The 114,819-nt window shown below is 57.2% G+C and carries 105 protein-coding genes and 1 tRNA gene (2 of these 106 running past the window's edge); 61 read left to right on the forward strand and 45 right to left on the reverse strand.

Annotated elements, in window-relative coordinates:
- A protein-coding gene (hflC, locus tag ACQK2Q_RS00475; RefSeq protein ID WP_425407792.1) for a protease modulator HflC crosses the window boundary here: on the forward strand, positions 1-763 show its 3' portion. It extends 113 nt beyond the left edge of the window; only the last 763 of its 876 coding nucleotides appear in the window; the start codon falls outside the window, past its left edge; its stop codon occupies positions 761-763.
- Positions 764-868: 105 nt separating this feature from the next.
- Positions 869-2,254 carry a Do family serine endopeptidase gene (locus tag ACQK2Q_RS00480; protein ID WP_425407793.1) on the forward strand — a complete coding sequence of 462 codons (1,386 nt, stop codon included), beginning with the start codon at positions 869-871 and terminating at the stop codon, positions 2,252-2,254.
- Between the two features lie 17 nt (positions 2,255-2,271).
- Here the strand turns inward: ACQK2Q_RS00480 and serB are convergent, their stop codons facing one another.
- Positions 2,272-3,156 carry a phosphoserine phosphatase SerB gene (gene serB, locus ACQK2Q_RS00485; RefSeq protein WP_425407794.1) on the reverse strand — a complete coding sequence of 295 codons (885 nt, stop codon included), beginning with the start codon at positions 3,154-3,156 and terminating at the stop codon, positions 2,272-2,274.
- A gap of 18 nt (positions 3,157-3,174) precedes the next feature.
- Here serB and miaA point away from each other — a divergent pair, with 18 nt between their 5' ends.
- Together miaA and ACQK2Q_RS00495 are read left to right on the forward strand one after the other, a co-directional pair.
- Entirely contained in the window at positions 3,175-4,083 is a 909-nt protein-coding gene (miaA, locus tag ACQK2Q_RS00490) for a tRNA (adenosine(37)-N6)-dimethylallyltransferase MiaA (protein ID WP_425407795.1), read from the forward strand.
- 74 nt (positions 4,084-4,157) lie between these two features.
- Positions 4,158-4,610 (forward strand): YybH family protein, encoded by a 453-nt coding sequence (locus ACQK2Q_RS00495; protein ID WP_425407796.1) that lies wholly within the window; start codon positions 4,158-4,160, stop codon positions 4,608-4,610.
- 14 nt (positions 4,611-4,624) lie between these two features.
- On the opposite strand, the gene ACQK2Q_RS00500 is transcribed toward ACQK2Q_RS00495, so the two are convergent.
- Positions 4,625-5,332: a lysozyme gene (locus tag ACQK2Q_RS00500; protein WP_425407797.1), complete on the reverse strand. Its 708-nt coding sequence runs from the start codon at positions 5,330-5,332 to the stop codon at positions 4,625-4,627.
- Between the two features lie 325 nt (positions 5,333-5,657).
- Between ACQK2Q_RS00500 and ACQK2Q_RS00505 the strand changes: the two genes are divergently transcribed.
- From ACQK2Q_RS00505 to rodA, 6 genes are all read left to right on the forward strand, one after another.
- On the forward strand, positions 5,658-6,428 hold the full coding sequence (locus ACQK2Q_RS00505) for a TVP38/TMEM64 family protein (protein ID WP_425407798.1): 771 nt from the start codon (positions 5,658-5,660) through the stop codon (positions 6,426-6,428).
- A 176-nt stretch (positions 6,429-6,604) separates the two neighbouring features.
- Positions 6,605-7,645, forward strand: a complete 1,041-nt coding sequence (locus tag ACQK2Q_RS00510) for a rod shape-determining protein (protein ID WP_425407799.1) — start codon at positions 6,605-6,607, stop codon at positions 7,643-7,645.
- 111 nt (positions 7,646-7,756) lie between these two features.
- Complete coding sequence (gene mreC / locus ACQK2Q_RS00515) at positions 7,757-8,725, forward strand: rod shape-determining protein MreC (RefSeq protein ID WP_425407800.1); 969 nt, start codon at positions 7,757-7,759, stop codon at positions 8,723-8,725.
- 5 nt (positions 8,726-8,730) lie between these two features.
- Positions 8,731-9,243 carry a hypothetical protein gene (locus ACQK2Q_RS00520; protein ID WP_425407801.1) on the forward strand — a complete coding sequence of 171 codons (513 nt, stop codon included), beginning with the start codon at positions 8,731-8,733 and terminating at the stop codon, positions 9,241-9,243.
- Between the two features lie 3 nt (positions 9,244-9,246).
- Positions 9,247-11,190: a penicillin-binding protein 2 gene (mrdA, locus tag ACQK2Q_RS00525; RefSeq protein WP_425407802.1), complete on the forward strand. Its 1,944-nt coding sequence runs from the start codon at positions 9,247-9,249 to the stop codon at positions 11,188-11,190.
- 3 nt (positions 11,191-11,193) lie between these two features.
- Positions 11,194-12,342 carry a rod shape-determining protein RodA gene (gene rodA, locus ACQK2Q_RS00530; protein ID WP_425407803.1) on the forward strand — a complete coding sequence of 383 codons (1,149 nt, stop codon included), beginning with the start codon at positions 11,194-11,196 and terminating at the stop codon, positions 12,340-12,342.
- Positions 12,343-12,346: 4 nt separating this feature from the next.
- Here rodA and ACQK2Q_RS00535 read toward each other — a convergent pair whose 3' ends face one another.
- A complete protein-coding gene (locus ACQK2Q_RS00535; RefSeq protein WP_425407804.1) occupies positions 12,347-12,715 on the reverse strand; it encodes an Hpt domain-containing protein in 369 nt (122 codons plus the stop codon).
- A gap of 166 nt (positions 12,716-12,881) precedes the next feature.
- On the opposite strand from ACQK2Q_RS00535, the gene ACQK2Q_RS00540 reads away from it, so the two are divergent.
- Positions 12,882-14,483, forward strand: a complete 1,602-nt coding sequence (locus ACQK2Q_RS00540) for a sodium-dependent transporter (protein WP_425407805.1) — start codon at positions 12,882-12,884, stop codon at positions 14,481-14,483.
- A gap of 89 nt (positions 14,484-14,572) precedes the next feature.
- Here the strand turns inward: ACQK2Q_RS00540 and ACQK2Q_RS00545 are convergent, their stop codons facing one another.
- Positions 14,573-14,926 carry a DUF1428 domain-containing protein gene (locus ACQK2Q_RS00545; RefSeq protein ID WP_425407806.1) on the reverse strand — a complete coding sequence of 118 codons (354 nt, stop codon included), beginning with the start codon at positions 14,924-14,926 and terminating at the stop codon, positions 14,573-14,575.
- A 93-nt stretch (positions 14,927-15,019) separates the two neighbouring features.
- On the opposite strand from ACQK2Q_RS00545, the gene ACQK2Q_RS00550 reads away from it, so the two are divergent.
- Positions 15,020-15,715: a winged helix-turn-helix transcriptional regulator gene (locus ACQK2Q_RS00550; protein WP_425407807.1), complete on the forward strand. Its 696-nt coding sequence runs from the start codon at positions 15,020-15,022 to the stop codon at positions 15,713-15,715.
- Here the strand turns inward: ACQK2Q_RS00550 and pip are convergent.
- A complete protein-coding gene (gene pip, locus ACQK2Q_RS00555; RefSeq protein WP_425407808.1) occupies positions 15,712-16,668 on the reverse strand; it encodes a prolyl aminopeptidase in 957 nt (318 codons plus the stop codon). The two genes, ACQK2Q_RS00550 and pip, sit on opposite strands and share 4 nt — an antisense overlap.
- A 97-nt stretch (positions 16,669-16,765) precedes the next feature.
- Here pip and ACQK2Q_RS00560 point away from each other — a divergent pair, with 97 nt between their 5' ends.
- The 3 genes from ACQK2Q_RS00560 (at position 16,766) to ACQK2Q_RS00570 (ending at position 19,277) form a co-directional block, all read left to right on the forward strand.
- Entirely contained in the window at positions 16,766-17,398 is a 633-nt protein-coding gene (locus ACQK2Q_RS00560; RefSeq protein ID WP_425407809.1) for a hypothetical protein, read from the forward strand.
- An 81-nt stretch (positions 17,399-17,479) separates the two neighbouring features.
- A complete protein-coding gene (locus tag ACQK2Q_RS00565; protein ID WP_425407810.1) occupies positions 17,480-18,661 on the forward strand; it encodes an MFS transporter in 1,182 nt (393 codons plus the stop codon).
- A gap of 97 nt (positions 18,662-18,758) precedes the next feature.
- Complete coding sequence (locus ACQK2Q_RS00570; protein WP_425407811.1) at positions 18,759-19,277, forward strand: DUF6265 family protein; 519 nt, start codon at positions 18,759-18,761, stop codon at positions 19,275-19,277.
- A gap of 19 nt (positions 19,278-19,296) precedes the next feature.
- Here ACQK2Q_RS00570 and ACQK2Q_RS00575 read toward each other — a convergent pair whose 3' ends face one another.
- Complete coding sequence (locus ACQK2Q_RS00575; protein ID WP_425407812.1) at positions 19,297-21,546, reverse strand: CHASE2 domain-containing protein; 2,250 nt, start codon at positions 21,544-21,546, stop codon at positions 19,297-19,299.
- 138 nt (positions 21,547-21,684) lie between these two features.
- On the opposite strand from ACQK2Q_RS00575, the gene ACQK2Q_RS00580 reads away from it, so the two are divergent.
- From ACQK2Q_RS00580 to ACQK2Q_RS00610, 7 genes are all read left to right on the forward strand, one after another.
- The gene (locus ACQK2Q_RS00580; protein WP_425407813.1) at positions 21,685-22,821 is read left to right on the forward strand and encodes an MlaE family lipid ABC transporter permease subunit; all 1,137 of its coding nucleotides are present in this window, start codon (positions 21,685-21,687) and stop codon (positions 22,819-22,821) included.
- Positions 22,818-23,606 (forward strand): ABC transporter ATP-binding protein, encoded by a 789-nt coding sequence (locus ACQK2Q_RS00585; protein ID WP_425407814.1) that lies wholly within the window; start codon positions 22,818-22,820, stop codon positions 23,604-23,606. Before ACQK2Q_RS00580 ends, ACQK2Q_RS00585 begins: the two co-directional genes overlap by 4 nt.
- 19 nt (positions 23,607-23,625) lie before the next feature.
- Positions 23,626-24,549: an MlaD family protein gene (locus tag ACQK2Q_RS00590; protein WP_425407815.1), complete on the forward strand. Its 924-nt coding sequence runs from the start codon at positions 23,626-23,628 to the stop codon at positions 24,547-24,549.
- Positions 24,546-25,172 carry an ABC-type transport auxiliary lipoprotein family protein gene (locus ACQK2Q_RS00595; RefSeq protein WP_425407816.1) on the forward strand — a complete coding sequence of 209 codons (627 nt, stop codon included), beginning with the start codon at positions 24,546-24,548 and terminating at the stop codon, positions 25,170-25,172. The genes ACQK2Q_RS00590 and ACQK2Q_RS00595 overlap by 4 nt, the downstream gene beginning before the upstream one ends.
- A 91-nt stretch (positions 25,173-25,263) precedes the next feature.
- Positions 25,264-25,734 carry a hypothetical protein gene (locus ACQK2Q_RS00600; protein ID WP_425407817.1) on the forward strand — a complete coding sequence of 157 codons (471 nt, stop codon included), beginning with the start codon at positions 25,264-25,266 and terminating at the stop codon, positions 25,732-25,734.
- 147 nt (positions 25,735-25,881) lie between these two features.
- Complete coding sequence (locus tag ACQK2Q_RS00605; protein WP_425411098.1) at positions 25,882-26,487, forward strand: helix-turn-helix domain-containing protein; 606 nt, start codon at positions 25,882-25,884, stop codon at positions 26,485-26,487.
- 72 nt (positions 26,488-26,559) lie between these two features.
- Positions 26,560-27,840: an amidohydrolase family protein gene (locus ACQK2Q_RS00610; protein WP_425407818.1), complete on the forward strand. Its 1,281-nt coding sequence runs from the start codon at positions 26,560-26,562 to the stop codon at positions 27,838-27,840.
- Positions 27,841-27,851: 11 nt separating this feature from the next.
- On the opposite strand, the gene ACQK2Q_RS00615 is transcribed toward ACQK2Q_RS00610, so the two are convergent.
- Positions 27,852-30,257 carry a hypothetical protein gene (locus tag ACQK2Q_RS00615; RefSeq protein ID WP_425407819.1) on the reverse strand — a complete coding sequence of 802 codons (2,406 nt, stop codon included), beginning with the start codon at positions 30,255-30,257 and terminating at the stop codon, positions 27,852-27,854.
- Between the two features lie 296 nt (positions 30,258-30,553).
- Here ACQK2Q_RS00615 and ACQK2Q_RS00620 point away from each other — a divergent pair, with 296 nt between their 5' ends.
- From ACQK2Q_RS00620 to ACQK2Q_RS00635, 4 genes are all read left to right on the forward strand, one after another.
- Positions 30,554-31,363 (forward strand): ion transporter, encoded by an 810-nt coding sequence (locus ACQK2Q_RS00620; RefSeq protein WP_425407820.1) that lies wholly within the window; start codon positions 30,554-30,556, stop codon positions 31,361-31,363.
- 248 nt (positions 31,364-31,611) lie between these two features.
- Positions 31,612-33,852 (forward strand): TonB-dependent receptor, encoded by a 2,241-nt coding sequence (locus ACQK2Q_RS00625; protein WP_425407821.1) that lies wholly within the window; start codon positions 31,612-31,614, stop codon positions 33,850-33,852.
- Between the two features lie 57 nt (positions 33,853-33,909).
- A complete protein-coding gene (locus ACQK2Q_RS00630) occupies positions 33,910-34,626 on the forward strand; it encodes a protein kinase domain-containing protein (RefSeq protein ID WP_425407822.1) in 717 nt (238 codons plus the stop codon).
- A 10-nt stretch (positions 34,627-34,636) separates the two neighbouring features.
- Positions 34,637-35,056 carry a hypothetical protein gene (locus tag ACQK2Q_RS00635; RefSeq protein ID WP_425407823.1) on the forward strand — a complete coding sequence of 140 codons (420 nt, stop codon included), beginning with the start codon at positions 34,637-34,639 and terminating at the stop codon, positions 35,054-35,056.
- Here the strand turns inward: ACQK2Q_RS00635 and ACQK2Q_RS00640 are convergent.
- Positions 35,053-36,276, reverse strand: a complete 1,224-nt coding sequence (locus tag ACQK2Q_RS00640) for a cation:proton antiporter (protein WP_425407824.1) — start codon at positions 36,274-36,276, stop codon at positions 35,053-35,055. The two genes, ACQK2Q_RS00635 and ACQK2Q_RS00640, sit on opposite strands and share 4 nt — an antisense overlap.
- Before the next feature lie 284 nt (positions 36,277-36,560).
- Here ACQK2Q_RS00640 and ACQK2Q_RS00645 point away from each other — a divergent pair, with 284 nt between their 5' ends.
- The 3 genes from ACQK2Q_RS00645 to ACQK2Q_RS00655 all read left to right on the forward strand — a co-directional run bounded on the left by ACQK2Q_RS00645 (position 36,561) and on the right by ACQK2Q_RS00655 (position 39,225).
- Positions 36,561-37,139: a hypothetical protein gene (locus ACQK2Q_RS00645; protein ID WP_425407825.1), complete on the forward strand. Its 579-nt coding sequence runs from the start codon at positions 36,561-36,563 to the stop codon at positions 37,137-37,139.
- 58 nt (positions 37,140-37,197) lie between these two features.
- On the forward strand, positions 37,198-38,331 hold the full coding sequence (gene thiO / locus ACQK2Q_RS00650) for a glycine oxidase ThiO (protein WP_425407826.1): 1,134 nt from the start codon (positions 37,198-37,200) through the stop codon (positions 38,329-38,331).
- A 72-nt stretch (positions 38,332-38,403) separates the two neighbouring features.
- Positions 38,404-39,225 carry a transglycosylase SLT domain-containing protein gene (locus ACQK2Q_RS00655; RefSeq protein WP_425407827.1) on the forward strand — a complete coding sequence of 274 codons (822 nt, stop codon included), beginning with the start codon at positions 38,404-38,406 and terminating at the stop codon, positions 39,223-39,225.
- On the opposite strand, the gene ACQK2Q_RS00660 is transcribed toward ACQK2Q_RS00655, so the two are convergent.
- Positions 39,226-40,074 (reverse strand): pentapeptide repeat-containing protein, encoded by an 849-nt coding sequence (locus tag ACQK2Q_RS00660; RefSeq protein ID WP_425407828.1) that lies wholly within the window; start codon positions 40,072-40,074, stop codon positions 39,226-39,228. It lies immediately after the preceding gene.
- Positions 40,075-40,210: 136 nt separating this feature from the next.
- Positions 40,211-43,978 carry a vitamin B12-dependent ribonucleotide reductase gene (locus ACQK2Q_RS00665; RefSeq protein ID WP_425407829.1) on the reverse strand — a complete coding sequence of 1,256 codons (3,768 nt, stop codon included), beginning with the start codon at positions 43,976-43,978 and terminating at the stop codon, positions 40,211-40,213.
- Positions 43,979-44,191: 213 nt separating this feature from the next.
- Here ACQK2Q_RS00665 and ACQK2Q_RS00670 point away from each other — a divergent pair, with 213 nt between their 5' ends.
- The 3 genes from ACQK2Q_RS00670 to ACQK2Q_RS00680 are packed head-to-tail and all read left to right on the forward strand — an operon-like array spanning position 44,192 to position 45,807.
- A complete protein-coding gene (locus tag ACQK2Q_RS00670) occupies positions 44,192-44,599 on the forward strand; it encodes an NADH:ubiquinone oxidoreductase subunit NDUFA12 (protein WP_425407830.1) in 408 nt (135 codons plus the stop codon).
- A 45-nt stretch (positions 44,600-44,644) separates the two neighbouring features.
- Positions 44,645-45,148 (forward strand): outer membrane lipid asymmetry maintenance protein MlaD, encoded by a 504-nt coding sequence (gene mlaD / locus ACQK2Q_RS00675; protein WP_425407831.1) that lies wholly within the window; start codon positions 44,645-44,647, stop codon positions 45,146-45,148.
- Positions 45,148-45,807, forward strand: a complete 660-nt coding sequence (locus ACQK2Q_RS00680) for a DUF2155 domain-containing protein (RefSeq protein WP_425407832.1) — start codon at positions 45,148-45,150, stop codon at positions 45,805-45,807. Before mlaD ends, ACQK2Q_RS00680 begins: the two co-directional genes overlap by 1 nt.
- Here ACQK2Q_RS00680 and aat read toward each other — a convergent pair.
- The 4 genes from aat to aroQ form a co-directional block, all read right to left on the reverse strand.
- Positions 45,759-46,424, reverse strand: coding sequence for a leucyl/phenylalanyl-tRNA--protein transferase (aat, locus tag ACQK2Q_RS00685; protein WP_425407833.1), 666 nt, complete (start codon positions 46,422-46,424; stop codon positions 45,759-45,761). The genes ACQK2Q_RS00680 and aat overlap by 49 nt on opposite strands.
- 105 nt (positions 46,425-46,529) lie before the next feature.
- Positions 46,530-47,873, reverse strand: a complete 1,344-nt coding sequence (accC, locus tag ACQK2Q_RS00690) for an acetyl-CoA carboxylase biotin carboxylase subunit (RefSeq protein ID WP_425407834.1) — start codon at positions 47,871-47,873, stop codon at positions 46,530-46,532.
- A gap of 40 nt (positions 47,874-47,913) precedes the next feature.
- Positions 47,914-48,387, reverse strand: coding sequence for an acetyl-CoA carboxylase biotin carboxyl carrier protein (gene accB, locus ACQK2Q_RS00695; RefSeq protein ID WP_425407835.1), 474 nt, complete (start codon positions 48,385-48,387; stop codon positions 47,914-47,916).
- 42 nt (positions 48,388-48,429) lie between these two features.
- Complete coding sequence (gene aroQ, locus ACQK2Q_RS00700; protein ID WP_425407836.1) at positions 48,430-48,891, reverse strand: type II 3-dehydroquinate dehydratase; 462 nt, start codon at positions 48,889-48,891, stop codon at positions 48,430-48,432.
- 107 nt (positions 48,892-48,998) lie between these two features.
- Here aroQ and thiS point away from each other — a divergent pair, with 107 nt between their 5' ends.
- From thiS to ACQK2Q_RS00730, 6 genes are all read left to right on the forward strand, one after another.
- The gene (gene thiS / locus ACQK2Q_RS00705; RefSeq protein WP_425407837.1) at positions 48,999-49,199 is read left to right on the forward strand and encodes a sulfur carrier protein ThiS; all 201 of its coding nucleotides are present in this window, start codon (positions 48,999-49,001) and stop codon (positions 49,197-49,199) included.
- A 3-nt stretch (positions 49,200-49,202) separates the two neighbouring features.
- Positions 49,203-49,973 carry a thiazole synthase gene (locus ACQK2Q_RS00710; RefSeq protein ID WP_425407838.1) on the forward strand — a complete coding sequence of 257 codons (771 nt, stop codon included), beginning with the start codon at positions 49,203-49,205 and terminating at the stop codon, positions 49,971-49,973.
- Between the two features lie 271 nt (positions 49,974-50,244).
- Positions 50,245-50,568, forward strand: a complete 324-nt coding sequence (locus ACQK2Q_RS00715) for a hypothetical protein (protein WP_425407839.1) — start codon at positions 50,245-50,247, stop codon at positions 50,566-50,568.
- A 177-nt stretch (positions 50,569-50,745) separates the two neighbouring features.
- Complete coding sequence (gene clpB, locus ACQK2Q_RS00720) at positions 50,746-53,403, forward strand: ATP-dependent chaperone ClpB (protein ID WP_425407840.1); 2,658 nt, start codon at positions 50,746-50,748, stop codon at positions 53,401-53,403.
- Positions 53,404-53,417: 14 nt separating this feature from the next.
- Positions 53,418-53,621 (forward strand): hypothetical protein, encoded by a 204-nt coding sequence (locus ACQK2Q_RS00725; protein WP_425407841.1) that lies wholly within the window; start codon positions 53,418-53,420, stop codon positions 53,619-53,621.
- Between the two features lie 75 nt (positions 53,622-53,696).
- Complete coding sequence (locus ACQK2Q_RS00730; protein WP_425407842.1) at positions 53,697-54,686, forward strand: carbon-nitrogen hydrolase family protein; 990 nt, start codon at positions 53,697-53,699, stop codon at positions 54,684-54,686.
- Here the strand turns inward: ACQK2Q_RS00730 and ACQK2Q_RS00735 are convergent.
- From ACQK2Q_RS00735 to ACQK2Q_RS00775, 9 genes are all read right to left on the reverse strand, one after another.
- Entirely contained in the window at positions 54,623-55,882 is a 1,260-nt protein-coding gene (locus tag ACQK2Q_RS00735) for a TIGR03087 family PEP-CTERM/XrtA system glycosyltransferase (RefSeq protein WP_425407843.1), read from the reverse strand. The genes ACQK2Q_RS00730 and ACQK2Q_RS00735 overlap by 64 nt on opposite strands.
- Positions 55,879-56,952, reverse strand: a complete 1,074-nt coding sequence (locus ACQK2Q_RS00740; RefSeq protein ID WP_425407844.1) for a FemAB family XrtA/PEP-CTERM system-associated protein — start codon at positions 56,950-56,952, stop codon at positions 55,879-55,881. Before ACQK2Q_RS00740 ends, ACQK2Q_RS00735 begins: the two co-directional genes overlap by 4 nt.
- Positions 56,949-57,821 carry an XrtA system polysaccharide deacetylase gene (locus ACQK2Q_RS00745; protein ID WP_425407845.1) on the reverse strand — a complete coding sequence of 291 codons (873 nt, stop codon included), beginning with the start codon at positions 57,819-57,821 and terminating at the stop codon, positions 56,949-56,951. The genes ACQK2Q_RS00740 and ACQK2Q_RS00745 overlap by 4 nt, the downstream gene beginning before the upstream one ends.
- A gap of 40 nt (positions 57,822-57,861) precedes the next feature.
- The gene (locus tag ACQK2Q_RS00750; protein ID WP_425407846.1) at positions 57,862-59,382 is read right to left on the reverse strand and encodes an XrtA/PEP-CTERM system-associated ATPase; all 1,521 of its coding nucleotides are present in this window, start codon (positions 59,380-59,382) and stop codon (positions 57,862-57,864) included.
- 3 nt (positions 59,383-59,385) lie between these two features.
- The gene (locus ACQK2Q_RS00755) at positions 59,386-61,056 is read right to left on the reverse strand and encodes a hypothetical protein (RefSeq protein WP_425407847.1); all 1,671 of its coding nucleotides are present in this window, start codon (positions 61,054-61,056) and stop codon (positions 59,386-59,388) included.
- Positions 61,057-61,081: 25 nt separating this feature from the next.
- Positions 61,082-62,014 carry a hypothetical protein gene (locus ACQK2Q_RS00760; protein WP_425407848.1) on the reverse strand — a complete coding sequence of 311 codons (933 nt, stop codon included), beginning with the start codon at positions 62,012-62,014 and terminating at the stop codon, positions 61,082-61,084.
- Positions 62,011-63,552 (reverse strand): XrtA system polysaccharide chain length determinant, encoded by a 1,542-nt coding sequence (locus ACQK2Q_RS00765; protein WP_425407849.1) that lies wholly within the window; start codon positions 63,550-63,552, stop codon positions 62,011-62,013. The genes ACQK2Q_RS00760 and ACQK2Q_RS00765 overlap by 4 nt, the downstream gene beginning before the upstream one ends.
- Before the next feature lie 37 nt (positions 63,553-63,589).
- Positions 63,590-64,228 (reverse strand): XrtA/PEP-CTERM system exopolysaccharide export protein, encoded by a 639-nt coding sequence (locus ACQK2Q_RS00770; RefSeq protein ID WP_425407850.1) that lies wholly within the window; start codon positions 64,226-64,228, stop codon positions 63,590-63,592.
- Between the two features lie 201 nt (positions 64,229-64,429).
- Positions 64,430-65,254, reverse strand: a complete 825-nt coding sequence (locus ACQK2Q_RS00775) for an exopolysaccharide biosynthesis polyprenyl glycosylphosphotransferase (protein ID WP_425407851.1) — start codon at positions 65,252-65,254, stop codon at positions 64,430-64,432.
- A 484-nt stretch (positions 65,255-65,738) separates the two neighbouring features.
- Here ACQK2Q_RS00775 and ACQK2Q_RS00780 point away from each other — a divergent pair, with 484 nt between their 5' ends.
- The 3 genes from ACQK2Q_RS00780 to ACQK2Q_RS00790 all read left to right on the forward strand — a co-directional run bounded on the left by ACQK2Q_RS00780 (position 65,739) and on the right by ACQK2Q_RS00790 (position 68,922).
- Positions 65,739-67,895: a glycosyltransferase gene (locus ACQK2Q_RS00780; RefSeq protein ID WP_425407852.1), complete on the forward strand. Its 2,157-nt coding sequence runs from the start codon at positions 65,739-65,741 to the stop codon at positions 67,893-67,895.
- 84 nt (positions 67,896-67,979) lie between these two features.
- Positions 67,980-68,348: a flagellar biosynthetic protein FliO gene (locus tag ACQK2Q_RS00785; protein WP_425407853.1), complete on the forward strand. Its 369-nt coding sequence runs from the start codon at positions 67,980-67,982 to the stop codon at positions 68,346-68,348.
- A 91-nt stretch (positions 68,349-68,439) separates the two neighbouring features.
- On the forward strand, positions 68,440-68,922 hold the full coding sequence (locus ACQK2Q_RS00790; RefSeq protein WP_425407854.1) for a hypothetical protein: 483 nt from the start codon (positions 68,440-68,442) through the stop codon (positions 68,920-68,922).
- 82 nt (positions 68,923-69,004) lie between these two features.
- Here the strand turns inward: ACQK2Q_RS00790 and ACQK2Q_RS00795 are convergent, their stop codons facing one another.
- The 4 genes from ACQK2Q_RS00795 to bcp form a co-directional block, all read right to left on the reverse strand.
- Positions 69,005-69,484 (reverse strand): bactofilin family protein, encoded by a 480-nt coding sequence (locus ACQK2Q_RS00795; RefSeq protein WP_425407855.1) that lies wholly within the window; start codon positions 69,482-69,484, stop codon positions 69,005-69,007.
- 112 nt (positions 69,485-69,596) lie between these two features.
- Positions 69,597-70,913, reverse strand: coding sequence for a peptidoglycan DD-metalloendopeptidase family protein (locus tag ACQK2Q_RS00800; protein WP_425407856.1), 1,317 nt, complete (start codon positions 70,911-70,913; stop codon positions 69,597-69,599).
- A 161-nt stretch (positions 70,914-71,074) separates the two neighbouring features.
- Entirely contained in the window at positions 71,075-71,887 is an 813-nt protein-coding gene (locus tag ACQK2Q_RS00805; protein WP_425407857.1) for a ferritin-like domain-containing protein, read from the reverse strand.
- Positions 71,884-72,357, reverse strand: a complete 474-nt coding sequence (gene bcp, locus ACQK2Q_RS00810; RefSeq protein ID WP_425407858.1) for a thioredoxin-dependent thiol peroxidase — start codon at positions 72,355-72,357, stop codon at positions 71,884-71,886. Before bcp ends, ACQK2Q_RS00805 begins: the two co-directional genes overlap by 4 nt.
- A gap of 364 nt (positions 72,358-72,721) precedes the next feature.
- Here bcp and ACQK2Q_RS00815 point away from each other — a divergent pair, with 364 nt between their 5' ends.
- A complete protein-coding gene (locus tag ACQK2Q_RS00815; RefSeq protein WP_425407859.1) occupies positions 72,722-76,114 on the forward strand; it encodes an AsmA-like C-terminal domain-containing protein in 3,393 nt (1,130 codons plus the stop codon).
- Between the two features lie 3 nt (positions 76,115-76,117).
- On the opposite strand, the gene tyrS is transcribed toward ACQK2Q_RS00815, so the two are convergent.
- On the reverse strand, positions 76,118-77,362 hold the full coding sequence (gene tyrS, locus ACQK2Q_RS00820) for a tyrosine--tRNA ligase (RefSeq protein WP_425407860.1): 1,245 nt from the start codon (positions 77,360-77,362) through the stop codon (positions 76,118-76,120).
- 165 nt (positions 77,363-77,527) lie between these two features.
- Between tyrS and ACQK2Q_RS00825 the strand changes: the two genes are divergently transcribed.
- The 3 genes from ACQK2Q_RS00825 to ACQK2Q_RS00835 all read left to right on the forward strand — a co-directional run bounded on the left by ACQK2Q_RS00825 (position 77,528) and on the right by ACQK2Q_RS00835 (position 79,984).
- Complete coding sequence (locus ACQK2Q_RS00825) at positions 77,528-78,661, forward strand: anhydro-N-acetylmuramic acid kinase (protein ID WP_425407861.1); 1,134 nt, start codon at positions 77,528-77,530, stop codon at positions 78,659-78,661.
- 64 nt (positions 78,662-78,725) lie between these two features.
- A complete protein-coding gene (locus tag ACQK2Q_RS00830) occupies positions 78,726-79,283 on the forward strand; it encodes a sigma-70 family RNA polymerase sigma factor (protein WP_425407862.1) in 558 nt (185 codons plus the stop codon).
- A 2-nt stretch (positions 79,284-79,285) separates the two neighbouring features.
- Complete coding sequence (locus tag ACQK2Q_RS00835) at positions 79,286-79,984, forward strand: anti-sigma factor (RefSeq protein ID WP_425407863.1); 699 nt, start codon at positions 79,286-79,288, stop codon at positions 79,982-79,984.
- A 566-nt stretch (positions 79,985-80,550) separates the two neighbouring features.
- Here ACQK2Q_RS00835 and ACQK2Q_RS00840 read toward each other — a convergent pair.
- Complete coding sequence (locus tag ACQK2Q_RS00840) at positions 80,551-82,659, reverse strand: TonB-dependent receptor (protein ID WP_425407864.1); 2,109 nt, start codon at positions 82,657-82,659, stop codon at positions 80,551-80,553.
- A 158-nt stretch (positions 82,660-82,817) separates the two neighbouring features.
- Here ACQK2Q_RS00840 and ACQK2Q_RS00845 point away from each other — a divergent pair, with 158 nt between their 5' ends.
- From ACQK2Q_RS00845 to ACQK2Q_RS00865, 5 genes are all read left to right on the forward strand, one after another.
- Positions 82,818-83,129, forward strand: a complete 312-nt coding sequence (locus tag ACQK2Q_RS00845) for a 4a-hydroxytetrahydrobiopterin dehydratase (protein ID WP_425407865.1) — start codon at positions 82,818-82,820, stop codon at positions 83,127-83,129.
- 92 nt (positions 83,130-83,221) lie between these two features.
- Entirely contained in the window at positions 83,222-83,917 is a 696-nt protein-coding gene (locus ACQK2Q_RS00850) for a response regulator transcription factor (RefSeq protein WP_425407866.1), read from the forward strand.
- A 27-nt stretch (positions 83,918-83,944) separates the two neighbouring features.
- Positions 83,945-85,645, forward strand: a complete 1,701-nt coding sequence (locus ACQK2Q_RS00855) for an ATP-binding protein (RefSeq protein WP_425407867.1) — start codon at positions 83,945-83,947, stop codon at positions 85,643-85,645.
- Positions 85,646-85,745: 100 nt separating this feature from the next.
- A complete protein-coding gene (locus ACQK2Q_RS00860) occupies positions 85,746-86,156 on the forward strand; it encodes a PTS sugar transporter subunit IIA (protein WP_425407868.1) in 411 nt (136 codons plus the stop codon).
- Positions 86,157-86,435 carry an HPr family phosphocarrier protein gene (locus ACQK2Q_RS00865; RefSeq protein WP_425407869.1) on the forward strand — a complete coding sequence of 93 codons (279 nt, stop codon included), beginning with the start codon at positions 86,157-86,159 and terminating at the stop codon, positions 86,433-86,435.
- Here the strand turns inward: ACQK2Q_RS00865 and ACQK2Q_RS00870 are convergent.
- The 5 genes from ACQK2Q_RS00870 to ACQK2Q_RS00890 form a co-directional block, all read right to left on the reverse strand.
- Positions 86,432-87,559, reverse strand: coding sequence for an efflux RND transporter periplasmic adaptor subunit (locus ACQK2Q_RS00870; RefSeq protein WP_425407870.1), 1,128 nt, complete (start codon positions 87,557-87,559; stop codon positions 86,432-86,434). The genes ACQK2Q_RS00865 and ACQK2Q_RS00870 overlap by 4 nt on opposite strands.
- Before the next feature lie 28 nt (positions 87,560-87,587).
- A complete protein-coding gene (locus ACQK2Q_RS00875; protein ID WP_425407871.1) occupies positions 87,588-90,686 on the reverse strand; it encodes an efflux RND transporter permease subunit in 3,099 nt (1,032 codons plus the stop codon).
- Between the two features lie 278 nt (positions 90,687-90,964).
- Positions 90,965-93,283 (reverse strand): M23/M56 family metallopeptidase, encoded by a 2,319-nt coding sequence (locus ACQK2Q_RS00880; protein ID WP_425407872.1) that lies wholly within the window; start codon positions 93,281-93,283, stop codon positions 90,965-90,967.
- On the reverse strand, positions 93,283-93,666 hold the full coding sequence (locus tag ACQK2Q_RS00885) for a BlaI/MecI/CopY family transcriptional regulator (RefSeq protein WP_425407873.1): 384 nt from the start codon (positions 93,664-93,666) through the stop codon (positions 93,283-93,285). The genes ACQK2Q_RS00880 and ACQK2Q_RS00885 overlap by 1 nt, the downstream gene beginning before the upstream one ends.
- Positions 93,667-93,848: 182 nt before the next feature.
- Positions 93,849-94,676, reverse strand: a complete 828-nt coding sequence (locus tag ACQK2Q_RS00890) for an alpha/beta hydrolase (protein WP_425407874.1) — start codon at positions 94,674-94,676, stop codon at positions 93,849-93,851.
- A gap of 137 nt (positions 94,677-94,813) precedes the next feature.
- On the opposite strand from ACQK2Q_RS00890, the gene ACQK2Q_RS00895 reads away from it, so the two are divergent.
- Positions 94,814-94,890, forward strand: a tRNA-Asp gene (locus ACQK2Q_RS00895).
- 224 nt (positions 94,891-95,114) lie between these two features.
- On the opposite strand, the gene ACQK2Q_RS00900 is transcribed toward ACQK2Q_RS00895, so the two are convergent.
- The 3 genes from ACQK2Q_RS00900 to ACQK2Q_RS00910 form a co-directional block, all read right to left on the reverse strand.
- Positions 95,115-96,479, reverse strand: a complete 1,365-nt coding sequence (locus ACQK2Q_RS00900) for an aromatic ring-hydroxylating oxygenase subunit alpha (protein WP_425407875.1) — start codon at positions 96,477-96,479, stop codon at positions 95,115-95,117.
- A 131-nt stretch (positions 96,480-96,610) separates the two neighbouring features.
- A complete protein-coding gene (locus ACQK2Q_RS00905) occupies positions 96,611-97,531 on the reverse strand; it encodes a glutathione S-transferase family protein (RefSeq protein WP_425407876.1) in 921 nt (306 codons plus the stop codon).
- A gap of 30 nt (positions 97,532-97,561) precedes the next feature.
- Complete coding sequence (locus ACQK2Q_RS00910) at positions 97,562-98,254, reverse strand: TetR/AcrR family transcriptional regulator (protein WP_425407877.1); 693 nt, start codon at positions 98,252-98,254, stop codon at positions 97,562-97,564.
- A gap of 133 nt (positions 98,255-98,387) precedes the next feature.
- On the opposite strand from ACQK2Q_RS00910, the gene ACQK2Q_RS00915 reads away from it, so the two are divergent.
- From ACQK2Q_RS00915 to ACQK2Q_RS00950, 8 genes are all read left to right on the forward strand, one after another.
- Complete coding sequence (locus tag ACQK2Q_RS00915; RefSeq protein WP_425407878.1) at positions 98,388-99,155, forward strand: SDR family oxidoreductase; 768 nt, start codon at positions 98,388-98,390, stop codon at positions 99,153-99,155.
- A 115-nt stretch (positions 99,156-99,270) separates the two neighbouring features.
- Positions 99,271-100,035: an SDR family NAD(P)-dependent oxidoreductase gene (locus ACQK2Q_RS00920; protein WP_425407879.1), complete on the forward strand. Its 765-nt coding sequence runs from the start codon at positions 99,271-99,273 to the stop codon at positions 100,033-100,035.
- 5 nt (positions 100,036-100,040) lie between these two features.
- Positions 100,041-101,387, forward strand: a complete 1,347-nt coding sequence (locus ACQK2Q_RS00925; RefSeq protein ID WP_425407880.1) for an aromatic ring-hydroxylating oxygenase subunit alpha — start codon at positions 100,041-100,043, stop codon at positions 101,385-101,387.
- 2 nt (positions 101,388-101,389) lie between these two features.
- Entirely contained in the window at positions 101,390-102,361 is a 972-nt protein-coding gene (locus ACQK2Q_RS00930) for a thiamine pyrophosphate-dependent dehydrogenase E1 component subunit alpha (RefSeq protein WP_425411099.1), read from the forward strand.
- Positions 102,362-102,374: 13 nt separating this feature from the next.
- Positions 102,375-103,388 (forward strand): alpha-ketoacid dehydrogenase subunit beta, encoded by a 1,014-nt coding sequence (locus ACQK2Q_RS00935; RefSeq protein ID WP_425407881.1) that lies wholly within the window; start codon positions 102,375-102,377, stop codon positions 103,386-103,388.
- Positions 103,389-103,403: 15 nt separating this feature from the next.
- Positions 103,404-104,639 carry a dihydrolipoamide acetyltransferase family protein gene (locus tag ACQK2Q_RS00940; RefSeq protein ID WP_425407882.1) on the forward strand — a complete coding sequence of 412 codons (1,236 nt, stop codon included), beginning with the start codon at positions 103,404-103,406 and terminating at the stop codon, positions 104,637-104,639.
- Between the two features lie 16 nt (positions 104,640-104,655).
- Entirely contained in the window at positions 104,656-105,201 is a 546-nt protein-coding gene (locus ACQK2Q_RS00945; protein WP_425407883.1) for a VOC family protein, read from the forward strand.
- Between the two features lie 2 nt (positions 105,202-105,203).
- Positions 105,204-105,761 carry a VOC family protein gene (locus tag ACQK2Q_RS00950; protein WP_425407884.1) on the forward strand — a complete coding sequence of 186 codons (558 nt, stop codon included), beginning with the start codon at positions 105,204-105,206 and terminating at the stop codon, positions 105,759-105,761.
- Here the strand turns inward: ACQK2Q_RS00950 and ACQK2Q_RS00955 are convergent.
- From ACQK2Q_RS00955 to ACQK2Q_RS00975, 5 genes are read right to left on the reverse strand one after another with little or no spacing between them, the layout of a single operon-like run.
- Complete coding sequence (locus tag ACQK2Q_RS00955) at positions 105,758-106,555, reverse strand: SDR family NAD(P)-dependent oxidoreductase (protein ID WP_425407885.1); 798 nt, start codon at positions 106,553-106,555, stop codon at positions 105,758-105,760. The two genes, ACQK2Q_RS00950 and ACQK2Q_RS00955, sit on opposite strands and share 4 nt — an antisense overlap.
- Positions 106,556-106,582: 27 nt before the next feature.
- A complete protein-coding gene (locus ACQK2Q_RS00960; protein WP_425407886.1) occupies positions 106,583-107,173 on the reverse strand; it encodes a nuclear transport factor 2 family protein in 591 nt (196 codons plus the stop codon).
- 14 nt (positions 107,174-107,187) lie between these two features.
- Positions 107,188-107,499, reverse strand: coding sequence for a putative quinol monooxygenase (locus ACQK2Q_RS00965; protein ID WP_425407887.1), 312 nt, complete (start codon positions 107,497-107,499; stop codon positions 107,188-107,190).
- A gap of 10 nt (positions 107,500-107,509) precedes the next feature.
- Positions 107,510-109,174: an AMP-binding protein gene (locus tag ACQK2Q_RS00970; RefSeq protein ID WP_425407888.1), complete on the reverse strand. Its 1,665-nt coding sequence runs from the start codon at positions 109,172-109,174 to the stop codon at positions 107,510-107,512.
- Between the two features lie 11 nt (positions 109,175-109,185).
- Entirely contained in the window at positions 109,186-109,479 is a 294-nt protein-coding gene (locus ACQK2Q_RS00975) for a putative quinol monooxygenase (RefSeq protein ID WP_425407889.1), read from the reverse strand.
- 344 nt (positions 109,480-109,823) lie between these two features.
- On the opposite strand from ACQK2Q_RS00975, the gene ACQK2Q_RS00980 reads away from it, so the two are divergent.
- Together ACQK2Q_RS00980 and ACQK2Q_RS00985 are read left to right on the forward strand one after the other, a co-directional pair.
- The gene (locus ACQK2Q_RS00980; RefSeq protein ID WP_425407890.1) at positions 109,824-112,307 is read left to right on the forward strand and encodes a TonB-dependent receptor; all 2,484 of its coding nucleotides are present in this window, start codon (positions 109,824-109,826) and stop codon (positions 112,305-112,307) included.
- 83 nt (positions 112,308-112,390) lie between these two features.
- A complete protein-coding gene (locus ACQK2Q_RS00985) occupies positions 112,391-112,927 on the forward strand; it encodes a nuclear transport factor 2 family protein (protein ID WP_425407891.1) in 537 nt (178 codons plus the stop codon).
- On the opposite strand, the gene ACQK2Q_RS00990 is transcribed toward ACQK2Q_RS00985, so the two are convergent.
- The 3 genes in view from ACQK2Q_RS00990 to ACQK2Q_RS01000 are tightly spaced (at most 32 nt apart) and all read right to left on the reverse strand, a layout consistent with a single transcriptional unit that may run on beyond the window.
- Positions 112,928-113,494 (reverse strand): carboxymuconolactone decarboxylase family protein, encoded by a 567-nt coding sequence (locus tag ACQK2Q_RS00990; protein ID WP_425407892.1) that lies wholly within the window; start codon positions 113,492-113,494, stop codon positions 112,928-112,930.
- Between the two features lie 18 nt (positions 113,495-113,512).
- Complete coding sequence (locus ACQK2Q_RS00995) at positions 113,513-114,418, reverse strand: SDR family oxidoreductase (RefSeq protein ID WP_425407893.1); 906 nt, start codon at positions 114,416-114,418, stop codon at positions 113,513-113,515.
- Positions 114,419-114,450: 32 nt separating this feature from the next.
- A protein-coding gene (locus ACQK2Q_RS01000) for an acetyl-CoA acetyltransferase (protein ID WP_425407894.1) crosses the window boundary here: on the reverse strand, positions 114,451-114,819 show its end. The gene runs 831 nt beyond the window's last position; the window shows 369 of its 1,200 coding nt (coding positions 832-1,200); its start codon lies beyond the right edge, outside the window; it ends in the stop codon at positions 114,451-114,453.

The raw sequence follows: 114,819 nt of genomic DNA on the forward strand, positions 1-114,819 counted from the left end.
TGGCGAGCCGAAAAACCAGTACGAAGAAGCCGGCCTGAAATTCAAATTGCCGTTTGCGGAGAGCGTCAACTTTATCGACCGGCGCAACCGTCATCTGGAGCAGGAGCAGACCGAAATTATCGCGCGCAACCAGGAGCGCCTGATTGTCGATGCATTTGCGCGTTACAAGATCATCGATCCGTTGCGGTTTTATCAGTCTGTGCGGACTGAACGGGTTGGTGAAGAGCGTCTCAGCAGCCAGTTGAATGACTCATTGCGCGCGGTGCTCGGTTCCGTCACCGTGGACGAAATCATATCCGAGCGGCGCAGCGAATTGATGGGCCGCATCCAAGAACAGCTCACCGCATCGGCCCGCCCGCTCGGTGTTGAAATCATCGACGTTAAAATTCGCCGGGCCGACTTGCCGCAGACGAACTCCGAAGCCGTTTTTCAGCGCATGATCGCCGAGCGGCGCCAGCTGGCGCAGCAATACCGGTCCGAGGGTAATGAGCGGGCGAACCAGATCCGTGCGCAGGCGGATCGCCAGGTCATCGAAATCAAGGCTGAGGCTGAAGAAGAAGCGCAGAAAATCCGCGGCGCCGCCGATGGCGAACGCAACGCCATTTTTGCGCAAGCCTATGGCAAGGATCCGGAGTTTTTCGCGTTCTATCGTTCGCTGCTCGCTTATGAAGAGGCGCTGCAACAAGGCGATACCACCATATTGCTCTCGCCGGAAAGTGAATTTTTCCGGTATTTCAATAACTTACAAGGGCAGCGCCAATAAGCGCACATTTGGCGCTTTCCATCGAATCGCCCATTTGCCGAAGGTCGGCTTTGGGTTAACCTATGGCGTCTAGGTTTTCGTATCGGGGAAAGAATAGGGGCGGTTATGGCTCGTAGCGGTGTTTTGAGAAACCTTCTTGCGGGCGCGTTTGTCGCCGGCGTGCTTGTGTTCGCGCAATCGGGCGTTTCGCCGGCCGAGGCGCGCGGCGCGCCGGAGAGTTTCGCAGATCTTGCTGAAAGCCTGACGCCGGCCGTCGTGAATATCTCTTCCGCCCAGCGCCGCAACAATGGCGGGCGGGAGCTCTCGCCGCTGCAACGCAAATTCAATACGCCGGCGGTTTCGCTCGGTTCGGGATTTATCATCGATTCATCGGGTATCGTGGTCACCAATAATCATGTCATCGACAACGCCGACGACATCACGGTGACGCTGCATGACGGGCGCGAATTCGCCGCGACTGTGCGCGGGCGCGACCGCGAAACGGACCTGGCCGTCCTGCAGCTCGACGGCGCCGGTACGCGTTTTCCATCCGTCAGTTTCGGCGACTCCGACAGCGCGCGGGTTGGCGACTGGGTCGTCGCCATCGGCAATCCGTTCGGTCTCGGCGGCACGGTGACGGTCGGGATTGTTTCAGCGCGCAACCGCGATATCAATTCCGGTCAGTATGATGACTTTATCCAGACGGACGCTGCGATCAATCGCGGTAATTCCGGTGGTCCCCTGTTCGATCTGCAGGGCAAGGTGGTGGGCGTGAACACCGCTATTTATTCCCAGACCGGCGGTTCTGTCGGCGTCGGCTTCGCTGTTCCCGCGGATCTGGCTGAAACAGTGATTACCCAGCTGCTGGAATTTGGCGAAACGCGGCGCGGCTGGCTAGGCGTTTCAATTGATGACGTAACGCCTGAACTTGCCTCGACGCTGAATTTAAGATTGCCCAAAGGCGCCGTTGTAACGGTGGTGCGCCCCAACAGCCCGGCGTCCGACGCTGGTCTGATGCCGAATGACGTCATCATGGAATTCAATCGCCGTGAAATTGACAGCGTGCGCGATCTGACCCGCGCGGTGGCGGATACGCCCATCGGCGCCACCGTGCCCATGACGGTGCTTCGCGACAATCGGCGCGTCACGGTGAGAGTTCGCGTCGACAGGCGCGAATCGCGCATGCTGGCGGCCAATCCGGGCGGCGTATTGCCCGCTTCGGCGGCCCAAGGCTCCGGTTTGACGCTGCAGGAACCGACTGAAGAATTGCGCCAGTCGTTTGGTCTGCCCGTGAATGTACAGGGCGTTGTAGTGACGGCTGTCGATCCGGAAAGCACGGCGGCGATCGTGTTGCAGCCGGGCGACGTCATCCTTGAAATCGGCTGGGAGCGCGTGACGCGCCCCAACGCGGCCGTCGACAAGCTCAGCAAGCTGAGAAACCTGAATAGCGGACCGGTGCAGATTTACGTGCAGCGCGGCGATCTTTTGTTTTATGAATCGCTGCGGCCCTGATGTGTCCGCCTGGCCTGCTAATCGATAAATTCCGACTGCGGAATACCCTGAAGGTATAATAGCGCCGTTAAATCGCCGTGGTTGATGCGCGCATGAGCCGCTTTGGCGACCGCCGATTTGGCGTGAAAGGCGACGCCGAGCCCGGCGCGGCCCAGCATCGACAAATCATTGGCGCCGTCGCCCACAGCCATTGTATGCCGAAGGTCTATTTCGTTTTCAGCGGCGATGCGCACAAGCGCGTCTTCTTTCGCTGCCCGGCCGAGAATGGGTTCGCGAACCATGCCGGTCAGCACATTATCCTCGATCAGCAGTTCATTGCCTTGCGTTGATTGAAAGCCTGTATGCTCCGCCACGAGAGACGTAAAAAACGTAAAGCCGCCGGAGACGAGCGCTGTAACCGCGCCCGCCTCGTTCATGGTCTGGACAAGCGTGCGCGCGCCGGGCGTCAGCGTAATGCGTTTTTCGAAGGTTTCCGCCAAAACATCCGCCGAAAGCCCTTTCAGCATGGCGACGCGCTCTTTCAGCGCCGCCTCGAAATCAAGCTCGCCGCGCATGGCCCGGTCGGTAATCTCCGAAATTTCTTCACGCTTGCCGGCGTATTCCGCCAGCTCGTCGATGCATTCCTGCTCGATTATTGTTGAATCCATATCGGCGATCAGCAGCTTTTTTCGACGCGCGTCGGCGGGCGTGATGTTAAAATCGAACCCCGCCTGGCGGGCGAGATCCGCGGCGTTGTTAAAGGCTTCTTTTTCAGGCGGTTCCGCGACGCCCATGTCATAGGCGGCCCCGGCCGCCAGTTCACGCACGCCAGAGCCCTTGACGATATCCGCCAGCCGGTCGAGAAGCGATGAGTCAATCGCCGGTTTTTCAGGATTGGCGACAATGGAAAGTATATAAGTCATACGGGTACGGACGACCTCATGAGCGGCGGCAAGGTTATCCTTATCGCAGGGCCCACGGCCTCCGGCAAGTCGGGAGCGGCGCTGGCGCTGGCGGAAAAAGCGGGCGGTGAAATCATCAACGCCGACGCCATGCAGGTCTATGCGGATTTGCGAATTTTGACGGCGCGGCCGTCGCCCGGTGATGAGCGTGCAGTCCCGCATCATTTATACGGGTTTATGGACGGCGCCGGGCGGTGTTCGGCAGGCCGCTGGGCTGCATGTGCGGCGGCGGCGGTTGCGGACATTCACAGCCGCGGTCATGCGGCGGTAATCGTGGGCGGGACGGGGCTTTATTTCCGTGCGCTCGAAGAAGGGCTGTCGCCCATCCCGGAGATTGCGCCGGCTTGGCGCGCCGCCGGCGTAGCGCGCCGCCGCGAACTGGGCGCGGCGGCCTTCCGCAAAGAAGTGATCGCTCGCGACCCGGCTATGGAGAACCTCCCCGAAGGCGACGCGCAACGGCTTGTGCGTGCCTGGGAGGTCTTTGAGGCGACGGGCAAGCCGCTTTCAGAATTTCAAAACTTGCCGCGTGAGCCCCTCATCGGCGATATTGCTGCGCGCATCGTGATCGAGCCGCCGCGTGATGCGCTTTACCGTCAGACAGAACTGCGTGCTGCAGCCATGATGCGCGGCGGGGCTGTCGATGAAGTGCGAACGCTCATGGCGCGCGGTCTCGATCCCGGCTTGCCGGTCATGAAAGCGCTCGGCGTTGCGGAAATCGCCGCACTTCTCGCCGGGGAGGCGGGCGAAGAGAATACGCTGGCGGCGCTGCAACAGGCAACGCGCCGTTTCGCCAAGCGCCAGCTTACCTGGTTTCGCAATCAGACGCCGGACTGGCCGCGCGCGGCGACGCAGGAGGCGGCGGTCGAGGCGATCTTGTCGGCCATTTAGAACGCTTCGCCGCTTTTTGCGTGTCTTGGCTGCGATGCGAATTTATGCTGCCGGATCATTTCAGGGAGCGCGTCATGAAGAAAGCTTTTGCAGGACTGGGTTTATATCTGGCGGCCGCATCGCCTGCGTTTGCGGGCGCGGTCGAAGAGATGCTCGCCGCAGACACGGCCTTTGCGAAAATGGCGCAGGACGAAAGCGTGCCCGCGGCGTTCGCGCAATACGCCGCCGAGGATGTCTGGATGTTTCCCGAAGGCGGCGACGCCTATCAGGGACGCGAGGCGCTGGTGGAGCGTTTTTCTACCTGGCCTGACGGCGCGAACCTCGAGTGGTTTCCGCAGGAAGGGATGGCCGCGCCCGGCGGTGATTTCGGCTTCACATGGGGGCGCTATATCTTTACGGCGAACACCGATGCGGCGGCGGAAGGCGAAAATGTCGGCTACGGCAAATATGTCTCCATCTGGCGCAAGGAATCCGGCGGTTGGAAATTCGTCGCCGATATCGGCAATTCCGGTCCATCCCCGGAGTAATCGCGCCGGAATAATCAGGCAGGCGTCAGAAAGAGCGTGCGTTCTTTTTTTCGCCGCTCGGTCAGATGCGCTGCGGACTGCAACTCGCCGTCGACGCGCACCCGGTCGTGGATGAGAAAACCATCCGCCGCGCCCTGATAGTCGCCCTCGTTAATCCGTTCAAGGACGGTTGTGCGTGAAAAGCCGCCGGCGCCGAGATTATAGGCGAGCGAGACCATGGCGGAAAACTGGTTTTCATTCATTGGGACGCCGACCATATTACGTACGGTAGCTTCGGAAGCGCGTACATCCTCGCGCAGCAGACGATCTGCGTCTTCTTCGGTAATCGTCATGCCCTCGCGCGCCGTGCGCGTATGGCCATAGCCGATATACCATTGCCCGCCTGCATTATAGGCGTCTAACCGCATCCCTTCACTATCCTTGATAATCTGCAAACCGGCGTCGTTAATCCGCAGGTCCGCATTCTCCGTAAGCGCGCCGGAAGGCGCGAATACCGCCGGCGGCGTTTGCGCCTCGTTGCTTGTCGTTTCCGTCTGCGCCGGACTTTCAGGCTCGCCGTTGCGCGCATCGGGGATCGGCTCATCCAGAGCGCCAAAAAATCCCTCTACGGACTGAAACGCCGGCTTGGCCAGGTTTGAGACAAAACCCGGCGCGCCGTAGCGGTCGCCCACAAGCACGCCGAGCACAAAAATAATGATCCAGACGATCAGCTGAAATCGCATGCTGTAACCCCGAAAATACCCCGCCGGGCGCCTCCCCAGGTGGCCCGGTATTCCACATGAAACGTATCGTGTCCGTTTTGGAGGGCTTGTGCAAATCGGCCTGAAAAGCCGCATGAAACGGGCGATTTTTTAACGGGTGATTGCCATTGGTTCATCACGGCGGTAATGAACTGGGCAAGGGCGGGCCGGCGGGGGCGCAAGATTTCGGTCCAAAAAAAGTAAGTCGGCGCTGGGCGGGTTTGTTCCAGCGCGCCGGTTTCGTCTGGTGCTTCGGGAAAGCGGCGGGCGCCCGGTTCAGCTTGCACAGGCGGAACCGCGAGAGGGTATGTTTGAGTTTGTGCGCCGGCTTGGGCGCTTTTTGACGAGCATGGACGCCAAGGCGATTACGTCTTTGGCCGTGTCTGTAGCGCTTCTGGCGTTTGTGATCTTGATGCTGGCTTATGGTCAGCAATGGTTTCAGCTTGAAAGCGAAGGACAGTTGAGCGCCATGCTCGCGCAGGCGTCGGATTCACCCTTTGCGATCCTCGGCGTGATCTCCATTTTCTCATTTCTGGCGCTGACGGGTTTTCCGCAAATCCTGTTGATCACGGCGACAGTCATCGTCTTTGGCCCAAAGGACGGCGCGATTTATTCCTGGGCCGCCACCATGGCCAGCGCGACATTGACATTTGCTCTCGGCCATTTTCTTGGAGGGCGCTGGGTACTGCGCTTCGGCGGCGAGCGGGTGCAGCGCACGATCAATTTCATAGGCCGGCACGGCATACTGGCCAGCGCGCTGGTGCGCGTCGTGCCTTCGGCCCCGTTTATCGTCGTCAACGCTGCGGCGGGCGCTGCGCATATCCCCTTGTGGAAATACTGGACCGGCACCGGAATCGGCATCATTCCGAAAATCGCCGTCGTCGCGTCGCTGATGGCGGTCACCCATGACGCGGATGTGGTCCGCCAGGGCATGGGCGGGGTTGTCGAATTTTTCACCAGCCGCGAGCCTCGCGATATCGCCCTGATTGCGGCGATTATCATCGCCTGGCTTGCCTTCCTGCTGCTGGTGCGCTGGATATATCGCGGCATGCGCCGCCGGGAGCGGGGAGAAATATAGCGGCGCGTCCCGTTTGATGCGCCGGCTGACCCGAGAATCTTGATAAGGGGTAAACGCGAAAATCGTCAGACGCGCGCAAAAGCCGCGCAAAATCTGTATTTGTTGACGATTTAGGAACCCATTAAGGATAAAACCGACAACGAATTTCGGTACTCACGGTATAGGGAAAAGCGAAAATGCTTTCGACATTGTTCGGTATGCTTTCTGCGGATATGGCCATCGATCTCGGCACGGCCAATACGCTTGTTTATGTCAAAGGCCGCGGCATCGTTTTGAACGAGCCGTCTGTCGTCGCCATTGAAACCCGCGGCGGGCGAAAGCTGGTGCGCGCTGTCGGCAACGAAGCCAAGGAAATGCTGGGCCGTACGCCGGGCGAGATCGAAGCCATCCGCCCCATGCGCGACGGGGTGATCGCCGATTTCGAAGTCGCTGAAGCGATGATAAAACATTTTATTCGCAAGGTTCACAATCGCCGTTCATTCGCGAGCCCGCGCATCGTTGTTTGCGTGCCTTCAGGCGCAACCGCCGTTGAGCGCCGCGCCATTCAGGAATCCGCATTGTCCGCCGGCGCGCGCAAGGTCGAACTGATCGAGGAACCCATGGCCGCCGCCATCGGCGCGGGCCTGCCGGTGACCGATCCGACCGGCTCAATGGTCGTTGATATAGGCGGCGGCACGACGGAAGTTGCGGTGCTGTCTCTCGGCGGCATCGTTTATTCGCGATCCGTTCGCGTTGGCGGCGACAAGATGGACGACGCCATCGTCGGCTATATCCGCCGCATGTATAATTTGCTGATCGGCGAAGCCTCGGCGGAGCGCATCAAGAAGGAAGTTGGCTCGGCCATGATCCCGACAGAAGGCTCAGGCACCACGATTCAGATCAAGGGTCGCGATCTGATGCACGGCGTGCCGAAAGAAGTCCGCATCGGCGAGGCGCAGGTGGCCGAAGCGCTGGCCGAGCCCGTCAGTTCGATCATCGAAGCGGTCAAGGTGGCGCTTGAAGCGACGCCGCCGGAACTTGCAGCCGATATTGTCGATACGGGCATCATGCTGACCGGGGGCGGGGCGCTTTTGAAAAACCTCGATCAGGTGCTGCGCGACGAAACCGGCCTGCCGGTTTCCGTGGCGGACGATCCCCTGTCCTGTGTCGCGCTCGGCACCGGTGCGGCGCTCGAAAACACCAAGGCCATGCGGGGCGTCCTGTCCTCCGCCATATAACCCTTGTATTATCGTGAGATTCGGGGCGCCGACGCCGCCCGAAAGACTGGCTTTAAATAAACGCGCTTGACGATCTGGACGCGGCGCGCCAACGGTTTTACTTCGTGGAGTATGGAATTTTTAGGACAGGATCGTCGCGAAGGGCTGGGGCGTAAAGCGCATTCCCGGTTCAATCTGATCCTGTTGATGCTCGTCTCCGTGCTGCTCTTGTTGTCGAGCCTTTATTCCGCGCAGGCCTCAGTCTTCAAAAAAGCCCGCGAGGGCGTCATGGACGCCGCTTCACCCGTGCTGACATTGTTCGCCGGTCCGATCGGCGCGTTCAATAACGCCGTGGGTTCCGTCGGCGATTATTTCAGCGTCATGGAACAGAACAAGGCGCTGCGTGAAGAAAACGCGGAGTTGCGCCAATGGATGGCGGAAGCGCTTGAGCTGCGGGAAGTCGTGGCGAGCTATGAAGCGCTACAGGGCTATCGCGCGCCGCCGGAAGCGCAACCCATCAGCGCCTATGTCATCGGCGAAGCGAACGACGCCTTTGCACGATCGATGATCGTCAATGCGGGCCGCGCCAACAATGTGGAAGTCGGCCAGGCCGTCGTTGACGCGAACGGCCTCATCGGACGGATCGTCGAGGCGGGCGGCGGCGCATCGCGCGTCCTCCTGCTTACCGACATTCAAAGCCGCGTGCCGGTTTACGTGGAAGGCGCCGATGTGGAAGGGATTCTCGTCGGCAATACGCGTGAAAACCCGGCGATCAGCTTTACCGCCAGCGCCGAGGAAACAGAAGCCGCGCCCGGCCAGCGCGTTCTGACGTCCGGCGCCGGCGGCGCCTTGCCGCGCGGGCTGCCCGTCGGCGTCGTGCGCGGCGAAGAACGCGGCGATATCATTATTGATCTTTATGCGAATTATGCGCGTACGCGCATGGTGCGGGTGATCAATTACGCCTTCCCCGAAATCGATCCGGTGGATAGCGACGTAGATAGCGACGGGCAAGCGCCTGTAGCGGACGGCGCCGGCGGGGCGGACGGCCCAGGCGGAGCGGACGTCGAAGACGGCGCGCCGCAAACGCCGGCGGAAGGCTGACCGGAATGGGCTATCGCGCGGAAAATTTACTGCGGCTGATGCGGGCCATGGCGCCGACAATTCTCGGGTTTCTGGGCGTATTGATGCTGGCCGCGCCCATCCGGCTTTTCGAGGGGACGGTGCCGACCCCCATCATTCCGCTCGTGATCGTGTTTTTCTGGTCCGTTTATGGACCAGACTATATGCCCTCTGTCAGCGTCTTCCTGATCGGGCTTTTACAGGATCTATTAACCGGCGGCCCGCTGGGGCTCTGGTCCGCCGTTTACCTTGTGACGCAATTTGTGGTGCTTTCGCAGCGCGCCTATTTTCTGGGGCGCGAACAAAAGGTCGTCTGGATCGGATTTGCCTTGGCCTCGGCGGGCGCAGGGCTTATTCTATGGCTTGTGATGAGTTTGATGTCAGGCGTATTGCTGCCGGTGACCGCACTGGCCCTGCAGCTTTTAGCAACCGTATTGATCTATCCGCTGTTCGGCGCCGTTTTCGGCGAGTTCCACCGGCGCGTTCTGGTGGAGGCGTAAGCGATGGTCAGTTTCAACACGCACGATCCGGAACGCCAGGAAACGGTGTCGCGCCGCACGGTGCTGTTCGGCGGCGGCGTCGGTCTATTATTCGCGGGGATCGCCGGCCGGCTTTATCAGTTACAGATTTCCGACCATCAGAAATATCTCGATCTCGCGCAGGAAAATCAGTTTAACCGGCGCGTGCTGACGCCTCTGCGCGGAGAGATCGTCGACCGTTTCGGGGCGCCGCTCGCGTCCAACCGGAAAAATTTTCGCATATTGCTGATTCCGGAACAGGCGCGCGATGTCGACGCGGCGCTCGACAAGATTTCCAGGATCACGCCGGTGAGCGATGAAAAGCGCGCGCGCATCATGCGGGAAATCCGCCGCAGGGGCGCGTTTACGCCGATACAGGTCGCCGACAATCTGTCCTGGGAAGAGTTTTCGAAAATCAATTTCCAGCTGCCCCATCTCGGCGGTGTTTTGCCTGACGTTGGCGAGACCCGAGACTATCCGTTTGGCGAGGATTCCGCTTTCGTGATCGGGTATGTGGGCGCGGTCACTGAAAACGATCTGTCTTCGCAGGAAACGGATGAACAACGGCTGCTGTTGCGCCAACCCGGTTTCAAGGTAGGCCGCGAGGGGCTTGAGCGCACCTATGAAAGCGAGTTGCGCGGCGCGGCTGGCGCCATGAACGTGAAAATCAACGCCCATGGCCGTGTGATTGAGGAGCTTGAAGACTCCGCCGTGCCGCCGTCCCAGGGCAGAACGCTCGCCCTTACGATCGACGCCGAATTGCAGGCGCACGCCATGAAAGTGCTGGCCGAACCCGCAGAAGGCATCGAGCCGCCTGTGCAAAGCGCCGCCGCCGTCGTCATGGATGTCGTGACCGGCGACGTTCTGGTGCTGGCGTCGACGCCGGCGTTCAATCCGAACGACTTCAATGTCGGCATTGATCCGGGGTTATGGCGCGATCTCAATCAAAGTCCCTATAAGCCGCTGTTGAACAAGCCGCTGTCCGGGGTTTACCCGCCCGGGTCGACGTTCAAGCTGATTTCGGCGATCGCCGCGCAGCGCGCCGGCGTGCGGCCCTCGCAGACCGCATATTGTCCGGGCCGCATGTGGTACGGCAATCGTTATTTCCATTGCTGGAAACGCGGCGGCCACGGCACGGTCGATATGAAGGGGTCGCTGAAACATTCCTGCGACGTCTATTATTACGAAATCGCCAAGACGCTCGATATTGATCTTCTGGCCGAAACGGCGCGCGATTTCGGCCTCGGCCAGACATACGAACTCGGCATTTCAGGCCAGCAAAAGGGCGTCGTGCCGGACCGCGACTGGAAACGCCAGTATTTCGCCGGCAATCCTGAAAACCAGACCTGGTTTCAGGGTGAAACGCTTTCATGCATTATCGGGCAGGGTTATGTGACCTCAACGCCGTTGCAACTGGCCGTGATGTCGTCGCGGATCGCGACGGGCCGCGCGGTGCGGCCGCGGCTCGTGCGCGCCGTCGGCGATATAATTCCTCCGGCGCCTGAAGCGCCCTTGCTGGACGTCGATCACAATCATTTGAAAGTCGTCCGTGAGGGGATGAATGCGGTGACAAATGAATACGGCACGGCCGCGCGTTCCCGCATTGAAGACCCGGAATGGCAGATGGCGGGTAAAACCGGCACCAGCCAGGTTTATCAGATCACGGCGGAAGATCGCGCCAGGGGGCTGGCAGAGCCGGAAGACTTGCCCTGGGCGCGCCGCGACCATGCGCTCTTCGTTTCTTACATGCCATATGAAAATCCGCGCTACGCCTGCGCGGTTGTTGTCGAGCATGGCATTGGCGGCTCGCGCATGGCCGGGCCGAAAGCGCGCGAGATCATGAAAGCCGTCGCGGAAAAAGACCCGGCGTCGAAACAGGCGCTCGATCCGCGCTCGCTGGCGCGCGCACCCGGCCCGCGGGAAGGCTAGGCGATGTCGTCGATCATCCTTCCCGGCAAACGGCGCGGCGTCAGAGACAAGCTCTCGCGGCTGCACTGGCCATTAATCATTCTGCTGACGATTATCGCCGGCGCCGGCGTCATCACGCTTTACTCCGTAGCGGAAGGCAACTGGCAGCCCTGGGCGATGAAACACGCGATCCGGTTTGTGCTGGCGCTGGGCGTTCTGGTCGGCGCGGCGATGATACCGATCCGATACTGGATGGCGCTTGCCTATCCGGTGTATTTCGCGGCGCTGCTGGCGCTTCTCGCCGTGCCTTTTATCGGCGAAATCAATATGGGCGCGCGGCGCTGGATCGAATTGGGCGGTCTCCAGTTTCAGCCCTCCGAGGCGATGAAAATTGGCCTCGTCCTGGGGCTGGCGCGTTATTATCATGGTTTGCGTGCTGAACAGGTCTCGCATTTATTGTATCTCATCCCGCCGGCCCTGATGATCGGCGCGCCGGTCGCGCTGATTTTCATCCAGCCCGATCTCGGCACGGCGCTGCTGCTCGGTGCTACGGGCGCGATTATCGTTTTTGTGGCGGGGCTTTCCTGGCGCATCGGTTTTGCGGGGCTTCTCGGCGGCGTCGCGGCCGCCTACGGCGCCTATCGTTTCGACATTCTCAAGGAATACCAGTTGAGGCGGATAACGACCTTCCTCGATCCCGAGCGCGATCCGCTGGGGCAGGGCTATCATCTGCTGCAGTCAAAGACCGGCATCGGTTCCGGGGGCCTGACCGGCAAAGGCTTCATGGAGGGAACGCAGGCGCAGCTGAAGTTTCTGCCGGAGATGCAGACGGACTTTATTTTCACTGTGTTCGGCGAGGAGTTCGGGTTTGTGGGCGCCTTGGGGCTCCTGCTCGTTTATCTCGCCGTGATCGTGACCGGTCTTTCCATCGCCATGGCGTCGAAAACCCATTTTGCGCGCCTTGCGACCACCGGCGTCGTGGCGACGTTCACTCTCTATGTTCTCATCAACACCGGCATGGTCATGGGGCTTGCGCCGGTGGTGGGCGTGCCGTTGCCGCTGGTCTCCTATGGCGGCACCGTGATGCTGACGATTATGGGCGGTTTCGGCATCGCCATGAGCGCGCATGTCCATCGCGATCAGGACATGTACCGGTCAGGCGATTCGCTTTAAGGCCTTAAAATCGCTCGAGATGGTCTTTGTAGGCGGCGCAAAATGCGCCGTAGAGCGCATTGAGATCCTCAAATCGCGCGCCCGCCGTCGCAAAATCGTTCTCCCGGCAGGCGGTTTCGATATCGCACGCCGCCTTCGCCAGTGCTTCGGCCCCGACATTGGCGGCGGAGCCTTTGATGGCGTGCGCCGTTCGTGAGGCTTCGCTCAATGCATTTTGCGCCAGATCGGACTGCATGCTCGCCAGAAGATCCGTAGTTGAACGCTGAAACGCTTCTAGAATCGCCATTGCGCCGTCTACGCCTGCGGCGGCGACCAGCCCATCAACCTGTTCCACCTGCAAGTGAACTGACTGCTCTCTTAGCGGTTCCGTCAATGTTCCCGTCCCCTTCTGAAAGCCGTAGGGCGCGGCGCAGCGCCAAATCCCGCGTAGCTTTACGCAGGCTCCAATTAGCAATATTTGCTAATAAACGTAAAAAATTGTCTAAAATGCAGAAAATCAGCCGGGGCCTTCCCGGCGCGTTGTTAAGGGGAAATCAATTATGCAAGGCACGGCTGGCGAATCCGCACACTGGTCCTCCAAGGCCGCTTTTATCATGGCCGCCGTCGGCTCGGCTGTCGGATTGGGCAATCTCTGGCGCTTTCCTTATGTGGCCGGCGAAAACGGCGGCGGAGCGTTCGTCGTCTTCTACATTATCTGCGTTTTGCTGATCGGCCTGCCGGTGCTGGTCTCGGAATTATTCATCGGCCGGCGGGGCGGCATGTCCGCTGTCGGCAGCGTTGTCAAAATTGCGAAATCCGAAGGGCGCTCCCCGCTCTGGTCGCTGCAGTCCTGGTTCGGGATGATCGGGGCCTTCATCATTCTGACATTCTATTCGGTGATCGCCGGATGGGTGCTGGCCTATGTGGTGATGATCGGCGGGGATCTTTTCGCCTCCATCGGGCGCGACGGCGTCGGCGGGCTGACCGCAGGCGCATTCGCCGGGCAGTCGGCCGAACAGGTGAGCGCCAAGCTCGGCGAATTGCTGAACGATCCGGTACGGATGATCATCTATCACGCGATCTTCATGCTGGTGACGGTCGGCATCGTCATGCGCGGCGTCAAGGGCGGCATCGAGACGGCGGTGACGTTGCTCATGCCGGCGTTCTTCGTCTTGCTTATTGTGTTGTTCATATTCGCGTTGATTGAAGGCGATGCGGCGCAGGGCGTTGATTTTCTGCTTGGCGTCCGGTTCGAGGATTTATGGACCGGCGTGCAAAACGGCTCGGTCGTTTCCGCCGCGCTCGGGCAGGCGTTCTTCTCCATCGGTCTCGGCTCGGCGCTGATGGCGACTTACGGCGCTTATATGCGCGACGATCAGGACTTGCCGCGTTCGGCGCGCCTTGTGGCGATCGCCGATACGGGCGTCGGCATCGTGGCGGGTCTTGCGATCTTCCCGATTGTGTTCGCCATGGGGCTCGCAGCCGGCGCCGGTCCGACATTGATGTTCCAGACCCTGCCGCTTGCATTCCACGGCATGCCTGTGGGCGGCCTTTTCGGCCTCATGTTCTTTGTGCTGGCCTTTTTCGCAGCGATCACATCGTCGATTGCGCTTCTGGAAACTTCGACAAAATGGCTCGACGAACAAACGAAGAGTAATCAGCGTGTTGTTTCCGTCAGCATCCTAGGGCTAATCGCTTTTGCAATCGGCGTTTTGAATGCGTTGAGCCAGGTGCCGCAAGTCGGTCCGAACGGCGAGGACCAGACGAGTTTCTGGAATACGTGGCAGCCGCTCGGCGACATCGCGCTGTTCAAAGGCATGGTGCTGCTCGATTTCCTCAGCGCCACCACGGATCTCATCCTGCCCATAGCCGGTTTCATTACCGCCGTCTTCGCGGGATGGGTCGTCTCCACATCGACCGCACGCGAAGCCATCGGTTTCAAGTCTGAAATCTGGTTCAAACGCTGGCGGTTCCTGGTGCGCTATGTCTGCACGACCGGCATATTCATTGTGATCGTTTATTCGACCATTATCTCACCGTGGTTAGCAGCGCGGGCGGAAGCTGCAGCGTGCACAGCTGCAATCGAGGCCGTAGCGAGCAATACCGCAAGCGAAGATCAGGTTGGATTGGCGGCTGAGTGCGGTTCTGCAACAGCACAGTAGAATTATACTTGATGCAAAAACGCCGGGCTTGCGTAAGCCCGGCGTTTTTGCATGTCTGGCCGCGCCGTCTGCGGGCCGGCGCCGTAAAACTAGATGTCAACGATGGGCGTGAAGCCGCCAAAGATCATGCGCTTGCCGTCGAACGGCATCGTTGCGCCCATTTCCTTCATGCGCGGATCGGACATCATTTTTTTATTGGCGGCGTCGCGCACTTCCTTTGAGGGATATTCGAACCAGGAAAAGACCACGACCTCGTCATCCTTGGCCTTCACCGCTTTTTTGAAATCCGTGAGTTCGCCGTCCGGAATATCATCGCCCCAGCACTCGACCATACGGGTCGCGCCAAACTCCTTGAAGAGGGGCGCGGCGTCGGCGGCGTGTTTTGCATAAGCCTCCTTGTTGGCGGCCGGTACGGCGGCGACGAATCCTTCGATATAGGGCATGGGTCTCTCCTTCCTGATTTATTGACGATACTCGCGCATCAATCTATAAAAGTGACCATGAAATCAAAAAAAATAACTGTCAAGTCAAAAAAAATGACTAAAAAGAAATCAGCGCCCGAAAGCGACCCGAGGCGCTGGTATGACGACGCCTGCGGCACGGCGCATGCGCTGGAACTTTTGGGCGAGCGCTGGGCGCTGCTGATTATCCGCGAATTGATGTTCGGGCCGCGCCGGTTCAGCGAATTGAAATCCAGCCTGCCGGGCATATCGGCGCAGGCGCTGACGCAACGGCTTGAAGGCTTTGAGGCGGCAGGCGTCGCGGTGCGCCGCATTCTGCCGCCGCCGGCCAATGTGCAGGTCTATGAACTGACTGAATGGGGCTATGAAAGCGAGCCCATTTTGCAGGTCATGGGGCGTTGGGCGGCGCGCTCGCCGGGCCACGACCCGACACTGCCGCTTTCTGCGGCGTCGATGATGCAGTCGCTCAAAACCATGATCTCGCCGGAGCGCGCGAAGGACATAAAGGCGCGCATCGGTTTCCGGTTCGGACGCCAGGAATTTATAGCGGATGTCCGCAATGGCGGCATCGATATCGCGCGCGGCGATGCAAGCAGCGCCGATGCTGTCTTTGAATGCGAACCCGAATTGATGGCGGCCATTACCTATGGCGGCCATCCAGTCGCAGACGCAGAAAAAACAGATGATTTGTCATTGCAGGGCGACCGCAGGCTCGCCCGCAGATTTTTGTCGCTATTCGATTTGCCGCCAAAAGCGTCCTGCGCAAGTTAACTGCGGGAGAATTTATCCGTCGCGCGCACCAGCGCGTCGATGATGCCGGGCTCGCTGGCGGCGTGACCGGCGTCGAGCACCACATTGAATTCCGCTTCCGGCCAGCGTTGATGCATCTCAAATGCTGTCTTCATCGGCGTGACGATATCATACCGCCCCTGCACGATGATGGCCGGAATATGACGCACACGGTCGATTTCGCGCATGATCTGGTCGTCGCAGTCGAAAAAACCGCCATGCTGAAAGTAGTGGCATTCAATCCGTGCGAACGCCAGCGCGAAGGCATCGCTTGAAAAAGTCTGCATCCGTTCTTCAGACGGCAACAGGCTGACCGTGCCGCCCTCCCACAGGCTCCATGCTTTCGCCGCCTGCAACTGCTCGTTCTGATTGTCGCCCGTCAGACGTTTGTAATAGGCGGAGATCATGTCGCCGCGTTCAGCCTCGGGGATCGGCGCCAGATAATTTGCCCAGGCTTCCGGGAACACCCAGCTTGCGCCTTCCTGATAAAACCATTCAAGCTCGGCCCGGCGCAGGGTGAAAATACCGCGCAGCACAAGCTCGCTGACGCGGTCCGGACAGGTTTGCGCATAAGCAAGCGCGAGCGTCGATCCCCACGAGCCGCCAAAAACCTGCCAGCGGTCAATGCCCAGATGCGCGCGCAGTTTTTCCATGTCGTCTACAAGCGCCCAGGTATTGTTGTCTTCAAGTTCCGCGTGGGGCCTGGACTTGCCGCAGCCGCGCTGATCGAACAGCACAATCCGATACCGCGCAGGATCGAAATAACGGCGCATGGAGGGTGTTGAGCCGCCGCCGGGGCCGCCATGGCAGACCACGACGGGTTTGCCGTCCGGCGCGCCTGAGACCTCGTAATAGATCTCGTGCAGCTCAGAGACGCGCAACATTCCGGCGTCCGAGGCTTCCAGCGGCGGATACAGGCTGCGCAATTCACTCATTCAGATGCAATCCCGGGCTGACAATTCCGAATCATTTTGCTAAGGACTTAGATGGGTAGGGTGTGCGCCACAAGTTCTAGTTGGAGTAGGGACGCAAGTGATCTCTCGTAATGGCCGCCTGAAGGGCGTTGCTGCAGTCTGTTTATTGTTCATGGCCGGCGGTTGCGCCGTCGGGCCGATCCTCGCCGAAAATCGCTCTCAGCCTGAAATTGTCGCAGAACGCGACATGCTGGTCGACGCCGCGCGGGACGTGAAAGCCACGCCTTGGCCGAAGCCGCAGCCGGTTTCCATCGTCGCCCGGATTGCCGGGGCGGGCGATGACAATCGCGTCAGCCGGAGCGAAGCGGTCGCAACCTATGTCAACACGCTGCAGCCGGTCGGCATGCGGTTTCAGAAGCTGGCGCTCGATGCGCGCCGCAATCTGGAAGCGGCGGACCGTCTGTCGCGCATTGCGCTTAATGCGAGCGCTTCAGCCCGCGTAACCATGAATGATGTTGTCACGGTGGAAGGCGCCATTCAGGCGTTGAGAGAGAACCGCAAGATTTATACAAGCGCGGCGCGCGAGATCGAACAGGGCGGCGAAAGCGTCGACAGCAACGAGATCGATGTGATCCGCACCGCATACGCCGACGTCATTCGCGAGCTGGGCCGCGCGGCTGACGCGCTGGCGGAGCGCGTAGAAAAAGACCGCACAGAAACAATCGCCGCCCGCAGCGGCGACCCCCGGTAAGCGCCGCGGGCTGCATGCGATTATAAGGAACCCCATCGCGGCGGTTTTTCTTTTTTACAGCATGCTCTAAGACCCTGGCGGATGGCGGACAAGCTATCCCATAACAGGGCGGGCGTATTTTACGGCGCGTTTTACGCCGGGCAATTCATACTGCTTGGCGTTCAACTGCCGTTTTTTGCGGGCTGGCTGGTGCTGAAGGGATTCGCCGCCAGCGAAATCGGGCTGATCACCGGCGCAGCGCTGATCGCGCGTCTCGCCTTGGGGCCGCTTGTCGCCTATTGGGCCGATCATCAGGACGATGAGCGCCGAGCGCTGCGCACCGTCAGTTTCCTCTTTGCGCTTGGCGCGGCGGGCCTTGTTGTTTTGCCCGGCAAAATTCTGATCGGCGCATCGGCGGCGCTGGTGATCTGGACGTTCGGTCTGCTTGTGCCGCTGACGGATACGGCGGTTTTGCGCGCTGACCGCAATGGCTGGCTGCATTACGGGCAAACGCGCGCGGTCGGCTCCGTGTTCTTTCTGACGACAACGATCCTCAGCGGCGCGGTGCTTTCGCGCACCGGGGTCGGCGCTGCAGCGCCGCTGATGGCGGGCGCGGCCGCGCTTGCATTCTTGTCGTCCTGGTGGCTGCCGGAAGGGGCGGGCGGACGCGGCGGGGCGAGACCTGTCTCATGGCGCGAGGCGCCAAGGCTTGTTGCGAACCCTGTTTTTCTCGCTGTCCTGTTGTCTGCGGGCCTGACGCAAGGGGCTCATGCGGTTTACTACGCTTTTTCTTTTTTGCGCTGGGAAGCCATCGGTTATTCGACCTTCACCATCGGATGGCTTTGGGCGACGGGCGTGATTGTGGAAATTTTCATGCTGACGCGCATGCGCGGGCTCGCCGCCAGGCTTGGTCCCGCCGCGCTTTTAATGCTGGGCGGCGGCGCGGCGGCGGTGCGCTGGGCGATTATCGCATTCGATCCGCCCTTGCCGGCGCTGTTCCTTGTGCAGACATTGCACGCCTTCACCTTCGCTGCAGCCTATCTCGGCGCGATTGAGTTTCTCGACCGGGCCGCGCCGCTGCGGCTGGTAAATACCGGCATGACCGTGATGTCGGCGACCGGCGTCGGGGCGATCACAGGGCTGGCGACAGTGATCGCGGGCTATGTCTGGGACGCGCAAGGCGCGCGCACAGCCTATCTCCTGATGGCTGGCATGGGCGCAGGTGCGATGATTGCCGCGCTCGTCGCCTCGCGCTTGTGGGACGGCGGCAGGCTTTTCGACTGAATTTGTCGATTTCACGCGGCGCCGCGCGTCTAGGACCTGAACGGGCGGCGAGGGGCGCCGCGCCTGAAATTGCGATAGTCCGGAGCAGAAGAGAGAGATGCGAATATTCTTAACTCTAATTGCAGCGGCGTTGATGTTTGGCCCGCTTGCGCAGGCGGCGGAAACCAACGTTGACGCCAATGTCGAAATCAAAACCTTGGGCGATGGGCAATCCTCGCCGCCCGCCCAGATCGGCGACCTTTCCTGGCTGATCGGTCATTGGAAGGGCGCTGGCCTTGGCGGCAAGTCTGAGGAAATCGTCTCGCCGCCGCTGGATGGTCAGATGATGGGCATGTTCCGTCAGACCAAACCCGACGGGACGCTGATGTTTTACGAGTTTTATTTGTTTGCGGAGATCGACGATACGCTCGTGCTCAAAATCAAACATTTCAACCCGGACCTCAAGGGCTGGGAGGAAAAGGATGATTACGTTTCTTTCCCGCTCGTGGCGGCGGAGGAGAACGCCGTCTATTTCGATGGGCTGACCTTCAAAATGACGGGTCCGGATGAACTGCGCGCAGCGGTGATCGTCGATGGGCAGGGCAGGCTGGAATTTGCGTATCGGAAGACGGACTAGCGCCGGCGTGATCGGCGGCTCATCCGTCCGCAGGGTGCGCGCCGTCCCAGCCTTCCGGCAGGCCTTTTTCGGAAAATTTGCGAATCCGCTCCTCGTAAATGTCAAAGAGCGCGATTTTGGCGCCGGGCGAGTTTTTCGCTTTTTCCAGGAGGCCTTGCGCTTTCTCCATGTCGCCTGCGCGATAGGCGGCGAGCAACTGGCGGTGCGTATCGTCCAGCGCGCGGAAGGCTTTGGACGATTTGATGAACGGATTGCCGATAAGCGCGTAGATGGATACGGGACGCGTCTCGCCGCGCAATTTTAACCGGTCGAGTTCCAGATACGCAAAATGATGATGCGTTTCCTTGTGGACGCTTTCATCACAGATCATGGCGGGCCCGTAAAATTCCGACTGGCCGCGCAGGAAGGCCGCGCGATCGACCGCGGGCCCAACGGCGGAATAGCGGTTATTGCGGCCGTGTCCCATGGGCCCCACAAAACAAACGCCCGTCGCAATTCCGATCGCCAGATGAATCTGCATGCCGCGCGTGCGGCTCGACGCATCGAGATCGGCGTTGATCTTGTCCATGCTCTCGATAAGGCGCAACGCCGCGGCGCACCCCGCCTGCACATGATCGGCGCTTTCAAGCGGGGCGTTGTAATAGGCGAAAAGCCGCCCGCCGTCCGCCTGGTCGGCGGCGCCGCCGCTGGCGATAATCGTCTGGCGCAACTCGTTGCTGGCGGCGGCCAGCAGCTTTGTCACATCATCCGGCAGGGTTTCCATGGTGCGCAGATCGTCGTCGGCGATGCGCAATTCGCAGGCGAGCACGGTGATATCGCGGTGAACGCCTTTCAGGATGTCGCTGCCCGCGTCTTCGCGCAGACGTTTCATGGCGGCTTCGGGAAGCGTGTCGTGGAAAGAGCCGCGCAGATTGTCATCGCGCAACACGCCGCCGATGGAGCGTCCTCCGGCGACGGAAAAGGCTCCGAGGAACAGCGCTGTCGCCGCCGGCAACGGATTGAGCAGAATATCCCCGAATGCGAAGGCGCCGAAAGCCGCGATCAGAAGGATCAGCGAGACGAGGGCGGCGAACCCCGCCGCCTGCCAGAACTGCAATCGCTGGGCGATCATGATCGCCGCCGCGCCGAACACCATCACAGCCAGCGCTTCCATGTAGCCGGTCCACACGGGCCGCTTCGGCGTATCGCCTGAAACAATCTGTGCGGCGGCCAGCGCATGGGCGGCGGGCCGCGATATCTCGCCGCGCGCGCTCTTCACGCTGTCGCCAAGCTCCGTATCGAGACCGATGAGCACAACGGCGCCGTCAAGCTGTGCGTTGGCGTCAAGACTGTCGAGCAGGCGCGCCGCCGAGGTTGACGGCACGGTAAGCCGCTTCGGCGGATATAGCCGCATGGAGGCCGTGTCGCTGACATCGAGCGTCATGTCCGCAAGCTGGATACTTTCCAGAACGCGCCCCTGCGCATGCGTCGTTGAAGCGCGCGTCGCCGCCGAAACCGTCTCAACGCCGAGCGCCAGCCGGGCCGCTTCAAGCGCAATGGAAGGCGCCGGCGTTTCGCCAAGCGTCCACAACAGCGGCGTGCGCCGGAAGACTCCGTCGCGGTCGGCGGGCAGCGCGGCGACGGCGGGCCGCGCCGCTTCGGCAAGCGCTGGGTTGATCGCGTAAAAATATCGCGCTGCCGGCAGGGCGACAAAATCTCCGCTGGCGGCGACGTTCAGCCAGCCGGCGCGTTTCATATCGCTGCGCGACAGCGACGCGGTGCGGTTCGGCTCAAGCGGCGGCGTCAGCGAAACGCCGACGGCGCCGGGCACGCCCTCGAACGCGGCGGCGAGTTGTTCGTCGGTCACCGGCAATAGCGCCAGTTGTTCGGCGAAAGCTTCGTCGCGCGCCCCGGAAAGCCAGAATTCCCCGATGGTCTCCGGGGAAAGCGGGTCGGGCGCGTCCACGGCTTCGGTGAGCACAACGGCGCTGGCGCCGGCTTCTCCCGCCGCCGCCACGAGGTCCGCCAGCACGGTGCGCGGCCATGGCCACGGACCCACCGCCTCCACGCTTTCGCGGTCGATCAGAACCAGATGAAAGCGTTCCGACGCATCGCCCGAAGACGGGTCGAGGCGCTGAAAATAATCAAACAAACGCTCTCGCATGGTCGCATCGGGCGATTGCGCGCCGGCCAGCGCGAAAATGGCGATGATCGCCAGCGCCCCCGTCACGGCGAGCAGCGGCAGCGCCGACAGCCACTGAAAAGGCTTGGAAAACATACGCTTGGACAATTCGACCCTTTCGAGATCCCTGGCGAGGGCTTAGCACACAATTTCGCGCTTATTCAGGATGATTTTATTATCCTGTTGTAAAGCATAACAGTTGCAAGGGGCGGGCCGGGGCCCGGAACCCTTAAGGAAGCGTTAATCATGGCGGATTCGGCCGCGAGTTTCGACATTGATGTGAAAGAGGGCGTATTAAATTTAATCGCCCGGGGAGACTGGCGCGCGCGCCATCTCGGCGAGATTGACGAAAAACTGCGCGATGTCGCCGATGATTCGGTGGGGCGCGAGATCGTCATCGACATGTCCGCTGTGGAAAAACTGGACACTTCCGGCGCCATGGTTCTGCAACGCACGTTTCAGGCGTGCGAGCAGCGCACCGGCGCCTCGAAGATTATCGGCGCCAAAGAACCCCATGCGGCGCTGCTGAACCAGGTCGAGGAGCATCTGGCGCCGTGTCACGTGGAGCCAATGCACGGGAACGCGGTTTTTGTCGTGCTCGATCGATTTGGCCGCGGTATTTACGACGCCATCCTGTCGGCGCAGGCAGTGCTCAGTTTCATTGGCCAGACATTGATCACGGCGGTGCGCGTCGCCGCGCAGCCTTCCAAGATGCGCTGGACGTCGACCGTCCACCATATGGAGGAAGCGGGCGTCAACGCCATTCCGATTATCGGCCTCATGTCGTTCCTGATCGGCGCCGTCGTCGCGTTCATGGGCGCAAAAATTCTGCGCCTCTTCAACGCGGATATTTTCACTGTGGAACTGGTGGGCATTTCCGTGCTGCGCGAGTTCGGCGTATTGCTGACGGCGATCCTGATCGCGGGGCGTTCCGGCAGCGCTTTTACAGCGCAGATCGGCTCCATGAAAATTCGTGAAGAGATCGACGCCATGCGCGTCCTGGGCCTTGATCCCATGGAAGTACTGGTCCTGCCGAGAGCCATCGCACTGATCGTGATGTTGCCGATTATTGCGTTTATTGCGTCAATTCTCGGCCTGATCGGCGGCGGCCTGGTCGCGGCGACGGCGATGGATATATCGCCAGCGCTGTTCATTTCGCGGTTTCAGGAAACCATCATCATCAACCATTTCTGGGCGGGCGTCATCAAGGCGCCGTTCTTTGCATTCGTGATCGCCGTAATCGGCTGTTACCAGGGTATGGAAGTTGAAGGCAGCGCGGAATCACTTGGTCAGCGTACGACGCTTTCCGTTGTGCAGGCGCTGTTCGTCGTGATTTTGATCGATGCGTTCTTCGCCATGTTTTTTCTGGAGATCGACTTTTGAGCGCGTCCGAAACAACAGGTAAACATATTATCGAAGTCGAAGGGCTGAAAACCCAGTTCGGCGACTTCGTCGTGCATGAAAATCTCGACCTTGATGTGCGCGAGGGTGAAATCATCGGCGTCGTCGGCGGATCGGGCACGGGCAAATCCGTCCTGATGCGCGCCATCATCGGCCTGAAACTGCCGAGCGAAGGCAGCGTGCGCGTTTTCGGCGAGGATTATTATGAGGCGGATGAAAAAACCCGCACAGCCATCGAACAGCGCTGGGGCGTTCTTTTTCAGGGCGGCGCGCTGTTTTCGTCCATGACGGTGGCGCAAAACGTCATGGCGCCCATTCGCGAGCACTTGGATGTGCCTGATGATCTCGCCAAGGACATTGCGGCCATGAAAATCTCCATGTCGGGCCTGCCCGAAGAGGCCGGCGCGAAATATCCGTCCGAGCTTTCAGGCGGCATGAAGAAGCGCGCGGGGCTCGCCCGGGCGCTGGCGCTGGACCCGGAAATCGTCTTTCTCGATGAGCCGACGGCGGGCCTTGACCCCATCGGAGCTGCAAAATTCGACGATCTCATCGTGAATCTCAAGGAATCCTTAGGGTTAACGGTGTTTATGGTTACCCATGATCTTGATACGCTACATGCGACTTGTGACCGGGTGGCGGTGCTCGCTGAAAAGCGCGTCATCGCCTGCGGACCGCTCGAAGAGGTGCGGCGCGCGGACCATCCGTGGATCGAGGAGTATTTTTCAGGGCCCAGGGGAAGGGCTGCGCTCGCCGCCAAGGCGAGCTGAGGGGCGTTGGTAGAGTAACATGGAAACGCACGCAAAATTTGCTCTTCTGGGTGCGATCGTTCTCAGCATGATCGCCGGGGCGTTCTTGTTCATCCTATGGCTGGGGCAATCCCAGCGTGAATTCGACGAATACGACATTATCTTTACAGAGCGTGTTTCCGGCCTGTCCGTCGGTGCGGCGGTGCGTTTCAACGGCATTCAAAAAGGCGAAGTGGACGAATTGTCCATCGATCCGGACGATCCGTCGATCGTCATCGCGCGCGTCCATGTGGACAGGGATACGCCGGTGAAAACCGACACCAAGGCGGAACTTGAACTTGTCGGCTTTACCGGACTTGCGATCATTCAGTTTGTCGGCGGCAGCGCCAATGCGCCTTTGCTGAAAGAATCCAGCGAGGAGCGCGTGCCGAAAATCAGAGCGGACTCATCCGGCATCGCGGCGTTTCTGGAAGGATCGAGCGATGTGCTGGCGCAGGCCAATCGTCTGCTCTCGGACGATAATATCAACGGCATTTCCGGCATCATCGGTAATATCGAAACCATGACCGCCGCATTCGCCGAAAACGACGAAGAAATCTCCAGCACGATCAGCAATATCGACACGATCACATCGGATCTGGCGCGCGTGACGAACAGACTCGACGCCGCGGCGACCAGTCTTCAGGCCTTTCTGGATGAAGACGCGCCGGCGACGGCGGCGGAAGTGGAGCAAGTGCTGAGTGAATCAAAGGCGCTGGTGGCGGAACTGCGCGCCATGACCAACGAAAACCGGGCGTCCGTGCGGGTCTTCGCCGATCAGGGGCTTGGTCAGGTGGCGCCGGCATTGAACGAGGCGCGCCGTCTCATGCGCACGCTCGACGCCATGCTGCGCGAGATTGACCGCGACCCGAACGCCTATTTTTTCGGTGAGCGCGCGCCTGAATATGCAGGGGAACAGGAATGATGAAGGCCGCCGCGAAACTGCTTTGTCTCGGCGCGGCGCTAGCCGCAAGCGCCTGCGTTTCCGTTTTGCCCGAAGCGGCGCCGCCGAAACCGCGTTTCCACATCGCGCCTGCAGAAGCGGCGAGCCTCTCCGGGCCGTCGCTTGACTGGTCGCTCGTTATCGAAGATCCGCGCGCCACGCGCGTTTACGATTCCGTACGTATCGCCGTATCGCCGGGACCCGGCAAAATCGAATATCTCGCCGGCGCGGAGTGGGCCGACCGGGCGCCGCGCCTGTTTCAGACAGCGCTGGCGCAGACTTTTGAAAACGCCGGTCGCATCATCGCCGTGGGCGACAGGCTTGCGATCCCGGTCGCCGATATTGTCCTGCAAACCGATATCCGCCGTATGGAAATCGACGCCGCCGCGAGCGGCCGCCCGGCGGTGGTGGAAATTTACGCGCGCCTCAGCAATGGCAAGGGCGCCGTTTACGCCGCGCGCAAATTCGAGGCGCGGGCGGAGGCGGGCTCCACAAGACCTGACGACGTCTACGGCGCCTTTGAAAACGTATTTGACGATCTTCTGACCGAAATTGTGGACTGGACCTATACCGAGGGCGCGGCCGCACGGGGGCCCGCCTCCTGAAAACCCGCTATATGCCGGGGATAATGAACGATTTTCCGGCCTCCGGTGTTCATGTATGCATGATCGCATGGGTTCAGGAGGAACATCCATCATGAAAATTCTATCTTCAGTTTCGCTGGCGTCCCTGATGTTCGTCGCGCAGGCCTGTTCGCCGGCGGCCGGCCCCGGCCGGGGCGACGCGCCGCCGCCCGGCAATCCCGAGATGGGCGGCGACGGCGACGCCACGACCTGTCCGCTCATCGGTTCGCGCAACTGGAAAGCGTGGGTCAACGCCATGCCGGGACCGGACGCCCGCCCGACGCTTATCGTCGAGGGGGATGTGGATGCGCCGACCGCAGGCTATACATTTAGCTGGCAGGAAGGCGTCGCGGACCGCAGCGCCGTGCCGTTTCAGCGCCTGCACCTGACCGCAAACCCGCCCGACGGCATGGCGGCGCAGGTCATCACCACACAAACCGTGCGTTATGAAGGACCGGCTATCGCGGAAAATTATCGCGCCGTCGCTGTCATGTGCGGAGAGGAATTGCTGGCGGACATTACGGATGTCATGGTGACGCGCTAGAATTGTTGGGCTAGCGTTGCGCCGCGTCTTAGTTGGAGCGGCGGTAAAAACTTGCGTTATCTTGCCCATCATCAAGCGGAAGAAACCACTCACTCCAAATGCGCGCGTATTCCCCTTCACAGGCATGGATGCGGTTATTTGGCGGTTGTGCTCGACGGAGAGTACGAAGAGACCAGTATAGACGGACGGTTTTCTTGTCGCGCTTCTTCCATTGTATGGCATCCTGCGTTTCATCTGCACAGCAATAAAATCGGCCGGGGCGGCGCTGTCATCTTAAACTTGCCGTCCGGCGATCAGGGCGCGGCCCCGTCCAGGCGGCGCACGCAGACCAGTCTTGATGCTGATTATATTTTACAGCTGGCGCACGCCAGTCCGGTTAACGCGGCGCGGGCTGCTCTTGAGGAGCTCGGTTCCGGCGAGGCGCCGCCCCGCGCCTCAGGCTGGATACGCCGGTTGTCTGCGTTGCTCGCGCAGGATGCGCGCGAAGGGCGAACCTCGTCGATCCGCCGGTTCGCCGCCGCCGAGAGCCTGTCGCCTGAACATATCTCGCGTCAATTCAAATTGTATTTTGGGGTCAGCCCGGCCCGATACCGGCGGGAAAAGCGGGTGAGGCGAGCGATGAAGTTGATCAGCGGCGGCGTCACTATTCATGAAACGGCCTATCGCTGCGGTTTTTCAGACCAAAGTCATTTAACCAGAGAGTTCCGGAAGATTACCGGCATGACTCCCGGCGGATTTATCCGCCGATTTTAAACATCAATTTCATACAAGACGCTTTGCGCATCATAAGACAAGTTTGACGGCTGTTCACAGCGAGCGGGTGATATGAAGGCGTTTCTAACAATTGTTTCCAGCATACTGATTGTCTTCGCTCACGCGTCCGCTGAGGAAGATTACGAAGCGCGAGGCCTCGCCATCGCCAATGTCCATATCCTGCCAATGACGGCGGACGAAGTACGCTACGACCAGACGATATTGCTGGCCGACGGCAAAGTCGTCATGTACGGCGACGCGGATACGCTTGAAATTCCGGAAACTTTCGAGACGTTAAACGGGCTTGGCCAGTTCGTCATGCCTGGCCTTAGCGACATGCACGTTCATTTGCGTGAAACGGACCAGGGTTCGCTTGGGCGCTATTTGAAAGCGGGCGTTACGCAAATCCGGGAAATGAATGGCCGCCCGTTTCTGCTCGAATGGAAGAACAAAATCGAGCGCGGCGAACTCGACGGCCCGCGCATGATCGTCGCCAGCCCTTCCATCGGCAATTTCAGTTCTCCCCGTGAGGGATATGAGACGCCGGAAACGGTTGAAGAGGCCGAAGCGAGCGTCGCGTCCTTCCAGCAGGACGGGTACGACCTGATCAAGATCCATAATTTCGTTCCGCCGGATATTTTCGCCGCGATCGTGCGAAGCGGACGCGAGCTGAACATGCCCGTCGCCGGACATGTTCCGGTCGTCGTCTCATTGAACGAAGCGCTGTCCGCTGGTTTGCGCTCGATCGAACACATGACGGGCGTATTCGAGACTGTCGCCACCGAAGACGGTCTCGCCATGGACGAAAAGGATTTTAGCGGCGCGTATTTCGGCGCGCCGATTTCAAAGAAAAAACTGAACCAAGCCGCAAAGACGCTGGCAAGCGCGGATATTTATCTTACCGCGTCCTTAGTCTGGTTTACAAAGCAGCTTGCTTTTCCCCCTGCAGAAGCGGCGTTTTCTGATATCGACCGCCGCAGGCTGGGGCTTGAAAACCGTCTCGCGGCGGTGCGGGCCTTTCAAAAAGCCGGCGTCAATATGATGATGGGAACGGATTCAGATGGCGGCGGCAAGCTGGCGGCGACGGCAATCCATGAAGAACTGGCGCTCATGACGCAGGCCGGCCTGACGCCCTTCGAGGCCTTGAGAACCGCCACGGTCGTTCCTGCGCAATATCTTGGCCGGTCCGGCGACGGCGTTATCGAAAAAGGGGCGCGCGCTGATTTAATTTTGCTGGCCTGCAATCCGCTCGAACGCATTGCGTGCGTTTCATATATTAACGGCGTCGTGCGGGACGGAGAAATCGTCTACTGGTCGCATGACAGCCGCCGCAGACATATCAACCGGGAGTAGAACGTCCAGTCCTAAGCAAAATACCCGACCGTTGCGCCGATCAGCAGGTAAACGCGCCCGAGCGGCGAGCTCAGATATTCTTCCAGTTCCTCGTCCGCCGTTTCGGAGGTGGTGGCGTCTTCCAGCAGCTGCTCAAAGCCTTGCAGGAAATCATGCACGCCGTTTTCAAATTTGCGGTCGCGGCCCGATTCCGTCCGTATGCGGCGCTTGACGTCCGCTTCGTTGAGACGCAACAGGCGGTTGGCGAAGACATTGCGGTCGCCCTTGTCGAAACGCTCCTGCAATGCCGGCGGCGGATCGCCATAGAGCCGCGTCTCAAGCTCATAGGTAAAGTCCTGCAGCTTCGCGATAATGCGGATGGCGTTTTCCGCCTCCGCCCGTTCCTTTGAAGCCTTTTGTTCAGCTTCCTTCGCGGCCGCGCCAAGATCCAGCGGCGCGCCTTCATCGGCGGCGTCAAGAATCTCTTTCCAGGAAACATTATGCTTTTTGCGCGGTCCGTCGCCGGCTTTGGCGGACCCCTTGTTGCCGAGGGTGAGGGGCGGGGTTTTGCGCGGTCCGCCTTTTGAAGGGCGGCGTTCGGCAATATCGCGAGCGAGCTCGTCAAGGCGCGCCGCCCCGTTGCCGGTGGTTTTGACGGTCTTCGGGTCCGGCGCCACAGGTTTGAGAACAGTGGGCGGGGTGCGCGAGGCCGCGCCAAGATCGAGCGTCGCCTGTGCGGCGGCGGTTTTTTTGGCTTCCTCCGCCGCTCTTGCCGCCTTTACGGCGGCGTCTTGCGCCGCTGCTTCTTCAGCGCGTTTTTTCTCCGCGGCTTGCCGGTCGGCGCGCGCCTGCATTTCGTTTTGCGCTTCGGCGAGGCGGGCGGCGGCTTCCTGTTCGCGCAGCTGCGCTTCCGCAAGACGGGACAAACGATCCGTTTGCGTCGCAATCGCCTCTGCGAGGCGGTCGGCCCGCTTGCGCTGTTCCTCGATCAGCGTTTCAAGCCGCGCATTTTCCTGTTCCAGAGCGGCGCGCGCTTCGGCGAGCGCCTGGTTGCGCTCTTCGATGCGCGTCGCTTCGGACTCGGCGAATTTCACGGCCTCTTCCGAACTCTTGCGCGCGCGTTCGCTGGCGGAGGCGACATCGCCGGAGGCTTTTTCCGCCGCCTCGCCGGATTTGCGCGCGGCGTCGGAGACTTCCTCGGCGGCTTTCGTTGCCTTGGCGGCGCCTTCGGTGGCGGCGCTGAGCGCGCCGGACGTCGATTTGGTGATCTCCTCGAGCGCTTTGGCGGCGGCGTCCTGAACGCGGGCGGATTCCTCGCCGGCTGCCTCGATGGCGCTGCGCGATGTGCGTTCGGCGTGCTCTCTGGCCGCTTCAATGGCGTTGTCGGCGGCTTTTTTCGCTTCGTCAGCGGCGCGCTGCGCCGACGCGCCGATATTGGCGGCGTTGCGCGCGGCGGATTCCGCCGCGGCGTCGGCGACGCTTTTCGCGCGTTCCGTCGCCTGGCGCGTTTCCTCGGAGGAGGCGTCGATCGATTGCGCGGAGCTGCGCATGGTTTCATCCACATCGCGCAGGGCTTCGCGTAACGCTTCGAAGCTGTTGAACGCGCGTTCGGCGGCGGTCTCCAGCCGGATCAGCCGGTCGTCGAAATCCTGTTCGGCCTGCAGGGAAGTGTTCTCCGCCGATTGCAGGCTTTCGATGGTGACATTGGCTTTTTCCGCGATGGCGGCGGCGAAACTGTCCGCATGCGCATTAAGGCTCTCGGTCAGCTCCATCAGGCGCGCGCGCTCCTCGGCGACGCGCCCGACCGCGCTCGCGGCCTTCTGGTCGATGGCGTCGCCTGCAAGCTCAATCGCTTCCACATGCTGGCGGATCATCGCTTCGACCGAAGCAAGGCGTGTCAGCGCATTATCAAGGCCCTGGTTCAGCGTCGACATATGCGCTTCGACAATACTGCCGACGCTGTCGACATTTTGCAGCGCCGTCACGTCCGGCGTAACGATGCGCTGAGCGGCGACGGCGATGGATTCCGCGGCGTTCAGCATGGTGAGGATGCGCGACAGGGCGTAGCCGACAAACAGCACCATCACCGGCAGGATGAACGCGAATAAAAGCGTTTCCATCTCAAAAACATTGAGCGGGTTCCACGGCCGGTCGACGCCGGTGGCCGCCTCGATCTGTCGATGCGCCAGCCAGTTGCCGATGGGCAGGCCGAGGAGAATGGCGACGATCACGAATATGGCCGTCAGGCGCGCCACCTGCCAGATCTGGCGGCTCATGGCGTTCCAGCGGCGCTCGTCGCGGCGCACCAGCATGAACCCGCGCGCCAGATCCGCATTGCGGGTTTCGGCTTCTACGATGCTCTTGAAGCGCATGCGCGCCTCATCGTCCGGCGCATCATCTGCGGCGTTGGCGGCGTCATTCTCAGAAGGTTCGTTCAAGGCGCTGCTCGCTTGGTCCATCTCGCAAAGGCAGTGGTGTTAAAGGCCTAACGCCCGATGCGGCTCCGGGCAATATTTTCGCATAGCCGAATTCGTCAACCACGCCAATTCAGCAGCAGAAATTAAAGCGGCGCGCTTCAGATTGCGATTTGGCAATGATTCGGTTTTTGCGCCGCCAGAATCCCTGTAGCCAGAATCCCTTTAGCCGGAATCCAGCCGGGCGGAATCCGGTTAAAAAATATGAATCGCGGCGCATTTTGCGCGATTTTTCCACAAGGAGGGGGTCCAGAACCGCCATGTCCGCCGCCGATCTGACCTCATTGCAGCGATTTGTGGAATCGCGTCCCTTTCAGGGCGTGGTGCTGGTCCTGATTATCGTCAACGCGATTGTGCTGGGCGCGGAGACTTTTGAAGGCGCGAATACGGCGGCGGGCTCTTTCCTTAATGTGGCGGACAGGATCATCCTTTACGCCTTCGTGGTGGAGATCGGCACGCGCATCATCGCCTATCGCATGACCTATTTCAAAAATGGCTGGAATATTTTCGATTTTCTGATTGTCGCGGTATCGATCGCCGCCGCGACGTCCGGCCTGGCGGCGCTGCGCGCGTTCCGGGTGTTGCGCGTTCTCAGGGTCATCACCGTCATACCGCGCATGCGCGTGGTCGTCTCGGCGCTTCTCGATTCCATTCCCGGCATCGCTTCGGTGGGCGTTGTGCTGGCCCTGATCGTCTATGTCTTCGCGGTGATCGGCGCGAACCTTTACGGGGCCGATCATCCGGAACTGTTCGGAAACGTCTTTCAGGCGATGTACACGCTATTTCAGGTGATGACGCTGGAAGGCTGGCCGGACATCGCCGGCAAGGTCAGCCAGACCCATGCCCGCTCCTGGGTGTTCTTTCTGACGTTCGTGCTTATCGCCACATTCACCATGCTGAACCTTTTCGTCGCCATTGTCGTGCGGGTGGTGGAGGAAGATTCAGAGCCCGTGGTCGATGAAGTGATCGACGGGCAAAAGACGATCCGTCTCGAAATCGGCGCGCTTCGCAAGGATATCCAGGAGCTGTCGAAGCGGCTGCCCCCTGCGCCTGAGAAGGCGCCAGATTGAGGGCGGACCGGCTTTGGGGCGTTCAGCGGTCTGACGCGTCATAATTATACTCTATACAGATTGATATGGCGCTGGGCGTGCAAGCCAGGCTTGAGCGCCAGGTGAAATGAAAATGATGCGTTTACACCATATGCCTCGCGCTATGTATGCGGCGCGCGTTTCCTCAACCGAAAGAATAGAAATTCTGAAATGGACATCATGCGCTATTGCCGGTAGGGCATCCGTTAGAAGTCATCAAAGAAATTTTCATGTCGCGTTTTATACTTGGTAGTTTATGCTTGCCAGCTATTTTCTTGTCACACCTCGCCGCCGCTGACGCCGACGAGGTTATCGTTACGGCGAACAAGCGTGCGCAGAGTCTAAACTCTATCCCGGCGAGCATTGACGTGATCGCCGGCGCGCAGGCCGGCAAGGCGAGCGGTTACGACAGCGCTGAAGAGATCACGCAATTACTGACGGGCGTGCAGGCGGCGGTGGCGAACGGCAATCAGATCGCGTTCCAGATTCGCGGTATCGGCGCCGTGGACCATCAGGCGCTGACGCCCGGCGCCGCCGCCGTTTACATGGACGGCGTTTTTCTGGCGACCAACGTACAGACCGGCCCGCTGCTCTATGATCTTGAGCGGATCGAAGTTTTAAAAGGCCCGCAGGGCTCGCTCTACGGCCGAAACGCCTCATCCGGCGCCATCAACTTCATCTCAGCCCGGCCCGCACAAGAAACTGCTGGCTATATCGAATGGTCTTACGGACGCTTTGATCGGGTGGATGTATCCGGCGCCGTCGGCGGCGCCGTTGGCGATGAACTCAGCGGACGCATTGCCGGGCGTTATCTGAAGCAGGATTCCATGCTTGAAAACGTCCAGAGCGCACCGGGCTTTGCGCAGGGACCTGAACGCGCAGGCGGCGAGCGCGATGAGTTTGGCGTGCGCGCGTCCCTGCAATGGGAGCGCGACGCGGCGCGCGTTTTGCTGCGCGCCCATTACGAAGAAGATAACGGGATCAATCCTGCGCCGCGCAATCTCAATCTGGACCTTGGCGATCATGAAATTTCCGTTGGCGGCGACGGCGTTCAAAATACGGACAATGAATTTTTTGGCGCCGCGCTTGAGGCTGTAGTCCCGCTCGGGGGCTGGGAGCTCTTTTCCCTGACGGCCATAGAAGGCTATGCGCAAGATTACGGTTTCGATTTTGACGGCGCGCCGGCTCCATTTGGCGACCCAACCTTGAACGCAAATTTGCGTTACGACCGTGAGTTCCTGCAATTGAGCGAGGAGTTACGCCTGCAAGGAGACTGGTCCCTTGGTCACAGTCTCATTGGCGTGACGGCGTCCTCTGAGGATTTTGAGCAGGAATATCTGATCTGGTGCGGCCTTCTTGATCCGGCGACACGGCTCGGCGATTGCCGCTATGTGGGCGCGCCCGGACGCGTAGGGCCAACGCCAGCATCACCCGGAGTCGCGACGACGCTGGTGACGGATATCCAACAGACCCGCAAAACCGCCGCCATCTTCACCTATCACGACCTAAACCTTACTGATGCGCTGACGCTGACGCTCGGCGCACGCTACACGCATGAAAATATCAAGGGCGAGGGCCAGGGCGTTCACATTTTTGATGATGGGGTTATTGGGTTTAACAACCGCGACGGCCTCGGTCCCGCCATTGGCGCCAATCGCATCAAGGAAAACCGTCTCAGCGGCAATGTGGCCCTGTCCTACCGCTTTACGGCGCAGAACATGGTCTATGTGTCTTTTTCCAATGGCTATAAAAGCGGCGGCTTTAATGGCGAGGTGCAAAATAACGCTACGCACTTCCAGGACGAAGGGTTGTTCCGGGCGGAAACAGTGAACGCCCTCGAGGCCGGTTACAAAGGCGCGCCGCTGGCGAATCTGTCGCTTAACGCCGCGCTTTTCTATCAGGACTATAATCGCCCCCAGGCGCGGATTTTTGTGAATTTCCCGCTGCCGGACGACACGTCCATTACATCAAACTCCCTGTCCAATCTCGATAAGGCGGAAGCATATGGCTTCGAGGGCGGATTATCATGGCGCCCCGACCCGGCGCTAAGCCTTGGCGGCTCGGTGACGCTTCTGGAGTCCGAGATCCGCCAGTCCACAGACACTGGGGGCAACGCGGCGTTGTTTGACGGCAATCCGCTGCCCTTCGCGTCGAAGGTCTCAGTCACAGGCTTTTCCCGCTATCAGCGGGAGATCGCCAAAGGGGTCAGTCTCGCCCTTCAAGGCAATGCTAAATATCAAAGCGCGTTTTTCCTCGATGCTGAGGGCCGCGCCGGCCGCCGGCAACGCGCCTACACGCTTGTCGATGCGCAAGCAGCGCTCTTGTTCGCGGACGCCGGGCTGGAACTGGCGGTCAGCGCGCGCAATCTCCTCAATCAGGACTACGCCGTCTCCGGTTTCGGGTTCATCGGATACAACGTCTTTGTCGGGCCCCCCCGGACATGGGCCGTCTCACTGCGGAAAACCTTTTAGACGCGCACAGCAAAGGCGCTTTGCCAAAGCGCAAAAAAATGCGACCGTCCGGCCCCCATGAGCACGCAGCAATCATTCGGCCTTGCCAAAGGCGACCGCCTAACCTGGCGCTATGAAGTGATCGAGCCCATCGGCGCCGGCACCGAGGGCGAGGTCTACAAAATCCGCGAGAAGGCGACAGGCCTCACGCGCGCGGCGAAACTTTATTTTAAATCCAAGGAACACAACTCGAAGCGTTTCATCCGCTATGCGCGCAAGCTCGACGCCCTCAAAGACTGCGACATCGTCGTGAAATATCTCCACGCCGAGGAAGTGTGGATCAATGACCGCTTCATCTATTGCCTGATCAGTGAATATTTCGCCGGCGCCATTCTGGAAGACATGATGAAAACTTATCGCGGGCGTCGCATGCCGGCCTTTGAGGCGCTGAACCTGATCCACGCGCTGACGACCGGCATTGAGGAAATTCACGCGCGAAAAGAGTTTCACGGCGATCTGCACAAGGGCAATATCTTCGTTGAGCGCAACGGCGTTTTCTTCCGTTTACGGACGATTGACTTTCACGAATGGGGCAGAACCCCGGCGACGGAACGGCGCGCGGACGTGCTCTCCATCGCGCGGCTTTTATACGATATCACCGGCGGGCGCGATCATTACAAGAAACAGCCGCAGGCGATCCGCGACATCTGCATGGGCAACCGCTCGGATCTGATCCTGAAAAAATTCCCGACCGTGTTTCACCTGCGCGCGCATCTGGAAACGTTCGAGTGGTGAGGGAGGCATCGTGAACGAGGCTGAGTTTGATGCGCTAATCGATTGCAAGTTTCCTTACAACGACGCGAAAGAGTGCATGCGCCTAATCAATCTAGCTGCAAAAATTTCACCAGAAGCGTCATTTATGGTGCTTCATGAAATCTGTCGGCCACCAAAGGACGCCACAGTCTTAAATATTCGACTCAGCGAACTTTTGACAGAATGGAGGAAGACAGTCACGCATCCGCTAAGAGATAGAATGTTCGAGTGTGCTCAATACCTGATTGGGGGTGGATGGGCGACAGTGGACTTTGCCCTACAGCTCATACGAGAAATAGAAAAATTTCCGGGTCAATATTCAGCTTTGAACATTGCATATTTCTGTTGCGATGATGAAAGTGGTAAAATTGAAAACGAATATGAGCGAATTCGTTCGGCGTGGAATATCTAACCCGCAAACCTTGCGCGCTTCTTCGCCAGCGCCGTTTCTTTTAAAAGCAACTTCACCAGCGGCCGCGAAGTCAGCCTTGCGGCGGCGACGCCGAAGGTGACGGCCAGCGCCCCGATGGTGAGGATTGCATCCTGCGCCACGATGGACGGCGCGTCGAACAGCGAAATCAGGAAGAGGGCCGAGGCCGCGCCCGGCGCGCCGCCGAACCAGGCGAGGAACATCTGGCTCTCGCGCGCCAGCGTGGTTTTCTTGAGCGAGAACAATCTCGGGCCTGCGCGCATCACCGTCACCGCAGCGGCGGCGAAGACGATGGACAGGAGATCCGCCTGCAGGATGCGGGGCGCCAGAAGCACGCCAAAGCCGAGATAGATGAACGGCGCCAGATTGCGCTCCGCAAGACGGCGCAGGCGCACCCGGGTCATGACAGTGGCGCGCGTTTCCTCACCCCACAAGAGCCCTGCGGACGCGGCGGCGATGACGGGATGCGCGCCCGTAAAGCCGGCCATGAGCACCGCGACGAAAGCGGCGGCGATGGCGAAGGCGCCGGCGTGTTTTGCGTATTTCGGCGAATTGGCGATGCGCGCAGCGCCAAGACCCAGAACCCCGCCAATGGCGAAGGCGAATAGAAAGCTGCGCGCCGCCTCATAGACCGGGGTGATCATCGGCATGCCCTGCGGCGCGGCGGTGGCGACCGCTTCCAGCATCACCGCGACGGGAATGCCGAGCGCAAGGATCGCCGCGCTCTCGAGCCGGACGGCCGATTTCAGGGTAGAGGGCGCCGGGGCGTCGGTGACAGCGCGCCGGTCGAAAGCCGCGCCGTTCAGGGTGAGCGCGCCCGCCAGCAAAAAGGCGGCGCTGAACGACAGCTGCGGCGCGAGGATAAACGCCGAAAGCCCGCAGACGATCAAAAACAGCGGCGCGCCGCCGATGGTCAGCCGGAAAGAGGCCGGACAAACACTGGCCAGCTTGGTGATGCGGAATTGCGCCGCCGCGGCGGAGGCGAGGGCCGCCAGCATGATGTCCGCGCCCCCTGCAACCCATTCGGACGGCGCGAAAGGCGCCGCCGAAGCGCGCCAGATGAGGGATACAGCGGCGCCGCCGGCGATCAAGAGGCCGGGCGAACGGGCGGCGGCGTCGAGAAACTTGCCGCGCTTTCCTTTCGCCGTCCCCAGAATCCAGAATATTGCGGCGCAAAGAACCGCGGCGATCGCAAGAACCATGGGAGTTTTAAAACCAATGTTGCCGTTCAGCGCTTTTCACTTGCGCCGAATCACTTTCCGCGACCATGAGTTGATCCGCGCGCAATTGCAAATTGAAATTTGTTTATCAAAAGACCGCATGCGGCGTATTCATCCGCGAAGCTGCGTCGATTTTTGAAAACCGGACAGTCTGCGACGGTTCATGATACCACGGAAAAAAAAGTGGTGGATAGATATCCACGGGTTTTTTTACGGCCGTATGATGCCAGCACGTTCAATTCCAAAAGCAGCAAAAAGAGTCGCTTATGACTGCATCTTCAGATGCTACGAAAAAAGGGAAAACGCGCGGCAAAATTAAACGCGCGATTGCAAACGCGGCGCCGGGCATTGCGCATGCGCTGGGCGGTCCGCTGGCGGGCGCCGCAGTGGCGCAGTTATCGCGCGCGATCTTCGGCGCCGACGACGTTGATGAAGTCACAATCGCCGAAACCTTGTCGCGCGCCGGACCGGAACAGTTGCTTGCGCTGAAAAAAGCCGAACAGGAATTTCAGATTGCGTTGCGTCAGGCGAGCGTTGCGGAAATGGGCATCGACGCCGGCGACCGCGCCAATGCGCGCGAACGCCAGATCAAAATGCATGACTGGACGCCCTCGGCGCTGGGCGCGCTGGTGATCCTGGGATTTTTTGTCGTGCTTGGCGTCATGGTCGCGCGCAAATTGCCGGAAGGCGCCGAGACGGAATTTTCCATCATGCTCGGCGCGCTCGCCACCATGACGGCGGCGGTGGTCAATTATTTCTTCGGCTCATCGGTGGGCTCGCGCGAGAAAACGCGGCTTATTGCGTTTCCGGCGGCGGATGTAAAAGCGCTGAAAGAAATACAATAAGCAGTTGTTTTATCATGATGATGACATCACAGCCTGAAGCCGACATAAGAGTGTTTCCATGACGAGACAGTTTGACATTGCGATTGTCGGGGGCGGGGTGATCGGGCTTTCGCTGGCGCGCGCGCTGACCTCTAGCGGCGCGGCGATCGCGCTGTTTGACGCGGGCGCCATTATTCCGCCGGCGACCAGCGCCGCGGCCGGCATGCTGGCGCCGTCTTTTGAGAGCAGCGACGCGGGCCCGGCGCTGGGCGAGCCGCTTTATCATTTCGGCGCGCGCGCCTTGTCGCTCTGGCCGGATTACGCCGCCGCGCTCGAAGCAGAGACCGGCGTCAATGTCGATTTTCGCGGCGACGGCACGCTCGGGCTCGCCTTTAGCGACGATGAGGTGAAAAGTTTGAGTGAACAGGCCGCGCAGGTTACCGCGCGCGGCGGCGATGCGGTGCTTATTGACGGCGGCGAAGCGCGCAAGATGGAACCGGCTTTATCGCCGGACACCGCCGCCGCTTTATGGGCGCCGCAGGATGCGCAGGTCGACCCGCGAAGATTGCTGATCGCGCTGCGCGCCGCCGTGAAGAAAAAAGTTGTGCAACATATCCCGGAAAAGGTTGCGCGTATTGACGTTGGACCAGAGGGCGTCAGTTGCACAACACAGAGCGGCGCGACTTTCGTTGCGGACAAGGTCGTCCTCGCAGGCGGCGCCGTCAGCGGTCTCGCCTCCAGCGAAATTGTCTTTCCGGTCAAGGGCGACGCGCTCGCCGTGGAAATAGAAGACGGCGCGCTGACCCGTGTGATCCGCGGGCCGGGGGCCTATCTATGTCCCAAGGCCGGCGGGCGCGTTGTGATCGGCGCCAGCGAGGCGCGCGGCCGCACTGACCGCGATGTGGATGACGCGGTTATCGCCGCGCTAAAAGAAAGCGCCGCGCAAGCCGTTCCCATGCTCGCCGATGCGGGCGAGCTGGAACGCTGGACGGGACTGCGCCCCGGCACGCCGGACGGCGCGCCAATTCTCGGCGAGGCGGGCGAGCGCGTTTACCTGGCGCTCGGCCATTACCGCAACGGCGTTCTGCACGCGCCGGCGGCCGCCGCCGATCTGGCGGCGCTCATTGTGGACGGCGCGCGCCACGCCGATTTAGAAAGTTTTAACCCTTCGCGCTTTTCAGCGCCTGTAACGGCGGCGGCGCATCATGGTTAGCGCTTTATTGATAAATCCCGCGCAAATTGAGCCGGAAAACATTGAAGAAAACGCTGAAACGGACGGGCCCGCATGACCGCGGAAATTTCGAGCGCAGGCGCCACAGGCGCCGCCATGGTGACAGGCGCCGTCAAACGGGCCAGCGCGTCTACAGGCGCGCAATTTGATTTTCTCATGAAAATGGCGGCGCGCGAGAGCGGCTTCGATCCGAACGCGAAAGCGAAAACATCGAGCGCGGCGGGCCTTTTTCAGTTTATCGAACAGACATGGCTGGCGACGGTGAAAAACTACGGCGCCGCGCACGGCCTTGGCGATGCGGCGGCGAAAATAAACCGCAACGCGAACGGCCGCTATTCGATTGCTGACCCGGCGGATCGTCAGGCGATCCTCAATATGCGTTTCGACGCGGACAAGGCGTCGGCCATGGCGGGCGAGCTGGCGAATGAAAACAAGCGTTCGCTGGAATCGCGGTTGGGCCGGGCCGTCACGAGCGCTGATCTTTATACGGCGCATTTCCTGGGGCCGTCCGGCGCCGTGAAATTATTGTCCGCCGCATCGAATGTGAAAGCCGCAGACCTGTTGCCGCAGGCCGCAGCTGCGAACAAGCCGGTCTTTTATGACGGCGCGCGGGCGAAAACCGTCGGCGAAGTGGCGGCATCGATCGCAAAGTCCATGGGCGAGGCGGCGGGCGGCGCATCGGTTCATCCCGCGCCGGAAACGAAAAGCATGGCGCCGGTGAAAGCGTATCGCAATTACGTGGCGGACAGTTTCGCTGTTCCCGCGCGTGCGGCCGTCTCACATGTTTCCGGTCTCAGCGCCATGGCGCTTGGCGTGCTTGATGCGCTCGACGCGACCATGATGCGCGAGAAGCGAGATGAGCGGGAGAGCCGCTGATTAGCAGCGTGGGGCGGTGACGCCCTCGGGAAGCCTGGTCTCGCTTGATGTGCAGGCTTTAACAAGTTGTTCCGTAGTCAGATTGACGGCGCCCGATAAATCGGCCCCGTGCAATTTTGCGCCGGCGAAGTTCGCCGCCTTCAGGTTGGTTGCGGAGAAGGTCGCCTTGTTGAGCGACGCGTTGTCAAACCTGACGCCCGTCAGATCGGCGCCGTCGAAAATTGCGCCCGTCGCGTCCGCGCCCACAAAAGATGCGCCTGCGCCGTAACCGGCGCGAAAGTCGGACTTGTTAAGCGCCGCGCCGGCAAACGAGGAGAATGAAAAATCGCTGTCGATAAACTTCGCATCGCCGAACTGTCCCGCGCGGGCCTTCGCCTCGCGCAGATCCGCGCTGGTGAAATCGCTGTTCGGGAAATGAGCCGCATTGAGATTGCTTTTCGCCATGCGCGCGCCCTTGAAATTCACATTTTCGCCGCTGGCGCCTTCGAGGCTCGATTCGTCAAGCAAGGCTTCGCGAAACTCTGCACCAGAAAGGACGGAGCCGGCGAAGTTGGTGCGCGGCAGGTCCATATTCGCGAATACCGCGCCGGTGAAATCCTGCAAGGCGTGCGCCGCATCGATTTTTTGCGGTTTCGTTCCGGTGAGCGAGGGGAGTTTTACGCCCGTGCGATCAAGCGCCTTTGTCAGCTCAGGACCAAGGGTCTCCACTTGCGAAAGCGGCTTGGCGATTTCCTTGCCGATATCCCGCACCGGGTTCGGTTTATTATACTGCCGCGATCCGGGCGTAATCGTCGTGACGAGCGACATGACGCCGACCAGTAACAATAGAATGAGCACAACTAGCTTCATTCCGGCGGACTCCCCAAAAATACAAGCAGCCCGATTTTGCCGTCAGGAAGTCAACGTTTGCTTAAGGGTAAATATCCAATTGTCCGGGCGGGCAAAATCCGCCGCCGCGCAACACGTAACATCGTTAACGCATTGTTTAAGAACAGCCCGTCGATGCGCCGCAACTGTCGCATTTCAGACAGGCGCCGTTCCTGACCATGGTGAACTGGCCGCAATCGGGGCAGGCGTCGCCTTCATAGCCCTTGATGCGCGCCTCGGCCCGTCCGCCCGGCGTCGCCAAAACGCCGCGCGGCGCCTTCTGATTGACCGCGTCAGCCAGTTTGGCGATTTGCGCCTCGATTTCAGGCGGGCTTTCGGCGCGGGGTTTTCTGATGTCGTCAGGGTTTTCAGCTTCCTCGACTTCCACGTCGATCGCGTCGCGCCGCCTCATCTCATTGGTGTTCGCGCTTTTGGCGCCGTCGCGCAGGCGGTCAAAATCGCCGCCGCGCAAAATCACCAGATTGTCGGTTACCGTGGAGCGCGAAAACCCTTTCGATATGAGCTTCGCGGCGTCGGCGCCCGCATCGGTTTTTTCTTCGTCGACGCCGCGGCCGATGGCGTCAACCGCAGACTCTTCAGGACTGACATGGGCGAGGTCGGTGCGTCCGAGATAGGAAATGGCGAGCTCGCGGAAAATATAATCGAGGATCGATGTGGCGTTCTTGATCTGATCGTTGCCCTGCACCGGCCCGGACGGGTCGAACCGCGTGAAAACATAGGCGTCCACGAACTCTTCAAGCGGCACACCGTATTGCAGGCCGAGCGAGACGGCGATGGCGAAATTGTTCATCAGGGAGCGGAAAGCCGCGCCTTCCTTGTGCATGTCGATGAAGACTTCGCCAATCTCGCCGTCGTCAAATTCGCCGGTGTGCAGATACACCTTGTGCCCGCCGACGATGGCCTTTTGGATGTAGCCCTTGCGGCGGTCCGGCAGGCGCCGGCGCCCCGGCGTGCGCTCGATAATGCGCTCGACGACGCGTTCCGCGACGATTTTGGATTTTTCCGCCGACGGCGCAGCGGCAAGTTCATCCGCGAGCGCGTCGTCATCTTCATCTTCGCCGCTCTCTGCAGCGAGCAGGGAGGCGGCCAGGGGCTGGGACAGTTTCGAGCCGTCGCGGTAAAGCGCGATCGCTTTAAGCCCCATGCGCCACGCCAGAAGATAGGCTTGCGCGCAATCGCCGATAGTGGCGCGCGCCGGCAGGTTCACGGTTTTCGAAATAGCCCCGGAGATAAAGGGCTGCGCCGCCGCCATCATGGAAAGATGCGCCTCGACGCTGAGCGAGCGGGTTCCGATGCGCCCGCAAGGCGTCGCGCAGTCAAAGACCGCATAATGCTCGGGTTTCAGATGCGGCGCGCCTTCGACGGTCATCGCTCCGCAGCAGAAAAGATTAGCCTGATGAATTTCCTCATCGGCAAAACCGAGAAAGCGCAGCACCTCATAGCCCGTGGAAGAAAGCTGCGTTTCATGCATGCCGAGAATGTTGACGCAGAAATCCTCGCCGAGCGCCTGCGGGGTGAACGCGTAGGTCAGGTCAAACGCTGTTTTCAGCCGCTCTTCCAGCGCCTTGATATGGCGGTCTTCAAATCCTTCGCGTCTCAGATCGTCAAGACTGACGCCCGGCGCGTCCTGCATCGTGCCGCGGCCTGTGGCGTAAAGCACGATGTCGTTAATCTCGTCATCCGCGTAACCGAGGGAGCGCAATGCTGCGGGTACGGACTGGTTGATAATTTTCAGCAAACCGCCGCCGGCCAGCTTTTTGAATTTAACGAGCGCGAAATCCGGCTCGATCCCGGTCGTATCGCAATCCATGACCAGGCCGATGGTGCCGGTGGGCGCAATCACCGTGACTTGCGCATTGCGGAAACCGTTGATGGCGCCAAGCTCATAGGCTTCGTTCCACACACGCCGGGCGGCGTCCGTCAGTTGCTTGAATGGCGCGGCGTCGGCGTCGAGCTGCGCCGGCTCGACGCTGAGACTTTCAAATGCGCCGCCGATAGCCGTACCGACGCAGGCGCGCCGGTGATTGCGCAGGACACGCAACATAGCCTCGCGATTCTCGTCATATTTCGCGAACGCGCCCACGGTGGAGGCGATTTCCGCAGACGCGCGATAGGCCGCGCCGGTCATCAATGCGGTGGCCCCGGCGGCCAGCGCGCGCGCTTCCTCGCTGTCATAGGCGATGCCGGACGCCATCAACAGCCCGCCGAGATTGGCGTAGCCAAGGCCCAGCGTGCGGTAGTCAAACGACCTTCGCGCAATTTCCGCAGAAGGGTACTGCGCCATCATCACGGAGATTTCCAGCGTCAGGGTCCACAGGCGGCAGGCGTGCTCAAAGCCTTCAACATCGAAACCGTCATCGGTTTTGAATTTCAGGAGATTGAGCGAGGCGAGATTGCACGCCGTGTCGTCGAGGAACATATATTCCGAGCACGGATTGGATGCGCGGATGTCGCCGCCGGCGGGGCAGGTGTGCCAGTCATTGATCGTATCATGAAACTGAAGCCCCGGATCGGCGCAGGTCCACGCCGCCGAACAGATATTGCTCCACAAGGCGCGCGCGCGCAGCGTTTTGGTCGTCTTGCCGTCCGTGCGCCTTTTCAGCGCCCACACGCCGTCTTCATTGACGGCTTTCAGAAAATCGCCGGTGACGCGCACCGAATTGTTGGCGTTCTGGCCGGATACGGTGCGATAGCTTTCCGAATCCCAGTCAAGGTCATAGCGTTCAACGACAATCTCACGATAGCCCTGGCGCGCAAAATCGATAACGCGCTTGATCGAGGCTTCGGGAATAAACGCTTTCTTGGCGTCGCGCACCGCGGATTTCAGCGCCGGATTTTCACCGGGCTCGCAGCGTTTGTCATCGTCGTCCACCGCCCAGCAGGCGGCGAGGATCAGCGGCAGATGCTTCGCTGTGGCGCGCGAGCCTGCAACCAGCATGGCGACTTTTTCTTCTTCGCGCGTTTTCCAGGAAACAAATTCCTCAATATCCGGATGATCGGCGTCGACCACCACCATTTTCGCCGCACGCCGTGTCGTGCCGCCCGACTTGACCGCGCCCGCCGCCGCGTCGCCGACTTTCAGAAAACTCAACAGCCCGGAACTCTTGCCGCCGCTGGACAAGGGCTCGTCCGCGCCGCGCAGATTGGAAAAATTCGTACCCGAACCGGATCCGTATTTGAAAAGCAGCGCTTCGCGCTTCCACAAATCCATCACCCCGCCGTCGCCGGTGAGGCTGTCTTTCACCGACTGAATGAAGCAGGCGTGAGGTTGCGGACGCTCATAAGCGCTTTCGGATTCGGTAAGCCGCCCCGACGCATGATCGACATAAAAATGCCCCTGGCCGACGGCGTCGATGCCGTACGCCCAATGAAGGCCTGTGTTGAACCATTGCGGAGAGTTGGGCGCGGCGATCTGCATCGCCAGCATGGCGCGCATTTCATCCAGATAGGCGCGCGCGGAGTCCTCATCCGAAAAATAGCCGCCTTTCCAGCCCCAATAGGCCCAGGCGCCGGCCATGCGGTCGAACACCTGTTTTGCCGATGTCTCAGGACCGTAGCGCTGATCGGCAGGCAGTTTCGCCAGCGCCTTGATGTCCGGCATGGAGCGCTGGAGAAACGCCGGCATGCCTTTTTCTGCGACTTTTCTGGTGGCGGCCGGGACGCCCGCCTTGCGCAGATATTTTTGCGCCAGAATATCGATTGCGGTCTGGCTCCAGCCTTTGGGAACTTCCAGATCGCGCATTTCGAAAATGATGTCCCCGGAGATCGTGCGGATTTCCGAATCGGCGCGCCGAAAGATGACGCCGTCCGGACGCGCGCCATAAGCGCCGCCGCCATCGTCGGAATATCGCCGTTCAATACGCATCGAATTGCTCCGCCGGGCCGTCTGGCCCGATTCGTTCGCCAAAAAGTAAATATAGTCCCGCAGGCGCGGCCCGTCAGCGGTCCGCCATGGCAAAAGGCCGAAAATCGGCGGTTTTTCCACCTGAATTCGCGTCTATTGCGGGCGGCGTCAACGGGCGCCATATTCGCGCCGCGCGCGGGCTGTAGGCTGCCGGCGGCAGGAATGGATATCTGAATGTTCTCTCAACTGTTTTCATGGTGGAATTCAACCACTTACGGGACGTCGTTTACGCTCTGGCGCAAAGGCGCGCGGCTTGTGGGAACGGACGAGCAGGGCAACCGCTATTACGAGGAAAAAGACGCCAGCCTTCCCGGCGCCGCCAACCGTTCGCGGCGCTGGGTCATCTATCATGGCGTTGCAGAAGCTTCCCGCGTGCCCTCGGACTGGCATGGCTGGCTGCATCACACATTCGACGAACCGCCGACCGTTGCGCCCTTGACGCGGCGCAATTTTGAGACGGATCATTTACCGAATATGACGGGAACGCCGCTCGCCTATCATCCGAAGGGCAGTCTTTCGCGCGCCGGCGGGCCCGCCGACGTCAATGATGATTACGAGGCGTGGTCGCCTGAGAATGCTTAATGCGGGGCGTTGCATGACCGTCAAATACGCCCCGGGGAGTTAGCTATGTCGCGAGCAGGATTTTTTGAAACAGTTGTCGGCGTCATCGTCATAACCGTCGCCGTCGCCTTTCTGGTTTATGCTTACGGCGCCAGCGGGACGGCGCTCGGCAAGAATTCTTATGAACTCGAAGCCATTTTCGGCCGCGTTGACGGCGTCACCATCGGGTCGGATGTGCGCATCGCCGGCGTCAAGGTCGGCACCGTATCCGCGAACCGTCTCGACCAGAATACGTATGAAGCCAATGTCGCGCTCGCAATCGACAAGGGCGTTGGCGTGCCCGAAGACTCCGTGGCGAAGGTTGTTTCCGACGGTATTCTCGGCGGCGCCCATATCGCCATCGAACCCGGCGCGGCCGAAGAGATGCTGCGCGCCGGCGACAAGATCACCATCACACAAGGCTCGGTCGATCTGCTGGGTCTGGCGGTGCAGGCCTTTACCAGTCAGAGCGGCGGCGGCAAGAACAATCAAAATGATAAAGCCCAAGACGATCCGCTGGGAGACTTTTAATGCGTATCGTTACTGTAATAGCCGCGGCCGGCGTATTTTCCGCGGCGGCTTTGGCGCAAACGCCGCCTGCGGACGACCCGCTGGCCGGGCTTGAAGAAAGCGAAGACGACGAGCTGAGCGAGCTGGAGCAGCTTTCGCGATCAGAGGACGACCCTTTCGCCGGCGTCATTGAAAGCGAGATGCGGGAGCCGGTTTCGGTGACGCTGCGCGCGCTCAACAAAACGACGGCGCGGTATACGGATATCGAAATCGAAATGAACGAGGTCGCCCGTTTCGGTTCCCTGGAAATCCAGCCGCGCACCTGCGACAAGCGCCCGCCGGAAGAGTTCCCTGAAACAACGGCGTTTCTTGAAATTTTCGACACCGAATACAATAACCGCTCAAGCGATTTGAAAATTTCCGAACCCGAAGTCATCGAAGATGAAATTGAACCTCTGGATCTGGACGTTCTGCCCGGAGAAGCGGTCGGCGATGCGCCTGCGGCGAGACTGGAACAGACAAAAGGCCCTGCGCCTGTAGTCGCCGAAGGTCCGCAGGCGGAAGGCGTCAATATTTTCCGCGGCTGGATGTTCGCGTCATCGCCGGCGCTGAACGCGCTTGAACATTCAGTTTATGACGTCTGGGTGATCGACTGCAAAACCCGCGTCGTTGAGAGTTGATCCGGCGCGGCAAAAAAGTCCGCATGGGAACGAATCGCCCTGTCCAGCATGATCTGGTAGTCGGTGTCCGCAACCCCGACGAGACCGAACTGGGTTAAATGGTCGTTGTAAAACTGCGCGTCGATAAAATGAAACCCGCCGGTTTTTAACCGCGCCATCAGGTAAACCATGGCGACCTTGCTGGCGTTGGTTTCGCGCGAAAACATGCTCTCGCCGCAAAACGCCGCGCCGACAACCACGCCGTACAGGCCGCCGACAAGCTTGCCGTTTCGCCAGCACTCAATTGAATGCGCGCGCCCCTGAAAATGCAGTTCCGAATAGGCTTCGATGATCGCGTCATTGATCCAGGTGTCAGGCCGGGCTTTTGTCGTCTCGGCGCAGGCGGCGATGACGTCCGCGAAAGCCGTGTCCATACGGATTTCGAAAGGCTCAGATCTCATGAACTGGGCAAGTTTTTTCGGCACATGCGGCTGATTGAGCGGTATGACGCCCCGCTCATCCGGCAAAACCCAGACAACAGCGTCGTCGTCACGCGTACGCGCCATGGGGAAATAGCCGAGCGTATAGGCTTTCAATAGCTCATCTGTACGGATCGAATTGGCGCTGTCGCGGGGCATTAAAGTATTATGAAATGCGCCGGGTGCAATTTTCAATAAGGATGTGTTGTCAGTGATCCTTTGAAACGGCTGAATCGCCGCACGGCCTGCTATTCTTGCTTACTGTTAATCGTTCTTCGCCAGCCACTCTTCCAGCCAGTGGATGTGATAGTCGCCCTGCTGGAACTCCGGGTCTTCCACGAGATCCATGAACAGCGGCACGGTCGTATCGACGCCGGCAAACACCATTTCTGACAGCGCCCGGCGCAGGCGGGCGATGCAGTGGGGGCGGTCTTCGCCGTAGACGATCAGCTTGCCGATCATCGAGTCGTAATAGGGCGGAATTTTATACCCTGTGTAAACGGCGGAATCGAAGCGCACGCCCGGTCCGCCCGCGGCGTGAAACTGTTTGATCTCGCCGGGTGAGGGGCGGAATGTGCGCGGGTCTTCGGCGTTAACGCGGCATTCAATAGCGTGGCCTTTAAAGATAACCTCATCCTGGCGCATGCTGAGTTTCTCGCCGGTCGCCACCATGATCTGTTCACGCACAAGATCGATGCGCGTCACCTGTTCGGTGATCGGGTGTTCAACCTGAAGGCGCGTGTTCATTTCAATAAAATAAAATTCGCCGTTCTCGTACAGAAACTCGATTGTGCCGGCGCCCAGATAGCCGATTTTTTCAATCGCTTTCCGTACGGTCTCGCCAATGCGCGAACGCTCCTTATCGGTGAGAGCGGGCGAGAGCGCTTCCTCTAGGACCTTCTGGTGACGGCGCTGCAAAGAGCAGTCACGCTCGCCGAGCTGCACGACGTTGCCGTATTTATCGGCAATAATCTGAAGTTCGATATGGCGCGGCAGCGTCAAGTATTTTTCAAGATAAACCGCATCGTCGCCAAACGCGCCCTTGGCCTCGGCCTTGGCGGTGGATAACGCTTCTTCCAGATCGGCTGCGGTTCTGGCGACCTTCATGCCGCGCCCGCCGCCGCCTGAGGCGGCTTTGACCAGCACCGGATAACCTATGTCCTGCGCGGCGACGCGGGCTTCCTCATACGAGTTTACGGCCCCGTCCGAACCCGGCACCAAGGGGATGCCGGCTCCGCCAACGGCTTCTTTCGCCGCAATCTTGTCGCCCATCACGCGGATATGTTCCGCATCGGGACCGATAAAGGTGATGTCGTGTGCTTTGACGATGTCGGCGAAACGCGCATTTTCTGAAAGAAAACCGTAACCGGGATGAATGGCGTCGGCCCCGGTGATTTCCGCGGCGGATATGATCGCAGGGATATTCAGATAGGAATCCTTCGGCGCCGGCGGGCCGATGCAAACGCTTTCATCGGCGAGGCGCACATGCATCGCATCCTCGTCGGCGGTGGAATGCACGGCGACAGTATCGATGCCGAGTTCCTTGCACGCCCTGTGGATGCGAAGGGCGATTTCACCGCGATTGGCGATAAGGACCTTGTTGAACATGTCTTATCCGTTTTGCGGGCGGCGCCGATGCGCGCGCGGGCTATTCGATGATGAGCAAAGGCTCGTCAAATTCTACTGGCTGTGCGTCCGAGACCAGCACTTTCGACACCGTCCCCGACCGCGGCGCAGTAATGGGGTTCATGGTTTTCATGGCCTCGACGATCATGACGGTCTGGCCTTCGGTCACTTGCGCGCCTTCCTTTGCAAAAGCGGCGGCGCCCGGCGATGGCGCAAGATAGACGGTGCCGACCATGGGCGATTTAACCGCGCCCGGATGATCGACGCTTGGCGCCGCGGGCGGCGTCGGCGGCGCCGACGCCGGATTGGGGGCGGCGGGCAGCGCAGCCCCAGGTGCAGCGAATGAGGCGACGCCCCCCTGACGGGACACGCGCAGTCGCACTGCGTCTTTTTCTATCTCGATTTCCGTGAGTCCTGTTTCTTCCAGAATGCCCGCCAGTTCGCGTATCCAGGCGGCTTCCAGCCCGTGTTCTGATTTATTTTTTTTATCCGACATGCAGATCCCTGCTGAATTCAAACTATAGCGCCGCCAGCGGCCTTAATTCTGCGTAGCGGCGCGGTGTTCCAATAGGCTTTTAAGAGCTTCCAGGGCTAAACGATACCCCGCCGCGCCAAACCCCATAATGACCCCGTCGGCGGCTGTGGCCGTGACCGATCGCCGCCGGAAGGCTTCGCGGGCGTGAATATTGGAAAGGTGAAGCTCGATTTTAGCAATAGAGGCCGCCTGAAGCGCGTCAAGGAGGGCGATGGATGTATGCGTATACGCGCCGGGATTGATAATCAGGCCTGAGGCCTTTGCATCGGCCTCCTGAACCCAGTCAATCAATGCCCCTTCTGAGTTCGATTGGCGAAAATCGATGGAAAAGCCGAAATTATCGGCGCTGGCGGCTGTGGCTGATTCGATATCGGCCAGGGTCTGTGTACCGTAAATATGCGGTTCGCGCCGGCCCAAAAGGTTCAAATTGGGCCCGTTCACCACATATATCAGTTGCGCCGCCATTACGCGCTCCGTCGCCGCTTGCAAGGCCCCTTCGCCCGTCCCTATGAAAGAGTCATAATACGGGGCCTTTGATAGCTTCCGCAATAGACAGAAGTGGTTGAATTTTCATGGATATTATCGTCAACGGCGAAGAAAAGCGCTTTCCTGCGCCAATGACAGTATCGGGTCTCCTGTCGGCGCTGGAACTGGAGCCGAAAAAGATCGCTGTTGAGCGCAATCTGGAGATTGTGCCGAAATCGCAATTTGATGCGACGGCGTTGAATGACGGCGATAAAATTGAAATTGTGCAGTTTGTCGGAGGCGGTTGATCTATGAGCGATATGTTGGAAGTGGCGGGCCGAAAGCTATCCTCCCGGCTGATTATCGGCACTGGGAAATATGAGACCTACGCCCAGAACGCCGAAGCCGCAGAAGCGGCCGGCGCGGAAATGGTGACGGTCGCAGTGCGCCGGGTGAATCTCACAGACAGGGATAAGCCGCTGCTTGTCGATTATCTGGACCCGGAAAAATATGTTTACCTGCCAAACACCGCCGGTTGTTTCACGGCTGAAGAAGCGATCCGCACTTTACGTCTGGCGCGCGAAGCGGGCGGCTGGGAGCTTGTAAAGCTCGAAGTCCTCGCGGACCAGAAAACGCTTTATCCCGAAATGGAAGAAACCCTTAAGGCCGCAAAGCTTCTTATCAAGGAAGGCTTTGACGTCATGGTCTATTGTTCTGACGACCCTGTTTATGCGCGGAAGCTGGAGGACGCCGGCTGTTGCGCAATCATGCCTTTGGGGTCCTTGATTGGTTCCGGCCTTGGTATTGTTAATCCGGTAAATATTCGTCTGATCGTCGAGCAATCATCCGTACCTGTCATAGTTGATGCAGGCGTCGGCACGGCGTCTGACGCCGCTGTAGCAATGGAAATAGGGTGCGACGGCGTTTTGATGAATACGGCTATTGCGGAAGCGAAAAACCCGATCCTTATGGCGTCGGCCATGAAACACGCCGTGATCGCCGGCCGGGAAGCCTATCTGGCGGGGCGCATGCCGAAAAAGCGCTACGCCGATCCCTCATCGCCGCTGGCCGGACTGATCTGATCAAGCGATGACGTCAATCCTGATTTGTCTTCATTGCCGAGCCCTAAACACGAAAAAGGCGCGAAACCTTTGCAAGTCACGCTATCGTGATTTTATCAAACCACTGAAAACGCCAGTGAATACAATGCCCCTTTCACATTCTTACCGAAGCGTAAGACGTATAAATGATCATTAAGCAATCATTCCCGATGGTTTGTGTTAACTGAGTTCAGGCGGGACTTGTTTGGTCTGCGCTGAAATTCTGTGACAAAAATTTCTGAGAGGAACTCCCATGAACAAGACTGTATTTTCCTTGATCGCCGGCGCTGGCGCGCTTGCCGCTTCCAGCGCGATCGCCGGACATCATGAAGAAGGCAAAATGGACCATGAAGCCAAACTTGAAGCCAAGTTCGCTGAAGTCGACGCCAATGGCGACGGCAATGTAAGCAGCGAAGAGTATATGGCCTACAAGACGGCTGAAGCGGAATCAGAATGGGCGAAATGGGCGGAGTCCGCCGGCGATGACGGCATGGTTTCGCTGGAAGAAGCCAAAGCCCATCAGGCCGCTATGATGGCCGAAAAAGAAGCCATGAAGAAAAAAGACGGCGACTACTAATCGGATTTGTTAACGATTTTTCAAAACCGGCGGCGCGGCCTTGCGCCGCCGGTTTTTTCTTGTCTGAAGCCCCGGATTGGCTTGTTTTCGGACGCCGGGACCCCATCTCTATCTCGAACGAAAAAGCGTCGCCTAATAGGGGCGCTTTAACCATTGGACGCTCAAACTGAGGTCGAGATGCAATTTGAAAACTATACCGACCGCGCCCGCGGTCTTATCCAAGCTGCGCAAACAATCGCATTGCGCGATAATCACCAGCAGTTCACGCCGGAACATCTTTTAAAGGCGCTCCTCGACGATCAGGAGGGCCTGGCGGCCAACCTCATCCGCGCCGCTGGCGGCCAGCCGGATAAGGCGCTTCAACTCACGGACGAGGCGCTTTCCAAATTGCCGCAAGTCGAAGGCGGTAGCGGTCAGATTTATATGGCCGCGCCAACCGCAAAGGTTTTTGCCGCGGCGGAAGACATCGGTAAAAAAGCCGGCGACAAATTTGTCACCGCAGAGCGATTGTTGACGGCGCTTGCAGTTGAAACGGGCGCTGGCGCGGCGAAGATACTGAAAGAGGCGGGCGTTACCGCCGTCAAGCTCAATGAAGCCATCAACGATGTCAGAAAAGGCCGGACTGCAGACACCGCCTCCGCCGAACAGGCGTATGACGCGCTGAAACGCTATGCGCGCGATCTCACTGAAACGGCGAGAGACGGTAAGCTTGATCCCGTTATTGGCCGCGATGAAGAAATTCGCCGCACCATGCAGGTGCTGTCGCGCCGTACAAAGAACAATCCTGTTCTGATTGGCGAGCCCGGCGTCGGCAAAACCGCTATTGCGGAAGGATTGGCGCTGCGCATCGTTAACGGCGACGTGCCTGAAAGTTTGAAAGATAAGTCGCTGTTAGCGCTCGATATGGGCGCGCTGATCGCCGGTGCGAAATATCGCGGCGAATTTGAGGAGCGCCTGAAAGCGGTGTTGCAGGAAGTGACGGGCGCCGACGGCCAGATCATTTTATTTATCGACGAAATGCACACGCTGGTTGGCGCGGGCAAATCGGACGGCGCCATGGATGCGTCAAACCTGTTGAAACCGGCATTGGCGCGCGGTGAACTCCACTGCGTCGGCGCAACGACGCTCGATGAATACCGGAAATATGTGGAAAAAGACGCAGCGCTGGCGCGGCGGTTTCAGGCGGTGTTTGTGGATGAGCCGACGGTGGAGGATACGGTTTCCATTCTTCGCGGCTTGAAAGAAAAATACGAGCTGCACCACGGCGTGCGCATTTCCGACAGCGCAATCGTCGCGGCGGCGACATTGTCGAACCGTTATATCACCGACCGGTTTTTGCCTGACAAGGCCATCGACCTTGTGGACGAGGCGGCCTCGCGCCTGCGTATGGAAGTCGATTCCAAGCCGGAGGAGCTCGACGAACTCGACCGGCGCATCATCCAGATGAAGATCGAGCGCGAAGCGCTAAAAAAAGAAAGCGACAGCGCATCAAAAGACCGGCTTGAAAAACTCGATAAGGAATTATCCGAGCTGGAACAAAAGTCAGCAGACCTGACGGCGCGATGGAAGTCGGAGAAAGAAAGTCTCGCCTCCTCGACGAAAGTTAAGGAATCGCTTGATCACGCCCGTCAGCAACTGGCTGATGCGGAACGCCGCGGCGATCTCGGCCGCGCTTCCGAATTGAAATACGGGGAAATTCCCGCGCTGGAAAAGCAGCTTGCCGCCGCCGAAGAAAAAGGCGAAGAGGCGAAAGCCAAGGCGCTGGTGCATGAAGTTGTCGATGATGAGAATATCGCCGCCATCGTTTCGCGATGGACGGGGGTGCCTGTCGATAAAATGCTGGAAGGCGAGCGCGAAAAGCTTCTCTCAATGGAAACCGGTCTTGGTAACCGCGTTATCGGTCAACGCGAAGCCGTAACTGCGGTGTCTTCCGCAGTGCGCCGCGCGCGGGCCGGGCTGAAAGATCCGAATCGGCCAATGGGCTCTTTCTTGTTCCTGGGTCCGACCGGCGTCGGCAAGACCGAGCTCACAAAAGCGCTTGCGGAATTCATGTTCGATGATGAAACCGCTATCGCGCGGATTGATATGTCGGAGTTCATGGAAAAACATTCTGTCGCGCGGCTCATCGGCGCGCCGCCTGGATATGTCGGCTATGAAGAAGGCGGCGTATTGACCGAACGCGTGCGGCGCCGCCCCTATCAGGTCGTGTTGTTCGATGAAATTGAAAAGGCGCATCCCGATGTTTTCAACGTGCTGTTGCAGGTGCTTGATGATGGACGCCTGACCGATGGACAGGGTCACACGGTCGATTTCAAGAACACGCTTATCATCATGACATCTAATCTTGGTGCGGAATACCTTGCAAGCCAGCCGGAAGGGCAGGATTCGGACGCCGTGCGCCCACAGGTGATGGAGGCGGTTCGATCAAAATTCCGGCCGGAATTCTTGAATCGTCTTGATGAAATCATCCTGTTTCACCGGCTCACCCGTGATAATATGGACGCGATCGTGGACATCCAGATCGCACGACTTCAAAAGCTCCTCTCGGATCGGAAGATTACACTCGATCTGGATGACAAGGCGCGCGCATGGCTGGGCGATAATGGCTATGACCCGGTTTACGGGGCGCGTCCCTTAAAACGCGTCATCCAGAAAAAGCTACAGGATCCGCTGGCGGAAATGTTGCTGGCGGGTCAGGTAAATGACGGCGCGCGGCTTGAAGTATCGGCGGATGACAGCGGCCTGACTATTGACGGCAACGCCGTCGGCGGTCGCGATACTTTTTCACTGGGCGCAAACGGAGACAGTCCGCCCGCCGGCGCGCTGCTGAACTGACAAAAGAGACTGCTATGGCTGATGAAAAAAAATGGACGCCGCAGGATGCAGACGCTATCAGGGCGCTCATCCGTGCCACAGTCATGAATGCAGGACCTATTGATCCAAGCATTGTGCCATCGAAAGTAAGAGAGCGGATAGAAGGTAGGGTGACCGGCGACGTCGATATCGATGCATACATTCAGCAAGTCCTCGAGGAACAAAACAAAAAAGGGTAGCGCCTGTTTTTGATTGGCGCTGTTCAGCCCGCTGCGATAAAGTCTGTGTTTCTGTGAGAAATACAGGCGATTGCAATGTCATCAAAATTTACAATGGCGGCGATTCAGGCCGCGCCGGTCCTGTTTGACAAAGAGGCTTCTACTAGCAAAGCTTGCGATCTCATTGCTGAAGCGGCGGGGCGGGGCGCCGACATTGCCGCATTCGGTGAATGCTGGCTGCCGGGCTATCCGTTCTGGGTTGACGGTCCAGTTCTCGACCTCACCTGGGAAGCGAGCGCCGTTTTTCTGGATAACGCCATAGATTTGGAGGGTCCTGAAGTCGCAGCGCTCTGCGAGGCGGCGGCGGGCGCCAGGCTGGATGTTGTGATCGGCGTTGCGGAACGCGATCCGCACACACACGGCACCGCTTATTGCACCGCGCTGACAATCGGGCGTGAGGGGCGGGTTCTAAACCGCCATCGCAAATTGAAACCCACCCATGCAGAACGCATTATCTGGGGCGACGGCGACGGGGCGGGCCTCAACGTTATTGAGCGAAAATTCGGCCGCATCAGCGCGCTCAACTGCTGGGAGCATCAAATGATGCTGCCCGGCTATGCGCTGGCTGCGCAAGGGACGCAAATTCACGCGGCCCTCTGGCCCGGATGGGAAAAGGCGCCGCGTGATGGCGAGTATTGCTGGGCGCGCCAACATTTGTTGTCGCGAGCCTTCGCAAGCCAGACCGGCGCTTATGTGATCTGTGCAGCCGGCGTGCGTCTTGAAAAACATATTCCTGAAAAGTGGCGTCCGCTGGGCGTTTGGGAACATCCCGGCAAATCGGCGATAATCGACCCGCGTGGCGAAATCATTGCGGAGGCCGGGGAGGGGGATGAAATATTAATAGCAGAAGGCTCCCTTGATGTTGTTCGCGCTGCGAAAGCCGCTTGTGATATTGCGGGGCATTATTCGCGTCCGGATGTTTTTAATTTTTCTGTCAACATGACGCCCGCCGGCGCCCGCGTTCAGCGCCTGGCTGAAATCGGCGGTGAAGATGCGTCCGGCTGGGCCGGAGACGAGGAAGAATGAACGCGAAGATTATTGAGGGTATCGTCAAGCCTGTCCGTTGCGGCTTTCCAGCTGAAATTATCAACGACGAATTTACGCCCCTCGCGACCGATGGCGTCACGCCGTTTTCCATCATCCAATAGCGCCAGTATTGTCTGCGCCATATCGGGAGAATGTTGCACGGTTACGGCCGCGTTTTCCGGCGCATCAATGCCGGTCATTGCCGCCGCGCTGGCCACAACCGGTTTGCCTATTGCCATGGCTTCGAGCACCTTGTTTTGAACGCCCCGCGCAACCGCCAGCGGCGCCGCGACAACCTTGGCCCCGGTCAGCCAGGGGCGCACATCAACTACGCGGCCAGTGACTGTCACGCCGTTTTTACCGTCAAGAGCGCGGATTCTGGAAACCGGGTTAGAACCGACTATGGCGAACGTCGCGTCGGGTTTTGCGCTGCGTATATGAGGCCATACAGCCTTTATGAAGTTCAAAACGCCGGCAATATTGGCGCGATAATCCATAGCCCCGACAAACACAATATCGTTCTGCGGCGCATCGTCGTGAATAAATTTATCGGGATGAAAATAGTCAGTATCAACGCCGTTCGGCACGGCGCAAATTATACGTGGTCCCTCAAGGCGGGAATTCAAAATGGCGGCTTCATCTTCGGATATAGCGAAAGCGGCGTCCGCCCAGTTGGCGATGCGCGTTTCCGCCTTGGATAGCAGCCGTCCTTCCCGCGCATATAACAGTTTTAGCGGGAATGACGCCGAAGCGGCGTATTGGCTCCATTTGTCGGAATCGGCGTCGCAAAAATCGACAATTCGCTTTCGTCCGGCAGCGTGCGTTTCAATAAACGGCGCCATGGCCGAAGAAAAAGCAAATTCGAAAGCCAGGGGCCTCTCGCGAACCGCTGAAATAGTCCGGCGCATGCGCTGATCGTCGAAATAATGAAATGTCATTGGCGCGCCGCCTGCAAGCGCAAGCAATGACTTAACGCGTGCAAGCCGCGGGCGGAGCGGGATCAGCGCCACGGTTTCGCAAACAGATGAGAGGAATTTCTCATGTGCAAAATCCTGCGGGTCATCAACGAAACACGCCAGATGCACGCGATATTGGGAGGTCAGGTGCTTCAGCCAGGCCCAGGACCGGATCTTGTCGCCTTTGTCCGGCGGATAAGGAATGCGGTGAGATAAAAAAAGGATCTCCGGCCGGCTCATGGGAAATTCGGCGCCAATATAGGGCCCATCCGGTTCGCGACCGCCAGCGGCAAGTGTTTCCATGTTTTGGTGAAGAACGAGAATTTCGGATTGCTTGCGCTAATATCAGGCAGGCTTTTATCCCCGATTAATTTAACATGATAAATGAGCGGTTCCGGTTCGATTCCCCATAGCGTTTTATATTTATAGGCGCCGCTGTTTATTTTGCTGCGGCCAAAATCGAATTTACAACAACCTTTGGCCGCGGCGCGCCGCATGACAGACCAATACAGAAAATCAAAAGCGCGCAAATTACGCGCGTCTTCTCCGGCGCCCACATAGTAGGGTAATGCTGTCCGGCCATGATAAAATGTAAGAAGGGCGCATATGGGCGCGCCGCGATGCGACACAACTGTAATTTCTAATTCCTCAGAAAATGCATTTAGGACCGCATTCAGAAATTTTTTCGGGAAAACAGGCGTTCCCAATCCGTGTAATGATTTTGCATAAAGAGCGTAAAAAACATCAGCATCCCCGTCATGGCGAATAGTCAGGTCGCCGCTTTCCGCCGCTTTCAGTCCTTTGCGGATTTCCGCCCGTCTTTTCCGCGGCACCGCAGTTAGCGCCTCGCTTTCATCATTTATGAGATCGAATGAAAAATTCGCGTGCGTCACAGGTTTTTCCAGCCATCCCGCGCTGGTGTCGCCGGAACGGCTTTCGATAAAACGGGCGTTCCGCGCTGCGCCTTCAGCTGCCGCCGCCGCCAACAGTTCATTCGCGACCAGCGGATCATCGCTGAGCGGTCCGCCGCCGACGGTAAAGGCTGTCGACACCAGCGATCGGCCAAGCAGGGGCGTGCGTACGTCAATCAGCAGCATCAAGCCGGCGATTATTCCGCCGCGTTTGGCCGTCAGAAACAGAGGTTCATATCCATAAGCTTCGCATGCAACATCACCCCAGCCGCTGAGATGAAAAAACGAGCCGTTCTCATGTGCGTTGACATATTCATCCCAGTCATCGCCTTGGGGTTTGTCTGTGCAAGAAATGGTCACGTGCTGCGAACGGCTATGGTGAAAGGTCTGCGCCGTCACGGCTTTATTCCAAGGCCAAGAGTGTCATCAAGCCGCGACCAGCGATGCATAGAAAGAACAGCGGCGAGTTTTTGTTGCATGCGGTTCAGGTTCAAATAGTGGCGCAGCTTTGACTTCAGTTTCGCCTGATGCATTCTCGGCTGGTCCGGGTCGATCTCCCACGGGTGAAAGTAGAATATCACAGGACCATCGAGCGTACGCGCGGCGCGCGCCAACAGATATTTTGAAACATTCAGCGGCGCTGCGCGAAACCAGCCGCCTCCCGCGGCGCTGACGCGTTTGCCCGCAATCTGAGCGGTTGCCACCGGCGCTTCGATAAATCGCGCATCGCGCAAAGGATAATAGATATTCCGGTCAGCGCCCTTATCGCCATAATGATCATGGGCGATCGGGTGCGTGCTTGACGAGTAAAGGTGCCCCGCCTCTGCAAGCGCTTCATGCGCCCACGGCGTATTAGCGCTGATGGAAAATCCTGCGGCGCGATAGCCTTTTACCTCGACGCCGCCAATATCTTCCAGCAACGATTTCGTTTTTTTCACATCGGCCAGGAATTCCGATTTGGTCTGCTGATCGACTTTCGTGTGATTGTAGCCATGGCTGGCCAGTTCGTGGCCGCGTTTTACAATCTCTTGAACAAGCGCCGGATCGCGTTCCGCCACCCATCCCAGCGTAAAGAACGTGGCTTTTGCATTATGCGCGTCAAACAGATCAAGACAACGCCGCGTTGTGTCGCCTACACGCAGTGAAAAATCATCCCACTGGCTATGCTGCACAATGTCGGAAAAAGCCCAGACCTGAAAATAATCTTCCACATCCACGGACATTGCGAAACGGTTTTCGTTTTCCAGGTCCGGTGATGTTTTTGACATGGCCACAGGTATTGCCGCCGATAAACGTTAAATTGAAAGGCTATTCCTGCGCGGCGCGGACTTCTTCCAATAGCGCCTCCGCCCGAGCCAGACCGTCTGAAATTTTTTGACGCCGTTCGTCGCTGTTTTTCTTTCGCCCGGAAGCGGCGTTCTTCAGATGCACGATATTGGCGTTCGCCTCTTTAAGCTCTTCACGCGTTTCATCGACAGATTTCATTAAACCCTGCCGCCAATCCGGCAGGGTTTCGCCGCCGGCTTTCGTTTCAGCGGAAGCTTTAGCTTCGTCTGTGCTTTGATGTGTTTTATCGACAGCAGCAGCGATCGCAGACGCCACTTCGTTTAGCGTCGCATCCTGACGATCATCGCTTTGGGCGGACGCTTTTTTTGCGCGCAGCCTGTCCAGTACGCTCATGGCCGAGGTCATGACTTGTTGTCCGGTCTGCGGGTCGGGTTTTGACGTCGATAGCTCATCGGACGGGTCCTCCTTCAAGGAAACCTTTTCCATTGGTTTTTCGCCCTGTTCTCTGGCGCTGTCGATAGACACAACGACATTGTCGGCGGGTGCGGGGGGTATAGGTTTTGGTTGCTGGGCTTCTACAACGCTTTCAGGCTCAACGGGTTGAGTATCCTCATTATCTTCGTTTTCCTGAGAAGTATTATCGGTTTTTGATAAATCCGGCGCTTCAGCCGGCTCCTGTTCATCGACCTTTACAGGCTTCGGCGCCGGGTCTGCAGCCCTTTTTGCCGCCAGCTTTTCTTCTTTCAGTTCGTCGCAAACGATTTTGACGACCGCGCGTGTAACCTCATGTTGCTCTTCAAGGGAACAATAAAGCAATATTCGATTGCAAAGCGTATTGATCCGCCGCGGCAATCCTTCGGTTTCTTCATAGATGCTCTTATACGCCTCATCCGAAAACGCGGGATCATCCTCCCATCCTGCGATACATAAACGATGAAGGATGTAATCGCGGGTTTCTTCTTCGGTTAGGTTTTCCAGGTGATAGGATGCAATCACGCGCTGGCGCAGTTGCTCGAGCCGGTCGGATTCCATGGTTGCGCGAAATTCCGGCTGGCCAACCAGGAACACCTGGAACAACGGCGTCCCTTCGTAGTCTATGTTTGACAGCATCCGCAATTCTTCGAGCGTATTGAAGGGCAGGTTTTGCGCCTCGTCGATAATCAGCAGCACCCGGCGTCCGCGGTTCAGCTGGTCGAAGAGATAATCTTCAAAGGCTTCGATCTCGCCTGTGCGGCCTTTCGTTTCCGGTTCTATACGGAACGCGGAAAGGATCTGGCTCAACAGATCTTGCGGCTTGATATTGGACGTCAGTAAATTCGCCGCGACAACATTGGACGCATTGAGCTGGTCCAGCAGGTGACCGATGATCATGGACTTGCCGGCGCCGACAGGCCCCGTAATCACGATAAATCCCTCGGCCTGCTTCAGGCCGTAATGGAGATACGCCATGGCTTTATTGTGGCTGCGGCTGCCGTAAAAGAAGCGCGGGTCCGGATTTAATCGGAAAGGCGCGTCGGAAAGCCGGAAATACTCTTCATACATGACTTAAAAATCCAGCGTTACTCCCACAAGCGCTGTGTTCTCGTTATATTCAAGCAGCGAGTTCGGCGCGAAACGTTCGGTGTGAGACACTTCCGCAAAGGCGGAAACATTTTCGTAAAGCGCATAAGACGCGCCCACCTTGCCGATAACGGTGTTTGTGATGCCGTTTTGCAGGGCCAGGTTTGCGCAATCTGTCATGGCGTTAAAAAGCGGGTCAGTCGTGTCAAACCCGAAAAACTGCGGATTGGCTTCGCAGGTGGCGGGGTCAAAGGCCGTGTCCGCGCGGCGATAAGCGATGGAGCCGTAACCGGTCAAGCGGCGAGACAGCTGCCGGCGCAGGTCAAAGCCGCCGCCGATGGTTTCGATCTGACGATAACCGAAATTATCGTCTGAGTAGTAACCATTGATCGACAAATCAGTGCGATTGAACCGGCCTGCAAGCGACGCGTACGCCGAATCCGTAACAGCGACGCCTGTTGTCTGGGCGCGACCGAAATTCAGACTGTTCGCGTACCAGTTCGCCGATTCAATAACGCCGCGCGCAGATAGCTCCGCCCCCTCGCGAAGCCTGTCGGCAAACTCCAGCGTCTGGCGCTGTGTGGCGCGAAATTGGGAGGATACGGATTGCGCCCGGGTGCGGAATGTCCGGCTGGCGCCGGCGTTAAAAACAAAACGCTCGGAAAGAGCGTAGCGCGCTTGCGCGTCTATGAAATCATCGCCGTAACGCTTTCCGTATTCAAGACGCACGAAAGAACGCGGGCCCGGCTGGGCGGTAAAACCGGCGCGCCAGAAGCCGCCGGAAAGAACATCATCATTGAAAAACAGGGAGGCCGAACCGGACGTATTGACGTCATCATAGCCCCCGGCGCCGGAAATGGCGAAACTATCTGTCAGATAAAACCGCCCTTCAACAGAAGCCATGCCCTGGCGATATTCGAAATCGGGAATACCGCTGAAACCATCCTCGGTTGTGTCGCTGCCGAAAGCGGTAAAGCGCAAGTTCAAACGATTGAAAGCCCGGCCGGTATCGTACTGGGCGAGTACTTCATGAGTTGTGGAGTCGTTATTGGAATTGCCGGTCAGAAAAGCCAGCGGCGATGTTTCCTGATCTACGAAGACCTGGGAAAAGCGATATCGCAGTTCAGTTGAGGACTGATCGGCAAACTGATGGAAAACGTATGGGCTCGCGGAATAGGCGTGCACGTCGGCGCGCTGCCCGCGCGCAGCGTTGATATTGCCGGAAAAACGCGCATTGTCGCCGATCAACTGGCGGGATGTCGAGCCGGACAAGTCAAAATACAACCAGTTGTCAACGCCGGTGAATGTGCTTGTCGCGCCGATGTTCTGATTAATGGCGAGGTCGCTCTGGTCAAAAAGATAGGAGAAATCGAGATCGCCGAGAACAATCGCGGTGACCCGCGGCGAGGAATAAATCGCCCCGCCGGTCAGAAATGTCGACAGGATATATTCATCGTCTTCAAGCGGCCCGCGCCGCAGTGCGATATTGTCGGAATAAGATGCGCGAACGGAAACACCGGCGGCATACCCGAAATAATCCGTTGTCAATTTCAGCGGCGCATTCGGCGATGTCACCTGCGCGATGGCCGCGCCCGCCGTCACGCTTATCGCGGCGCCGGCAAGCAACGCATTGCGCAGGCCTGATGTCATTTTCATTTTGTTCGTCGCTTGCCCCATGGGTTTATTCCTTGTTCGAAGCATTGTCCGGGTTCGGTGTTTCCGTCGCCGCATCAGCACGCTCATAATACTCATATGACCCGTAATGAGCGCCGCCGGCGCCAATCTGACACCGATTCAGCATAATAGATACATTCGGGTTAACATCGATTAACTCGTCTATCGCCGCTGCAACGGCGGATTCCGGCGTGGAATTGGCTTCCACCACGAAAATGATCTCATCGACGAATTTTGCGAGCACGACCGCTTCCGTCGTCGCGAGCACCGGCGGCGCATCAATGATCGCCAGCCGGTCAGCGTTCGACATTCCGATATCGGTCAACAGACGCTGCGTTTCCGCGCGAGCGAATAAATCCATCGGCCGTTCTACGCGCGCGCCTTCGGGTATAATGTGGAGCGGCGCATCGCTCGTCCGCCAGCCAATATCGTCGATATCGCAAGCCTTATCGATCATGCAATCCGCAAGCCCTGCCGCTGGCGGCAGTCCCAGCCGTTCGCGCACTTTCGGCCGGGCGAAATCTGCGTCAATCAACATGGTTTCAATATTGTCTTCCAGAGCGAGGCTGAGCGCCAAATTTGTGGCGGTAAATGTTTTGCCTTCGCCAGCGCGGGTCGATGTCACCAAAATCAGATTGCGCTGCTTGCCCGGCGTTCTGAACGCTTGCCGGTCGCCGCTTGCGCGTAGATAGCCGAGACGACGTAACAGTCTGCGCTTGACGGCCCGAAGTTCAAGCGCCAATTGGCTGGATTGATCTTTCGGGTCGTAAAAGCCCCGTTCAGAAAGCCGGTCAAAGTCCAGCGAGATCGTTTCGGGCGTGCGTGCGGCGACCGGCGCGGAAGTCTTTTCTTTGGCCTTGTCTTTATCTTTTTTTTTCTTGGACTTCTTACTGAAATTTGTTTTCAGAACTGAAGCACCGGCTTTCTCAACGACGCTCATGATTGTTCCTCCGCGTCATACGCAAATTGTGCGGATTTTTGACCGAGTTCCGCGCCGCCAGAAGGGATACGGAATACAGAAAGATAGGCGTAGAGACCGGCGACCGCGAAAAGCGCAAGACCCGCCACGACAAGCCGCGATCGATCGCGAAGACGGTCTGCAATGACGCCGTCGGACGAAACTTCGCTGAGCGCGCCAAGCACCGGAAGGCCGAAGGCGTGCTGCAATTCGCTGGCTTGCGTATAACTTTTGTCAAGCAATGAAAGTCCGAGCGCCACCGCGCCGCCGACGCCGCCGGCGATGACCAGAACGCCAAGGATCAGCAGCAAGCGCGGGGGATCGCTGGGCGCCAGCGCCACCGTCGGCCATTCAAACACCTGGTATTCAACACCGCGTCCGGCTGCGCCGAGATTGCGCGTGAGATCAAGGCGGTCGCGCCGGGAAAGCAGCTCTTCATATGTTTTTTGCGTCTGCTCATATTCGCGCACGATTTGGCGCAGTTCAGCTTCCACAGCCGGCGCCTGTGCAGAAGCGAAATCGAGGGAATCAAGCTCTTCCTTCAGACGCTGTTCGCGCGTTTCAAGGCCACTGATTGACTCGCGTGCAACGCTCAATTCCGACTGCAGACGCACATAATCGGGGTTGGACGCAAGTTGCGAATTATCATTTTCGAGTTCCTCGATGCGCGCAAGGACACCGCGTATGTCCGGGTGATTTTCCTCATACTGTGAGCGTAAGGAAGCAAGCTCGACCTTCAGGCGCTCCAATTCGCCGCCGGATGTGCGCCGGGGCGTCGCCGAGATCAAATTCTGCAGCGTCAAAACCCGGCCCTTGGTGCGTTCCAATTCGTCGCTGACCCGAGTCAGTTCATTCTCTTTCAATTCGCGCTGGCGGACCGTGCCCTGTATATTTGTAAGCTCCGCTGCGTGCTCGCCGCGAAATACCGCGACTGCGCGCTCGTTCGCGGCGAGTTTTTCTTCATATTCTTCCACCTGCAGATCGAGCCGCCGTCTCGCCGCTTCGCTTTCGGTCAGGCTGGCGCCGAGATCCTGTTCGATCAGCATGTTTAGAACGGCGTCCACAACGGCCTGGGCGATCTCTGGGTCGCTGTTCTTGTAAGAGATGATGAAATACATCTCCCGCGGACTTTCAATCTGAATTTGTCCGGCGACCCACTCGACCATGCCTTCCATCTTGACCCGCCGTTCCATGGCGGTTTTTGCCTCGATCGTGTCGGCGAGGCCGGCGCGGTCAATAATCTGTTCGACATTCGGCCGCGTCAGGAGTTGCAGGCGCATCACTTCCACGCGTCGCGAATAATCCGGACGTGCTGTAAAGCCGTTTAAGACCGGCTCAAGAATGGTTTCCGTCTGCACAAACACATGCGCGCGAGACTCGTACTTGTCCGGGATCATCCATATGGCGAGCCAGCCAAGTAGCGCACAGATCCAGGCGACGGCGATAATGACCCAGCGCCGTCGCCATAATCCGTTCAGCCCGCGAAGGACCGGCGGAGGCAGATCAGAAAACTTGAACAAACTCATACCCCTCAAATACCCGGTGCGATGCGTTTCGTTAAAACGCGCTTTCCGGGATCAGAATGACGTCGCCAGGAAGCACAGGCACGTTCGCCGCGATGTTGCCTTTGCGCAGCAGGTCGTCGAGTTTCAGCCGGTAAGACTGTCTGTCTTCGCCCTGGCCACGGATCAGGACGGCCCGGTTGCCTGCAGCAAAATCAGTGAGCCCGCCGACAGCGACCATCACATCGAGCGTTGTCATGCCCGCCTGGTAGGGAAGAGCCGTCGGGGTTTGCGCTTCGCCAAGGACGCGCACTTGCTGGTCGAAAGTCGATGAAAAGTCGCTGACGATCACTGTCACTTCCGGCGACTTTACATATTCGCGCAGCGATGCTTCGAGATCGTTCGCCAGTTGTGACGGGGTTTTTCCAGACGCCACCATGTCTTCAACCAGCGGCGTTGAGATCCGTCCGTCCGGACGAACGGTGACGTTTGTGGAAAGTTCAGCCGCGCGCCAGACGAAAATCTCAAGCTGGTCGAGCGGACCGATCAGGTAATCGGGCGCAGCGGTAGCGGCGCCGGAAGCGGAGTTAGGCGCGGCCGCGAGATTATCACCGCCCAGTGTAGAGCAGGCGGCGAGCGACAGACCGAAAAGGGCGAAAATCGCAGTTTGCATCAATTTTATTGTCTTCGTCATGGTTATTAACCCCTGTGGCGTTCAGTTTTAGCTTCAGGCTGGCGCATCTGCGCTAGAAAGGCCGCTCTACTCTAAAGGTAACGCAATTTCTTTGCCATGCCTGAACAACGTTCGATTAACCAGATTTAAAGCGCGCAGGCCGTATGGAAAAGCGGCATTCTTCCAGTGATTCTGCGATTAACCGGAGCAAATAATAGCTAACTAGCGGCTGCCGAGCCCGAACAGCGCGACCCTGACCGTCATCAAAACGATGACGATATCCAGCAGCGGGGAAAAATGGCGCATATAATACAGATCATAACGCAATTTCGTTCTCGCGCCTTCGACAGAGGCCGCATATTCGTATTTTACCTGCGCCCAGCCGGTGATTCCGGGCTTGATGAGGTGGCGGCAGTGATAAAGCGGGATTTCCTGCTCCAGTTCGCGAACGAATTCAGGCCGCTCCGGCCGCGGTCCGACGAAACTCATTTCGCCGCGCAACACGTTAATAGCCTGTGGAATTTCATCGATTCTGTATTTGCGGATGATGCGTCCTGTGCGGGTTATCCGCGCATCCTTCAAGGCGGCGTATTGCGGGCCGTTCGCCTCGGCGTCCGTAATCATGGAACGGAACTTAAAGACCTCGAATTCCTTGCCGCCGAACCCGACCCGGCGCTGGCGGTAGAGTATCGGACCGGCGCTATCGAGTTTGATGGCGATTGCCGTGAGGGCGAGGAGCGGCGCCAGAAAAAGGATCAGCGCCAGGCTGAAAAGAATATCAAAAAATCTTTTTAATACAGCCGTTTGCCGCGCATTCATCAATGCAGCCGCGGCTTCGAATTCTGCGCCGTCGAATGTTTCTGTGTTTACCGCACCGTCCGGGCGAACGATCGCCGGCGCTGCGCGTGTGTCCGCACACGCGGGCTCAGCGTCGCGCAATAATGCGGTATCGCCAATGCGCTTTTGAACGGGCGTTAATAAAAGTCGCGATGTTGCGGCTGCGCATAAGGCTGCAAACGCGACCGCAAAAACGTATAGAGCGTACATCCCCCAGCCCCACAATATGCAAGGGATCAAAAATCCCTTCAGTTCTAACTGTCCCGAAATGCGACAATGCGAACCTGTTCCCGCATATTACATGCCTAACAAAATGTTAAGGTTTAAATTGGGCCATACAGGGTTTTGGACGGAAAAAATTCGAAAAAACGATCACGATTAGGGTTCAGAAAACAAATAAGTTGAGCAATGCGAACCAAAATCCCCCAGCAGTTGCAAACCAGACTGCGACGCACGTCAGCGCAGACGCCCGTTCGTTTGCAGAGGATCGATTGCTGGCGGCGGTGTCGACGGCGGTGCTCACTTGCGCGTGTTCCCGAATGCGATGGCTGTAGTTAGAAGCCAAGAGTTCAAGGATTCGTTAAGGCGGCGCCGGCTAGCGAGTATGCGAACCGGATATTATTAACCAATGCAGCGTATCATTTTGAAGCAGCGGGGTTTGTTACCCTTTCGTCAGACCGGTTTCGCCTGATCCATGCGTATTCTTCTTTTTTCAACGCTGTTTCCAAACGCCGCAATGCCGGCGCACGGCGTATTTGTCGCTAACAGGCTGGAGGCGTACCGAAAAAAATATAACGCCGAAATTAAAGTCGTTGCCCCGGTTCCGTGGTTTCCGTTTCGCCACCGAGCATTCGGCGCATACGCTGATTGGGCGCGCGTACCGGCGCGTGAACAGCGCGGCGATGTGGAAGTTTTGCATCCGCGATATCTAGTTCCACCAAAAACGGCCATGCGCTTTGGATCGGCGTCCCTAATGCGATGTTTGCGCAAAACCGTCCGACATCTGAACGAAAGCGGATGGGACTTTGATTTCATAGACGCGCATTATTTTTATCCTGACGGCGTCGCAGCGGCGCAAATTGCGCGCGAGTTTCAAAAACCGCTGGCGATTACGGCGCGCGGGACAGATGTGAATCTCATACCGGAATTTCCGGGCCCGCGCCGCGCCATTGTAAATGCCGCTATCCAAGCTGACGCTGTCATTACCGTCGCCGCCGCATTGAAGGACGCCCTTGTCAACATTGGCGCGCCGAGCGCAAAAATCACTGTCTTGCGCAACGGCGTCGATCTGGAGCTTTTCCATGAAACGGACCGCCAGACCGCACGGCGCGCGCTCGGTCTTGAAGGCCTCGTTCTGGCAAGCGTCGGCCATCTAATAGAACGCAAAGGGCACGATCTCGTCATTAAGGCGTTGCCGGAATTACCGGGCGCTACTCTTATGATAGTGGGCGAAGGGCCGGCGCGCGCGGCGCTGCAATCGCTGGCGCGCGAGATCGGCGTTTTCGATCGTGTAAAGTTTCTAGGACAGGCGCCGCACGAGGAATTGCCCGAAATCTACAGCGCCGCCGATATTCTGGTGCTCGCTTCTTCGCGTGAAGGCTGGCCAAATGTTTTATTGGAGGCGATGGCCTGCGGCGCGCCGTGTGTCGCTACAGATGTCTGGGGTAATCGCGAAATCATCACGTCGCCGGAATTAGGGCGCCTCGCCGACAACAGATCGCCGGAAAATATCGCTGAAGCGGTACAGTCGCTGTCAAAAAACCACCCAGGCAGACGCGCGGTAAGGGCGTATGCGGAAAAATACTCCTGGGATGAAACCGTTGACGGCATGGCGACAATTTTTAATGACCTGAAACGAAAGAATGAAGCGCGAGTTAGCCTGAACATCAGACCGGTTGCAGTTTCAAAACAACTCGCCTCGCCCAAATTGATTTTAACTGTCGATACAGAAGAACATTTTGACTGGCGAAAATTCGACAACGTCGATCATTCGCCGGGAGAGGTCGCCGGGGTTGAGCGATTTCAGAATTTATGCATGAAATACGGCGTTCGCCCGCTCTATTTCCTGACATGGCCGCTTTTAAAGCATGATGAGATAGCCCGGTATTTTCAGAGTTTGAAAAAAACGGAAATGGCGGATTGCGGCCTGCATTTGCATCAATGGGCGACGCCGCCGGGCGTGTTCGATGGAGAATTTTATTCTTTCCAGAAAAATCTGCCGGCCAATGCGCACCGAAACAAGTTGCAGTCCCTTGCACAGGCATTTCAGGATGTTTTTGGCGAGACTGCGGTTTCGCATAGGGCAGGGCGCTACGGCATCGCTTTGGAGGATTATCCGCTGCTGGCGCAAATCGGAATTGAATACGACTTCAGCCCCAGTGCGTCATTTGACTTTTCTGAGACAGGCGGGCCTGATTTTTCACAGATGTCGAATTGCCCCTTCGCCGTTGAGACCGGTGAGCACCGTGTCTATGTAACCCCGGTTTGCGGCGCCAAGGCGATCAAGCGAACGCGTATGTTTTTAAATCAAGAAAAACAGACGCCCGGTTTTCCAGTCCATCGCGCGCACTACTTCAAAAAGCACACTATCCCCATGCGCCTGTCACCGGAAGGCGCAGCGCTTGCCGACATGAAAGCGTTGACAAAAAGAATTGTAAAAGGAGGCGCGCCGGTTCTGACATATACGCTGCACTCCACGAGCCTGACCGCTGGCGGCAATGAATATGCTCCGAATAAAGAGCACGTTGATCAGTTGCTGGAAAACACCGAGCGTTATCTCTATTGGTTTAAAGACGAGCTAGGCGGAGAACTAAGTTCTTTGGAGGGCTTACAGCAATTGTATAAACCTTAAGCGCCACGCCGGATTATTGCGTTAATACCGTGTTAAGCAAAAACCCGGTATTTTAAATTCTGAAAATGCAGCCGGGTAGCGCTTATGCTTGCGTCGGAAATTCTTCGTCTTGTCTTTGGCTTTGCCGCCGTTCTTGGAATGATCGGTTTATGCGCGTTGGCGGCGAAAAAAGCGGGACTTGCGTCAATGACCGGAATCTCCGGCGGCAAAAGACGTCTCGCCATGCGTGAAATGTTACCCATTGATGCGCGCCGGCGTCTCGCGATCGTCAAATGCGACGATAAAGAATATTTGATACTGCTCGGCCCAACCGGCGAAACCCTGATTGATAAAGAGCTTTCGGGAAGCGCCGTGGCGCAGGAGACAGAATGTGCTGCGCCGCAATCAAATCCCTTCTCAGGCATAGGCGAATTCGCGGAAAAGTTGCGCGCCATAAAACAAAAAGCGGCCTGAATCGGCTTTGCGCTTCCGGCCAGCTTGGCTTGTCCATTAAGAAAAGGTAAACTCCCTAGCTCAGGGTATGAGGGCAAGCATGGGGAGCGAAATGATCCGTATTTTACTACCGCTGGCGATTGTTGCGGCAATGTTTTTTGGGCCGATGTACGCTTATGAAGTGGACAATCCAGTCAGCGGCAGAGAAGAGCAGGCCGTAGTGACGGGCGACAAATTTATCGGCGGCGCAATAGATTGTATCCGGCAACTGCAATTGCCATTTGGCGAAAGGTGCGCGCCGGATGCGGAAATCAATGAATCGAAAATGCCCAGTAAAATGATGTCATGGGCGGCTTCGTTTTCGATTGGCGCAGCGCTTATTGGCGTGTTGGGATTGTTGCCGATGATCGGCCGTGTGACGAGCGTCTTCACGCTTCTCGCGGGATTGGCGTCCCTCGCTGCAATGGGATTTTTCCTGATCTTTATGATGGGCAGCAATGTCGGGCTTGGCGGCGTTCAATGGGGCGCTTACCTGGCATCCGGCGCGGCGCTTTTAACGACCATTTCAGGCCTCTCCGGCATGCGCGGGCGTTGACCTGATATAATTTGTTCAGCCGACAATGAAAAAGCCGCCCTTTTGCAAAAGAGCGGCTTTTTTTAATTAATAACGCTTGGCGCTAGCGCAGCGGAGAGCGACCAGCATTCAAAAATGACGGCGTTTCATTCGCCGCAACGCGTTCGTCATCATCATTCGAGCTTGCGACAGGACGCGGCGCCGGCGCTGGCGGCGAAGGTCGCGATTTACGGAAATCGCTCGCCGAGGTTTCAGAAAGCGGATCGTCTGAGTGCCGGCAATTGCCTTCAAAATGCGCGCCGGTTTCAACGGAAAGCGAGCTATGCAGAATATCGCCTTGTATATGTGCTGATGAGGCGAGCGATACAGATTTTGCACGAATGCCGCCCTCCACGCGGCCGCGTACAGTCACAGTTTCGCAAATCACTTCGCCTTTAACGGAAGCCTTGTCGCCAATGATCAGTGAGCCCGCTTTGATGTCGCCTTCCAGCGTGCCGTCGAGCTGAATTTCTCCAGCGGAGTTGATGTTGCCGCGCATGACAACGTCGGAAGAGATAATAGAAGGTACGCCGGCAGACTTCATGACGCCTGAACCCTTTCTTGAAGAACTTTGCTGCATGCTTGACTGTTGCGGCGGCAAGGGGTCGCCCAGAGACCCTTTTTGCACTTTTTTCGCATCAAGCGATTTGTTCTGTTTAGCTTTCGAAAACATATCTACCTGCCTCGATGAATCGGCGGGGGTTGAGCGGTTTCCCGTTAAACAGAATTTCGTAATGAACATGCGGACCGGTCGAGCGCCCGCTATTGCCCAATTCCCCGATTTTATCGTGAAGTTTTACTTTTTGCCCCGTTTTGACCGTTATGCGGTTCATATGCGCATATCGGGTAATGAAGCCGTTACCATGGTTGATTTCAACCATGCGGCCAAAACCTGCGCGTGTGCCGGCGTATTTCACGACCCCGTCGCCTGTCGCGGTTATCGGCGACGCCCAGGCGGCGGCGAAATCGATACCGTTGTGGCGTGAGTATTTGCCGTTGATAGGGTCACGGCGAATGCCAAACCCGCTTGTAAACCGCCGCCCGACGATCAGCGGGGAGGATAGCGGCAGGTTTTGAATCGCCTTTTGCAGGGCGGCGAGCTCGTCGACCGCATTCGCGGCGCGGCTGACATGCAGGTAAAATTGTGAGGCGGCTTCATCGCCTGCGGCGATATCTATGAACGGGCCGCCTTGCGCCAGAACGGTATTGGTAATCTTGGCTGGGGTCACCACAGATTCAACGGAAATGCCTGCGCTGGCCATGACGTTGGTCAGGTGATCCCGTTGCGCTTCGGCCTTTTCTTCCAGCGACGCCAGCAACAGCATCTGTTCCGTATAAAGGTCCGCCGCCGCCTTGTTCATGGACTTGATGGCGTCCGATGCGGCGCCGTTTTGCGGTGCGGCGGCGTTATTGCGCTCCATCTGCTCGACAGCCTGCTTGCGGGCCGTCGAAAGACGAGACTGGCGCGGCGTAGCCTCGCCAGGCACGACGTCGACCATCACGCGGTTGCTGTTAGACGTACGCTGGCCGCTTGGGCCTCCTGCCTCGGCAAGACCTGTGGCGAGCGCGTCCAGACCCTGATCGATGGTTGCTTTGCGCTCGACCATGTTCTGCAGCAATTGATGCCTGGCTGAGATGTCAGCCATGGTCTCGTCGAAATTCTGCTTGATAATCTGGTTCAGCTCGCTGACATCGTCATAGGCGCGCTGCGCGTCGTGCAGCCGCTTGGAGTACGTTGTCTCCATGATTCGGCTGTCGCGCTCCTTGGCGACGATAATCTGCTCTTTAAAGACGACATTCACCGAAGAATAAGCGACCCAGAGCAGCGCCGCGCCAACGATGACGGCTAACGCGATCTGCGTTTTTGACGACATCGAGATAAAATGCACGACGCCGTCGCTTCGATGATAAATCTGCCGTTCCTTGAAGATACGGCTGAGTACGCGCCTGAATTTGCCGGAACGACGGCCCATTTATACGAACGCCCCTTGCACGCGTTTACACAACGCTACGATGCCACCCCTGCCACTATAGCAGCGCAAAACTTAAGAATGCGCAACCTTTATGTGATGCTGTAACGGTATTTTTTAACATATTCGAGACTAATCGGCGCCGAACGCCGCTCCGGTTCCCCTTACAACTCATAGAAAGCACGGTTCATGCCAGCCTGGCTTCGGGCGTTATGGTTAAAGGGCGGCTTGATCTGGCCTTTAAAATATTTTCCGCGAAGATCGTGAAAAGCTTCTTTGGGATCGCGGCCGATACGCGCGCAAATCGAATCAAACCAATGTTTTCCACAGGCTACGTGGCCGATTTCTTCATCATAGATCGTCTGCAGGATCGCTGAGCTTCGTCTATCGCCGGCGGCGTCCAGTTTCTCAATCATTTGCGGCGTGACGTCCAGTCCTCTCGCTTCCAAAACAAGCGGCGCAATGGCTAGTCTTGCGAGCACATCATGGCGCGTATCCTCCGCCGCCTCCCAGAGGCCGTTATGCGCCGGGAGAGCGCCGTAATAACTGCCCAATTCTTTCAGACGCTGCTGGATCATTGAGAAATGACGCGCTTCTTCAGCGCCGATTCGCACCCAATCCGACCCGAAAGCCTCTATATCGAGCGTAAAATCGCCAATTTGACGGGAAAACCGCACCGCCATGTCAAAAGCGAGGTTGATCGCGTTGAATTCAATATGGGCGATGGCGTGCAACAGCGCCGCCCGGCCTTCAGGTGAACCGAGGCGCCGTTTAGGGACGTCCGCAGGAGGCGAAAGCACTGGCTGCGACGGCCGGCCCGGTCGCTGCGGCGGCGAAACAGCGTTCTCTCCCAAAGGCGTCTTCAGGCGCAAAAGCCGCTCTGCAGCTGCGGCTTTCGCAATTTTATCATCGGGTGAGCTGGCGCGGAGAGCGGCGCTGGCGGCGCTAAGCAAAGTTGGCGCTGGCGGCAAGATCAAATGGCTTTCGTTTCCGCGAGAACGTCTTCTACGTGTCCGGGTACTTTCACTTTTCGCCATATTTTGCGGATCACGCCCTTTTCATCGATCAGAAATGTAGATCGCTCAATTCCCATATATTTTCGCCCATACATCTTCTTTTCGACCCAAACGCCAAATTTTTCCGTGACTTTGCCGTCCTCATCGGCGCCGAGGTCGATTTTGAGGCTGTGCTTATCCTTGAATTTTTGATGCTTTGCGAGCGTATCGCGCGAAACGCCAATAATGCGTGCGCCGGCCCTTTTAAATTTGGCGGCGTCACCGGTAAACGCGATGGCTTGTTTGGTGCAGCCAGGCGTGTCGTCTTTGGGATAGAAATATAGCACAATTTTTTGGCCAAGCAGGTCCTTTGACTTCACTTGCTCGCCGTTATCGAGGAACAGCGAGAAAGCCGGCGCTTTTGCGCCTTCCTTGATTACTTTCGCCATCATTCTCCCTAACTTTGGTCTGCGCCGCACCATATCCATGATCGCCAAAATCTCCAGTGTGGAAATCTTTGGCGCTGCGTCTTGCGGCGCGCGCTCAAGCCCTATACCGATGAAAGGTTGCAGCGCCAGGAGCCTGACACATCAGACAGCCGCGCCTTTGAAAAAACAAGGACCACGACGTTCGATAGCCAAGCCGATACACCTGCGGGTTCAATTTTTTAAATAATGAGTCTCGTTAGAACGTCGGTTTCCCTTGAAGAACGTCATTCATCCGGTTCAAGGCGGCTGACATGATTAGCGATCAGGCTCCCGGAGGGGGTGGCGCTAACGGGCGGTTAGTGATTGGTTCGCAGGGGTTTGCGGCTGCATGAAAAAAAAGGCTGTCAAAACGGCCGTGGTCTTCATCGAGGTCGTTGCCCTCGTGATCGCGATAGCCGCTGCATCTATTTTCTATTTATACTGGCGAACCGGACAGGGGCCCGCGTCGCTTGATTTGTTCGCGCCCAGCGTAGAGGGCGCCATAGAAAACCAGCTGCCTGAAGGCTACGACGCCGATATCCAATCCATAAATATTCAGCGTAGACAGCAAGATGGCGAATTATCGATTCGGCTCAGCCGTTTAACAATTCGTGATGCTGATGGGGAAATCGCCGCCGCCGCACCCGATGTTTATCTAACATTCGCTTTTCAGGATCTTCTGCGAGGAGAAATCGGTCCCAGAACAGCAATTGCGGACAGCGCGAGATTTCGAATTGTAAGACGAGAAAATCTCAATGTCGAAATTCCAATCGCAGCCGCCGACAAGGCAGGCGCCTCTCTGCCGGTGTTGTCCGCCTTTTTTGACTCTCGCTTTTTAAAAAGCGCATTCGAAACGGCGCGGATGGATAATACGGAAATTATTTTTCACGACGCAGTGTCCGGTCGGTCGTGGTCGACGCAGAACGCGAAAGTCGCTGTAGAAAAAAACAACGAAGACATTATAGCGCACGCGTCTGGCGTTCTGGACATGGACGGCGCTACTGCAAGTTTGAACGCAGATGCTGTGTATTTGAGAAGCAGCGATATTGTTGATGTCGACATAAAAGGCGAAAATTTTCCCATCGGCGATTTGTTGCGAACCTTTTATGGCGACCGGGCGTCGATTGTCGATGCGCCCGTTTCAGGGGAAGCCAGGATTTCTTTTACGCCCGATGGCGACGTGCTTTCTTCCAGGTTTGAGGCGGAAATTGGCGCCGGGGATTTGCAGCTGGGCAATATAAATCAAACTATTTCGACCATTTCATGGGCGACTTCGTTTGATCCAACACGCAACAGGTTTTCCATCGAACGGTTGAATTTCGATGTGGAGGGCGCGCGGGGCGCTCTCAATGGAGCGGTTGCGATTTCATTTGGCGAGGACATCAGAAAACCGAGCGTGATTTCATTTGATCTTGATGCTGAGGAAATCGAAGTCAGAGCGCCGGAATGGTTTGAAAACGATCTGGTTTTTGAGCGCAACGCATTTGTTGGGAATTATAATATCCGTGAACGCCGGCTGAATTTTGACAATTTGGCGGCGGCGTTCGCAGGATTGCAGGCGAGTGGATCGCTGATCTTTGAAGCGCCGCGCGCAGCGAACGGCGAGGATGCGCCGTCGCCCGGCGTTTATGCAAACTTGTCCTTCGAGGGTGCCTTGACGCCTGAAAGCCTGTTGAGCATTTGGCCGACAAAAAATGTGGCGAACGGCGCCCGAGACTGGATTGAGAGCCGTCTTGCCGCAGCGCATATCGACAACCTTAACTTCATGATGAATTTGACGCCGGGCGCTGTAGGGGAAAATGGCGGATTGCCGGATGAGGCGATGGAACTCACCTTCGATGCGCGCGACGTAACTGCTTTTTATGTGCCCCAGATGACGCCGCTTCGCGCAGGCGCAGGCTCTGGTGTGTTGCGGGGCAACAGTTTCAGCTTAAATGTTAAACGCGCGCAGGTTGGCGATATCGTCATCACGGATGGGGAAGTTTCATTCCCGGAGTTCATGCCAAAATGGCGGCCGACATATTACCGCTTCACCGCTGAAGGGAATGCTGAGGCAATCCTTGCTGTGCTTGATGAAGACCCGTTGTCGCTTCTTTCAAAACTTAATCTCTCGCCGGCGCAGTTTTCGGGCGACGCTACCGCGCAAGTTGAAATCATGCGGCCAAACAAACGGGAAGTCGCCATCCAGGAATACGGTTATTCCGGTATTGCCAGATTTGAGTCGATGGACATTTCACAACTTCCCGGTGAATTTCAATTCAGCGACGCCAACGGCAAGGTCGAACTGAAAACCCGTTCGCTGACGGTGACAGCCGATGCGTTATTGGCTGACGCGCCGATCAACGTGAAGTGGATGCAAAATTTCTATCGCGAAGACGGGCCGTCGGAAATTGAAATCACAGGAAAACTTGCTTCCACGACCAGCGATCTTTTTGGCGCATCCATGCGGCGGTTCGTGCGTAATGGGGATGTTTACTTCAAAGCAAATGCATTGGGCGAGCTTGGCGCGTTTGAAACGTTGAATGTTGAAACAGACTTCACTGAAGCTGTGATGTCGATTGAAATGCTGGATTGGCGCAAACCCGCTGGCGCGCCCGCGCATGGAAATCTCAAAATGCGGTTTACCGATGACGGCGTTCTTGTGGATGTGTTGAATTTTGATGCGGAAGACAATGCCCAGATTGACGGTCGCCTATCATTTAACAACAAAGGCGTCCTTCAAACTGCAAGCATTGACCGGTTGTCACTGTCTGGCGCTGCAGACCTGACTGTTCATGCAGAGCGCGATCCTTCCGGCGTTCTGGGATTTACCGTTGTGGGGCCATTCCTGAACGCCGGACCGTTGATTGAACAGGTGCTCACCGGCTCCGGCGACAACGAAAATGAAACCTCGATTTGGGGCGCTGGTGTTGCGTTGAATGCGCGTATTGATCGGATCACAGCCCGCAATGGCGTAGAATATCTGGACGGCGCACTCGATCTGCGGCGCAATGCCGACAATCTTCGAGCGCTTGATTTTACGGCTTTCGACAAAAATGGAACGCCGTTGCAGGCCGCCATGTCATTAACCGGCGCGCCGGACGGTCCCCAGCGATCGATAGAGGCGCAATCAAGCGCGCTCGGCAATCTGTTGTCGGGCGTATTTGGCGTCCGATCCGTCAAGGACGGTCAGGGCGTATTGCGTCTGATGATCGATAATGAAAACGGCGCAAACGGTTTTTCCGGTGAGCTTGAGGCGAGAAAGTTGCAGGTAGTAAACGCGCCATTGCTCGCGCGCATTCTTTCTGCGGGCTCGCTGGACGGACTTGCAAATCTCGTCAGCGGCGAAGGTATCGAATTCGATTATGCGGCGGGCGGTTTTGAATATGCCGACGGCGTTCTTGAAATTGACGATATGCAAGCGACAGGGTCATCAGTCGGGATTACGACCGATGGTGCGTTGAGCTTCGGTCAGTCCGGCCAGGCGCGTTTGAGCGGCGCTGTCGCCCCGCTTTACCAGTTGAATTCCGTTCTCGGCAACGCGCCGATCATTGGCGATCTGTTGGTGGGTAAAAAAGGAGAAGGCATTGTGGCATTCTCTTATACGGTGGGCGGCGACATCGCCAATCCTCAGGTTGTTGTCAATCCGCTGTCAGCATTGACGCCTGGCATATTCCGCAGACTTATGCAGCCGCCTGCGCCGCCCCTGGAAGAGGCGGATCCGTCTACCGAAGTCGAGCCTTCAGTTTCAAAAGACGAGTAGAGGTCAGTTCACTCGCAGTATCGCGTGTTTTTTCTTACCGATGGAAAGTTTGACGGCGCCGTCGCGTATGTCGTCTTCGCTGAAAGGTCTCTCTTCGCGAACAGGTTCGTCATTCAGTTTGAGGGCGCCGGCTTTTATGTGGCGTCGGGCTTCGCCTTTTGATGCGCAAAGTTTTGCCGCGACAAACTGGTCGACGATGTGCGCGGTCTCGAAATCTGCGGCGGAAATGTCCACTGTCGGCAGATCGCCGCCCAGTCCGCCCTGTTCAAATGTTTTTTGCGCAGTCCCGGCGGCGCTATTCGCGGCCTCCGCCCCATGAAGAAGCGTCGTTGCTTCATTAGCGAGAATTTTTTTCGCCTCATTAACCTCCGCTCCTTCCAGGCTGGCGAGCCGGCGCACCTCATCCATAGGCAGCGTCGTAAATCGCGCCAGAAGGGTTGCAACATCGGCGTCCTCAACATTTCGCCAATATTGCCAATAGTCATATGGAGAAAACATGTCTGCATTCAGCCAGACCGCGCCCGATTCTGTCTTCCCCATTTTCTTGCCGGAGGCAGTTGTCAGAAGCGCCGTTGTTAGTCCGTATACCTCACGGCCATCCTTGCGGCGGCATAGTTCAACGCCATTCACGATATTGCCCCATTGATCGGCGCCGCCAAGCTGAAGCGTGCAGCCGTGCCGGTTCAAAAGCTCATGGAAGTCATACGCCTGCATCAGCATATAGTTGAATTCGAGAAACGTCATCGGACTTTCCCGGTCCAGGCGGAGTTTGACGCTGTCGAAAGTCAGCATACGGTTGATGGTGAAGTGAACGCCGTAATCGCGCAGAAACTCTACATAACCGAGCCTCGAGAGCCATTCGTCATTGTTGACCATCAAGGCGTCTGAAGAGCCGTCTCCAAAACTCAGAAATTTCTCAAACACGCCTTTGATGCCGGCGATATTTTCATCGATATCCGCGTCGGTGAGGAGCTTGCGTTGCTCGTCCTTTCCCGACGGGTCGCCGACCTTGGTCGTGCCGCCCCCCATGAGGGCAATCGGCCGGTGACCGGTCTGCTGCATCCAGTACAGCATCATGATCTGGATCAGACTGCCCGCATGTAGCGATTTCGCCGTGGCGTCAAAGCCGATATAGCCTGTGACAACGCCTGACGCCGCCTTTTCGTCCAGGCCTTCAATATTGGCGCCCTGTGCGATGAAACCGCGCTCGTCGAGCACGTTCAGAAATTCTGATTTATACTTGGCCATGCGTTATCTCTGATGCGGAATGAATTCGCCCCGTAGCATGAGACGTGTTTTTTTCCAACGCGGCGAAAAGTTGACCTGTCCGGTTAACGCGGACTTGAGTATTCGCTGCGAGTCTCGGCAATATTAACAACTACGCCAGCGCGCATAAAACACACGGATAGAACCATGTCCGACACCCTCACCGCCATCGGCCTTATGAGCGGCACATCCCTTGACGGTATCGACGCCGCGATCCTTAAGACAGATGGCGAAAACGTCGTCCAGGCCGGTCCCGCGATGCATGTTCCCTATAGCCGCGATCTCAAAATCTGGGTCCGCCGCGCGATCAAGGCGGCCCTTGAAGGCCGTGACGGGGCGGCGGAAATCGGCAAAGCCGCCGGCGAGGTGACGCTTGCCCATGTTCTGGCTGTCGAGCGCCTGCTTGAGCACGAAAAGCTGACAAGAAAAGATATCGATGTGATCGGGCTTCACGGCCAGACAATCCTGCACCGTCCGTCACGGGACGCCGCCGTGGCCGGCCGCACATGGCAGATCGGCGACGGACGCGTTCTTGCGGATGAGACGCGTATCGATGTTGTCAGCGATTTTCGTGCGGCCGACATAGCGGCCGGCGGCGAGGGCGCGCCGTTTGCGCCCGTTTACCACCGCGCGTTGCTGGCGGCGATGCCAGAGCCGCCGGAATGCGCGGTAGGCGTCATAAATCTCGGCGGCGTATCCAATGTGACTTATGCGCCTGAAAACGCCCGCGCCGTTGATCTGATTGCTTATGATTGCGGACCCGGCAATGGTCTTATCGACGAATGGATGGAACTGAAAACCGGCGAGGCTATGGATGAAGACGGGGCCATGGCGCTCGCCGGTACGGTAAATGAAGAAGCGTTGCGAATGATGCTGCTGGCGCCGTATCTGCGCCGTCCGCCGCCAAAATCGCTGGATCGTTATGATTTCAAACTTGAACATGTCATGAAGCTGACGCCGGAAGACGGCGCCGCCACGCTGACAGCATTCACGGCGGCGTGTATTCGTGATTCGGTGAAGTTTTTACCCGAACCGCCGGGCGGCTGGATTGTTTGCGGCGGCGGGCGCCGCAATCCCGCCATAATGGCGACGCTGAAAGATATGCTGGACGCGCCTGTTGTGACAGCGGAAGAGGCGGGATGGCGTGGTGACGATCTTGAAGCGGAATGCTTTGCCTATCTGGCTGTCAGAAGCCTGAAAAAGCTGCCATTGAGCTATCCCAGTACGACGCGGGCCCCCGCGCCAATGAAAGGGGGAACTTTTCACCGGGCCCCGGTTTAGTACCCCATAGCGACAATCCAGATTTCATCTATATTGAAATCTGATCAGCCGGCAAAGGGGGCTTATGGCCGACCAATCGATCGAAGAAATTCTGGCGAGAGTCTCGCTGCGGGACAGGGCGGCGTTCAATGAACTTTACGATCGCACGTCGGCGAAACTTTTTGCCGTTGCTTTGCGTATATTGAACGAACAGGGCGATACTGAAGACGCCGTACATGATGCTTATATCAACGTGTGGCGCAAGGCGGATACGTTTCAGGCCAGCAGGGCGACGGGCATGACATGGCTGATTACCATTGTGCGGAACGCAGCGATTGACCGCGCGCGAAAACGCCGCGCCCCGGCGGCGGACATTGACAGTCGGCCGGATATCGCGAGCGATGAACCGTCCCCAGAGGACCTTGCAACGCTGTCTGACGATTATCGCCGTTTGGCCCATTGTCTCGGCGAGCTGGAAGACCCGCAGCACGGCGTCATACGGGATGCGTTTTTCAAAGGGCGCACTTATGCGGAAATTGCCGACGGTTTAAACCGTCCGCTCGGGACAATAAAAAGCTGGGTGCGCCGGAGTTTGTTGAAACTGCGTGATTGCCTTGAACTTGATACGTCGGAAAAAGTGTAAGAATGAGCGAACGCGAAGACATTTATGACGACAGCATTCTCGCGGGAGAATATGTGCTTGGCGTACTGGATGCTGATGAATGCGCGCAAGTAAGAGCCCGTATCGAATCGGATTCCGATTTTGCAGCGCGTGTCCGGTTCTGGGAGGCGCGCCTCTCTCCTCTGGCCGAGGAAATTGCGCCGCACGAGGCGCCGGCTATCGTAAAACAGCGTGTGGAGGAAACCTTGTTCGGCGCAGCGCGCAAGCAGCATTCGCTGTGGGAGTCGTTGTCCTTCTGGCGCGCAGCAGCTGGCTTCATGACTGCCGTCGCGCTAATCGCCTTGGGAATAATTCTATTTGCACGCACGCCTGCTGCGCCTGAACGGACGTCTTATATCGCAACCATTTTACCTGCGGATGCGGCGCCGGTGCTGGCGGCGCGTATTGACGGCGCACTCACCGCGATCCGTATTCAGAACGCCGCGATTGAAATCGCCGAAGGCCAGTCTGCTGAGCTCTGGCTTATACCTGAAGACGGAACGCCGCGGTCATTGGGCCTGATCAATCCGAACGGCGATGACACAGTTCAAATTCCGGCGGCGTTGTCGATGCTGTTTAATGCCGGCGCAGCGCTGGCGGTGAGTATCGAACCTGAAGGCGGATCGACTTCCGGCGCGCCAACGGGACCGGTTATCGGCCTTGGGGTTTTGAAAAAACTGTAAAGGCGCGTGCATCCCCCCAAGCCGCAGCTGCGTATCTTATCCGGTTTTGCGCATCGAAACCGATTGAAATGCGCGGGGTTATCGCGCCTCAACCCGTGAGCCCTCCTGCTTGTTGTGTGTATCAGCGACAAGCAAACTCCGCGCATTTCATTTTATTCAGCGGCGCGCCCGCATGAATTCCAGGGGGAAGCGTTAGCGTCTGCTGCGAGGCCGGCCAGTTGCGGTATCGTAACGCCGGCCTCATTTTTAACGCCGTTAACCATTTTACGCACTGTGCAGGTCTTGCAATCGCGCGAAACGCACGTCATGATTCACATCAGGTTTTAGTCAACGAGAGGAGGTGATCCGATGTCGAGTGATTTCTTGAAGCCAGTGAGGTCTTTGTGGAAACAACGCGTCCCGGAGCAGCCTTCGAGACTCGTTTAACCGCCGGATTTTAAGAAAAGATCTCGAGGCCGCTTGGCTGACGAAATCGCGATCCTTTTACAGGATTCAGGGCCGCTCTTGATGAGCGGCCCTTTTCATTTTTACTTTAGCTTATGCGGCTTGATAGCCAGGAATATTTTCTAAAGTTTCCCGGTAATCGTAAAACGCGCATTAACGGGCGCGCCCACGGTTGCCTGATGCGTGCTGTGTGAATTCGGGAAATATAGTTCATCGGTCAGATTCTCGACATTGACCTGAAGGCGCAGCCTGTCTGACAAATCATAGTACGCGGCTGCATCAAGCCGAACATAGCTTGGAAGGACGGCTGTGTTACCGCTATTAATGAAACTTTCGTCCTGATATGTCAGGCCGACCCCAAGCCCAAGTTTTTCCGTAGCCTGAAAATTGTTCCAGACTGAAAACATGTGTTCAGGCAATTCCTGAGGGCGAAAGCCCGTCGGGCCCATCCGGTCAACAATCTCTCCGTCGAGATAGCTGTACCCGGCGGAGACAAACCACTGCTCCGTCACCTGACCCTGTAACTGAACTTCTAAACCCTGAATTTGTGAATCGATAATATCCAGCGTGGAAGGGTCGCTGTCTGCAACTTGCGGCGAGCTTTGTTCAATCTCGAAAACAGCGGCTGTCAGGCTCAAGCCGCGGCGGAAGTCCCACTTCACACCAGCCTCTAGGTTGGAGAATGTATTCGGGTCAAGCACATCAGCGTCGCCATTGATATTTGCGAATTGCTCGCCGCTGCGCGGCAGAAAGGATTCGCTGTAGCTGCCGTAAATCGAGATATTTTCCTGCGGCTTGAGGATGACGCCGAAGCGCGGCGAGAATTTCTCGTCGCGGCGCGTCCGCGTTTCGGTTGGCGGAACCGCATTGAAGACTTCGATGTCGAAACTGTCATAGCGAACGCCTGCGACGATATCGAGCCAATCCGTTAGCTCAATCTGGTCCTGAATATAGGCGGAGAAAACATCAATGTTTACGCGTGTGTCGTCATTGATATCGACTGTGAAATCATTTGCCGTCGGCATGCCGAACGCATTGACGCCGGCGCCGCCTCTCAGATTGAGCGGACGCGCGATGGAGAACACTTCATTGTCATCCATCGTTGTGTTCCAGAATGAGTTAAAACGATCCTGATCTGATGAAGTATTGATGTACTCACCGCCGGCGACAATGGTGTGATGAAAACCTTTTCCGCCAAACTCCCCGACCAGATTGCCTGACAGGATCAGATTCTTGCGGTCGGTGGTGTCGATATATCCATCAAGCGTCACGACATCCGGCGCGGCTGTCTGATCGTAACCAGAGGCGTAAAAGTTTTGATACAGCTTGTCATAATCACCGTAAAACGCGCTGAAAACACCTTTCAAATTTTCTGAAAACTCGTGCTGTAGCGCGGCGCGAACCAGATGAGCCTGCAGATCCGTGAAGTTCAGTTCCGGATCGCCGAAGACAATATTTTTGAACCCTTCAACCGGACGTCCGTCCGACCCCGTTGGAATGCCGCGATCAACAAACCGTTTGTGATCGATATATTCATACGATAGATCGAGCGTCGTTGCGTGACCCAGTTTGAATTTAGCGGTCGGATTTACGCCGTATCTGTCGCCATCATAAAAATCGCGGTGATTATTCAGGTTTTCATACATCGCATTAATGCGGAAGGCAGCGTTCTCGCCCGCTGAATAATTGGCGTCGATTTGAAAACCGAATTCGCCGAATGTATCTGCGCCCGCTTGAAATCCCGTAAAAGTCTCGCCAATCACGCCCTTCTTTGTCACGCGGTTCAGTATGCCGCCGGTGCCGCCGCGTCCGAACAGTAGCGCGTTAGGACCGCGCAGGATTTCGACTTGTTCAAGATTATAAAGAGGGCGGTAATATTGAACATCGTCTCGCACGCCATCGATGAAGAAATCGGCTGTTGAGCGCACTCCCCGAAACACGACAGAATCACGATGGCCTTCGCCTTGCGATGTGTTGACGCCCGGCGTGTAGTTTATAATTTCACCGATGCTCGTGAAGCCCCGCCGCGTTATCTCATCCGCAGTGATGATTGAGAGGCTTTGCGGCACATCAATAATCGGGGTTGGCGCTCTCAGCGCATTCATCTGGTCTGAATAAAGGACCTTTCCAACAACAACGATTTCCTCTGAGATTTCCTCAGCCGTTGCGGCGCCCGTATACATCGCCGAAGCGAAAATAGCTGTAAGCTTCCAGGATTCCTTGCGAATCATTATTCATACCCCTCAATCTAAGCACTGCTGCGAATGATTATTAATTACAGCCTCGCTATCGGCTATGAGAATGATTGTCAATTACATTTCTTGACTTACCCATATCGACGCAGCACGTCTTAGCGTTGACAGTCACGCGAGACGCTGAAAGGTCCGGTATGGTAGAAAAGATTAGTAAAGTGTCGCTCGAGGCGTTCCTCGAGCGCCATCCTGGCTGGAAGCTGGTTGAAGGGCGGGACGCCATCGCCAGATCTTTTAAGTTCAAAGATTTCAGCGAGGCTTGGGGTTTTATGGCGCGAATTGCGCTTGCCGCCGAAAAGGCCGATCATCATCCGGAATGGTTTAACGTCTATAATAAGGTGGACATCACGCTGACAACGCATGATGCCGGCGGGCTTTCGGACAGAGACATTGCGCTTGCAAAAATTATTGACCAAACGGCGGCGCACATCGGCGCGGATGAGCGTTAACGGTCAAATCACAAAAACGCCACGGGTCGGCCTTCTATACGCCGGCGTGAACCCATAGTAAGAAGTTGATATTACACGAGGACTGCAAAACTATGGCGACAATTGCGCTTGTCGATGACGACGAAAACATCCTGACTTCCGTTTCGATCGCCCTTGAATCTGAAGGGCACACGGTAAAAACATTCGAAGACGGCGCCGCCGCACTCGAATTTATCAATGAGACGCCGCCTGACGTTGTGGTGTCGGATATCAAAATGCCCACCATGGACGGCATGGAGCTATTGCGCCGGATCAGGCAAAATTCCAGCCTGCCGCTGATTTTCCTCACATCAAAAGACGAAGAGATTGACGAAGTGCTGGGCCTCACAATGGGCGCGGATGATTACGTCAAGAAACCCTTTTCGCAGCGCCTGCTGCTGGAAAGAGTAAAAGCCGTATTGCGCCGCGGTCAGGCGGGCGAAGTTCCCACGGCGGAAGAGGAAAAGAAAATCCTGCGTAAGGGGGATTTGACCCTCGATCCCATGCGGCACGCCTGTTTCTGGAAAGAACAGGCGGTCATCTTGACGGTCACGGAGTTTTTGATTCTGGAATCGCTTGCGCAAAGACCTGGATTTGTAAAAAGCCGCGATCAATTGATGGATGCGGCTTATGATGATCAGGTATACGTGGACGACCGCACTATCGACAGCCATATAAAACGCATACGGAAGAAATTCCGCGTCGTTGACAAGGAATTTGACGCGATCGAAACGCTTTACGGCGTCGGCTATAAGTACAAGGACTCCTGATAAGCGATGGAGGGCGAAGGCGCGATTGTGCGAAAAAATCGCACAAAAAGAGCGGGCTCCCGCCTGACGTTTACGATTGTCATCGCCAATATGATTGGCCTTTTCATTTTGTTGCTTGGGTCGTTTGCGTTGACGCAATATCGCGACGGGCTTGTTCAGGCCAAACTTGAAGGCGTCCGCGCGCAGGCGCAGATTATCGCGGACGTGCTGGCGCAAGTGGCTATCGACGAAACAACGTGTCAGCCGGTCGAAGAGGCTGATATCGCAGCACAGGAGGAGACTGCGATCTGCGCGTTATCCCTGCGCCAGCGCGATGTGCGCGAAGTGTTCAATCGCGTATGGGACAGCTTCGAGGGGCGCGTGCGCATTTTCAACGCGCCGCAGACATTTGATGATCCGCCGATCGCCGATGCGCGCGAGTTGTTGCTGGAAGATGTTGTTTTACGCGAAGACGAAATTGTCGCGCAAACACTTCCGCCGCTGGATCAGAATAATAACGTTATCAGATCGTTTGAAGACGAAGGTTTGTGGCGGCGGGTTTCGCGTTTTTTTTCACGTGACTTTCGCGCCGAAGCCCGGCGGCGCACGCTTGAAGATGAGTTGAACGCAGCGCTTGCGTCATCACCCTTTGCCGAGGAGCGCGGGGCGGCCTCCGTGCGGCTTGACGAGGAAGGCGAGTTAGTCGCCTCCGTTTCGGTGCCAATCCGGCGCGTGCAGGCGATTTACGGCATTGTAACGGCCGAGAGCGGCGGAATTGATACTCTGGTTGAGGATGCGCGGCTTTCCATCCTGCCGTTTTTCGGGTGGGCGGTCGCGGCGGCTATCTTATCGTCCCTGTTGCTGACGACGATGATTGCGCAACCTATTCGTCAGCTTGCTATTGCGTCGGATAAGGTCAGGGAGGGAATTTCCGCGGCGGGGCGTGCGCGCATTCCAGACTTCACCTACCGCAAGGATGAAATCGGCGAGCTTTCCGCTTCGCTTAAATCCATGACGCAGGCGATTTACGCTCGTATGGAAGCAATTGAAAGTTTCGCCGCCGATGTGTCCCACGAATTAAAAAATCCGTTGACGTCAATCCGAAGCGCTTCGGAGACGCTGCAGCTTGCAAAAACGCCTGAGCAGCAGGCCAAGTTGCTGGCGGTGATCCAAAAAGACGTGGCGCGCATGGACAGGCTCATAACTGACATCTCAAACGCTTCGCGCCTTGACGCTGAGCTGGCGCGGGAAACCCGCGAAGCGGTTGGTTTGGGACGGCTCATAAAAGATATTGTCGCGAGCTATGGCCATACGGCCGGCGACGGCGCGGCGTCCGTCCAATTTGAAGAACCTATGGACGAAATCTATATACTGGGCAATCCAACCGCGCTCAGTCAGGTCATACGCAATCTGATCGACAACGCGCGCTCCTTTAGTCCCGAAGGCGGGGCGGTGCGGCTTACCCTGGAGCGCGCGAAGACGCGGCATTCGAAGTCACGGATAATCGTTGAAGATGACGGCCCGGGCATTCCGCCCGATCATCTGGAATCCATTTTTAACCGGTTTTACACAAAGCGGCCCCAGGGCTCGGCGTTCGGCAATAATTCAGGTTTAGGGCTCGCCATCTCGCGGCAAATCGTCAACTCCCACGGTGGGCGGATTTTCGCCGAAAACCGGCTGAAAAACCCGGAAGATAAAGACGGCGACCGTCTGGGCGCGCGTTTCATTGTGGAACTGCCTGACGCTTGACCGTACGCTCGCGGAATTCACGCTTACATTTTTGGTGGACATTGCGCGTCAATCACGCACCATAGGAATGCTTGGCAAACTGAGTTGGATACGAGAACGCATGATAGGGTTGGTAGTTGTAACGCATGGACGGCTCGCGGAAGAATTTCTGTCCGCTGCAGAGCATGTGGTCGGGCCGCAGGAACAGGTGAAAGCGGTTTCCATCGGTCCTGACGACGACATGGAGAAGCGCCGTCAGGACATCCTCGATGCTGCGCAATCGGTGGATACTGGCGAAGGCGTAATCATTTTGACGGACATGTTCGGCGGCACGCCTTCGAACCTCGCCATTTCCGTAATGGAAAAAGCAAACGCGGAAGTCGTCGCCGGCGTAAATCTGCCGATGCTGATCAAGCTCGCATCGGCGCGCGGCGAGGATGATCTTCCCGAAGCTGTAAAAGCGGCGCATGATGCGGGCCGAAAATACATCAACGTGGCATCATGGGTGTTATCTGGCGAGGCGGCCGATTAAGTGAGCGACGAAGCAAAAGCCACGGTTGAAGTGTGTAACAAGCTTGGTCTGCACATCCGTCCGTCCCGATATTTATCCGCCTTGGCAAAATCTTATGAAGCGGTTGTTTCGGTACGGAACAACGACCGCGTTGCACTGGCCGATTCCCAGCTTGATCTGTTGATGCTGCTTGCAAGCAAAGGCGCGAAACTTCAAATATCGGCTACCGGGCCGCAAAGCAAAGAGGCCGTCGATGCAATTGTCAAATTGGTGGAAGACAGGTTCGGAGAGAAAGACTAAGCGGTCGGTTCGGCGGCGGTCGCGGAAAGCGTAACCGGCTGGCCGTCGCGCAATCGTTCGCCGCCGCGTATTACGACATTGGCGTCGGGCTCGACATCGCCGATCACTTCAATGAAATCGCCTTCGGCGGCGCCTAGCTCAACATCAACGCGTTTAGCGATATTCTCTTCATCGACGACGTAGACGCTTATCCGGTCAGCGCGCAGGACAAGCGCGTCGCGCGGCACCGCGGTGACTGTTCGCGGCTGTGCAGAGGGCAGGTTCACGCGGACGGCGGAACCGATATACCAAGGCGTTTCGGGTGGAAGCTCCAGCCTGATTTCGAGCATGCGAGAGCGCTCATCGCCAACCGGAACGACGGCGCGAATGCGGGCGTCTATCGTTTCAGCGCCATTGGCGACGGCAATGGGGTCGCCGGGTTTGATATTTCTCGTGAGGCCGACCGGCGCGCGGGCCGTGACTTCGAGATGGTGAGTATCGACAAGCCGGATAAGCTCCGCGCCCGGATTGGCGAACTCGCCGATCTGGACCTCCTGCGACACGACCCGCCCGGCAAAGGGCGCGCGCACTTCGGTTCGCGCGAGATTTATTTCCGCCCGTTCAAGCGCAACTTCCGCCTGAGCCAGGCCTTGACGGGCCTCGTCGCGGTTGGACCGCATTTCGTCCATGTTCGCTTCGGATTCGCCCGCGTCCGCGCCTAATCCGACAAAACGCTGGTAAAGGCTGTCGAGATAATCGGCGCGCGCACGCAGACGACGCACTTCCGCGGCGGTGTCGTTCCGCGTGAATTGAGCGTCAGCTTTTTCGATACGGGCGATAACGTCGCCTTCTTCGACTTCGACGCCGACCTCTGCGACCCACTCGATTTTGCCTGATGTCGCCGCTGCGACGCGGCTGTCGCGCGTGGACACAACAGCGCCTGGCGTGTCGGCCATGGGCGCGAGGCTGCGCCGCTCCGCTTTGGCGAGCGCTACCGGCGCCGGCGGCGGGCCTTGCTGCGCCTGCGCTTCACTGGTTTCTTCATTCTCATCCGCGCTTGCGCCGACATGACCGCCGTAAAGATAAGCGCCGGCTGCAGTCGCGATCAGTAATGCGCCGCCGCCCAGAACAAGGTTTCTTTTCATTGGTCGATGCATTTTTAATATATGCTCCCTATTCGGCTGGCTGCGCTGCAAGACCGCGGTTTGGCGTGCGGGAAAGCGCCGGCGCTGCGCCAAGCTGGAGGAGCGCCGGTAACAAGATCAGCGTAAATAATGTCGATACCGCCATGCCGCCGACAATTACCGTTGCAAGGCCGCGATAGATGAGGCTGCCCGCGCCCGGCGCCAGCACCAGGGGCAGCATGCCCATCAGCGATGTCGACGTGGACATGAAGATGGGACGGATACGAAGCGTTAGCGCTTCGTGCACCGCCTCGGATCGCGTCATGCCCCCGGCTTCTGAAGCACGCGTCTGCGTGACAAGCAAAATCGCGTTATTCACCACAAGACCGAGCAGAATAATAAAGCCGATCATGCCCAGAAGATCGAGCGGCAAGGTGTTGATAAGATCGGCGCCGCGTATGGCCAGAATGCCGCCAACCGTCGCCATGGGCAATGTCACGATTACCAGGGCTGCGTCTTTCACCGATTTGAAAAGCGCCGCCATGATCAGGAATAGGATAGCGATAGCGAGCAGAAAATTACCGCCCAGGTTTTTAATGGCGCGGGCGAGCGCGTCTGCATCGCCGCCCCATTTCATCGACGTTCCCTGCGGTAGGGCTTCATAAAGCTGCGGTTCTGCGGTCTCTTTCAGTAAATCAACTGCAGGACCAAGCGCCATGCCCTCCGGCGGCGAGATGCCAAGCGATATGGTGCGGCGTGCGTCGAGGCGGCGGATCTGTTGCGGTCCAACCCCGCGGGAGACGGTGACCAGTTCGCCAAGCGGCACAACGGCGCCGGAAGGCGTGGCGATAGGCGCAGTGTCAAGATATTCAGGTTCCGTCCATTCCTTAGAGCGCAGATAAATATCGATGCGCCCATCCTGATGGAAGAACTCGCCGAGCCATTGACCATCGCCGAGGGCGCGTACGGCGCGCGAAACGGAATCGCGCGTCATGCCGACTTCCGCGATACGCCGATCGTTCGGCAAAAGCCGAAGTTCCGGCGTTACGATTTGAGGGTCCGGGTTCGGCCAGACTTGCGCGCCCGGCATCGTCTCCTGGATGATATCGATTGCTTCGGGTACGGCTTGTCCCAGCGCGTCAAAGTCAGCGGCTTGCAGTTCAAGACTGATCGACCCTTGCGCGCCCCAGTTCCCGAACAGGCTGCCCTGGCTGGCGAATACGCGCGTATCGGGAAAACCCGCTAGAATTTCGTCGTTTACAATCTTGACCATTTCCTCGATCCGCGACTGATCGAGTATTCGAATGCCCGTATTGCCGCCCCATTCTCCGGAATAAAGATAGTAGTTTCTAAGCGCCGGCTCTTTTTCGCCTTTCATGTATGGATCAAGGCGTTCAACAACCACTTCCGCAAACTCCTCACGGATCATGTCGGCGCTGGCGCCGGATGGAAAGCCGACAAACGCGTCAACAGCGTCACGCTTGACCGGGGGAAGGTAATTCAATTGCGGCCACATCAAAAAGCCGAGCAGGACCGGCACGACCGTCAGGCCGCCGACAATGGCGAGACGGCGTTTGTTTGTCGCCGTCAATCGCATAATGAAATTGGCGAGCCGATTGGCGAAGGCCGAACGTTTTTTCTTTCCGTCGTGTTTGGATTCCTTGATGAACAGCCGCGCGCCTGTGGGCAGCAATGTCACGGCTACAAGCAGGCTGCAGGACACGGCGATTGCAATTGTCAGGGCGAGATCGGCGAAGAGTTGCCCCTCGATATCTTCGAAAAACATGATCGGAATAAAAATCGCGACCGTCGTGACTGTGGAGGCGAACAAAGCGCCGAAAACCTGACCGACAGCGGCTTCCGCCGCCTCGTGCGGCGAGCGCCCTTCTTCGCGCATGCGCACGAAATTTTCCAGCACAACAATCGCTGCGTCGAGCACCATTCCCGTTGCGAAAGCAAGGCCGGCCAGGGAAATAACGTTGATCGTGCGGCCGAAAAGATTGAGAACGACGAGCGTTGCCATCAGACAGATAGGGATCGCCGCGGCGATGATTACGGTCGCCATGGACCGGCGCAGGAAAAGCCACAAAGCGCCGATGGCCAACATGATCCCGATCAGAAGATTGCTGGTTAAGAGGGAGATGGCGCGTTTGATGAACACGGACGGGTCGAAACTTTTGTGAATGGCGTATCCCATGTCGCCAAGGACGCCTGAATTCAGTTCGTCAAGGACTTCAGTGAGCTCGTCAATTGCATCAAGCGTGTTGGCGCCGGGTTCCCTGATGACACGCATGCCGATCGCCGGATTGCCGTTCTGATAGACGACGCCGCCGCCACGGTCCGGCGCAACTTTGACCTCCGCGATATCGCCGAGAGTTACCGGCGCGCCGTCGCGCCATGCGAGAATCGTTTCGTTCAACTGGTCGGCGGAAAAACGCCCTTCAAAGCGCATGGTGTAGTTGCGCCGGCCGACTTCGACGCGCCCGCCGGTGACGTCGGAAGAACGGTTCACATTCTGCATCATGTCGTCGAGCGTGACGCCGAGCTGCGCAGCGAGAAACGGATCAAATTCGATGTTGACGATCATCTCTCCGTCATCAGAGTTGACGTCAACGCCGGCCACCCCTTGCACAGCTTCTATCGCGGGCGCAATCCGCTGCTCGGCGAATTCCGACAGCCGGACATCGGCGTCAGTGTTCGACGGCAATTTTTGTAGAAACAGAAAGATCAGGGTTTCGCCGGAGTCGCCGCCGCCGCCGCCGAGATTAACGCGCGGACGTTCTGCTTCAGCGGGCAGACCGCGAACGCGCTGCAGGCGAGAATTCACTTCCGTGAACGCCTGGTCCATATCCGTACCAAGAGCAAACTCCAGATTCATCCAAACGCCGCCCTGATTTGACCAGGACTGCATTTTTGTCATGCCCGGAATGCCGCGCAGTTCGCGTTCGATAGGTTCAGTGATTTCGCTTTCTACTTCGCGCGGCGATGCAGCGCGCCAGCCGGTCCAGACGCCGATTTGCGGGCGTTCGATGGCGGGAAAAAGTTGAACGGGCAGGCGTGAAATCGACATGACGCCCAGCAAAGTAATGATCGCCAGAACCACACCGGCCGCTGCGGGGTTTTTAAGGCATAGCCTGGTAAGTCCCATGGTGTCTCTCCGCCGGATTTTAAAAAGCGATCAGCGCCACACTTGTCGCTTTTTTCAGCGTCCGGCGCATCTGTTATTCGACCAAGCGCGTTCGCTTTGCGATGAACAGGGCGGTTCCTGACTGCGGTGTCAGAAATTATGAATGCTGCTTTGCGTCAAAGTTTAACGCGGCGGGATTATTATTCCGCCGACGGCGTTATTGGACGCGTGTGAAAAGTTAAGGCGCAGGAAAAAATTTATAAGTCGACGATAAAACTCAGCGGTTTTTCGACCCCGTCTCATTCGCTCCGGGCGAGTGCGCGCTTTCTTTTCTCGATTTGCTCAAGCTCGCGCTCAAGGGTGGCCTTGGCCTCGCGAATGGCGTTTTCCTGATAGTCCAGGATTTCTTTTTCGGACATGGCGCGTTCAGCTCTACGTTCCGCGCGCTCCCTGTCCCGTTCCGCGCGTTCGCGTGCCCGTTCAGCGCGTTCAATGTCACGTTCTATGCGTTCAAAAGCGCGCTCGCGCGCCTCTTCCGCCTCTTCGAGGGCGCGTTCGCGCTCGCGTTCTGCTTCCTCAAGAGCGCGCTCTCGATCTTCCTGGCTAAGTTTTGCAAACGCATTGCGCCGCGCGCTATCGCTTTGGCGTTTCGCGCGCTGAATATCTTTACGCGCCTGCTTTATGGCTTTTGCTGCTTCCTTGCGAGCCTCCTTACTAGCCCGCACCATCTCTTCTCGTTGTTCTTCGCTTAACCCAGAACGGAATCCGAAACTCCAGCTATTGGGCGCTGAAAATTCCATGTCCGCCAGATCGCCAAGATCAAGTTCCCGGCCGTTCAGCATTTCTGAAATCGCCTCTGCGTTTTCAAATCCCTCGAGTTCCAGGTCGTTAATCCGGATAACAACATCATCGAGGTCGCTAAATGCGTTGAAATTTTCAAAACGGGCGCGAAGTCTGCCTTCAAGCTTCGCCAGTCTATCATCGAGTTTGCGTGTATGTTTTCCACTGATGTTGATATTCACATCAGGCGCAGCGTCGACGTCAATTGCGGGTTCGGCTGCGGCCGGCGCCGCACGCGGCATCGGTGCAATCGGTACGTTTCTGGCGGCTTTGATTCTGGGCGCCGCCTGTATGGCGTCAACCGGTCTTGGCGCGACAGCCAGCACCAGCGCCGGATCAACATGTGCGCCGTTTTCAATCACTTCAAAATGCAAGTGAGGACCTGTCGCTTTACCGGTTGAGCCAACCGCGCCGATAATATCGCCTGCCGCGACCCGATCTCCTTTTCGCACTACATAATTGTCGAGATGAGCGTAACGCGTTACCAGACCATGGCCATGATCGATCACGACGACATTGCCCCATGCCGCGCCGCCGCGATAATGTTTGGTGGCGTCGATGACTTTACCGCCGCCGGCGGCGCGTACAGGCTCGCCGCGCGGCGCGCGTATGTCGACGCCTTCATGGGCGGCGCGGTCTGGTCCAAGCAGTTCCGATTTTTTGCCGAAACCAAACCCGACTTCGCCTTCCACCGGCGCCACGGGCAGTACGCTTGTCGCGGGCGGCGGCGCGACTGCGAATGCGGCTTGCGCGAAGGCTAATCCGGCGGCGATCAGTGCAAACACGCCCATAGACAGTTTTGAGCCCAACCCGAGACCGTTAGCATGGCCGGCGCCGGATAAGATAGCGTCCAGACGGGCGCGGCGCGAACGTTTGTCAAACGGCGTGAAAGAAGGCACGAGCTCTCCGGTAAATCGATTTCGAGGCTCACCGGCGGCCAGACGCAGTCCTTGTACGAAGCAATGAGCGTATTGGCGCCTATCGACGCCGCGCGCCAGCACCATAGCGTCCGCGCCCTGCTCAGCCGCCAGGTTGGCGCGAGCGCAAATCCGGTGCATGAACGGATTGAACCAGAACACAGCTTTCACGATAGCGCAAAGCGCGAATTGGACGACATCGCCGCGTCTGACATGCGCCATCTCATGCGCGCCCATCAGCGCCGCATCGTCGATAGAAACGCGTTCCAGGAGATTAAAAGGCATGACAATGATCGGCCGGAATACGCCGTATACGCATACGCTCGTAACAATATGGGAGAAGACGTAACGCGGTTTGCGCGCAACGCCGATGCGCTTTCTCCAATCCTCGAGTTTCATTTCAAGCTTGGGCTCGTCCAGGGGCATTGCGAAATTCAGCCGATAGGCGAACCAGATATGGCGAACCAGCACGAGGGCGCAGAGCATTAAAAAGCCGTAGAAATAAAGACCTGCAATTGTTCGCAAGATGTCTGCGAGCGTAACATTCGTCGCCGCATATAACGCAGCAGGTGCGGAGGAAGCGCTCGCCTCAACTACTTCACCTCCGGAAAGCGCCGCCATGGGCGGCAATGGCGCGGGTGCGCGCAGGGAAAGTCCCAAAGCCGCAGCTATTGGCGCGGCGGCGACTGGTAACGCCGCTAACAGCAGCGCAGCCGGCCAGACCTTGCCGCTGAGCGATCCGGGCGCGCCGGGCGTTCGGTCGTCGTCGGCGCAAAGACGATGTGCGCCAAAAAATACCAGCGGCGCCCACACAATCGATGCGAAAAGGCAGTAGAAAAAAGGTTCGATGAGGGCGGCCATCACTTTTCCTCCGCGTCTTTCAGAACGGTTTCCAGTTCTTCAAGTTCGTCATCGCTGAGCAGTTTTGAGTCCGCGAAAAACGCGGTTGCCGGCGTCGTATCGAGTTCAAGAACGCGTTTTGAAAAATCTGCGATCATGCGGCTGAGCATGGCGACTTTGCCGACTTGCGGCTCATAAATATTCACGCCGTCGACGGGCGTTTTGGAAATCAGGCCCTTGTCGGTCATTCGTTCTAACACCGTGCGTACGGTGGAATATGACCAGCCGAAATCGTCCTCAATGTCCCGGTGAATTTCCCGTGCGTTCATTTCTTTGGAACGCCAGAGCAATTTCAGGATCGCCAACTCCGGCTTTGTCGGGTCGGTTCCCTTGTTTTCGGCCATATTTATCGCCCAATAGTCAATGGGGCGCAAAACGCCCCCGTTACACCTGTCACGCACCATAGAGCAATGTGACAGTTGTAGCAATGGTCAGGGCAACGCTTTCAGGAGATTCTGCGATGAACCGAGATCAGATTGAGATCAGGCGTTTAATGGGTGCCCAGTTTTTCGCCAGCAAGGTCTGCTTATACAGATTCAGACTGGTCGAGTTCCTCGATAAGCGTTTCCAGCACGTGCGCCAGTCTGGATAGATCCGGAGGTTCCGACAGCCGGTGATCGCCATTCGGCGTCAACGTGATTTCTATATCTTCGCTTTGGAGCATTTGTGCGAAACGGAGCGCATGAGCGTAGGGCACGGCGTCATCCTTCATGCCCTGTATTATTCGCACTGGACAAGCAATGGAAATATCGCCGGTCATAACAAGGTTGGCGCGCCCGTCTTCAATCAGTTTTTTTGTGATAATTTCCGGCTCGTCCGAATAATCAGACGGTTGTTCAAGCTTGCCCTCGCGCATGATTGTCTCGCGCTGAGTTTCCGTAAAAGCGGGCCACATCAACAGTTCAGTGAAATCGGGCGCAGGAGCGATGAAGACAATGCCGGCGATCCGCTCAGGTCGCTGCTTCGCCAGGAGCGCCGTAACCCAGCCGCCCATGGAGGATCCAATCAATATTTGCGGACCGGAAGTCAATTCGTCCAGAACGGACAGCGCATCCGCCGCCCACGCGCTGATCGCGCCGTCTGTAAAAAGACCCTCAGATTCACCGTGTCCTGAATAATCAAAACGCAGATAGCTGCGGGCGTTTTCGCGCGCCCATTCATCAAGAAATTCCGCCTTGGTTCCCAGCATGTCCGAACGGAAACCGCCGAGCCAGACGACCCCAGGACCGGCGCCGTTGCGGCGGCGGTAGGCGAGGCGGCCATTCGGGCCCTGAAAAAAATCTGCGGCGTCGGGCATGGATGCGGCGATCTCCAATGTCAGCTTCAAATCAGAAAAGTTAATGCGGTAAAGCAATCGCGCATTTCTGTGTTGAATTTCAAGCCGATGGCATAACCCAGCGGCAATAAGACCCCGCGGCCACATTCTGCTTGACGCCGGTTTCACCCTATCTTAAACCGCGCCCTCCATAACGCGTTTATCGCCGCGTTTTTGCGGGTGTAGCTCAGTTGGTTAGAGCGCCGGCCTGTCACGCCGGAGGTCGCGGGTTCGAGTCCCGTCACTCGCGCCATTAAATCAATGGCTTAGCAATTTTCGCTTTCCTCGTTCCGATTTTCTGCAACGCGCATCGTATTGTCGGCCCGGCAGGGCGTGACAAGCCTGAAATGTTCAGATCGCCACCGTTCGTATCGCGGCGATCTGTGCGCTAAGCGATTTTTGCAGCGTAAATGCAGCAGACCAAAGCGGCGCAGCGCCACACGACAACTAGCGCGGCTTTGGCTCCTGCTGGATCGATTATTTTTCGCCGCTGATATACCGGTCCAGTTCGCGATGGAAATGACGCAGGCGATCTTCCTGTTCACACCATAATGGCCCTTTAAAGCCGCGAGATTTCACGCCCTGCTGGACCGCCGCAACAAGTTCAACATCCTGATCGAGCACTTCGCCAAGATCCGGTTTCACATCTGGCGGCACATGCTCAATTTCCGGACGTATCTCGCCCGTGACGTCTGTGCCTTCAGGCAGTCCCATCCACGCCGGCGTTGTATAGCCAGGGTCTTCCACGTGACGCAGCATGGTGATGTTGTCGTAATAGAAGCGCTCCGGATCGCTCGCATGCGGAATAAAGCGCATTATAAAGACGCCTTCAGGATGCATGCCGATCTGCACATTCGGGAAAAACCCTGTGGCCCAGCTATCGCTGAGCTGTCCGTCGGTCAGCTTATCGTAATAGTCGAGGCCAAATTTTTTGCCGCGCTTTCGCTTCGCCTTTTGAATGGCTTCGCGCACTTCCGCCGGCTTGCCGTCAAAAGTTTCCGGATCAATACCCGCTTCCTGCATCATATGCTGTTGATATGGATCGATCGTATCCTGATCCTTCACCCTGTGAGACTTGACGCCGATAGGCACTATCATTCGGCTGAACCCGTTCGGGTAAAGATCTATCTGGCTGAAATCCTCCATCACCCCTTGTGTCTGTGGATGAATATGAGGCAGGTGATACGTTTCATAAAATGCGTCGACGCCGGTTTTCCAATTCGCTTTCCATTCACTGCGCACATGGCGCACGGCGTTCATCTGCTCGATTTCGTAATTTTCGATGTAACCTTCCGGCAGGCCGATCCATTCTTTCAGAGGCGGCGCTTCGCCATCGATATTGATGAAAATCAAACCGCCGACGATATCGCAACGCACTTCCGTTAAGCCGGGACGATGCTTGATCAGTTCAGGATCGAATGTTTCCTCATCGGTAATTTTTGCAAGCTTGCCATCGCAATGAAATTGCCATCCGTGAAATGGGCATGCGAATTTCGGGACGCTGCCTTGCTCCGTCAGGCATACGCGATTGCCGCGATGAGGACAGGCGTTGTAAAAAGCTTTCACACCGCCGTCATCCTGACGTACAATGATGAATTCCTCATGGCCGTGAGTGAACACAGTAAAGTCGCCGGGCTCTTTAATATCCGGCGTCACGCCCGCCAGCAGCCAGACCCGCGGCCACAGGCTCCGCCATTCTTTTTGCATGTAATCGCGTGTGTAGTATCGTTCCGGATCAACGACATCGAGGCCAATGTCGGCCGGTCTCGGCTGTTTCGCCTCAAGCGAGTCCTTGGGTGCATTCAGATCCATTGGCCACTCGGCCCTAAATCCGTCCGGCATGAAAAACCTCCCTATCGTGTTGTTCCGCCTGCGAGATTCAAGCGGGCGCTGCTTGTTGCGCCGCAATTTACAAAGAAAAATAGCACAGAATAGCGAAAAAACAAACAATCACGATTGTTTCTTTTGTGCGGTCAGCCCGCCTTTTCCACGCGAAAACCGAGGCGAGGGAAGTGCACCGCCACCGCGCCGGCGCGGTCATCGTTTCGCCGGATGACGATCTCATGGTCATTGATATGCGATAATACGCCGGCGACGGGGACCTTGCCGTGATCGCTAGGGGTAACCGTAACAGCATCGCCAATCTTCGCACCGGATTCATCTTTTATGGGCGCGCCCAACGCCTGATCGTTCGGGCTATGCGTATTGGCGATCTCCAGCGCTGCGCCGGGGGAAATTTCTTCGCGCACGCCGGCGCCAAAATCCTTCATTCGCGCATACCATGTACCGGCGTGATGCATATCCTTGAAATATTGTGCGCTGCTGGGAATATTGTTTTCGGCCATCCAGAAATTGAAATACCCGCCTATGTCCGCCCATTCGGGATTACTTCCGAACAGAAACCCGCGGCCATCACTCAATTGTTGCTCGATCAGCCGAAAATGCGCGCGAAACTGGCTTCGAAAATGGGGCGCATCCTGTGCGAAAGTGTTGAAATTCAGAAAAGTGAAATAGTCTTCACGGTCTTTCGCCACGTCGGCCGGGATGTGTTCAGCATTTTCAAAAAGGGATAATGCAGCGCCGGGCGCAAAGAACGCAGCATCACACCACTGTTGAAGCCCGAATGCGGCTAGCGGGCCGGATTTAAATAGCGGCGGTTCCGGATGAAGATGATCTATAATGCGCGCGATCAGTTGCGTATCGCAGTAGATGTCTGCGCCGATCTGTAAGACCGGTGTTTTGCGATAGCCGCCGGTCAACGCCGTCAGGTCGGGTTTTGGCGTCACCATGGGTATTTGCACGGATCGCCAGGAAAGACCCTTTACGCCGAAAATTTTGCGAATTTTTTCTGCAAATGGCGACGCATCGAAATGGTGGAGAATGAGATCGCTCATCATGGGCGCCGGATCGAAGAGACATCCAGATCAGTCATTTGCACCGTGTGCGGCGTATCGCTTGGAGTTTTTCATTTCCGTCGGCATCAGCTGACGCAGGCAATCTTCCAGATAGGAAAACAGCTTTGCTTCGGCATTTTCATCGACTGTCGCGGAAAGCCGGCTTAACGCCATGCCTTCAAGCGTCGATTGAACAAGGTTCAGCGCCAGGTCGAAACTCTCCTTGTCGCCCTGCCATTCGGGGAACAGATCTACGGCGAGTTTGTACCACTCCCGGTAAAAAGCCTCCTTTGCCGGGCGCAGTATTTTATCCAGTTCCTTATCGGTTCTCGCAGCCACTGATAATTCATGAAACGCCACGAAAAGCGGATGCGTGACATGGCGCCAGTAAGCTTCCAGCGCATCGTGCAAATGCGGCTTATCATCCGGTAGCGACGAGACAGCCCGGCGGAAGGCGCGCAGCCGTTTCGCATGCAAATGTTCAATCGCCGCAAGGATAACGGTCAACCGATTGGAAAAATGGTGCATCATCGCGCCGCGGGAAAGGCCGGCCTCCTCGGCGATGCGCGGCGTCGTCGTCTGGGAATAGCCGTGCTTGATAAGGCAGCGCAACGCCGCTTCCACAATCAACTTGCGGGTCGAGGCGCTTTTTTGAGCCTGGCGTCCGATTTCTACATTTGCACGTCCTTTGCCGGCGCGGTGCACGCGCCGTCTCGCCGTCATAGTGATATCTTCATTGGCCATTGACATACCCAAAAAAAAACAGTCACGCCTGTCTTTGTTTTACGCTATTCTTTTGTAAAAAACACCCAAGAATTTGCTGCGATGCAAAAAATAGAGAACAGGAGACATTATTTTGGGACGAGTCGATGGAAAAGTCGCCCTGGTGACAGGCGCAGCCTCCGGATTGGGGCTGGAAGACGCCAAAATGCTCGCAAATGAGGGCGCAAGGGTTGTTCTGACCGATATCAGTGATGAAAAAGGCGCTGCGGCGGCGGAGGAAATCGGCGCCAATGCGGCCTTTTTCAAACATGACGTCAGCAGCGAGGATGACTGGAAGAACATCATCGCCCAGGTGGAAAAAACGCATGGCCAACTCGATATTCTGGTGAATAACGCCGGCGTTGTGGTGCTTTCCTCACCAGAGGATTGCACGCTGAAAGAATTCAAATTCGCCAATGCCGTAATGTCGGAGGGGGTGTTTTTAGGCTGTAAATACGCCCTTCCGCTGCTCCGGCAAGGAGACGGCGGCTCCATTATCAATATGTCGTCGACGGCGTCGCATCTGGGTTACCCGATCTTTTTCGCCTATTCGGCGGCGAAAGGGGCGGTTCGCTCAATGACAAAATCCATCGCCATGCATTGTCAGGCGGAAGGCTACCCTGTGAGATGCAATTCAGTGCACGCGGGCGCTATAGAAACGCCCATGGTGCAGTTCGCTCAAGGCAGGACCGGCGAGACGCCGCAAGAAATACCTGAAAAAGGCGTGCTGCCGGCGGATTCCCTGGGAACGCCGCGTGATATCGCCAATATGATCTTATATCTTGCAAGTGATGAATCCCGGTTTGTCACTGGCGCGGAATTCGTGATCGATAACGGGCTTGTGGCCCGTCCCGCGGGTTGAATCGTGCAACTGGCGCGCATCGGCTTGACGCGAAGAAAAAAACAATCATGATTGTCTTTAATATACAAAAATCAGCCCACCTGGGCGAATACGGAAAGGCGGAAACGCTAGGCTTATGGATCTAGGACTGCGCGGTAAAAACGTATTGATCACCGGATCGACCCAGGGCATCGGGCGGCGCGTGGCGAACCTGTTCGCTGAAGAAGGCGCTAATGTCGCGATTTGCTCGCGATCGCCGGAAAGCGTCAACAAGGCGATCAAGGAAATACAGGTGCTCGCCGACGGTAAAATCACAGGCGCGCCCTGCAACATCAAGAAGAAAGAAGAATACGAAGACTGGATCGACGCCATGGCCGAAGAACTGGGCGGCGTTGACGTCTTTATTCCAAACGTTTCCGCCGGCGGCGGCGCGGACAGTGAAAAAAACTGGTGGAAAAATTTTGAAATTGACGTGCTCGGCACGGTGCGCGGCGTTGAAAAGGTTATTCCGCACATGGAGGAACGCGGCGGCGGCGCCATTACGATGATTTCGACGACCGCCGCCGTTGAAACTTTCATGATGCCGCAGGCTTATAATTCAATGAAAGCCGCGCTTATCACTTACGCAAAGCAACTGAGCCAGGAGCAGGGCGACAAGAATATCCGCGTCAACAGCATCTCGCCGGGCCCTATCTTTTTCGATGGCGGCGCCTGGGACATGATCAAGACCTCCAATCAGAAATTTTATGAAAAGACCGAAAAGACCCATGCGCTCGGACGCCTCGGAACGCCGGAGGAAGTTGCGAAGTGCATTGTTTTTCTTTCCAGCGCCGCCGCGAGCTGGGTGACCGGCGTGAATTTTGTGGTCGACGGCGGGTACACGAAACGCGTTCAGTTCTAAGTGCTATGAAAGTCAGACGTCAGCAAAAAATAAAACGGACCGCCAAGCCGCAAGGGCCTGAAGGCACGCCAGTCAAGGCGGAGCCAAATCCCAAGCTGGGCGACAAGCTGATCCCGGCCGAACGTTACATCTCTCCGGAATTTGCAAAGCTAGAATGGGAGATGATGTGGTCGAAAGTCTGGATGCTGGGGTGCCTTGAGAGCGATATTCCAGAACCCGGCGACCATATCGTTACGGAAATCGGCAAGGAATCAATTCTGATTGTCCGCCAGAAAGACAAGTCGGTTCGCGCCTTTCATAATGTGTGCATGCATCGCGGCAATAAACTTGTTCACGCAGTACACCAGCCGCAGGAAGCAGCAAACGAATTCCGCTGCGGCTATCATGACTGGCGATACGGCCTGGACGGACGGTTCACTGATATTCCCGATCTTGAAACCTTCCCGCAGGGCGCGCCGCCTTGCGGCGGCCTGATTGAAATCCCTTGCGATGTCTGGGGGTCGTTCGTCTGGTACAGCCTGAACCCGGAGGTTGAGCCGCTTCGCGATTATCTGGGGATAATTCCGCAACATCTCGACCCGTATCATTTCGACCGCATGGTGCTGACGGACTGGAAAACGGTCGAATGGGACTGCAATTGGAAAGCTTCCGTCGATGCATTCAACGAAAGCTATCATGTGCAGGGCATTCACCCTCAGCTGCTATATTATCTGGATGATCTCGACATTCAGATCGACTGCTATGAAAAACATAATCGCTATCTGATTGCGTTCGGCGTGCTGAGCCCGCGCGTCGTCTCTCCGTCTGAAATTCCGCCGCCAATCAAAGTGGTGATGCGCGGCGCCGGCATGGATCCCGCCTCCTATGAAGGGTCGGTCTATGATATACGCGAGGCGGTTCAGGCCCATAAACGCAAACACGGCGAGCAGCAGGGCAGGGACTATTCGGCCCTGAATGACGATCAGTTAACGGATGATTATCATTACACGATTTTCCCAAATGTCACTATGAACGTTCACGCCGATGATCTCATGATGTTTCGTCAGCGGCCTCATCCTGAAGACCCGAACAAGATGTATTTCGATTACTTCATGTTCGAATTGCCTGACAATGAGTTTGATCATGAAGAATATCGCCGGCCGAAGCATCGCTTGTATAAGCATGGGGAAACCTCGCTCGGGCTCGTCGTCAATCAGGACGCCTACAACCTTCCTTTTGTGCAGGCGGGCATGAATAGCAGCGCTTATCCGGGGTTATGGATTGGCAATCAGGAATTGCGCATCCGGCACTTTCATAAAACACTTGACGATTATCTTTACGGGTCAAACAGCGCTGCGCGGAGTGATAAATGAGCATACAGCAAAGCACCGATCAGCTACTGGGCGCCTACCGGCAAATGAAAACGATCCGCGAATTTGAGGAGCGTTTGCACAAGGAGATCATGACTGGCGAAATCGCCGGATTCACGCATCTTTATTCCGGTCAGGAAGCGGTGGCCGTCGGTGTTTGCGAACATCTTGACGACAAGGATTTGATCGTCTCAACGCATCGCGGTCACGGGCACTGCATCGCTAAAGGGTGCGACGTCAAAGCCATGATGGCGGAAATTTTCGGCCGCTCTACGGGACTGGGTAAAGGCAAGGGCGGTTCCATGCATATCGCTGATTTTGACAAGGGCATGCTCGGCGCCAACGGCATTGTCGGCGCCGGCGGTCCGCTCGCGGTTGGCGCGGCGCTGTCGGCGAAGCTCGATGGCGAGGGTCGCGTTGCGGTATCTTTTGGCGGCGACGGCTCGGTCAATCAGGGCGCCGTTCTGGAAGCCATGAATATGGCGGTGGTGATTGACGCGCCGGCAATTTTCGTCATTGAAAATAACGGATATTCCGAACATACAGGCGCTGATTACGCTGTAGGCTCGAAAGATATCGCCAAACGCTCCGAAGCATTCGGTATGAAAGCCATCAAGGCGGACGGATGCGATTATTTCGCCGTTTATGACGCCATGGCGGAATTGCTTGATCATGCGCGCGCCGGAAAAGGACCGTGTACGGCAGAATTCATAACGACCCGGTTTTTCGGCCATTTTGAAGGCGATCCGCAAAACTACCGCGCCAAGGACGAAGTCAAACGGCACCGTCAGGAGATGTGCGCGCTCAAGAATTTTCGCGCTCGCGTTGCTGAGGAAAAATTACTGGATGAAGGCCAGCTAAATGCGATTGACAATGAAGTGCTCGCATTGATTGACGAAGCCGTTGATGAGGCGCGCGCCGCGCCGCAGCCATCGGCGGACGAAATTACCACCGACGTTTATATTTCATACGCTTGAGGGAACGCTCATCATGCCGGTTATGACTTATCGCGATGCGCTCAATCAGGTGATGCATCAGGAAATGGAACGTGATCCAGCTGTTTTCGTCTGCGGCGAAGATGTTTCCGGCGGCGCCGGCGGTACGTCGGGAGAACGCGAAGCCTCTGGCGGCATCTTCGGCGTCACGGGCGGCTTGTTGCCGAAATTCGGCGAGGACCGCGTCATCGACACGCCGATTTCGGAAAACACAATTGTCGGCCTTGCGGTCGGCGCCTCGCTCGCGGGCAAGCGCGGCATAGCGGAAATCATGTTCGCCGACTTTCTGGGGCTTGCGCTTGACCAGACCATGAATCAGGCGGCGAAATTTCGTTACATGTCGGGCGGCAAGGCGAAATGCCCAGTGGTTATCCGCGTGCCTTACGGCGCCGGTATGAATATGGCTGCGCAGCACAGCCAGACCATGTATCAGATCGTAACGTCCGTTCCCGGACTGAAAGTTGTGATGCCGTCAAACCCGGCTGACGCCAAAGGACTTCTGACGACCGCGATCCGGGACGACGATCCGGTTGTCTTTTTCGAGCACAAGGCGATGTATGGACGCAAAGGCGAAGTGCCGGACGGCGAATATCTCGTGCCCTTCGGGGAAGCGGCGCTGCTGAATGAAGGCGAAGACGCAACGATCATCGCCATGGGCCGCATGGTGATTTTCGCCGAAAAGGCGCTGGCGAAACTTGAGGAAGACGGGATCAATTGCGATCTCATTGATTTGCGCACCACAAGCCCGCTGGACGAGGAAACGATTCTGGACAGTGTGGAGAAAACTGGCCGCGTGGTCGTCGTGGATGAGTGTCCGCCGCGGTGTTCGCTTGCCTCAGACATTGCAGGGTTTATCGCCAGCTACGGTTTTTCTTCGCTCAAGGCGCCGGTGGAGCAAGTCACTGCGCCGCATGCGCCGGTGCCTTTCGCAAAAGAGTTGGAACGCGCATACGTGCCGGGCCCTGCGCATATTGAGGCGGCGGTGCGCAAAGTCGTTTCCTACAAATAAAGAAAGCGGCCAAGCATGGCGGAAAAAATACAAGCGTTTACGATGCCGAAATGGGGCATTGAAATGGAAGAAGGCGTCATCCGCGAATGGCATGCTGAGGAAGGCCAGACCGTAAACGAGGGCGATTTATTCGTCGTCATCGAAACGGACAAGATCGCCAATGACGTCGAGCTGGAATTTACCGGCACGCTGCGCAAGCGCATCGGCGAAGAGGAAGAGGCTTATCCTGTCGGCGCCTTAATTGCGGTTTTTGCTGAAGAGGATGTCTCAGACGATGAGGTTGAAAAATTCGCCGCCAATTTCAAGCCTGCCGATGCAAGTTTTGGGGATAAGGATGATGATGCGCGTCCTTCCGGTAAGCCGGAGAAGGCTGCATCCTCCTCATCGCAATCTGAAGTCCCCAAAGGCGTCTCCATATCGCCGAAGGCTGCGGAACTGGCGCAGGCGTTAGGCGTCGATGTCACGCAGATTGAAGGCAGTGGACGCAAGGGACGAATTTCACTGCAGGACGTTGAACAGGAAGCGAAACGACTCGGCCTTTATCAAGGCGATGAGGGAACACAAAACAGTGATAATCCGCACAAGGTTATAAAACTGACTTCCATGCGCCGTACGATTGCAAAACGTCTGACTGAGGCGGCGCAGACAATTCCCCACTTTTATCTGCGCACGGCAATCGTAATGGATAGCGTTCAGGAACTGCGTGCGCGAGCAAAGGAAAACAACAGCGGCGGCGCAGCGTCGATCAACGACTATCTCATCAAGGCATGCGCCAAAGCGCTCATGGATGTGCCCGAAGCGAATGTCCATTTTCTCGGTGATGAAATGCATCAATTTGACCACGCCGACATTTCGGTTGCTGTCGCAGTGCCCGGGGGTCTTGTTACGCCTGTTATAAAAAGAGCGGATACAAAATCAGTCGATGAAATAGCGCATGAAATGCGCGACCTCGCCGCGCGCGCTAAGGCGGAAAAGCTGGAGCAGCATGAATATCGCGGCGGCACGTTCAGTCTTTCCAATCTCGGCATGTTCGGCGTCACCAGTTTCGACGCTGTCGTTAATCCGCCCATGGGCGCTATCCTGGCGGCGGGCGGCATTGAACGCGTCGCCGTGGACGGCGGCGGCGAGCCAAAGTTTCAAAATGTCATGAATGTCACTCTGTCATGCGATCACCGTGCGATTGACGGCGCGCTTGGGGGGCGTTTTCTGCAGGCGTTGAAAGCAGCGCTGGAAGCGCCGGAGAACTTGTAACGGGAAGGAAAAAATCATGCCGATGCTGCAGCCGCCGATGAATCACAAAATTTTGCAAATCGCCTATATCGTCAATGACGTTGAGGCGGCGGCTGAAAAATGGATCAAGACTTTTGGCGTCGGCCCGTTTTTCATTCTTGACCGCCCTGACGTGGGCAATCCGCACTATCGCGGTAAGCCGCAAAAGGTCGAATTTTCTGCGGGGCTTGCTCAGGCGGGCGACGTTCACATTGAGCTTATTGAGCAGCATTGCGACTCGCCGTCCTGCTATCGCGACATCGTGCCGAAAGGCGAGGAAGGCTACCACCATGTCGCCGTCATCGTTGAAAACTACGAAAAAGAAGTCGCCCGGTATGAAGAAATGGGATTTCCCGTTGCGAGCAGCGGCGAATTCGGCCCGTTGAAGTTTTGCTATATCGATACTTCGCCCGTTATGCAGGGCATGGTTGAGGTTCTGGAAGACCTGCCCTTTATCCATAATTATTTCGGACGCGTGCGCGAAGCCGCCGAAAACTGGGATGGTTCAAGGCCTATTCGCGATGCGAATGAACTTGCCGAATAAGCATGCTGAAAATTTCACCGAATCTGGCGCCGCTCGAGAAAGAGTTCGGCCCAGTCGTTCAACTTGCATATCATTCGCCTGATATTGAGGTTTCAGCGAAATCCTGGGCGCATAAGATGAACGCCGGGCCGTTTTACCGGTTATCGCATATAAAGCTTGCGGAAAGCTATTACAGAGGCTCCCCGGCGCCGTTCGATCACAGTTCGGCTTATGGTCAGTGCGGATCCTTGATGGTCGAACTCATTCACCAGCATGACGACCGGCCATCGGCGGTTCGGGATATGTTCGCTGCCGAAGAAGAAGGCTTGCATCACGCTGCGATATTTGTGGATGATCTTGCAACAGCTTTATCCAAAGCCGGTGCGCATCATTTTGAATGCGCGCTTGATGCGCGTACTGCGGATGGAGTCCGCTTTGTCATGGTCGACGCGCGTGCGGCATGCGGGCACATGCTTGAACTTTATGAACGCAACGGCGCGCTGGATAAATTTTACGCGTTTATTCGCCGAAAGGCTGAAGGCTGGAATGGCGAAAACTGGCTGCGCGAGATTACTGCCTAACCATCGCTTTTTGCAGCCGCGATCGAGGCGTTTATCTCCGCCTGCATCGGGTTGCGGCGAAGCGTCAGGCCGCCATTAACCTGCAAATTCTGACCGGTCATGAAGCATTCGTCTGATGCAAGGAATACGCACGCCGCCGCGATATCGTCTGACGTGCCGACGCGCCCAAGCGGATATTCCTTGATAAACGCTTCTTCGAGGCCGGGGGTTTTAGCCGCGTCTTCTGTCATCGGCGTGCGCGTAAAACCAGGCGAGACCGAATTTGCGCGGATGCCGTACCGTCCAAAATCATGGGCGACGCAGCGTATGACATGATCGGTTCCGGCTTTGGTGCCCATATAGGCCGCATGGTGATTCAACATAACTGTCGCCGTCGCGGAAGAAATCTGGATAATGGAGCCGCCGCCTCGCTCGCGCATGGCTTCGATTACAGCCTGAAAAAATAAAAAAGGTCCTTTGAATTGCAAGGCCGAAACCTTGTCGATCTCTTCTTCGGTGGTCTTTTCAAACCTTTTGACAAGACCCCAACCCGTTGCGTTCACAGCGATATCGACGCCGCCATACGCATCCACTGTTTTTGTTACAAGCGCGTCGAGGTCGGCGCGCTGAGTAATATCGCAAAGCGCATAGGCGCCGTTAATCGTTTCCGCAAAGCGTTTCAGCTCGTCTTCATGCCGTCCGGCGACCATTACCTTCGCGCCTTCGTTGGCGAAGCGTTGTGCGATCACCTGGCCCATATTTCCAGCCCCGGCGGCGCCCAGAACGATGGCGGCCTTGTCCTTGATTGCACTCATTTCGCACCTCATGCCAATTTCAAAATATTATGGGAGGTTTTTAAAAACCGGGTCTTCCGGGCCTCGCATTCCGCGCAGCGTCAATGTCTTGAACATGCCTTCATCCCAAATTCCGGATGAAATCTCGTTGTGGTTCCAGTCCATCACCACTTGCCGGTGGGCAATTTTCCATTCTTTACCGCGCTTTTCGAGACGGTCGATATAACGACCGCCATACCAGAAAACATGAGGAATGCCGTCGACCTTCGACCAGTCAAATTTCGAAAGATAGGTGGAGCCAAAAATTTCCTCGACCTTTTTCTTGTCGCCGCGAATGCGGTGGTAGGCGAAAAGATAACTTTCCGTGCAGGCGATATTATCTTTCAGCTCCATATGCACATTCATGATGGCGTGCATGGTGACTTCAAACCATTCCTGGATCTCCCGAATAATGAATTCAGCAAATTCTTGCGCGCCGCCGTTAAAAACACCGTGATCGTCTTGCGCGTCATCCCAATAGACTGATTTCATCAGATCAACATCGCAGCGATCAAGCGCGCGGCAATAGCGCGTCAGCACGTCATAGACGCGTTTGCGATCGACGAGCTCCTGTAGTTCAGCATTGTCATAATCAGGCATAAGTGAAAATCGCCTTATCCGGCCGCGCGCTTCGGCTCGCCGATAATGTCGTAAAAAGAAAGGTCCATTTCTTCAGCCAGACAATCGAGAACGCCGGGCACCAGCCGGTCGTGGAAGTCGGTTGTTTGATGGAACTGAAATGCGTCTTCGCTGGTGAAGGTCGCGATACAAAGATATTCATTCTTGTTGTCGCGTGAACGGATTAATTCATAGACGGGCGTTTCCGGCTCATGTTTGTGTGCAAGCACGCGCAATTCGGTCTGTAGCCGTTCGAATTCTTCAGCTTTTTCAGGTTTGACAACAAGTTTAGCGACAAAAGCCGTCATGAAATCCCTCCTATGCGACGTTTTCGTTTTTCGCTTTCAGTTCTTCGGCGATCCGGTCTTTCAGTTTGTATTTTTGAATTTTGCTGGTGGACATTGGCCAATCGTCGACAAATCGCACATAACGCGGAATTTTGAACCGCGCGAGTTTGCCCTGGCAATGTTCGATCAGCTCATCTTCATTCGCTTTCTTGCCGGTTTTGAGTTTGATAAACGCCGCCGCCACTTCCTCGTATCGGGGGTCCGGCGCGCCGACGATCTGCGACAGCTCAACAGCGGGATGCGCATTCAGGACTGACTCGATTTCCGCCGCGGCTACATTCTCGCCGCCGACTTTCAGCATGTCCTTGCTGCGGCCGTGAAACATGATCTGGCCGTTTTTGTCGAGCGATCCGAGATCGCCCGTATGCAGCCAGCCGTCCTTGTCGATGGACTCGGCGGTTTTTTCCGGGTCTTTATAATAGCCGATAAGCATGCCGGGACCGCGAATGCATATTTCACCTTTCTCATCGACGCCGCATTCCTTGCCCGTTTCAATATCAAGCAGTTTCAAATCCCATCCGCGCAAGGGAACGCCTAGACGCGACGTGCGCGTCTCTTCGTCATCACTGAGACGGCTTGTGCAAACAGTGCCCGATGCTTCCGTCAAACCATAGGTGCCGACCTGGATGGTTTGCGGCATGGCTTTCAGGATTGCATCTTTTATAAACGCAGGCTGAACGCCAAGATTGGAATTCATCAGGCGAATGCGTGAAAGGTCCGTGTCGGGAAAGGTTGGGTGGTTGATCAAATCCTGCATGATCGTCACAAAAGACGGGTAGGTTGCCGTTGCGCGTTCTTGTTCAAGCATTTTAAGGGCGACCCCGGCGTCGAAATGCGGGATCGTCAAATAGGCGCCGCCGACATCGAATACCGCGACCATCGGCAGAATTCCGGCGATGTGGAATATGGGCAGCGGCGACCAGAACCGGTCTTCCTCCGTCATCTCGTATCGATAGCGCCCCAGCGCGCGGCTGTTGGATACGATTGCACTGTGCGGAATCATGCAGCCTTTCGGATTCGACGTCGTGCCTGACGTATAAAGTATCAGGCCGAGGTCGCAGGGCGCGACATTTGCAATCCGCGCGTTCAATGTCGCATCGTCGATAGAATCGGCGAGGGCGCCTAATGCGCTTTCAGGCAAAATGCCTGGGTGTTCGCCTTCGCCTGTGACAACTATGTTCTTTAATTCCGGCGCAGTTTTTAAATGCAAGTCTTGCGGTTTCGCGTTCGATGATAAATCCGGAAACGCCTTGTTCAGGCGGGCGATGAAATCGACAGCGTCGGCGACCTTATCTGTGGTGACGAGACTGACGATGTCGGCGTTTTCGATAAGATAGGCAAGTTCGGCCGGCGCATAACGCGCATTGATCGGCACGCTCGCGGCGCCCGCGAGCGCAGCGCCGAACAGCGCCTCGACGAATTCCGGCTGCGTAGTCATCAACAGCCCGACATGCTGTTTAGGTTGTACGCCGAGGGCGATAAACGCTTTCGCCCACCGCCGGGCGCTTGCAAGAAGTTCTCGGTAGCTTTGACGGCTGTCAGGAAATACAAGCGCGTCAGCATCAGGGCGGGTCTGCGACGCGGTGATCAGGAGATCCGTCAGTGTAAGAACATCGTCAGGCTTGCGATCGGACATTTGCGCCGCCCCTATTTCTTTAACGGATCAAGATATTCGCGCTCCCATCCGCCGTCGATACATTCAATCATTGACGGCGCGATCTCCTTGAAATGAGCGGACTGTTGGTGGGCTTCATCCGCGGCTTCCGTTTTAAAGCTTTCAATGACGGCGAAGGCGTTGGGTTCGCGCAACCGGAAGAATTGATAAATCAGCGCATCAGGCTCGTTTTCCTTCACCGCTTTTTCCATGCGTTCGCAGGCGTCGATGAATTGCGCCTGCTTTTCGGGAAAAACCTTCATTCTTGCGACAAACGTATGCGCCATTCCATATCCTCCAGCTTTCGCGCAGCACGGGATGCAGACCAGAAAAGCCCGCCCATTCCGGCTGATTTTTATTTTACGCATAAGATTTTATCGCCAGTCCGGCGTCAAGAAAAAAACAGACATGACGAAATGTTTTTGTGCAGTGCAATATGCTGAAAAAAAATGTGGCTTTTCAACAATAGTCCGCAGGAGCCTTGTATTAAGCCGTGAAATCAAATCTTGCATCAAGAAAAAAAACAAACATAATTGTTTTTGTTTTGGATTCGAAAGTTGGAAAAGACGCTGTATCTGAAAGCGCTGATTCGAGTCCGGACCGGGAGGTAACAACAGGAAAGGGGAGCAGGATGCCCGCTCTAGTCTCCAGAAAGAATTCTTATAAGAACATCGCTTCGCGAACGGCGCTGGGCGTTGTGAGTCTTGGCGCTTGCTTTTCAATGCTGGCGATGGACGCCGCGATCGCCCAGAGCGACGAAATCATCGTTCAGGCTACCCGAAGAGACACCAATATACAAAATACGCCGGTTGCGGTGACTGCAATCAACGAAAAAGCCGTTGAAGGCGTCGTGCCTCGCGACCTTGGCGATATTGCCGTGTTGGTGCCGAACTTTTCCGCCTCCAAGGTGACAGGTTTTAACGCGGCCTCGTTCGCTATTCGCGGCGCGGCGCAGACAGACATCATCGTTTATTCTGAATCACAGGTCGGCGTCACAATCGACGATTTTTACGTGCCGCATGTTCAAACCCAGCTTCTCGATCTTTTCGACATCGAGCAGGTTGAAGTCCTGCGCGGTCCGCAAGGCACGCTGTTTGGCAAGAATACGACAGCCGGCGTTGTCAATGTAAGGACCAAACGGCCGAAACTGGGCGTTGTTGAGGGCGCGGGCCGCATCCAATACGGTTCCTATGATCGGATTGAGACGCGGTTGTCGCTGAATATTCCGTTAGGGGATGTTTTCGCATTCCGGTTTGCAGGGCTTTATCAAAAATCCGATGGCTATTACCGCAACGGCGCGGAATACGGGCCCGTCACAACTTTCGGCCCGTTTGACGGCATGATGAACAATATCAACGCATTTGAGGGCGCGACAGGCCAGGGCGACGGCAGCCGGCTCGGCGGCGAAGATGTAAAATCCATGCGCGCGAAGCTTCTGTTCGAGCCTAGCGATCAATTCTCTGCGCTCGCGCAATTCGAGCTTCTCCGCGACGATTCCGACTCAGTGCCGGCGGTCAACGAAACGCCTGTCGGCGGGCCGTTTGTCTTCAACTTTCTCGGTTTGACCCAGGATCCCGGCGATCCGCTGGACAATGCCGGCATCACGAACCGGGATGACGCCAATCTGTTCATGAGCGACGGACATCAGGTCGATGTTGAAGGCTATTATCTGAATATTGACTGGCGGCCTACGGATAGCGTTTCCATCAAGTCGATTACGGGGCTGCGCAATCAGGATTCGCAATTGCCCAGCACCTATACGGGCGAAGTCGGTCCGGTCTCGCTCTTCGACGCCAACCGCGTCGATGAACGTGAAACATTCCAGCAGGAGCTACGGTTGAACTGGACCATCAATCCGCAACTCGATCTTGTTGCGGGCGGATTTTACCAGAACCAGGAAGTTACATTCTGCGTGACGCAGGTGCTCGGTTTTCTCGAACTGTTCGGCCTGACCGACGGCATGGGCAATCCATTCCCCACCGGAACATTTGAAAACGGCCCGCAGGTATTGTGTAACGCTCAGGACAGCAAGGCCTACGCGCTTTTTGGCGATTTGACCTACGCTCTTTCCGACCGGCTGACGCTCGCCGGCGGTTTCCGCTACACATGGGAAGAGAAGGACTGGATCGGCCGCAATCAGCGCGTCTACCAGGCTTTGGACGGCGGATTTGACCCCTCGCTAAACACCATGACGCTCGGACCGCTGGACGCGGCTGATTTTGACAGGTTCAGCGACGGCGTATTGGAGTCGTCTGGCACATGGGAAGAGCCGGCATGGCGCGGAACGGCTTCCTATGAATGGTCAGATGATTTCTACACATACTTTACCGCCGCACGCGGTTTCCGATCAGGTGCGTTTAACGACCAGTCGGGCACAACCGGCAACCCGCTGACGCCCGCCGGTATTGCGCCGACGGACCCGGAAATCGCCACTTCCTATGAAGTCGGTTTCAAGAGCGACTGGTTTGACAATACGTTCAGGCTGAATGTCACCGGCTTCCTGGTGAAATATAAGGATGCGCAGCGCCAGATCGCTGCTACGCTGACCAACAGCCTTGGCCAGCAGTTTCAGGAGACCCGCTTCTTCAACGCCGCCGATGTGGAAGTGAAGGGCATTGAAGTCGAAGGCGGCTGGTCGACGCCGATTGAAGGGTTGCAGATCAACGGCAACTTCTCCTGGCAGGACGGGGAATATAATACGTTCGAGGCCGACACGGACTTTGACGGTATGGTTGATGTCGACTTCTCCGGCCGTCCTTTGACGCGCACGCCGGAGATCACATGGACGGCGCAGGTGCTCTATGAAACGCCGCTCCACAACAACAAGGTGCTTGGCTTCAGCTTCCTCGCGGCGCATGAAGACGAGCAAATCTACAATTATTCCGATCTCGGCTCCCAGTTCGACACAACGTTGAATGAACGCACAATCCTCAATGCGACGGTCGAGTTGTCGGATGCGGATGATCGCTGGTTCGCGCGCGTATTTGCGAAAAACCTGACGGACAAGCGTTATCGCGTATCGACGCAACCAGTCGCCGATTTATGGGTGTTCTCCCAGTATGGCGAGCCGCGCGTTTTCGGTGCAGAGGTCGGGTTTAATTTCTCATCCGAATAAAGAGCGCTTTCCTCCCTGGCGCGACTTTGGGCCGGCGTTCGCGCCGGCCCTTGTTTTTTGTGAAACCGAAAGTGGATGCAATTATGACTACAGATATTGAAGCGCGGTTGAAGCGGCTGGAAGATCGCGAAGACATTCGTGCGCTGGCGGCGCGCTATACTTTTGTGGTCGATAATCGGGATATCGAAGGCATTGCGTCCTGCTTTGCAGAACATGCGCGGTTTCGTTCAAAGGATGGCGTTATGAACGCCAGAGGCCATAACGAAATCATGGACCAGTTTCGCGGACGCTTTTCCGTTCTTGGCCCTGGCGCGCATTACTCTCACGATCATGTGGTGTGGTTTGAAGATGATGACGTTGCGTGCGGCCTGATGTCAGCACATGCGGAGCTCATTCGCAACGGGAAGCCGATGATTGCGTCGCTCCGATATGAGGATCAATATATCAGGGATAAAAGCCGTTGGGTCTTCGCTGACCGGCTATTATCGTTTTTTTATTATTTGAATACGGAAGATTACCTTGAATGTCTGGGCGAAAAAAAACGTATGCGCGCGTATGAAGAGGCGCAGGCGGCGGACTTTCCTGAAGCTTTGACCACATGGCGTGATTATCACAATTAATCAGGCCACCGTATTGGCGAACTCACAATAAGCTTCTTTTTCAACAAGATTAAGCACGAAGGAAAGCTTCGCCATGCCGCCGATAACAGCCATGATGGTCCCCAGTTCGCAAATCTGCGCATCGCTGAAATGCGCGCGCAATTCAGTGTAGAGGGCGTCGCTCATGACGCCGTCCGGATTGGTGAGCGCCATTTGCGCGGCGTAGCGCAATACGGCTTTTTCCGCGTTATCGAAGGGCCCGTTTTCAATGTCGGTGATTGCGTCAACTTGCGCTTGTGAAACGCCGGCTTCAAGGCTGCCGGGAACATTTTGCTTGTTACACGTCGCGCAGCCATGCGTCATGGAAAGGTAAAGCCGGGCGAGTTGTTTGTATTTCTGCTCGACTTGTCCTCCGAAAAAGATTTTCGCGTAGAAATCGTTCATCACGAACCGCAATAGATCGGGCGCATTTGCAAAAGCTTCCACAAATGCGGGTTCGCCTGTCAGCCCGTTCAGCGTTTCCCAGGCGAGGGAAAACTCATCGCTCAGTTTTTCGCGCGGCACGCGCGTCAGCGGCGTTTCAACCATAGGTGTCTCCAGAAGATGCTAATCCTTGAAATAGTCGGGCTTTCCGCACGGCCAGACCCAGCCATATTGCGCCATGCCTCCATCGACAGTGATGACTTCGCCGGTGACAAATTTTGAAGACGGCGCCGCGAGATAGATTGCAGTTTCTGCGATGTCCCAAACGTCGCCAAAGCGCTTCATCGGGTTGGCGAGGTGAAAATCTTTCAGCGCGTCATCAGAATATTGCGTCACGCCTTCAGTCTCAATCGCACCGGGCGCAATGCAATTAACGCGAATGTTATACGGCGCCCATTCGGTTGAAACGGTTTTTGACAGATAAAGCACGCCCGCGCGCGCCGCACAGCTATGGGCCGATTGCGGCATGCCGCGCTCAACATGCGCAACAATATTGATAATGTTGCCTGGCGCGTCCGCATCCCGCCAGCGTTTGGCGGCTTCCTGCATCATCCACCAGGTGCCGTTCAAATTGGTGTCGATCACCGCCTGCCAGCCCTTGCGGGAAAAGTCTATGGCGTCCTGTGAAAATTGGCCGCCGGCGCTGTTGATTAAAACATCAATCGGACCGAAACGCTGAAAGGCGTCGTCCAGAAAGGCTTCCACCTGATCAGCGTCGCGAATAGTCAGCGGCGTGTAATGTACGTCTTTACCGATCAGGTCGCGGACACCCTGCTGCGTTTCAGCAAGCTTTTCTTCGCGGCGTCCGCAAATCACCACATTGGCGCCGAGCCGGGCCGCCAGAAACGCCATGGCGCGTCCCATGCCGCTGCCGGCCCCGGAAATGACAACGGTTTTGCCTTCTAGCAAATCATCCCGGTAAACTGTTTTTGCGGCCGCAAGATCTTCGGCGCTCATGCCTGAATATTCCGGATCAGACGCTGCGGGTTGTTTGTCCGCAGCTTTTGCGGCGCGCCCTTTAACTCTCATATCTCCATCCATGGCTTTCGGGCTTTCCTTCATCACGCGTTCATACCGAAAATAGAAACCGCGGCGACGTTCCTGTTGGGAATGCCGCCAAGGTTATGCGCCAGTCCGAATTTCGGCGACGCAATTTGCCTCTCGCCGGCGCGGCCGAGAAGCTGCAAGTAAATTTCATAAGTCATCCGCAGGCCGGAGGCGCCGATCGGATGACCAAAACACTTCAACCCGCCGTCAATCTGACATGGGATGGCGCCGCCGGCGTCATAGCGTCCATCCAGAATGTCTGACGGCGCGGCGCCGTCATCGGATAGTCCGAGATCTTCCATCAAGACAAGTTCGGTAACGGAAAAGCAGTCATGCACTTCCGTCAAACTGATATCCGCGCGCGGATCGCTAACGCCCGCTTC

The sequence above is a fragment of the Hyphococcus sp. genome (assembly GCF_965228385.1).
In the GTDB taxonomy this organism is placed as follows: Bacteria; Pseudomonadota; Alphaproteobacteria; order Caulobacterales; family Parvularculaceae; genus Hyphococcus.

Bases quoted from the DNA above. Each gene is read 5' to 3' on its own strand.
- ACQK2Q_RS00860 (WP_425407868.1), top strand. From the start codon at position 85,746: ATGATAGGGTTGGTAGTTGTAACGCATGGACGGCTCGCGGAAGAATTT.
- bcp (WP_425407858.1), bottom strand. From the start codon at position 72,357: ATGATGGCGAAAGTAATCAAGGAAGGCGCAAAAGCGCCGGCTTTCTCG.
- ACQK2Q_RS00985 (WP_425407891.1), top strand. From the start codon at position 112,391: ATGACTACAGATATTGAAGCGCGGTTGAAGCGGCTGGAAGATCGCGAA.
- aroQ (WP_425407836.1), bottom strand. From the start codon at position 48,891: ATGGCGGCGCAACTGATATATGTGGTGAACGGGCCCAATTTGAACCTT.
- miaA (WP_425407795.1), top strand. From the start codon at position 3,175: ATGAGCGGCGGCAAGGTTATCCTTATCGCAGGGCCCACGGCCTCCGGC.
- ACQK2Q_RS00640 (WP_425407824.1), bottom strand. From the start codon at position 36,276: ATGGTTCTTGCGATCGCCGCGGTTCTTTGCGCCGCAATATTCTGGATT.
- ACQK2Q_RS00785 (WP_425407853.1), top strand. From the start codon at position 67,980: ATGCTTGCGTCGGAAATTCTTCGTCTTGTCTTTGGCTTTGCCGCCGTT.
- ACQK2Q_RS00795 (WP_425407855.1), bottom strand. From the start codon at position 69,484: ATGAAGTCTGCCGGCGTACCTTCTATTATCTCTTCCGACGTTGTCATG.
- ACQK2Q_RS00645 (WP_425407825.1), top strand. From the start codon at position 36,561: ATGACTGCATCTTCAGATGCTACGAAAAAAGGGAAAACGCGCGGCAAA.
- ACQK2Q_RS00970 (WP_425407888.1), bottom strand. From the start codon at position 109,174: ATGTCCGATCGCAAGCCTGACGATGTTCTTACACTGACGGATCTCCTG.
- ACQK2Q_RS00590 (WP_425407815.1), top strand. From the start codon at position 23,626: ATGGAAACGCACGCAAAATTTGCTCTTCTGGGTGCGATCGTTCTCAGC.
- ACQK2Q_RS00975 (WP_425407889.1), bottom strand. From the start codon at position 109,479: ATGGCGCATACGTTTGTCGCAAGAATGAAGGTTTTTCCCGAAAAGCAG.
- ACQK2Q_RS00910 (WP_425407877.1), bottom strand. From the start codon at position 98,254: ATGACGGCGAGACGGCGCGTGCACCGCGCCGGCAAAGGACGTGCAAAT.
- ACQK2Q_RS00825 (WP_425407861.1), top strand. From the start codon at position 77,528: ATGTCCGACACCCTCACCGCCATCGGCCTTATGAGCGGCACATCCCTT.
- ACQK2Q_RS00545 (WP_425407806.1), bottom strand. From the start codon at position 14,926: ATGCCCTATATCGAAGGATTCGTCGCCGCCGTACCGGCCGCCAACAAG.
- ACQK2Q_RS00595 (WP_425407816.1), top strand. From the start codon at position 24,546: ATGATGAAGGCCGCCGCGAAACTGCTTTGTCTCGGCGCGGCGCTAGCC.
- ACQK2Q_RS00665 (WP_425407829.1), bottom strand. From the start codon at position 43,978: ATGCGTATTGAACGGCGATATTCCGACGATGGCGGCGGCGCTTATGGC.
- ACQK2Q_RS00770 (WP_425407850.1), bottom strand. From the start codon at position 64,228: ATGACGAAGACAATAAAATTGATGCAAACTGCGATTTTCGCCCTTTTC.
- ACQK2Q_RS00710 (WP_425407838.1), top strand. From the start codon at position 49,203: ATGAGCGATATGTTGGAAGTGGCGGGCCGAAAGCTATCCTCCCGGCTG.
- ACQK2Q_RS00550 (WP_425407807.1), top strand. From the start codon at position 15,020: ATGACTAAAAAGAAATCAGCGCCCGAAAGCGACCCGAGGCGCTGGTAT.
- ACQK2Q_RS00840 (WP_425407864.1), bottom strand. From the start codon at position 82,659: ATGATTCGCAAGGAATCCTGGAAGCTTACAGCTATTTTCGCTTCGGCG.
- ACQK2Q_RS00835 (WP_425407863.1), top strand. From the start codon at position 79,286: ATGAGCGAACGCGAAGACATTTATGACGACAGCATTCTCGCGGGAGAA.
- ACQK2Q_RS00655 (WP_425407827.1), top strand. From the start codon at position 38,404: ATGACCGCGGAAATTTCGAGCGCAGGCGCCACAGGCGCCGCCATGGTG.
- ACQK2Q_RS00510 (WP_425407799.1), top strand. From the start codon at position 6,605: ATGCTTTCGACATTGTTCGGTATGCTTTCTGCGGATATGGCCATCGAT.
- ACQK2Q_RS00885 (WP_425407873.1), bottom strand. From the start codon at position 93,666: ATGGCCGAAAACAAGGGAACCGACCCGACAAAGCCGGAGTTGGCGATC.
- ACQK2Q_RS00880 (WP_425407872.1), bottom strand. From the start codon at position 93,283: ATGGCCGCCCTCATCGAACCTTTTTTCTACTGCCTTTTCGCATCGATT.
- ACQK2Q_RS00815 (WP_425407859.1), top strand. From the start codon at position 72,722: ATGAAAAAAAAGGCTGTCAAAACGGCCGTGGTCTTCATCGAGGTCGTT.
- accC (WP_425407834.1), bottom strand. From the start codon at position 47,873: ATGTTCAACAAGGTCCTTATCGCCAATCGCGGTGAAATCGCCCTTCGC.
- mrdA (WP_425407802.1), top strand. From the start codon at position 9,247: ATGGTCAGTTTCAACACGCACGATCCGGAACGCCAGGAAACGGTGTCG.
- ACQK2Q_RS00935 (WP_425407881.1), top strand. From the start codon at position 102,375: ATGCCGGTTATGACTTATCGCGATGCGCTCAATCAGGTGATGCATCAG.
- ACQK2Q_RS00900 (WP_425407875.1), bottom strand. From the start codon at position 96,479: ATGCCGGACGGATTTAGGGCCGAGTGGCCAATGGATCTGAATGCACCC.
- pip (WP_425407808.1), bottom strand. From the start codon at position 16,668: ATGAGTGAATTGCGCAGCCTGTATCCGCCGCTGGAAGCCTCGGACGCC.
- ACQK2Q_RS00500 (WP_425407797.1), bottom strand. From the start codon at position 5,332: ATGCGATTTCAGCTGATCGTCTGGATCATTATTTTTGTGCTCGGCGTG.
- ACQK2Q_RS00830 (WP_425407862.1), top strand. From the start codon at position 78,726: ATGGCCGACCAATCGATCGAAGAAATTCTGGCGAGAGTCTCGCTGCGG.
- ACQK2Q_RS00680 (WP_425407832.1), top strand. From the start codon at position 45,148: ATGCGTATCGTTACTGTAATAGCCGCGGCCGGCGTATTTTCCGCGGCG.
- ACQK2Q_RS00480 (WP_425407793.1), top strand. From the start codon at position 869: ATGGCTCGTAGCGGTGTTTTGAGAAACCTTCTTGCGGGCGCGTTTGTC.
- ACQK2Q_RS00945 (WP_425407883.1), top strand. From the start codon at position 104,656: ATGCCGATGCTGCAGCCGCCGATGAATCACAAAATTTTGCAAATCGCC.
- ACQK2Q_RS00965 (WP_425407887.1), bottom strand. From the start codon at position 107,499: ATGACGGCTTTTGTCGCTAAACTTGTTGTCAAACCTGAAAAAGCTGAA.
- ACQK2Q_RS00715 (WP_425407839.1), top strand. From the start codon at position 50,245: ATGAACAAGACTGTATTTTCCTTGATCGCCGGCGCTGGCGCGCTTGCC.
- ACQK2Q_RS00730 (WP_425407842.1), top strand. From the start codon at position 53,697: ATGTCATCAAAATTTACAATGGCGGCGATTCAGGCCGCGCCGGTCCTG.
- ACQK2Q_RS00750 (WP_425407846.1), bottom strand. From the start codon at position 59,382: ATGTATGAAGAGTATTTCCGGCTTTCCGACGCGCCTTTCCGATTAAAT.
- ACQK2Q_RS00745 (WP_425407845.1), bottom strand. From the start codon at position 57,821: ATGTCAAAAACATCACCGGACCTGGAAAACGAAAACCGTTTCGCAATG.
- ACQK2Q_RS00800 (WP_425407856.1), bottom strand. From the start codon at position 70,913: ATGGGCCGTCGTTCCGGCAAATTCAGGCGCGTACTCAGCCGTATCTTC.
- ACQK2Q_RS00790 (WP_425407854.1), top strand. From the start codon at position 68,440: ATGATCCGTATTTTACTACCGCTGGCGATTGTTGCGGCAATGTTTTTT.
- ACQK2Q_RS00960 (WP_425407886.1), bottom strand. From the start codon at position 107,173: ATGCCTGATTATGACAATGCTGAACTACAGGAGCTCGTCGATCGCAAA.
- ACQK2Q_RS00520 (WP_425407801.1), top strand. From the start codon at position 8,731: ATGGGCTATCGCGCGGAAAATTTACTGCGGCTGATGCGGGCCATGGCG.
- ACQK2Q_RS00610 (WP_425407818.1), top strand. From the start codon at position 26,560: ATGAAGGCGTTTCTAACAATTGTTTCCAGCATACTGATTGTCTTCGCT.
- ACQK2Q_RS00955 (WP_425407885.1), bottom strand. From the start codon at position 106,555: ATGAGTGCAATCAAGGACAAGGCCGCCATCGTTCTGGGCGCCGCCGGG.
- thiO (WP_425407826.1), top strand. From the start codon at position 37,198: ATGACGAGACAGTTTGACATTGCGATTGTCGGGGGCGGGGTGATCGGG.
- ACQK2Q_RS00625 (WP_425407821.1), top strand. From the start codon at position 31,612: ATGTCGCGTTTTATACTTGGTAGTTTATGCTTGCCAGCTATTTTCTTG.
- ACQK2Q_RS00920 (WP_425407879.1), top strand. From the start codon at position 99,271: ATGGATCTAGGACTGCGCGGTAAAAACGTATTGATCACCGGATCGACC.
- ACQK2Q_RS00630 (WP_425407822.1), top strand. From the start codon at position 33,910: ATGAGCACGCAGCAATCATTCGGCCTTGCCAAAGGCGACCGCCTAACC.
- ACQK2Q_RS00620 (WP_425407820.1), top strand. From the start codon at position 30,554: ATGTCCGCCGCCGATCTGACCTCATTGCAGCGATTTGTGGAATCGCGT.
- ACQK2Q_RS00775 (WP_425407851.1), bottom strand. From the start codon at position 65,254: ATGTACGCTCTATACGTTTTTGCGGTCGCGTTTGCAGCCTTATGCGCA.
- ACQK2Q_RS00875 (WP_425407871.1), bottom strand. From the start codon at position 90,686: ATGGGACTTACCAGGCTATGCCTTAAAAACCCCGCAGCGGCCGGTGTG.
- ACQK2Q_RS00845 (WP_425407865.1), top strand. From the start codon at position 82,818: ATGGTAGAAAAGATTAGTAAAGTGTCGCTCGAGGCGTTCCTCGAGCGC.
- ACQK2Q_RS00505 (WP_425407798.1), top strand. From the start codon at position 5,658: ATGTTTGAGTTTGTGCGCCGGCTTGGGCGCTTTTTGACGAGCATGGAC.
- ACQK2Q_RS00980 (WP_425407890.1), top strand. From the start codon at position 109,824: ATGCCCGCTCTAGTCTCCAGAAAGAATTCTTATAAGAACATCGCTTCG.
- mreC (WP_425407800.1), top strand. From the start codon at position 7,757: ATGGAATTTTTAGGACAGGATCGTCGCGAAGGGCTGGGGCGTAAAGCG.
- thiS (WP_425407837.1), top strand. From the start codon at position 48,999: ATGGATATTATCGTCAACGGCGAAGAAAAGCGCTTTCCTGCGCCAATG.
- ACQK2Q_RS00660 (WP_425407828.1), bottom strand. From the start codon at position 40,074: ATGAAGCTAGTTGTGCTCATTCTATTGTTACTGGTCGGCGTCATGTCG.
- clpB (WP_425407840.1), top strand. From the start codon at position 50,746: ATGCAATTTGAAAACTATACCGACCGCGCCCGCGGTCTTATCCAAGCT.
- ACQK2Q_RS00870 (WP_425407870.1), bottom strand. From the start codon at position 87,559: ATGAAAAGAAACCTTGTTCTGGGCGGCGGCGCATTACTGATCGCGACT.
- ACQK2Q_RS00570 (WP_425407811.1), top strand. From the start codon at position 18,759: ATGCGAATATTCTTAACTCTAATTGCAGCGGCGTTGATGTTTGGCCCG.
- ACQK2Q_RS00760 (WP_425407848.1), bottom strand. From the start codon at position 62,014: ATGAGCGTCGTTGAGAAAGCCGGTGCTTCAGTTCTGAAAACAAATTTC.
- ACQK2Q_RS00780 (WP_425407852.1), top strand. From the start codon at position 65,739: ATGCGTATTCTTCTTTTTTCAACGCTGTTTCCAAACGCCGCAATGCCG.
- ACQK2Q_RS00755 (WP_425407847.1), bottom strand. From the start codon at position 61,056: ATGAAAATGACATCAGGCCTGCGCAATGCGTTGCTTGCCGGCGCCGCG.
- aat (WP_425407833.1), bottom strand. From the start codon at position 46,424: ATGCCCCGCGACAGCGCCAATTCGATCCGTACAGATGAGCTATTGAAA.
- rodA (WP_425407803.1), top strand. From the start codon at position 11,194: ATGTCGTCGATCATCCTTCCCGGCAAACGGCGCGGCGTCAGAGACAAG.
- ACQK2Q_RS00950 (WP_425407884.1), top strand. From the start codon at position 105,204: ATGCTGAAAATTTCACCGAATCTGGCGCCGCTCGAGAAAGAGTTCGGC.
- ACQK2Q_RS00990 (WP_425407892.1), bottom strand. From the start codon at position 113,494: ATGGTTGAAACGCCGCTGACGCGCGTGCCGCGCGAAAAACTGAGCGAT.
- serB (WP_425407794.1), bottom strand. From the start codon at position 3,156: ATGACTTATATACTTTCCATTGTCGCCAATCCTGAAAAACCGGCGATT.
- ACQK2Q_RS00995 (WP_425407893.1), bottom strand. From the start codon at position 114,418: ATGAGAGTTAAAGGGCGCGCCGCAAAAGCTGCGGACAAACAACCCGCA.
- ACQK2Q_RS00925 (WP_425407880.1), top strand. From the start codon at position 100,041: ATGAAAGTCAGACGTCAGCAAAAAATAAAACGGACCGCCAAGCCGCAA.
- accB (WP_425407835.1), bottom strand. From the start codon at position 48,387: ATGTCGGATAAAAAAAATAAATCAGAACACGGGCTGGAAGCCGCCTGG.
- tyrS (WP_425407860.1), bottom strand. From the start codon at position 77,362: ATGGCCAAGTATAAATCAGAATTTCTGAACGTGCTCGACGAGCGCGGT.
- ACQK2Q_RS00940 (WP_425407882.1), top strand. From the start codon at position 103,404: ATGGCGGAAAAAATACAAGCGTTTACGATGCCGAAATGGGGCATTGAA.
- ACQK2Q_RS00735 (WP_425407843.1), bottom strand. From the start codon at position 55,882: ATGAGCCGGCCGGAGATCCTTTTTTTATCTCACCGCATTCCTTATCCG.
- ACQK2Q_RS00600 (WP_425407817.1), top strand. From the start codon at position 25,264: ATGAAAATTCTATCTTCAGTTTCGCTGGCGTCCCTGATGTTCGTCGCG.
- ACQK2Q_RS00580 (WP_425407813.1), top strand. From the start codon at position 21,685: ATGGCGGATTCGGCCGCGAGTTTCGACATTGATGTGAAAGAGGGCGTA.
- ACQK2Q_RS00905 (WP_425407876.1), bottom strand. From the start codon at position 97,531: ATGAGCGATCTCATTCTCCACCATTTCGATGCGTCGCCATTTGCAGAA.
- ACQK2Q_RS00850 (WP_425407866.1), top strand. From the start codon at position 83,222: ATGGCGACAATTGCGCTTGTCGATGACGACGAAAACATCCTGACTTCC.
- ACQK2Q_RS00565 (WP_425407810.1), top strand. From the start codon at position 17,480: ATGGCGGACAAGCTATCCCATAACAGGGCGGGCGTATTTTACGGCGCG.
- ACQK2Q_RS00540 (WP_425407805.1), top strand. From the start codon at position 12,882: ATGCAAGGCACGGCTGGCGAATCCGCACACTGGTCCTCCAAGGCCGCT.
- ACQK2Q_RS00725 (WP_425407841.1), top strand. From the start codon at position 53,418: ATGGCTGATGAAAAAAAATGGACGCCGCAGGATGCAGACGCTATCAGG.
- ACQK2Q_RS00495 (WP_425407796.1), top strand. From the start codon at position 4,158: ATGAAGAAAGCTTTTGCAGGACTGGGTTTATATCTGGCGGCCGCATCG.
- mlaD (WP_425407831.1), top strand. From the start codon at position 44,645: ATGTCGCGAGCAGGATTTTTTGAAACAGTTGTCGGCGTCATCGTCATA.
- ACQK2Q_RS00670 (WP_425407830.1), top strand. From the start codon at position 44,192: ATGTTCTCTCAACTGTTTTCATGGTGGAATTCAACCACTTACGGGACG.